The 115343-nt window shown below is 47.7% G+C and carries 101 protein-coding genes and 3 riboswitches (2 of these 104 only partly in view); of the genes, 76 read left to right on the forward strand and 25 right to left on the reverse strand.

Features of this window, described 5'->3' with window-relative positions:
* Window positions 1-2903, forward strand: the 3' portion of a protein-coding gene (locus AC50YG_RS16510) for a hypothetical protein (RefSeq protein ID WP_494828088.1). Its footprint begins 466 nt before the window's first position; the window shows 2903 of its 3369 coding nt (coding positions 467-3369); its start codon lies off the left edge, out of view; its stop codon occupies window positions 2901-2903.
* Entirely contained in the window at window positions 2884-5583 is a 2700-nt protein-coding gene (locus tag AC50YG_RS16515; protein WP_494828089.1) for a hypothetical protein, read from the forward strand. Before AC50YG_RS16510 ends, AC50YG_RS16515 begins: the two co-directional genes overlap by 20 nt.
* A gap of 167 nt (window positions 5584-5750) precedes the next feature.
* Here the strand turns inward: AC50YG_RS16515 and AC50YG_RS16520 are convergent, their stop codons facing one another.
* Window positions 5751-6602 carry a helix-turn-helix transcriptional regulator gene (locus tag AC50YG_RS16520; RefSeq protein WP_494828090.1) on the reverse strand — a complete coding sequence of 284 codons (852 nt, stop codon included), beginning with the start codon at window positions 6600-6602 and terminating at the stop codon, window positions 5751-5753.
* Window positions 6603-6749: 147 nt separating this feature from the next.
* Between AC50YG_RS16520 and AC50YG_RS16525 the strand changes: the two genes are divergently transcribed.
* Entirely contained in the window at window positions 6750-8048 is a 1299-nt protein-coding gene (locus AC50YG_RS16525) for a Gfo/Idh/MocA family protein (RefSeq protein ID WP_473760567.1), read from the forward strand.
* Window position 8049: 1 nt separating this feature from the next.
* Window positions 8050-9456 (forward strand): glucuronate isomerase, encoded by a 1407-nt coding sequence (gene uxaC, locus AC50YG_RS16530; RefSeq protein WP_494828091.1) that lies wholly within the window; start codon window positions 8050-8052, stop codon window positions 9454-9456.
* 70 nt (window positions 9457-9526) lie between these two features.
* Here uxaC and AC50YG_RS16535 read toward each other — a convergent pair whose 3' ends face one another.
* On the reverse strand, window positions 9527-10765 hold the full coding sequence (locus tag AC50YG_RS16535; RefSeq protein WP_494828092.1) for an aspartate aminotransferase family protein: 1239 nt from the start codon (window positions 10763-10765) through the stop codon (window positions 9527-9529).
* A gap of 312 nt (window positions 10766-11077) precedes the next feature.
* Here AC50YG_RS16535 and AC50YG_RS16540 point away from each other — a divergent pair, with 312 nt between their 5' ends.
* The 16 genes from AC50YG_RS16540 (at window position 11078) to gtfA (ending at window position 26463) form a co-directional block, all read left to right on the forward strand.
* Entirely contained in the window at window positions 11078-11860 is a 783-nt protein-coding gene (locus tag AC50YG_RS16540) for a glycerophosphodiester phosphodiesterase (RefSeq protein WP_473760550.1), read from the forward strand.
* A 51-nt stretch (window positions 11861-11911) separates the two neighbouring features.
* The gene (locus AC50YG_RS16545) at window positions 11912-12094 is read left to right on the forward strand and encodes a hypothetical protein (RefSeq protein WP_341278889.1); all 183 of its coding nucleotides are present in this window, start codon (window positions 11912-11914) and stop codon (window positions 12092-12094) included.
* 40 nt (window positions 12095-12134) lie between these two features.
* Complete coding sequence (locus AC50YG_RS16550) at window positions 12135-12428, forward strand: antibiotic biosynthesis monooxygenase family protein (RefSeq protein ID WP_341278888.1); 294 nt, start codon at window positions 12135-12137, stop codon at window positions 12426-12428.
* Window position 12429: 1 nt separating this feature from the next.
* The gene (locus tag AC50YG_RS16555; protein ID WP_473760548.1) at window positions 12430-12759 is read left to right on the forward strand and encodes a low molecular weight protein tyrosine phosphatase family protein; all 330 of its coding nucleotides are present in this window, start codon (window positions 12430-12432) and stop codon (window positions 12757-12759) included.
* A gap of 46 nt (window positions 12760-12805) precedes the next feature.
* On the forward strand, window positions 12806-13228 hold the full coding sequence (locus AC50YG_RS16560) for a hypothetical protein (protein ID WP_494828093.1): 423 nt from the start codon (window positions 12806-12808) through the stop codon (window positions 13226-13228).
* Between the two features lie 487 nt (window positions 13229-13715).
* The gene (locus tag AC50YG_RS16565) at window positions 13716-14123 is read left to right on the forward strand and encodes a hypothetical protein (RefSeq protein WP_494828094.1); all 408 of its coding nucleotides are present in this window, start codon (window positions 13716-13718) and stop codon (window positions 14121-14123) included.
* 198 nt (window positions 14124-14321) lie between these two features.
* Window positions 14322-16076, forward strand: coding sequence for a methyl-accepting chemotaxis protein (locus tag AC50YG_RS16570; RefSeq protein ID WP_494828095.1), 1755 nt, complete (start codon window positions 14322-14324; stop codon window positions 16074-16076).
* A 127-nt stretch (window positions 16077-16203) separates the two neighbouring features.
* Window positions 16204-17157: a metallophosphoesterase gene (locus AC50YG_RS16575; protein ID WP_494828096.1), complete on the forward strand. Its 954-nt coding sequence runs from the start codon at window positions 16204-16206 to the stop codon at window positions 17155-17157.
* Between the two features lie 317 nt (window positions 17158-17474).
* Window positions 17475-18452, forward strand: a complete 978-nt coding sequence (locus AC50YG_RS16580) for a LacI family DNA-binding transcriptional regulator (RefSeq protein ID WP_494828097.1) — start codon at window positions 17475-17477, stop codon at window positions 18450-18452.
* A gap of 26 nt (window positions 18453-18478) precedes the next feature.
* Window positions 18479-19417: an alpha/beta hydrolase gene (locus AC50YG_RS16585; protein ID WP_494828098.1), complete on the forward strand. Its 939-nt coding sequence runs from the start codon at window positions 18479-18481 to the stop codon at window positions 19415-19417.
* A gap of 173 nt (window positions 19418-19590) precedes the next feature.
* Window positions 19591-20598, forward strand: a complete 1008-nt coding sequence (locus AC50YG_RS16590) for a LacI family DNA-binding transcriptional regulator (protein ID WP_494828099.1) — start codon at window positions 19591-19593, stop codon at window positions 20596-20598.
* Between the two features lie 230 nt (window positions 20599-20828).
* Window positions 20829-22184, forward strand: coding sequence for an ABC transporter substrate-binding protein (locus AC50YG_RS16595; RefSeq protein WP_494828100.1), 1356 nt, complete (start codon window positions 20829-20831; stop codon window positions 22182-22184).
* Between the two features lie 109 nt (window positions 22185-22293).
* Complete coding sequence (locus tag AC50YG_RS16600) at window positions 22294-23175, forward strand: carbohydrate ABC transporter permease (protein ID WP_494828101.1); 882 nt, start codon at window positions 22294-22296, stop codon at window positions 23173-23175.
* The gene (locus AC50YG_RS16605; protein WP_494828102.1) at window positions 23175-23999 is read left to right on the forward strand and encodes a carbohydrate ABC transporter permease; all 825 of its coding nucleotides are present in this window, start codon (window positions 23175-23177) and stop codon (window positions 23997-23999) included. Before AC50YG_RS16600 ends, AC50YG_RS16605 begins: the two co-directional genes overlap by 1 nt.
* A 25-nt stretch (window positions 24000-24024) precedes the next feature.
* Window positions 24025-24981: a carbohydrate kinase family protein gene (locus AC50YG_RS16610; RefSeq protein ID WP_494828103.1), complete on the forward strand. Its 957-nt coding sequence runs from the start codon at window positions 24025-24027 to the stop codon at window positions 24979-24981.
* A gap of 12 nt (window positions 24982-24993) precedes the next feature.
* On the forward strand, window positions 24994-26463 hold the full coding sequence (gtfA, locus tag AC50YG_RS16615) for a sucrose phosphorylase (RefSeq protein WP_494828104.1): 1470 nt from the start codon (window positions 24994-24996) through the stop codon (window positions 26461-26463).
* Window positions 26464-26585: 122 nt separating this feature from the next.
* Here the strand turns inward: gtfA and AC50YG_RS16620 are convergent, their stop codons facing one another.
* The 3 genes from AC50YG_RS16620 to AC50YG_RS16630 are packed head-to-tail and all read right to left on the reverse strand — an operon-like array spanning window position 26586 to window position 28805.
* Window positions 26586-27308, reverse strand: a complete 723-nt coding sequence (locus AC50YG_RS16620) for an amino acid ABC transporter ATP-binding protein (protein WP_494828105.1) — start codon at window positions 27306-27308, stop codon at window positions 26586-26588.
* Window positions 27305-27961, reverse strand: coding sequence for an amino acid ABC transporter permease (locus tag AC50YG_RS16625; RefSeq protein WP_473760513.1), 657 nt, complete (start codon window positions 27959-27961; stop codon window positions 27305-27307). The genes AC50YG_RS16620 and AC50YG_RS16625 overlap by 4 nt, the downstream gene beginning before the upstream one ends.
* Window positions 27962-28001: 40 nt before the next feature.
* Window positions 28002-28805 (reverse strand): transporter substrate-binding domain-containing protein, encoded by an 804-nt coding sequence (locus tag AC50YG_RS16630; RefSeq protein ID WP_494828106.1) that lies wholly within the window; start codon window positions 28803-28805, stop codon window positions 28002-28004.
* 311 nt (window positions 28806-29116) lie between these two features.
* On the opposite strand from AC50YG_RS16630, the gene AC50YG_RS16635 reads away from it, so the two are divergent.
* From AC50YG_RS16635 to AC50YG_RS16645, 3 genes are read left to right on the forward strand one after another with little or no spacing between them, the layout of a single operon-like run.
* Window positions 29117-29503, forward strand: coding sequence for a GntR family transcriptional regulator (locus AC50YG_RS16635; RefSeq protein WP_473760508.1), 387 nt, complete (start codon window positions 29117-29119; stop codon window positions 29501-29503).
* Complete coding sequence (locus tag AC50YG_RS16640; protein ID WP_494828107.1) at window positions 29500-30384, forward strand: ABC transporter ATP-binding protein; 885 nt, start codon at window positions 29500-29502, stop codon at window positions 30382-30384. The genes AC50YG_RS16635 and AC50YG_RS16640 overlap by 4 nt, the downstream gene beginning before the upstream one ends.
* Window positions 30365-30979: an ABC-2 transporter permease gene (locus AC50YG_RS16645; protein ID WP_494828108.1), complete on the forward strand. Its 615-nt coding sequence runs from the start codon at window positions 30365-30367 to the stop codon at window positions 30977-30979. The genes AC50YG_RS16640 and AC50YG_RS16645 overlap by 20 nt, the downstream gene beginning before the upstream one ends.
* A gap of 121 nt (window positions 30980-31100) precedes the next feature.
* Here AC50YG_RS16645 and AC50YG_RS16650 read toward each other — a convergent pair whose 3' ends face one another.
* A complete protein-coding gene (locus AC50YG_RS16650) occupies window positions 31101-31997 on the reverse strand; it encodes a response regulator (RefSeq protein WP_494828109.1) in 897 nt (298 codons plus the stop codon).
* Entirely contained in the window at window positions 31987-33303 is a 1317-nt protein-coding gene (locus AC50YG_RS16655; protein ID WP_494828110.1) for an ATP-binding protein, read from the reverse strand. The genes AC50YG_RS16650 and AC50YG_RS16655 overlap by 11 nt, the downstream gene beginning before the upstream one ends.
* A 232-nt stretch (window positions 33304-33535) precedes the next feature.
* Between AC50YG_RS16655 and kduI the strand changes: the two genes are divergently transcribed.
* From kduI to AC50YG_RS16720, 13 genes are all read left to right on the forward strand, one after another.
* Window positions 33536-34366 (forward strand): 5-dehydro-4-deoxy-D-glucuronate isomerase, encoded by an 831-nt coding sequence (kduI, locus tag AC50YG_RS16660; RefSeq protein ID WP_341278866.1) that lies wholly within the window; start codon window positions 33536-33538, stop codon window positions 34364-34366.
* 1 nt (window position 34367) lies between these two features.
* Window positions 34368-35120 (forward strand): DeoR/GlpR family DNA-binding transcription regulator, encoded by a 753-nt coding sequence (locus AC50YG_RS16665; protein ID WP_494828111.1) that lies wholly within the window; start codon window positions 34368-34370, stop codon window positions 35118-35120.
* Between the two features lie 33 nt (window positions 35121-35153).
* Complete coding sequence (gene kduD / locus AC50YG_RS16670; RefSeq protein ID WP_494828112.1) at window positions 35154-35909, forward strand: 2-dehydro-3-deoxy-D-gluconate 5-dehydrogenase KduD; 756 nt, start codon at window positions 35154-35156, stop codon at window positions 35907-35909.
* 288 nt (window positions 35910-36197) lie between these two features.
* Complete coding sequence (locus tag AC50YG_RS16675) at window positions 36198-36941, forward strand: phosphotransferase (protein ID WP_494828113.1); 744 nt, start codon at window positions 36198-36200, stop codon at window positions 36939-36941.
* A gap of 410 nt (window positions 36942-37351) precedes the next feature.
* On the forward strand, window positions 37352-38860 hold the full coding sequence (locus tag AC50YG_RS16680) for a malate:quinone oxidoreductase (RefSeq protein ID WP_494828114.1): 1509 nt from the start codon (window positions 37352-37354) through the stop codon (window positions 38858-38860).
* A 141-nt stretch (window positions 38861-39001) separates the two neighbouring features.
* The gene (locus AC50YG_RS16685; protein WP_494828115.1) at window positions 39002-39370 is read left to right on the forward strand and encodes a DUF4180 domain-containing protein; all 369 of its coding nucleotides are present in this window, start codon (window positions 39002-39004) and stop codon (window positions 39368-39370) included.
* Between the two features lie 324 nt (window positions 39371-39694).
* Window positions 39695-40528 (forward strand): alpha/beta fold macrolide esterase, encoded by an 834-nt coding sequence (mle, locus tag AC50YG_RS16690; protein ID WP_494828116.1) that lies wholly within the window; start codon window positions 39695-39697, stop codon window positions 40526-40528.
* Between the two features lie 303 nt (window positions 40529-40831).
* A complete protein-coding gene (locus AC50YG_RS16695; RefSeq protein ID WP_494828117.1) occupies window positions 40832-43066 on the forward strand; it encodes a helix-turn-helix domain-containing protein in 2235 nt (744 codons plus the stop codon).
* Between the two features lie 435 nt (window positions 43067-43501).
* Complete coding sequence (locus AC50YG_RS16700) at window positions 43502-45106, forward strand: extracellular solute-binding protein (RefSeq protein ID WP_494828192.1); 1605 nt, start codon at window positions 43502-43504, stop codon at window positions 45104-45106.
* Between the two features lie 98 nt (window positions 45107-45204).
* On the forward strand, window positions 45205-46101 hold the full coding sequence (locus tag AC50YG_RS16705; RefSeq protein WP_494828193.1) for an ABC transporter permease: 897 nt from the start codon (window positions 45205-45207) through the stop codon (window positions 46099-46101).
* Between the two features lie 45 nt (window positions 46102-46146).
* Window positions 46147-47022, forward strand: a complete 876-nt coding sequence (locus AC50YG_RS16710) for a carbohydrate ABC transporter permease (RefSeq protein WP_494828118.1) — start codon at window positions 46147-46149, stop codon at window positions 47020-47022.
* Window positions 47023-47048: 26 nt separating this feature from the next.
* Window positions 47049-47999 (forward strand): sugar phosphate isomerase/epimerase family protein, encoded by a 951-nt coding sequence (locus AC50YG_RS16715; protein ID WP_494828119.1) that lies wholly within the window; start codon window positions 47049-47051, stop codon window positions 47997-47999.
* Between the two features lie 296 nt (window positions 48000-48295).
* A complete protein-coding gene (locus AC50YG_RS16720; protein ID WP_494828120.1) occupies window positions 48296-50059 on the forward strand; it encodes a hypothetical protein in 1764 nt (587 codons plus the stop codon).
* Between the two features lie 454 nt (window positions 50060-50513).
* Here AC50YG_RS16720 and AC50YG_RS16725 read toward each other — a convergent pair whose 3' ends face one another.
* From AC50YG_RS16725 to AC50YG_RS16735, 3 genes are all read right to left on the reverse strand, one after another.
* Window positions 50514-51761, reverse strand: a complete 1248-nt coding sequence (locus AC50YG_RS16725; protein WP_494828121.1) for a hypothetical protein — start codon at window positions 51759-51761, stop codon at window positions 50514-50516.
* A gap of 127 nt (window positions 51762-51888) precedes the next feature.
* Window positions 51889-52497 carry a YdcF family protein gene (locus AC50YG_RS16730; RefSeq protein ID WP_494828194.1) on the reverse strand — a complete coding sequence of 203 codons (609 nt, stop codon included), beginning with the start codon at window positions 52495-52497 and terminating at the stop codon, window positions 51889-51891.
* A gap of 42 nt (window positions 52498-52539) precedes the next feature.
* Entirely contained in the window at window positions 52540-53868 is a 1329-nt protein-coding gene (locus tag AC50YG_RS16735; RefSeq protein WP_473761255.1) for a TrkH family potassium uptake protein, read from the reverse strand.
* 393 nt (window positions 53869-54261) lie between these two features.
* Here AC50YG_RS16735 and AC50YG_RS16740 point away from each other — a divergent pair, with 393 nt between their 5' ends.
* The 7 genes from AC50YG_RS16740 (at window position 54262) to AC50YG_RS16770 (ending at window position 61871) form a co-directional block, all read left to right on the forward strand.
* The gene (locus tag AC50YG_RS16740) at window positions 54262-55497 is read left to right on the forward strand and encodes a DUF445 domain-containing protein (RefSeq protein WP_494828122.1); all 1236 of its coding nucleotides are present in this window, start codon (window positions 54262-54264) and stop codon (window positions 55495-55497) included.
* 88 nt (window positions 55498-55585) lie between these two features.
* Window positions 55586-55790, forward strand: a riboswitch (cobalamin riboswitch).
* Window positions 55791-56052: 262 nt separating this feature from the next.
* Entirely contained in the window at window positions 56053-56826 is a 774-nt protein-coding gene (locus tag AC50YG_RS16745) for an energy-coupling factor ABC transporter permease (RefSeq protein ID WP_494828123.1), read from the forward strand.
* A complete protein-coding gene (locus AC50YG_RS16750; protein WP_473760474.1) occupies window positions 56826-57110 on the forward strand; it encodes an energy-coupling factor ABC transporter substrate-binding protein in 285 nt (94 codons plus the stop codon). Before AC50YG_RS16745 ends, AC50YG_RS16750 begins: the two co-directional genes overlap by 1 nt.
* Window positions 57107-57928, forward strand: coding sequence for a cobalt ECF transporter T component CbiQ (gene cbiQ, locus AC50YG_RS16755; protein ID WP_494828124.1), 822 nt, complete (start codon window positions 57107-57109; stop codon window positions 57926-57928). Before AC50YG_RS16750 ends, cbiQ begins: the two co-directional genes overlap by 4 nt.
* Complete coding sequence (locus AC50YG_RS16760) at window positions 57915-58784, forward strand: energy-coupling factor ABC transporter ATP-binding protein (protein ID WP_494828125.1); 870 nt, start codon at window positions 57915-57917, stop codon at window positions 58782-58784. The genes cbiQ and AC50YG_RS16760 overlap by 14 nt, the downstream gene beginning before the upstream one ends.
* Window positions 58785-58938: 154 nt before the next feature.
* Window positions 58939-59131, forward strand: a riboswitch (cobalamin riboswitch).
* A gap of 271 nt (window positions 59132-59402) precedes the next feature.
* On the forward strand, window positions 59403-61691 hold the full coding sequence (gene metE, locus AC50YG_RS16765; RefSeq protein WP_494828126.1) for a 5-methyltetrahydropteroyltriglutamate--homocysteine S-methyltransferase: 2289 nt from the start codon (window positions 59403-59405) through the stop codon (window positions 61689-61691).
* A 48-nt stretch (window positions 61692-61739) separates the two neighbouring features.
* Window positions 61740-61871, forward strand: coding sequence for a hypothetical protein (locus AC50YG_RS16770; RefSeq protein WP_473760465.1), 132 nt, complete (start codon window positions 61740-61742; stop codon window positions 61869-61871).
* A gap of 28 nt (window positions 61872-61899) precedes the next feature.
* Here AC50YG_RS16770 and AC50YG_RS16775 read toward each other — a convergent pair whose 3' ends face one another.
* Window positions 61900-62631 carry a response regulator transcription factor gene (locus tag AC50YG_RS16775; RefSeq protein WP_473760462.1) on the reverse strand — a complete coding sequence of 244 codons (732 nt, stop codon included), beginning with the start codon at window positions 62629-62631 and terminating at the stop codon, window positions 61900-61902.
* 265 nt (window positions 62632-62896) lie between these two features.
* Between AC50YG_RS16775 and AC50YG_RS16780 the strand changes: the two genes are divergently transcribed.
* The 10 genes from AC50YG_RS16780 to AC50YG_RS16825 all read left to right on the forward strand — a co-directional run bounded on the left by AC50YG_RS16780 (window position 62897) and on the right by AC50YG_RS16825 (window position 76844).
* Window positions 62897-63649, forward strand: coding sequence for an ABC transporter ATP-binding protein (locus AC50YG_RS16780; protein WP_494828127.1), 753 nt, complete (start codon window positions 62897-62899; stop codon window positions 63647-63649).
* Window positions 63642-64388 (forward strand): ABC transporter permease, encoded by a 747-nt coding sequence (locus tag AC50YG_RS16785; protein WP_494828128.1) that lies wholly within the window; start codon window positions 63642-63644, stop codon window positions 64386-64388. The genes AC50YG_RS16780 and AC50YG_RS16785 overlap by 8 nt, the downstream gene beginning before the upstream one ends.
* Window positions 64389-64427: 39 nt before the next feature.
* On the forward strand, window positions 64428-65306 hold the full coding sequence (locus AC50YG_RS16790) for an AraC family transcriptional regulator (protein ID WP_473760456.1): 879 nt from the start codon (window positions 64428-64430) through the stop codon (window positions 65304-65306).
* A 142-nt stretch (window positions 65307-65448) separates the two neighbouring features.
* Window positions 65449-66960: an alpha-glucosidase/alpha-galactosidase gene (locus AC50YG_RS16795; RefSeq protein WP_473760453.1), complete on the forward strand. Its 1512-nt coding sequence runs from the start codon at window positions 65449-65451 to the stop codon at window positions 66958-66960.
* A 122-nt stretch (window positions 66961-67082) separates the two neighbouring features.
* Window positions 67083-68135 carry a substrate-binding domain-containing protein gene (locus tag AC50YG_RS16800; RefSeq protein ID WP_494828129.1) on the forward strand — a complete coding sequence of 351 codons (1053 nt, stop codon included), beginning with the start codon at window positions 67083-67085 and terminating at the stop codon, window positions 68133-68135.
* A gap of 294 nt (window positions 68136-68429) precedes the next feature.
* Complete coding sequence (locus tag AC50YG_RS16805; RefSeq protein WP_473760450.1) at window positions 68430-69347, forward strand: carbohydrate ABC transporter permease; 918 nt, start codon at window positions 68430-68432, stop codon at window positions 69345-69347.
* On the forward strand, window positions 69344-70177 hold the full coding sequence (locus AC50YG_RS16810; RefSeq protein ID WP_473760448.1) for a carbohydrate ABC transporter permease: 834 nt from the start codon (window positions 69344-69346) through the stop codon (window positions 70175-70177). Before AC50YG_RS16805 ends, AC50YG_RS16810 begins: the two co-directional genes overlap by 4 nt.
* Window positions 70178-70242: 65 nt before the next feature.
* Window positions 70243-71574 (forward strand): ABC transporter substrate-binding protein, encoded by a 1332-nt coding sequence (locus tag AC50YG_RS16815; protein ID WP_473760446.1) that lies wholly within the window; start codon window positions 70243-70245, stop codon window positions 71572-71574.
* A 155-nt stretch (window positions 71575-71729) separates the two neighbouring features.
* Complete coding sequence (locus AC50YG_RS16820) at window positions 71730-74261, forward strand: beta-mannosidase (RefSeq protein WP_494828130.1); 2532 nt, start codon at window positions 71730-71732, stop codon at window positions 74259-74261.
* Window positions 74262-74288: 27 nt separating this feature from the next.
* A complete protein-coding gene (locus AC50YG_RS16825; RefSeq protein WP_494828131.1) occupies window positions 74289-76844 on the forward strand; it encodes a beta-mannosidase in 2556 nt (851 codons plus the stop codon).
* Between the two features lie 195 nt (window positions 76845-77039).
* Here AC50YG_RS16825 and AC50YG_RS16830 read toward each other — a convergent pair whose 3' ends face one another.
* From AC50YG_RS16830 to AC50YG_RS16860, 7 genes are all read right to left on the reverse strand, one after another.
* Entirely contained in the window at window positions 77040-77906 is an 867-nt protein-coding gene (locus AC50YG_RS16830; protein WP_494828132.1) for an SDR family oxidoreductase, read from the reverse strand.
* Between the two features lie 2 nt (window positions 77907-77908).
* Window positions 77909-78412 (reverse strand): hypothetical protein, encoded by a 504-nt coding sequence (locus tag AC50YG_RS16835; protein WP_473760440.1) that lies wholly within the window; start codon window positions 78410-78412, stop codon window positions 77909-77911.
* A 108-nt stretch (window positions 78413-78520) separates the two neighbouring features.
* The gene (locus AC50YG_RS16840; protein WP_494828133.1) at window positions 78521-79087 is read right to left on the reverse strand and encodes a MarR family winged helix-turn-helix transcriptional regulator; all 567 of its coding nucleotides are present in this window, start codon (window positions 79085-79087) and stop codon (window positions 78521-78523) included.
* A 199-nt stretch (window positions 79088-79286) separates the two neighbouring features.
* Window positions 79287-79706 (reverse strand): hypothetical protein, encoded by a 420-nt coding sequence (locus AC50YG_RS16845; RefSeq protein ID WP_473760435.1) that lies wholly within the window; start codon window positions 79704-79706, stop codon window positions 79287-79289.
* Window positions 79707-79710: 4 nt separating this feature from the next.
* Window positions 79711-79877, reverse strand: a riboswitch (cyclic di-AMP (ydaO/yuaA leader).
* A gap of 211 nt (window positions 79878-80088) precedes the next feature.
* Window positions 80089-81453 carry an ArsB/NhaD family transporter gene (locus tag AC50YG_RS16850; RefSeq protein ID WP_473760433.1) on the reverse strand — a complete coding sequence of 455 codons (1365 nt, stop codon included), beginning with the start codon at window positions 81451-81453 and terminating at the stop codon, window positions 80089-80091.
* Between the two features lie 51 nt (window positions 81454-81504).
* The gene (locus AC50YG_RS16855; RefSeq protein WP_494828134.1) at window positions 81505-81681 is read right to left on the reverse strand and encodes a hypothetical protein; all 177 of its coding nucleotides are present in this window, start codon (window positions 81679-81681) and stop codon (window positions 81505-81507) included.
* A 200-nt stretch (window positions 81682-81881) separates the two neighbouring features.
* A complete protein-coding gene (locus AC50YG_RS16860; protein WP_341278829.1) occupies window positions 81882-82208 on the reverse strand; it encodes a winged helix-turn-helix transcriptional regulator in 327 nt (108 codons plus the stop codon).
* Window positions 82209-82446: 238 nt separating this feature from the next.
* Here AC50YG_RS16860 and AC50YG_RS16865 point away from each other — a divergent pair, with 238 nt between their 5' ends.
* From AC50YG_RS16865 to AC50YG_RS16875, 3 genes are all read left to right on the forward strand, one after another.
* Window positions 82447-83208, forward strand: a complete 762-nt coding sequence (locus tag AC50YG_RS16865; protein ID WP_494828135.1) for a GTP cyclohydrolase II — start codon at window positions 82447-82449, stop codon at window positions 83206-83208.
* 164 nt (window positions 83209-83372) lie between these two features.
* The gene (locus AC50YG_RS16870) at window positions 83373-84392 is read left to right on the forward strand and encodes a hypothetical protein (RefSeq protein ID WP_473760426.1); all 1020 of its coding nucleotides are present in this window, start codon (window positions 83373-83375) and stop codon (window positions 84390-84392) included.
* A 111-nt stretch (window positions 84393-84503) separates the two neighbouring features.
* Window positions 84504-85466: an aldolase catalytic domain-containing protein gene (locus AC50YG_RS16875; RefSeq protein WP_341278826.1), complete on the forward strand. Its 963-nt coding sequence runs from the start codon at window positions 84504-84506 to the stop codon at window positions 85464-85466.
* 101 nt (window positions 85467-85567) lie between these two features.
* On the opposite strand, the gene AC50YG_RS16880 is transcribed toward AC50YG_RS16875, so the two are convergent.
* Both AC50YG_RS16880 and AC50YG_RS16885 read right to left on the reverse strand, forming a co-directional pair.
* Window positions 85568-86008, reverse strand: a complete 441-nt coding sequence (locus AC50YG_RS16880; RefSeq protein WP_494828136.1) for a GNAT family N-acetyltransferase — start codon at window positions 86006-86008, stop codon at window positions 85568-85570.
* A 37-nt stretch (window positions 86009-86045) separates the two neighbouring features.
* Window positions 86046-86360, reverse strand: coding sequence for a hypothetical protein (locus tag AC50YG_RS16885; protein WP_341278824.1), 315 nt, complete (start codon window positions 86358-86360; stop codon window positions 86046-86048).
* A gap of 148 nt (window positions 86361-86508) precedes the next feature.
* Between AC50YG_RS16885 and AC50YG_RS16890 the strand changes: the two genes are divergently transcribed.
* On the forward strand, window positions 86509-87831 hold the full coding sequence (locus tag AC50YG_RS16890) for a VWA domain-containing protein (protein WP_494828137.1): 1323 nt from the start codon (window positions 86509-86511) through the stop codon (window positions 87829-87831).
* Here AC50YG_RS16890 and AC50YG_RS16895 read toward each other — a convergent pair.
* Window positions 87809-88039: a hypothetical protein gene (locus AC50YG_RS16895; RefSeq protein WP_494828138.1), complete on the reverse strand. Its 231-nt coding sequence runs from the start codon at window positions 88037-88039 to the stop codon at window positions 87809-87811. The two genes, AC50YG_RS16890 and AC50YG_RS16895, sit on opposite strands and share 23 nt — an antisense overlap.
* A gap of 116 nt (window positions 88040-88155) precedes the next feature.
* On the opposite strand from AC50YG_RS16895, the gene AC50YG_RS16900 reads away from it, so the two are divergent.
* From AC50YG_RS16900 to AC50YG_RS16935, 8 genes are all read left to right on the forward strand, one after another.
* Window positions 88156-89604: a copper resistance D family protein gene (locus AC50YG_RS16900; RefSeq protein WP_494828139.1), complete on the forward strand. Its 1449-nt coding sequence runs from the start codon at window positions 88156-88158 to the stop codon at window positions 89602-89604.
* A 22-nt stretch (window positions 89605-89626) separates the two neighbouring features.
* Window positions 89627-90490 carry a sensor histidine kinase gene (locus AC50YG_RS16905; RefSeq protein WP_473760414.1) on the forward strand — a complete coding sequence of 288 codons (864 nt, stop codon included), beginning with the start codon at window positions 89627-89629 and terminating at the stop codon, window positions 90488-90490.
* Between the two features lie 54 nt (window positions 90491-90544).
* Window positions 90545-90928: a RidA family protein gene (locus AC50YG_RS16910; RefSeq protein WP_473760412.1), complete on the forward strand. Its 384-nt coding sequence runs from the start codon at window positions 90545-90547 to the stop codon at window positions 90926-90928.
* A 195-nt stretch (window positions 90929-91123) separates the two neighbouring features.
* Window positions 91124-92047: a dihydrodipicolinate synthase family protein gene (locus AC50YG_RS16915; protein WP_494828140.1), complete on the forward strand. Its 924-nt coding sequence runs from the start codon at window positions 91124-91126 to the stop codon at window positions 92045-92047.
* 177 nt (window positions 92048-92224) lie between these two features.
* Complete coding sequence (locus AC50YG_RS16920; RefSeq protein WP_494828141.1) at window positions 92225-93031, forward strand: copper amine oxidase N-terminal domain-containing protein; 807 nt, start codon at window positions 92225-92227, stop codon at window positions 93029-93031.
* Window positions 93032-93443: 412 nt separating this feature from the next.
* Window positions 93444-94475 carry a phenylalanine--tRNA ligase subunit alpha gene (gene pheS, locus AC50YG_RS16925; RefSeq protein WP_341278817.1) on the forward strand — a complete coding sequence of 344 codons (1032 nt, stop codon included), beginning with the start codon at window positions 93444-93446 and terminating at the stop codon, window positions 94473-94475.
* A 24-nt stretch (window positions 94476-94499) separates the two neighbouring features.
* Complete coding sequence (pheT, locus tag AC50YG_RS16930; protein ID WP_494828142.1) at window positions 94500-96944, forward strand: phenylalanine--tRNA ligase subunit beta; 2445 nt, start codon at window positions 94500-94502, stop codon at window positions 96942-96944.
* Between the two features lie 479 nt (window positions 96945-97423).
* On the forward strand, window positions 97424-101758 hold the full coding sequence (locus tag AC50YG_RS16935) for a hypothetical protein (protein WP_494828143.1): 4335 nt from the start codon (window positions 97424-97426) through the stop codon (window positions 101756-101758).
* 165 nt (window positions 101759-101923) lie between these two features.
* On the opposite strand, the gene AC50YG_RS16940 is transcribed toward AC50YG_RS16935, so the two are convergent.
* From AC50YG_RS16940 to AC50YG_RS16950, 3 genes are all read right to left on the reverse strand, one after another.
* Window positions 101924-102604 carry an SDR family NAD(P)-dependent oxidoreductase gene (locus AC50YG_RS16940; RefSeq protein WP_473760403.1) on the reverse strand — a complete coding sequence of 227 codons (681 nt, stop codon included), beginning with the start codon at window positions 102602-102604 and terminating at the stop codon, window positions 101924-101926.
* Between the two features lie 371 nt (window positions 102605-102975).
* Window positions 102976-103347 carry a cupredoxin domain-containing protein gene (locus AC50YG_RS16945; protein WP_494828144.1) on the reverse strand — a complete coding sequence of 124 codons (372 nt, stop codon included), beginning with the start codon at window positions 103345-103347 and terminating at the stop codon, window positions 102976-102978.
* A 214-nt stretch (window positions 103348-103561) separates the two neighbouring features.
* Entirely contained in the window at window positions 103562-103939 is a 378-nt protein-coding gene (locus AC50YG_RS16950) for a phage holin family protein (protein WP_341278812.1), read from the reverse strand.
* 199 nt (window positions 103940-104138) lie between these two features.
* Between AC50YG_RS16950 and AC50YG_RS16955 the strand changes: the two genes are divergently transcribed.
* From AC50YG_RS16955 to cysK, 5 genes are all read left to right on the forward strand, one after another.
* Complete coding sequence (locus AC50YG_RS16955; protein ID WP_494828145.1) at window positions 104139-106508, forward strand: endonuclease MutS2; 2370 nt, start codon at window positions 104139-104141, stop codon at window positions 106506-106508.
* A 71-nt stretch (window positions 106509-106579) separates the two neighbouring features.
* A complete protein-coding gene (locus tag AC50YG_RS16960; RefSeq protein ID WP_473760399.1) occupies window positions 106580-107002 on the forward strand; it encodes a DUF350 domain-containing protein in 423 nt (140 codons plus the stop codon).
* A 115-nt stretch (window positions 107003-107117) separates the two neighbouring features.
* A complete protein-coding gene (locus tag AC50YG_RS16965; RefSeq protein ID WP_494828146.1) occupies window positions 107118-107648 on the forward strand; it encodes a hypothetical protein in 531 nt (176 codons plus the stop codon).
* Window positions 107649-107871: 223 nt separating this feature from the next.
* Window positions 107872-109200: an MFS transporter gene (locus AC50YG_RS16970; RefSeq protein WP_494828147.1), complete on the forward strand. Its 1329-nt coding sequence runs from the start codon at window positions 107872-107874 to the stop codon at window positions 109198-109200.
* A gap of 54 nt (window positions 109201-109254) precedes the next feature.
* Window positions 109255-110172: a cysteine synthase A gene (gene cysK / locus AC50YG_RS16975; RefSeq protein ID WP_494828148.1), complete on the forward strand. Its 918-nt coding sequence runs from the start codon at window positions 109255-109257 to the stop codon at window positions 110170-110172.
* Between the two features lie 8 nt (window positions 110173-110180).
* Here cysK and AC50YG_RS16980 read toward each other — a convergent pair whose 3' ends face one another.
* A complete protein-coding gene (locus AC50YG_RS16980) occupies window positions 110181-111305 on the reverse strand; it encodes a CotH kinase family protein (protein ID WP_494828149.1) in 1125 nt (374 codons plus the stop codon).
* A 354-nt stretch (window positions 111306-111659) separates the two neighbouring features.
* Between AC50YG_RS16980 and AC50YG_RS16985 the strand changes: the two genes are divergently transcribed.
* The 6 genes from AC50YG_RS16985 to AC50YG_RS17010 all read left to right on the forward strand — a co-directional run.
* Window positions 111660-112463, forward strand: a complete 804-nt coding sequence (locus tag AC50YG_RS16985; protein ID WP_494828150.1) for a DUF6897 domain-containing protein — start codon at window positions 111660-111662, stop codon at window positions 112461-112463.
* 111 nt (window positions 112464-112574) lie between these two features.
* On the forward strand, window positions 112575-113240 hold the full coding sequence (locus tag AC50YG_RS16990) for a DUF2642 domain-containing protein (RefSeq protein ID WP_473760383.1): 666 nt from the start codon (window positions 112575-112577) through the stop codon (window positions 113238-113240).
* Window positions 113241-113521: 281 nt separating this feature from the next.
* On the forward strand, window positions 113522-113746 hold the full coding sequence (locus AC50YG_RS16995) for a hypothetical protein (RefSeq protein ID WP_473760382.1): 225 nt from the start codon (window positions 113522-113524) through the stop codon (window positions 113744-113746).
* 36 nt (window positions 113747-113782) lie between these two features.
* Window positions 113783-114190 (forward strand): spore coat protein, encoded by a 408-nt coding sequence (locus tag AC50YG_RS17000; RefSeq protein WP_473760379.1) that lies wholly within the window; start codon window positions 113783-113785, stop codon window positions 114188-114190.
* A gap of 97 nt (window positions 114191-114287) precedes the next feature.
* Window positions 114288-114779, forward strand: a complete 492-nt coding sequence (locus tag AC50YG_RS17005; protein WP_046233088.1) for an Lrp/AsnC family transcriptional regulator — start codon at window positions 114288-114290, stop codon at window positions 114777-114779.
* A 12-nt stretch (window positions 114780-114791) separates the two neighbouring features.
* On the forward strand, window positions 114792-115343 hold the 5' portion of the coding sequence (locus AC50YG_RS17010) for an aminotransferase class I/II-fold pyridoxal phosphate-dependent enzyme (RefSeq protein ID WP_341278801.1). Its footprint extends 666 nt past the window's final position; only the first 552 of its 1218 coding nucleotides appear in the window; the start codon lies at window positions 114792-114794; its stop codon lies off the right edge, out of view.

The raw sequence follows: 115343 nt of genomic DNA on the forward strand, positions 1-115343 counted from the left end.
AGAAAACAAAGCTCGATCTTTTATGGGATAAGGTATTTTCTCTGTATATTTATCGTAAGAAAGGCTACAACAAAGTAATTGAGGAGCATTTCTCCGGGGTGTCGGATTATACACAAGAGAGAAAGGAAGCCTTGGTTTCGGAACTGGAGCTGACTGCAAAATTGGGCGAGCTTTTCGACACGCTTATTGGGGTGTTAAACGGTGATGCAGGTAAGCATCTTATATTTGTTTTCTTTGATGATGTTGACCTTAATCCGAAGCGCTGCAATGAGGTACTTAACGTAGTGCTGAAGTATTTGAATCATCCCAATATCGTTACCTTTATTTCAGGAGACATACTGAAATTTCAAGAGGATATGATAAGTGAGCTTTTACTGCAACAAGGAGGCTACAAATTTATAGATCAATATCTTATAGAAGAAAGAATAATATTGGAATCTCAAAGGGAATTGGTTTATGATTTTTTGAAAAAAATTATGCCCTACTCTCGCAGGTTTTCTTTACGAAAACTGACGAATATTTCGAAAATGGATTTTGTTGTGTTCAAAGATGCAAATCAAAAAAGAGCCGATGCCATCACGATGAAAGAATTGGTAGGCAGTTTATTTGATGAAACAGAAGTCCCTTTTTACTACAATAGTAGAAATGAAGCTGGTGATATAAAAGAGTTGGTGGAAATTCCAGCGTTTTTTCAAATATTCGACGACAAGCCGAGAGGGCTGTTGAATGTATACAGCTACCTGCTCTCAAATATTTCTATTCACTTTGATGAGAATGGCGAAAAAATTAAAAACAATGATCGCTTTCTTTTCTATTGTGAGAAATTATTTGAAATCATAATCGAAACAAATCTCACATTACGCAAAAATCAGAATTTCATTAAGCAATTGTATACATTGAATACTTATCAAGTGTCAGATCGTAGTGATATTTTTGTCGAAATTCATCATCAAAAATTAAGATTACACGTTGCGTCGGAAAATAAGCTAAGTAAAAAAGAATTGATTTTAATTGTTCATTTTCTGTATTTTGTCGAGTGCTGGGTGACAACTAAAGTTAGCACCATTTCAGGGAAAGAATACGGAATAGACTTGAATGTAGTGCTAGGTATGTTGGAGTATCAACGCTTGATTCCTGCAACCTTTAATGTGAGGGATGTATTTGCTTTATTTTCAAGGCTTAATGGGCTTTTTGAAGTTGAACAAATGCAGGATATTTTTTCGAGACGTATTTATTCAACCAAATATATAGAAGTTATAAATAGTGAATTTTCTGATTATAATGATCGTTTTTTTGACGATCCTGTCTGGCTAGAGCATTATCAATCTATATCAAATAATTCCTCGAAAATAAAGGTAGACATTATTATAAGAATTTTAGAGGACTTCAAAGATTTTAGTTCACATTTACATCAAACTTTTATTGATGAAATAGATTTTGATTTTTACGAGGGCCTATATGGAGAAGTAATTAATGATTACGCGTTTGATTTCAAAGAGCAAAATCCTTCCTCTAGGGAATTTTCGGATTATTCTAGAAGGGATATTCATAATTCTCTGATGATTGATTTTAAAGATTATAACGAGAGACTTCAAACATTAGTTGATCTTACGGTTTGTAATTATTTTGCGAAAGTTTTTCCAGATCAACTAATTGAAGTGCAAGAGAAAAGCTTTTTTGAGGATATCCTTAAAAGCATTCACAATATAATGCGGGATAATAGGTTTATTATTAAAGTTGATTTGTATCTTGAATACGATAAAATGGTTAGAATAGGTAAAAAAATGAAAGACGAATTTGATTTTAATGTAGACAATGCTATTGAAAAGTTGGAATTATTCAAAAAATTTCTTATTGAAAGAATGAATATGTTTATAATGAATCATAGTAAACAGAACGAGACAATATTGTTAAATAGACTGAAAGAGAACAGGGCGAAAGTAACTTATTCCAAAATTATCGCTGAAGGCCTTCCCGAAAATATAAAGAAGTACTTGAATTTAATTAGTTTTAGCGAGCAACGTGTAAAAGAATTAGAGTATGAAAAGTTAAATATTGAGAAGTTCCATGATTTTTCATTTTTATTAGCGAAAAAAGAGGATTTATACTATGGATCGTATGTTGAACCAATGATTTATTTGGAAGAGGATATGAAATCCGCAACACAAACTAAGTCGTACAATGCCTTTAGAAACTTTTCTATAGTCAATTTTTATAGCTATATATATGAGATGGTGAACAATATCATTAGTAAGCTCAATAATGGGCAATTGTCTTTAAAGCTTAATACGCTTGCTGAAAGGAGAGGAGTAAAGCTTCAAATATCGGATGGAATTATTGAGGAAATGTCGATTGAAGGGGATAGTATCGAGAAAGTTATGGAAGTTTTCTATAGTAATATTGGAATAATTAAATACAGTGAAATAGCGGTAGCGTTAACCGAGGATAATGCCCTATTAAAAATATATAGAATTAAGGACGAATTGCTTTCGAGATTCGATGATCTGGAGGAGCAATATTCGAGTCAGGATATCGACATATCTCGTCTAAATACTTTAATTAATAGGTTCCAAGAAGAACAGATTGTTCTGGAGCTTAGAGGTATTCAGAGAAAGCTATTGTCAAATGGCAATATAAAAAAAATCAAACTTGATAGCTTTATAGGTACAATTAAAAAATATTTGAATGAAGATAACATTCACAATCAACTGGAAATTATTGAAATTAAAGAGCTGCTTGATGGATTTATTTTTCAAAACACGCCGAACGAAGTGAGTCAGGAAATAAGGCGAGTGGAAAATGATGCTAAGCGACGTGTCTATCAAGATGAGCTGCTGTTTCTCATTCAGGCTTTAGCTTATTTGTACAATAAAGAAATGTCACTTGGTAACAGCAATGATTAAACATTTTACAGGTCTTATTTCCAAAATGGCAACCCTTCCGCTTACCGAGTTTTTATTTGTAAAGGAGCCGTTGTTCCGAAATGTAATTAAGGCTTCGGCTGAGCGGGGCGCAGGAAAGGAAACATACAAGACGTACGAGCAATTGAAAAAGAAAGTGCAGCAGGAGCTTGTGGGAAGCCACTATATTAAAAGCTTTGATACGATAAATTTGCTGCTGGAGCAATATTTTCCGATGAAAGTGTTTGCTGAGGTTCATTCTGAGGATGATATTTATATTGGGCAGCTAAATAAGCTGACTAAGTCCTTCATTACTCATCGAAATGGCAAAGTCGCTTTGAAATATTGGAAAAGCGAGAACGACGAAAAGCTATTTAGCGCTTTTGAGGGCCTTAATAAAATTGAGGTGTGGAATGTGCTGTCTCGAATGTTCTGTATCGACATATTAGTAGTGATGTATTTGCTTAACAATAAGATGACCAAGCCTGAGTATTTGAACGGCTATTATTGGCTGATTAATCTTGGAGATATGCAGTTGGACAGAATAATGGAGCGTGGTCTGGCAGAAACGCATATTCATATTAGTGCAGGCATCAATTTCAATATGATGTGGCAGGATTTAATGAATAGCAATTTGGAAAGTAGCAAAATTGAATTGAAGGAATTAGATAAAATGGTCGCTGATCCTCATTTGGAGCATTCGATTCGAATGAGCAGTTTGATTCGCGTTATGATTTCAAAATATTTAGCAACAGCGACGAATGATTATTTTATCGAGCATTTTGAGAAATACAATCGTTGTATCCAGTGGTATTTAACTAGAAAAGGAGCACCGGTTGAGCAAAATTATGAAAAACTCCATAAAGAACTGTTAAGTGACATTGCGAGCGGATCTGGAAAAAATATAGATACCTCAACGGAAATCGTTAAGCTTTTATTTGGTCTTGAGGACTTGCATACGACCGATGAAAACATTTTTTTATTCAAGGTAATGACGTACATAATGGAAGACACAAAAATGAAAAAAGATCCTTATCTAACTCAATTGTTTTGGCAATATTTGCGTATTAAAAATATCGTGTACCAAGGGGTGACACAAGGCAACTTTGTAGAGGGACTGGATTATTTTCGCCATTTTTTCAAAGCGGCTACCACTATTTCTCAAAATCAGTTAGAGCACGCCATTCGCAATCAAATCTACAACAATAATTTAAAGAAGCTGGAGATTCGAGTGAGTCCTCCAACGCGTGGTACAGCTCATGAAATGAGTCAGTCGCTCAAACGCGATTTGATTATTTTTTTCGAAACTTATAAGAGCATTATGCAGGATAATAAATTGCCCTATGATAAAATTCCTCAAATGGGTGTCGTTTTTCATTTTCTAAAAGCACAAGACGAAACGTTTTATGAAAAATGCTGGTATGCTGATGTCAACCGAGCATTTTTACGGCATGAAAACTATTTTTATGGCAGTCTACAAAAGAAATATCGTGAAACAGTCGACGTTATTAATGATTTAAGAGAGAAAATCCCTGGCTTATCTAAATATATAGTGGGGTTAGATGCTGCAAGCTTGGAAAATAATACAGAGCCATGGGTGTTTGCTCCTATTTTTCGCCACGTTCGTAATAGTCCCGTTAGTAAAATCAGACTGCTGGAATCAGGAGAACCAATTCAAACCTTAGGCTTTACCTATCATGTTGGCGAGGAGTTCAGGCATCTTCTATCAGGTCTGCGTCATGTCGATGAAGTTATCGAGCATTTTAATTACCGAGTGTCGGATCGTATCGGCCATGGTCTTGCGCTCGGGATTGATGCAGAAAGCTGGTGCAAGGAAAATCCCGTCATTGTCATACCTCGAATTGAATATATGGAAAATCTCCTTTGGCTGTGGGGACAAGCTTTTTTAGAGAAAAAGCACAATTTAGAAATCGACCTGCTGGGCATAGAGCGGGAAATTATGCTGCAAGTCGAGAAGATTTATCATAACGTTGAGGGCATTACTTTATTTGTACTGTGGAAGGCTTATCAAGGGAAATTCAAGTCGTTTAAAACGGATGAAGCAATGATTCATCAGGTATGTGTTTCTGAAACAGGAAGAACGGGCAAGTGGAGAAATGAATGGGCGTTGCCAGAGCAGCATTTCTGTAAGCAAGGCACGGGGGAAGCCTCTTATTGGAATGAGTCCAAGCTGATCCATGCCAATCATTGCAAATGTTTTTTAGAACGTATGTATGAAGTGATTCAAATAAAGGTGGGGGAAAACGAAGCTCGATTGTTACACAGCTTACAAAGCTACGTTAGAAACAAACTAAATGAAAAAGGAATTGTCGTAGAAGCAAATCCAACGTCGAACTTGGCCATTTCCGGAATTGAAAAATTATTTAGCCATCCAGTGACAAATTTCAATACAAATGGTTTGGGAAATGAAGCTTATTCGGGCAAAGGCTTGGTTATTTCGGTTAATTCGGATGATCCAGCTGTTTTTAATACAAGCATTAGCAATGAGCTTTCGTACATTTTTTATTTATTGCAGGATAAGGGTTATTCGCGGGATGCTATATTGGCATGGATAGAAAAAATTCGTGAATGGGGTGTTATGACCTCCTTTATTCAGGATCGAACCATCAGTAAAGAAAATTTGATAAAAGAACTTGATGTCATCATTATGAAATTGAAATAATTATATTTCCGTGATTATTGTACATACATTATTGCGGAAACGGTAATGTTAGTTCTGAATATGCTTGCGCTGCAAAGCAAGTAAACGCATAAGGCTTATGATGAGAAAAAGCAGTTACCCAAACAGGTGCTGCTTTTCCTTTTTTTGCGCTTTCCTAGCCCAACTGCTTACAAATGCTTGCGATAATCCCGCGGCGAGAGGCGCGTTATTTTTTTGAACGTTTTGCCGAAGTGGGAGAAGTTGTCGAAGCCGGTGGCGGCGGCAATTTCCGTAATCGATTGATCGGTTTCGCGCAGCAGGCGCTGGGCTTCCTTGATGCGGGTAATCGTCAAATAGGTGGAGAAAGAGAAACCGGTTATTTCCTTAAAGATGCGGCTTAAATAATACGAGCTGATATAAAACTGTTCGGCAACGGAGCTCAGCCGAATCTCTTCGCTGAAATGGTGGTTGATGTAACGTACGATTTCGGTAATTTTCGCATGCATCGGTGTAGCATGGGAAAGCGGGACGAATTCGTGCTTTTGCAAATAACGGGCCGCATGCAGCAGCAGCTCGGTAATTGCGATTGGCGGATACAGCTCATAGCCGGGAGGGCGTTGTTGAATTTCCTCCAGCAGTCTGCGAATGAGCTGCTCCATGACAAGCTGCTCCTGACGCGGCAGCCGCAGCACATGAATATGCTGCTCAAACGGCGACAAGATCAGCTCGCGAAGCTCGGGCGCAAACGATTCAGGGAAATGGTGATCGAAGTGGATAATGACCCGTTCATGCGAGGCTTCGCCAGCGTACAGCGTTTTATGAACGATTTGGCGGGAGATGAAAATCAGATCGCCCTGCTCCACCGGATAAGAGCGGTCATGGACGAAATAAATCCGCTTGCCGCTGAGCAAATAATAAATTTCATAATAGTCATGAAAATGATCATTGGGCATCGTGAACGGCTCGGAGCGCTTCATATATTCAATGTACAAATCCGATAAATTTCCATAATCAAAGGAAGCGGGCGTTTTTTCAATCATAGCCTTCAAAGCTCCTTTCGTATAAAACGCAAAATATGCGGCATATTTTGCGATTTAAGCACTATATGAGGAGAATTATAACACTTATATGCGATAAAATGAAAGCGTATCAAACGAACAAAAAAATCAGACAAAGGGTGAGCCGCAATGACACAAAAGAAAAAGTACGTATTGGTAGGAACGGGAGGAAGAGCTGAGTTTTTCTACGCTGCAATTGCAACCGATTTCAGAGATACGTCGGAGCTGCTTGCATTTTGTGATACGAACCAAACGAGACTTGACCACGCCAATAAGCGTTTAACCGATAAATATGATTATCATGCTGTAAACACATATAAGGCGGAGCAGTTCGACGAAATGATCGCGAAGGAAAAGCCGGACTCCGTCATCGTAACGAGCGTTGACCGTACGCATCATACGTACATCATTCGCGCTATGGAGCTGGGCTGCGACGTCATTACTGAGAAGCCGATGACCGTGGACGAGAAGAAGTGCCAGGAAATTCTTGATGCCGTAGAACGCACAGGGAAAAATGTTCGCGTAACGTTTAACTATCGCTATGCGCCGCATCATACGAAGGCGAGAGAGCTGATTGAGAAAGGCACGATTGGCAAAGTCAATTCGGTGCATTTTGAATGGCTGCTTAACACGCAGCATGGCGCGGATTACTTCCGTCGTTGGCACCGCAATAAAAATAACAGCGGCGGCCTGCTTGTCCATAAATCGACGCATCACTTCGATTTGGTCAACTTCTGGATCGGCTCGCAGCCGGATACCGTCTTTGCCTTCGGCGACCTGCTGTTCTATGGTAAGGAAAATGCCGAAGAGCGCGGCGAAACGAAGTTTTACGATCGTGCGACGGGCCATCCGAATGCGACGGAAGATCCATTTGCGCTGCATATGGACAGCAATGAGAACCTTAAGGCGATGTATTTGGATGCCGAGCATGAAGACGGCTATCGCCGTGACCAAAGCGTATTCAGCGACGGCATTAACATCGAAGATACGATGGGCGTAATGGTTCGCTACAAAAACAATGCGATCCTGACTTATTCGCTTAATGCTTATCTGCCATGGGAAGGCTACCGCATTGCGTTCAACGGAACGAAGGGCCGGATCGAGATGGAAATTGTCGAGCAATCCTATGTTAATTCCGGCGGTGAAAAATCGCAAGAGGGCGCGCTGAAAGGCAAGCGCATCATCGTGTACCCTATGTTTGGCGCTCCTTACAATGTGGAAGTAGAAGAAGGAATTGGCGGCCACGGCGGCGGTGATCCGGTACTGCTTAACGATATTTTTGGCACACCTGTAGAGGATAAGTTCAACCGCGCGGCGAATCATGTAGACGGTGCCCGTTCGATTTTGACAGGAATCGCTGCCAATAAATCGATTCAGACGGGAATGGCTGTAAAGGTGGATGAATTAGTTAAATTCAGGAGGGACTAACTTGGCTAAGTTTCTGGACGACAATTTTTTGCTGGCAAATGAAACGGCACGGGATTTGTACCATAATTATGCAAAGGACATGCCGATTATCGATTATCATTGCCATTTGAGCCCGCAGCAAATTTACGACAACATCAGCTTCTCGAATTTGACGGAGGCCTGGCTGTATGGGGATCATTACAAATGGCGGGCGATGCGTTCGAACGGCATTGAAGAAAAATATGTAACGGGTGGCGAAGACGTCAGTGATTATGACCGCTTCCTAGCTTTTGCAAGGACGGTTCCGCAGGCGATTGGCAACCCGCTTTACCATTGGTCGCATTTGGAGCTGCAGCGCTTCTTCGGCGTTGATGAGATTATTAATGAACGCAACGCTCCGGTTATTTGGGAAAAAGTAAATGCGAAGCTGTCGGGCGAGGGCTTCAAAGCGCGCGATCTTATTGTGAATTCCAAGGTTGAGGTCGTCTGCACGACGGATGATCCTGCGGATTCGCTGGAGTATCATTTGAAAATTAAAGACCTGCCAGACTTTCCGGTTGCGGTGCTGCCTTCATTCCGTCCAGATAAGGCGCTGGAAATTAATCGGGCTGGATTTCTGGAATGGATCGCGAAGCTTGAGCAGGCCGCAGGCCAAAAGCTGGATAGCTATGAGGCGCTGTTAACTGCGCTGGAAGCAAGAGTTTCCTTTTTCCACGAGGTCGGCTGCCGCGTTTCGGATCATGCCCTTGATTATGTGCCTTACGGAGAGACGACGAAGGATGAGGCAGCGGAGATTTTCGCTAGCGCACTTGCTGGAAACCGCGTAAGCCTTGAGGATGAGAAAAAATACAAAACGTATACGCTCGTCTTCCTCGGAAAGCTGTATGCGAAGCATGACTGGGCGATGCAATTGCATATTAATGCAGCGCGCAGCAACAATACGGCGATGTTTAATCGCCTTGGACCGGACACGGGCTATGATTCCATCGGTGACAGCCCGCTTGCGTATCCGCTCGTTAAGCTGCTTGATGAGCTGGCGAAGGATGAGGCGCTGCCGCGCACGATTTTATATTCGCTTAATGCAATGGACAATGAAGTGCTTGGCTCGATTATCGGCAGCTTCCAAGGCGACGGCATCCCGGGCAAAATTCAGCTGGGCTCCGCTTGGTGGTTCAATGATACGCGGGATGGCATGGTCGTGCAAATGAAGGCGCTTGCGAACTTCGGTCTGCTGAGCCGTTTTGTCGGCATGCTGACGGATTCGCGCAGCTTCCTGTCATATACGCGGCATGAGTATTTCCGCCGGATTTTGTGCAATTTGCTCGGCGAGTGGGTGGAGAACGGCGAGGTGCCGGATGACCGCGAGCTGCTGGGCGATATTGTCCGCAACATCAGCTACTACAATGCGAAAAGCTATTTTAAATTTTAATCATTATGTTTAGCCGCATCGGCGTGGTGGAATCTTCGAAAGATTCCGCCACGCCGATTTTTTATTGCAGCTAAGCGTTAGCCGTTTCTTTCTGCGCCATTTTTAATCCAAGCTTGCTCATTGCGCGCTCCAGCAGCTTGAACATGTCATCCGTCTCTGCTTCGGTTACCGTGAGTGCTGGTGTAATACGAACCGTGGAGGCATTAAGCGCATTGATGATCAATCCATCCTCCATGCAGCGTGCTGCAAGCTGTGGGGCTATGCCTTCTGCGACGGTGAAGGCGAGCAGCAGGCCTTTGCCGCGAATATCGGTGATTGCATACTCATGGGATAGCTCGACCAGCTTCTCCGTCATCAAATCACCCATCAGCTTTGCATTGGTGGACAAATCCAGACGAATAATCTCCTCTACGACCGCCTGGCCTGCTGCCATCGCAAGAGGTCCACCCGTATACGTTCCTCCTTGATCGCCAGGCTCGAAAATATCGTATTGCTTCATCGTTAGCGTTGCGGATAACGGAAATCCGCCGCCAATTCCTTTCGCCAGCGTCATGACGTCTGGTTTAATGCCATAGTGCTCGTGGGCAAAAAGTTTTCCTGTCCGGCCAATTCCGGTCTGAACCTCATCGAAAATAAGCAAAATGCCATAAACATCGCATGCCTTGCGCAGCGCCTGCAAGTAAGGGGCATCTACCGAATGGACGCCGCCTTCCCCTTGAACGAGCTCCAGCATAATGGCACAGGTACGGTCGCTAATCGCAGCGAAGCACGCATCAAAATCATTGATGGGTACATGCTTGAAGCCCGGAACCTTAGGAGCATAAAGGCTTTCCCAATGCGCTTTGCCCGTTGCGGACATCATGGCGAGCGTTCTCCCGTGGAAGCTGTTCGTCAATGTAATGATTTCATAAGCGCCATTTAAATTTAGGGAGCCATGCTTGCGGGCGAGTTTAATCGCGGTTTCGTTCGCTTCGGCGCCGCTGCTGGTGAAATAGGCTTTATCAAAGCCGGACACGCTTGTCAGCAGCTCCGCGAACTCAACCATTGGTTTGTTAAAGAAAGCAGGACTTGCATGCACGAGCTGTCCCGCTTGCTTGGCAATCGCCTCCTGCAGAACTTTGGGCGAATGCCCCAAGCTGGTGACCGCCCAGCCGCTGCTGAAATCGAGGTATTTTTTACCCTCCGTATCCCATAAGTACATCCCATCCCCGCGCTCCATAACGACCTCGGGTCTGTTCGCCGTGAACAGCACTGATTGTTTGGCCGCTGCCAGCAAGGCAGCTGTATCCTTGTTTTTTGAATTAAGCATCGTCTAACCTCCGTATAAGTCTCATTATGTATAAATATACACTTAAATAAATAAAAATACAATACGCAGCTGCTTATTTGCTGAGCATAGCAGGCCTGATAAGCAAGCTGGCCTAGCGCTGTGCATAATTTCCTCGGAAATACACTGCATGCCGTTCATCAAAAGTTTGCTATAATAGCAAGCATAAACGGCTGTCGCCGTTCTCTGGCGGCAAAGCTGCCGTTTCGCGGGTGAAAGATAAGCCGATGTTAAGTACGAAGCTTATAAATGCTTATATATGCACAAATACGTGGTAGAGAGGATAGTGGTAGGATGAATAAGCAGCAAGCAGGCGAAGCTGGAGAGAACAAAAAACAGGCGAAGCGCCCGCTTATTATCGGGCATCGGGGAGCAGCGGGCGAAGCTCCGGAAAATACGCTCGCTTCCTTCCAATTAGCTGCCGATCAAGGCTGTGATATGGTCGAGCTGGACATTCATCTTTCAGCCGATGATAAGCTGGTCGTTTGCCATGATGCGACGCTGGACCGGACGACGACGCAGACCGGCCTGATTCGGAGCATGAGTTATGAGGCGATTAGCAAGGCGGATGCGGGCAGCAAATTTGCCGAAGCGTTTCGCGGACAACGAGCACCGCTGCTGGAGGAGGTTTATGCGCTGCTTCCCAAGCCTATTGAAATTAATGTGGAAGCGAAGGACTCCTATAATGGCGCGTTGGATGAAGCGCTGGACGTTTTTTTGCAGCAGCCCGGACGTATGGAGCGCACGGTTGTTTCCTCCTTCGATCATAAGCTGCTGGCACGGCTGAAGGCACGGATGCCTGAGCTGCGGATCGGTCTGCTTTATGGGGCGGCATTAATTGCGCCAGCGGCTTATGCCGGGCTGATGGGCTGCGAAGTATTTTCGCTGCATCCGCATTACAGCGGCATTGACGCCGAGGATACGGCAGAAGCAGCTAAGGCGAAAATCGCGGTTTATCCTTATACCGTGAATGAAGAGCAAGATTTTCTATCCTTGATAGATAGGCAGGTTGACGGCATTATTACGGATTTTCCCGGTCGATTAAAGCAGCTGCTTGATAAGCAAGGTGGAAATTAGAGATTCCTATTGTGGTAGAATAAGGATACCTATGAGAGGAAGAGGTGACGCATGATGGAGGAGAACAAGGAAAGAGAGCTGGATGAAATTAAGCTGCGGCTGGAGAAGCTGGAGCAGGAGCACGGAAAACGGCAAGGCTTGCCTGGCGGACTGAAATTCGCCATCGGTTTTGTTGTTGTCTTGTTGTTAATGCTGATGTCCATTGGCATCGTTCAATTTGTTTCGGCAGCATAATCATAGCAGTTTGAATACACAGCGGGAGGGCCGTGCAATTATGATTTTGGAAGTTGCTATTTTACAGGTTAAGGCGGGACTCGCAGATTCGTTCGAGGCCAGCTTCAAGGAAGCTTCACACATTATTTCCAGCATGAAAGGCTACGTGCATCATGAGCTGCAGCGCTGCCTGGAGGGGCAAAATAAATACCTGTTACTCGTGAAATGGGAGACGCTGGAGGATCATACCGAGGGCTTCCGCGGTTCCGCGGAATATGAGGAGTGGAAGCGGCTGCTGCATCATTATTATGATCCGTTTCCGGTCGTGGAGCATTACACGAGCATCGAGCTGTAGGATGAGCAAGCTATTATTTATTTGCAGCCGGAACAAATGGCGCAGCTTGACGGCTGAAACGGTGCTGAACGGTGTTGATGGACATGAGGTGCGTTCTGCCGGAACGGAGCCGCAGGCTAGAGTGCGAGTGACCGAAGGCCACATCGGCTGGGCTGATGTTATTTTTGTCATGGAGAAAAAGCATTTGCGCCGTATGCAGGAGAAGTTTCCACATGCGTTAAGCGAGAAGCGGGTCATTTGCCTCCACATTCCCGATGAATACGAATATATGAATGCCGACCTTATACAACTGCTGCAAGCTGCCGTTATAGAATATATGCCTATGGAATAATGGCATAAAAGGAAAAATGATGAATAAAGAGCGGAGGTATTCCAGTATGTTGTTCAAAAGCTTGCGTATGCTGCTGTTGGTTGCGCTACTTGCGGCAATCGCAGTGCAGCCGCTTGCAGCAGCGGAGAAGACAGTGACAATTAAGGTCACCTTCGTCAGCGAGGATTTGGTGTCGAACGATTCTGTGGGGAATGAGTGGGAGACGCAGGTCTTGATCAATGGCAAGAGCGTAGCCGCTGGAGACAGCATTAAGCTGACGCTAAAGCCAAGCGAGCTTGTGAAGCTGGAGGCGACGGCAATCGAGCAGGACAAAATTCCTGATGCGGGTACGGCTACTAAGTCTTTCAAGGCTTCAACGGTGGCGGCGAGCAAGAAGCATACGCTAGATGTGGAGGTCGTGGAAAACAGAGGCCGATACTCCGGCAACGTCGCTAAATGGAAGTTCGTTTTTAAGGTGGAGAAGGCGTAAGCAAGGAAGAGGAAGACGTAGAGGTAGACGTAGACGGCGGGGCTTTGGGGCTCCGCCGTTTTTATTGGCTGTAAGAGTATACTAGAGTCGGCATGCTGCACCTTGCTTAACTCTTATTCGAGGCTAATGGCAACGAAACAATTCAAGGCTCAGGAAGCCGCCGTATGCGATTGTTGCTGGGACGATACAGCTAGAGCTAGCTACACCACTAGTGTTAACCCCTCCTTGTTTGGCGGACTGAGGTTCCGCTATTGTGGCTTTTGGGCCAATTTAAGGCCGTATGCGGACAGAAAATCCGTTATGTCCCTCCTCATCCCGTCAAAATGGTGATCGGCAGCACATTAGCTGCACCTGAGTCCGCATACTGCGTCAAAACCGGTGATTTTGTTGAAATAGCGTCTGCTGTGTCCATCAAGTCTGTAATAGTATATAGAGAGAAAAAATATCGGAGTTCATTTTAAAGATGAATCTATAGAGGTGGCGCGAAATGATGAACAATAGACATCCCAAATATGTTACACGAAGCGCTGTGGAGGGGCTTGTAGAGAAAATCAAGCTGCCATCCCCAGGTGAATTCACACAAGACTGGGAATACGAGGTTGCTGATTCCACTAGAGTCGGTGAATTCCTGCATGCATATGAAAACATGGACTTAAACCTCGAAGAAAAATTTGCTTTAATGATTGTTATTGTTGACTCATACAACGATGCCATTTCGGGAAACAAGGCTGAGGAAAATATGGCCGAGCTCATAAAATATTATCTAATAAGGGATATAAATATTCATATAAATACCATTTATTATTGGGCGTTGCTTGAAGAGGAGGATACTGAAAATGTTTTTGCGATAACGCCATTTATAAGGGGAATTGTTGCTATAATTAAAGAAACGTAGCTAAAGCAGCTGCTTCGAAAAATGGACGTTGCATTCCGCTCTCATTTCGTAAGCGATTGCCGTGCTGGACCAATAATTTCTTGCGAATTTCGACATATTCGTTTAATATTTTCACCATACATAGTGCTTGAAGCATGTTAGATTTGGGTAGCGGACTAGTAAAAAAGGCTGGGTTTGATGCGGGAGGAAGAGGATCGAATGATCGGATTTTTCAGGAAACGTTTAGTGGCGCGCATTGTTGCGGTAGTTACGCTAGTCATTGTTATTATTTCTGCTGGCAGCGTATTGCTGCAGTTGGCAAACATGAAGTCAGCTGCACAGGAGGCCATTTCCAGCTATAACATCCAGATTGCTCAAAGCTACGTCAACCAGCTGGATACAGCTACTTATGCTGAGTTTGCCAAAGAGCCGAAGGAAAATGATTTGTTTTTGACCATACGTGATGAGCTCGATGATTTTCGGGTGCGCATTGGCGCCATGTATGTGTATTTCGTGAAAATTGATGACAAGGGCACGCCGCTTATTATGGTAGACGGCATGAAGGATGTCGATAAGGCATCGCCGATTAATGAAGTGACGGATATGCCTAGTGAAGCAGTCCAGGCGCTGCTGCAAGGGAAAACGGCGAGCTCACAAATTATTGATAATGAGGAATACGGAAAATACATTTCCTCGTATGCTCCAATTGCCGACAGCAATGGTGCTTTAATTGGTGTCATCGGCATTGATACGGCTGTATCGGTTATAGGCGATATTGAATCGGATATTATTAAGTCGAGTATTCCCTTTTATGCGCTGCTGCTGTTCATTACGATTGCGGGCATAGCGATCGTATCGCGCTTCGTTGTGAAGGGACTCAGACCGCTCAAAGTATTGAAGGCCAGTGTCGATAAAATGGCGCATGGCGAGCTGGCGCAGGCCAATCAGATTTTGACGGCGTATCATCTCAGAAGCGAGGATGAAATCGGCAGCACGTTTAAAGCGATGATTCATATGTCCGGCAATTTGAATAAAATCATTAGCGATATGGTTGCAGGTGTGGCGGCAACGACGGATATATTAGTAGATTCGACGGAGCAATTCAGCCGCAATGCGGAGGAAATGCTCGTCATGAGCAAGACGGTTGATCATTCCGTACAGCATATTCGGCAGGGTGCGCATACGCAGAAGCAAGGCGCAGGAGACAGCGCGAATGCGATGGAGGAAATCGCTAAAGGAATTACCAGCGTATCCGAGTCTTCTACTGCAGTTTCAGATGCGGCAACAAGCGCTTTGGCTACAGCACAATCCGGCAAGCAAAGCATGACAGAGATGAAAAACCAGATGGAGAACATTTCCGTAGTAGCCGGAGATGTAGCTGCGATGGTGGAAGTGCTGAGCGGCTACTCACAGGAAATTGGCGGGGCGCTGCAAGCGGTTCGGGATTTTGCCACCCAGACGAAGCTGCTGGCGCTGAATGCCTCGATTGAAGCGGCCCATGCAGGCGAGCATGGCAAAGGCTTCGCTGTTGTAGCCGATGAAGTGCGCAAGCTGGCGGAAGCTTCAAGCCTATCGGTGCAGATGATATCGGATTTGCTGCTCGGCATCCAGCAGGAGTCCCAGCAAATCGGCACGAAGATGGGCATTACCGCGCAAGAAATTGGCCAAGGCGTAGTCATTACGGCGGAAGCGGAGCAGGCTTTTACCCATGTGGTGGATGCCTTCCGCATCGTGACGCAGCGTATTCAAGAAGTATCGGCATCGGCTGAGGAGATGACAGCAGGCTCTGAGGAAGCTGCGGCGTCCGTCCATGCGATTGCATATATTGCATCGGGCGTTTCGGAACGCTCCGATGAGATTTACCGTTTGACCAGCGAGCAGTCGGTCATGTTCCAGAAGGTGGCTCAAACGTCGAGTTTGCTTCGGCAGCAGACACATGAGATGAGCGAAGCCGTAAAGAAGGTTAACGTATAAGGCAATAGAACAAGAGCGGGGCGCATCCAGGCGTCCCGTTTATTTTTATTCGGAAATAGAAACAGGTATAATAGACAAGAGGAAAGAGCAGGAAATCATAGAGGAACAGCAAGAAGAGGAGGAGCTTATGCGCAAGCCGTTAAAAAGAGTAGGGATATTCCTAGCTGCAGCAGCTGCTATCGTCATTTTTCTTTATTTTCAAAATAATGCTTTGACGGTGTCGTCATTTCAGCTTTCATCGTCCAAGCTGCCGCAGGGGCTGAAAGATTTTACGATTGTGCAGCTGTCCGATGTGCATGGCAAAAGATTTGGCGATAATCAGACGCGGCTCGTTCGCAAGGTGGAAAAACAGCAGCCAAACATCATCGTCGTTACAGGCGATTTAATTGATAGCAGGCGTGGGGGCGAGGCGGAAAGCCTTGAGCTAATGGCAGAAATCGTGAAGCTGGCCCCTGTTTATTATGTGACGGGCAATCATGAATATGCTTACGCGCGTTACCCAGAGCTGGAGAAAAAGCTGCTGGAGCTGGGCGTTCATGTCCTGCGGAATGAAGCGGCAAGCATTCCCTTGCTAAATAATAATGGAACTGGTGATGGGACAGTGGCTGGAGCTGGGGAAATCCGATTGCTAGGCATCGACGATCCCAAATTTTCAGCGTATGGAGGACATGATGCGGAGGCGGCGGAGCAAAATATTCAAACAGCTATTGAAGACTTTGATAACATAGCCGGGAAAGAGAATGCGGGTGCCACTACAAAAGCGGAGACGGGAAAGCAATCCGATGATGGGCTTTACACGATACTGCTCTCCCATCGTCCCGAACTGTTTGACGTCTATGTTCGTGCTGGAATGGATCTGACCTTCTCGGGACATGCCCATGGCGGGCAAGTCAGGCTGCCGTTCATTGGCGGACTCATCGCTCCGGGACAGGGATTTCTGCCCGTGTACGATGCAGGCCAATATGTAAACGGGGTCGCGTTTATGCTGGTCAGCAGAGGACTTGGCAACAGCGTCGTTCCCCAACGCCTGTTCAATCGCCCTAATATTGTAGTTGTGAAGCTGTCAGAACATATTCCATAAAGGCATCCGCTAATAAAGCTTCAAGCAAGGATTAATTGGCGTGTTCGAATGACACGCGGATCATATATAAATAGGTTAAGCAGCCTATCCTCAACCAAGGATAGGCTGCTTTTTTATGGAAAAGCAAGCGGTACACTGTTGGCTTTACAGTGTATGTCAACCGCTTGACATACGGAAATGCCAACCATATACTAGGGGTACATATGTATGCAATAAAACGTGAGAAATGATCAGTTCGATGTATATTTGCTAGAAAACTTGGAAGTAAAGGCTATAGATTCGGCAGGATTGCTGGATAACGTTTGGAGGAAAGCCCAATGTCGACGATTAAAGATATCGCGGAGAAAGTAGGGGTGAGCGTCACTTCTGTTTCTAGAGTACTGAACAATAGAGGATATATCAGCGGAAAGCTTAAGAAAAGAGTGCAGGAAGCAATGGATGAGTTGAACTATCAACCCAATCAAGTTGCCCGATCCTTGATTCTGAAGAAATCCAATATTATCGGTCTTATTATTCCAGACGTCTCACACCCGTTCTTCGGGGAAGTGACCAATCATATCGAATATTATGCTGACAAGAACGGATACAAAATATTGCTCTGTAATTCGCAATTAAACATGGTCAAAGAAAAAGAGTACATTAATATGCTGAAGGCCAGCCAGGTAGATGGAATTATTATGGGCAGCCATACGATGGACATAAAAGAATACACTTCCATCAAGCTGCCCATGGTGACCTTGGATCGTCAAATCGCGGATACGATTCCCTATATTTCATCCGATAATTATAAGGGTGGAGAGCTGGCTACAAATTTGCTGATAAAAAAGGGCTGTAAAAAAATTGCACACATCAGCGGAAATCTTCATCTTAATCTACTGGCAAAATTGAGACATGATGCGTTTAAGAAAGTGATTACAAACAAGGGCATTGAGCATATCGTTTTACAAACCGATTTGAATGGCTTTGATTATGATGAATATGATCAGCTGGTCACCAAAATGTTTTTAGAAAATCCAGATATAGACGGGGTATTCGCCAGCAGTGACATTATCGCTGCTCAGGTATTGAAAGAATGCCATCGACTAGGCAAGTCCGTTCCTCAGGATGTGAAAATTGTAGGGTACGATGGTATTCAATTAGGAAAACTTATAACTCCCGCTATTACAACGATTAAACAGCCAACCAAGGAAATTGGCAAAATGGCTGTGAGACTCATCATGGGCCAGATTCAAGGCGAAGCTGTATCACAGGAAAATATATTGCCAATTGAATTGATAGAGAGAGAAACAACCTAAAGGCTCATTTAATCAGGAGGATGAATATGAATTTCAAAAGCAGAGTATTACCGGAGCTCCGAGCAACGTTAGAGCAGCTTCCACCATTGGACTTGCCAAATGATTTGCAGCTTTTTCGAAGCTTCCCAGTACAAGAGGTAGAGAAGTCTCCTCATGTGGCAACGAGAAACCAAATGATTTCTGGCCCATCCTCAAATTTGCTGCTAAAGATTTATGAACCTGTCAACAGAACGGGCACAGCCTTGCCTGCATTATTATGGATTCATGGCGGGGGGTATGTTCTTGGGCATCCAGACTCAGATGATGCTTTGTGCGAAAGATTTGTTTTGGACACCCATTGTGTCGTCGTGTCCGTTGATTATCGTCTTGCTCCTGAGCACCCTTATCCTGCGGCGATAGACGACTGCTATGCCGCACTAAAGTGGATGGCTTCTGCAAGTGAATTAAACATAGATTTAACAAGAATAGCCGTCGCTGGGGCTAGTGCGGGCGGTGGTTTAACGGCGGCCCTTTCTTTAATGGCTCGTGATCAAGGTGGACCCGCCATCTCTTTTCAAATGCCCTTGTATCCGATGATTGATGATCGTAATGCAACGGCCTCCAGTCATGAAATTACCACAAACCGTTCGGTTTGGAATCGTGATAATAATAAGGCAGCTTGGGGCTTGTATTTAGGTGAACATGCTTCCCGCACCATTTCCCCTTATGCAGCTCCTTCCCGCGCAGAAAGCTATGCAGGACTGCCGTCTACGTATACATGTGTTGGACAATTAGATCCTTTCCGGGATGAAACCATTGAATATGTGGCACGGTTGGCTCAAGCTGGTGTAGAAGTAGAGTTTCAAATGTATCCCGGCTGCTTCCACGCTTTCGAATTAGCTGCACCGCAAGCGGAAGTCAGTAGGCGGGCGAGTAAAGGCTACGTCGAAGCTTTAAATAGAGCATTTAATCCTCAGAAAATGTGAGTTTGATTACTGGTTAACTATGTTAAACTTCAAAAAAACGGTTGCTTTCGCAGCCGTTTTTTATATTTACGAATGAGTATAATGCTGGAAAAAATGATTTCTTATAGGCACTCAAAAATGGATGCGGGAGGAGTATTCCTGTTATACTGTATAAACCATAAGGGGGGAACCTGATGCCTAAAATAGATGATGTGGCTAAAAAAGCGGGAGTTTCAGTCACTACTGTGTCTCGCATTCTTAATAATCGAGGTTACATAAGCAGTACTACACGCGAAAGAGTCTACCAGGTTATGGAGGAGCTGAACTATCAACCGAATGAACTTGCGCGGTCATTGTTCAGGAAAAAGTCGAATTTGATTGGGCTTATTATTCCAGAGATTGCTCACCCATTTTTCAGTGAATTAACGCAATATATTGAATATTATGCATTTCAAAATGGTTTTAAATTATTATTGTGCAACTCGCAAAATGACCGGACAAAAGAAAAACAATATATTGATATGTTGAAAAAAAATCAAGTGGATGGCATCATCATGGGGAGTATGCTGTTAGAGACGGATGATTATTTGCAATTGAAATTGCCTTTAGTATCATTTGACAGAAATATTGCTGAGCATGTTCCTTTGGTGACCTCTGACAATAAGACTGGCGGGGGACTGGTGGCAAAATTATTGCTTGATAAGGGATGCCGAAAGCTGGCATTTATATATGGAGGCATAAAAGGCTACAATCGTGACTTATTAAATAATAAAAGCATATTTTCAGGACTTAGATATGAAGGATTTTCAGCTGAGTGCAAGGAAAGAAACATCGAGATTTTGAACTTTTACTTGGAAATCAATGATTATACGGATATCGATAATGGTGTAGAACATCTAATTCGTTTTTTGCAAGAAAATAAGGATGTTGATGGCATATTTGCAACAAGCGATGTCATTGCCGCCTATGTCATTCAAGCATGTTTAAAGCTGAATAAGAAAATTCCTGACGATATCAAGATTATTGGTTATGATGACGTGGTTCTAGCCTCCTTAATTATGCCTAGAGTAACAACTGTGAAGCAACCGATTGAGGAAATGGCCAAACAATCGGTAGAAATCATTATTCAGCAAATTAACGGTGAGACGGTGAAGAAAGATTATATGCTGGGGGTCTCTTTAGTAGAAAGAGGGACGACCTAGGAAGGTGGGGATGAGCGATGAGCAAGTCCCCTTTTTCATGCTCAGAAACTTCATCCGCATAGTCCGTATTTGTCTTCTGTCGAGAATATTTTCTGCCGCATAGAGAGATAATAACTGTACAATAATAATTTATATGTCAACCGCTTGACATACCGTATGTCAAACGGTTAACATATAAATTGAAAGTGAGTTGATTACGCTTTCAAAACACTAATTATGGGGGAGTAACAATGAAAAGATCCAAGGTAATAATTTTAGGTGTTTGTATGGCGTTAGTGTTTTCGTTATTAGCAGCATGTTCTAAAAATAACAACACTAGTAATGATTCAGAAGCGTCCAGCGGGTCAAACTCATCCCAGTCGTCTAAGGAAGTGAAGCTCACATTTTTCAACACCTCCGCTGAAATAAATACGGTTTTTGAAAATCTTTTTAAGGTCTACAAGCAGGAGCATCCAAATGTAACCATAGAACTGATCCCCACAGCCATTGGTGGAGAGCAGCTTCAAAAATTTCAATCCCTATTAGCTTCCGGCAAGCCGGCAACGATCGCTAACCTCGATGCGGGAACGATTCATCAATATAAAGATAAATTCCTTGATCTGGAGTCGGAGAAAGCAAAGTATGAAAATCTTGCTCTGCCAGGTGCTATAGATGGCGCATTGCTTGACGGCAAATTCATCGGCGTACCTTATACGGCTCAAGGATATGGATTGCTATACAACAAACGCGTTATTGATGAAGTGATCGGCAGCTCTTTCGATCCGTCAACGATTGCAACAAGAAGTGATCTTGAGGCTTTATTCAAGAAAATTGAGGCTGCCGGTAAAGCTCCGGTCATCATCCACGGCGCAGATTGGTCCTTAGCTGCTCACTATCAAGGATTGGCCTATTCGCTGCAATCCAAGAATGTGGAGGAAAACCGTAAATTTGTAGAAGAGCTTAAGCAAGGCACTGTCGATTTGTCGAAGAATCAAGCATACAGCGGTTTGATGGATACATTCGACCTGTTGAAAAAATACAATGCAAGAAAAGCTGATCCATTAGTTGCCGACTACAATAAAGATAGTGCTGATTTTGCGAAGGGCGAAGCAGCCTTTTATTTCATGGGAGATTGGTCATGGGCCGTTATTGGACCTCTTGAAGGACGTGATAAGGATTTCGGCATACTTCCCGTTCCTATCAGCGATAATGCTGCTGATTTTGGAAATTCGCAAGTGGCTTACACGGAGCCTAAATTGTTTGCCATTGATAATTCGGGTTCAACACCAGAGCAGCAGGAAGCGGCTAAAGCTTTTATTGAATGGATGATTACAAGCGAAGCGAGCCAAAAAGCAATTATCGGTGAAGCCGGTCTTGCTATGCCATACAAAGATCGTAAGGTGGAAAGCTCAAACCCGATGTCTAGTGCGATTTCGAAATATGTGGCTGAAGGTAAAACGGTTAATATCGGGGTTATCAACTATTTCCCTTCGGATTGGTGGTCGAAAACCGGAGCTTCTATGCAAAAGTATTTAGTGGATAAAATCGATCGGGCAGGACTCACAAAAGAAGTGCAGGATTATTGGAAATCAACCGCTGGGAAATAATGAATACGTATCAATCCTGACAGATCAAAGGGGTGAAGCGTTTATGCTGATCCCCTTCTCTGATCTGAAGTTGAATTTACCAATTAAATGATAAGAGGATGTAATGGCTATGACAAACAAGAAATTTCTTCATAACACAGGCACCTTTTTAATCTTTGGGGGTCCGTCTGTATTTGCCTTTTTTGCTGTTGTTCTGATTCCCTTTCTATTCGGACTTTATCTCACGTTTACAAACTGGGATGTGCGGAGCGGGGATCATACATTTCTAGGTTTAGCAAATTACGTGGAGGTATTTCAAGATAAGACTTTCCTCACTCAATTATGGTTTACCTTGAAATATGTGCTTTTTACCGTTGTTATCGCCAATGTTGCTGCATTTTTTCTTGCCTTTGCTTTAACTAGTGGATTTAAAGGACAGCAATTACTCCGGACAGGTTTTTTTACACCTAATCTTATTGGTGGTCTAGTGCTGGGCTACTTGTGGCAGCTTCTATTTTCTCAGGTTTTACCTTATTTAGGTCAAAAATACGGCTGGGCTCTATTTGAAACCTCTTGGCTGACCGATACGAACAAAGCATTTTGGGCATTGGTTATCGTTTCGGCATGGCAATTAATCGGATACCTTATGATTATTTATATTTCTGGACTTATGAGTGTCCCGGTGGATGTAATAGAAGCTGCTGGCATCGACGGAGCAAATGGATTTAATAAAATTCGTAAAATCATTTTGCCGCTTTCTGCGCCAGCGATTGTCATTTGTATTTTTATTTCCATTTCACGTTCTTTTTTGACTTACGATCTTAATTTGGCTTTAACCAAAGGCGGGCCCTTTAATTCAACAGAATTGTCCTCTTATCATGTTGTCCAAAAAGCTTTTCTTTCAAATGAATATGGGGTGGGTCAGTCTGAAGCCGTTGTATTATTCATCATTGTGGCTGTTATTGCTTTGACCCAAGCGTACTTTCTGAAAAAATTGGAGGTCGAAGCGTAATGCGGAGTCCTAAACCATTAGCATTTTTAAAAACAATCCTTCTTTATATCGTATTATTGTTGTTTTTATTGCCATTTTTACTGGTGATATTGAATACTTTTAAAACCACTCAACAATTTGTAGAAAATCCATTGTCGTGGCCCAAGCAATTTAATTTCGATAATTACATTAAAGCCATTGATGATATGGACTTTATGACCGGATTTTTAAATTCCAGTATCATTACGATTAGTAGTGTATTTATTATTATTTTCTTTTCGTCCATGACAGGCTATATGTTCGTCCGTTTTAAATGGAAGGCTAATTCTATATTATTCTTTGCCATGCTTGCCTCTATGACACTTCCCTTTCAGGCATTGATGATTCCTCTTGTTTTGATCTATGGGGAGCTTGGTCTTCTGAATTCACAAGGAAGTCTGCTCTTTATGTATTTGGGATTCGGTGTTCCGTTTGCGGTATTTACTTTCCATGGTTTTATGAAAGGCGTGCCGCTTGAGCTTGAGGAGTCCGCTTTCATCGACGGAAGCTCAAGATTAAGAACTTTTTTTCAAATTGTTGTTCCGTTGTTGAAACCGGTAATGGTCACTCTTATTGTTCTAGACACACTTTGGATTTGGAATGACTATTTGTTGCCTAGTTTAATTTTGCAATCGCCATCTATGAGGACATTGCCTCTTTCGAACTATGGATTTTTCTCAACCTATTCCGTCGATTTTTCCCCATTAATGGCAGGGTTAATCATGACGATTATTCCAGTACTGATTCTTTATCTTTTGCTCCAAAAACAAATCATTAGGGGAATTACTGAGGGAGCTCTGAAATAAAGCACAGACAAGAGGAGTAGATGATGTGTTTGGGTTTGAAGATAAAATATCGTTTGGAAATAATGGGAATGATCTATTAACGGTTGGGGAACTTCTTATCGATATGATAGCTGCACAATATGATGAAAATTTTGAAGGCAATACGTTTAATAAGTTTTTCGGTGGGTCGCCTTCGAATATCGCTATGAATGTTAAGAAGCTAGGCATCCATTCTCTTGTGGCCTCTGCTGTAGGGAAAGATGGTTTAGGGTCTTTTTTAATCGAGCAATTGCGAAAGATGGATATTGATACGAGTGGTATCCAGCGAGTCAATGATTCAACCAGTATGGTTGTTTTAACAAAGAGTACATCAACACCCGTTCCTATATTTTATAGAGGGGCTGATTATCATTTGGCCTTTGATACCGTCCTTCATGAATCCTTAATGAATTCAAAAATCGTTCACTTTTCTTGCTGGCCTCTTTCGATGGAGCCTGCGCGTCATACAATCGACAAAGTTATTGAGATAGCGAGTGAAAATCATATATGGATAGGATTCGATCCTAACTATCATCCCATGATCTGGAAAAGCGGCGAAGATGGCATCGAATATGTGAAGTCCATCATTGGCAAGGTTGATATTATAAAGCCTTCTGAGGATGATGCAGAAAGATTGTTTGGAAAAGACACCCCTGAAAACCAGCTGAAAAAGTTTCTGGATCTGGGTGCAAAGCTAGTCATCATGACCTTGGGTAAGGATGGCGCAATCGTTTCAAATGGACTGGAGACGCTTAAATACAGCTCCTTGGCGACCGAGGTTGTGGATACGACAGGAGCAGGAGATGCGTTCTGGTCAGGATTTTATACGGCGGCCATTAAAGGATACACCATTAAAGACGCGATAAGCCTAGGCTTTGCAGTCAGCGCATACCAGTTGAAATATACGGGTGCAGTCGTGGATTTGCCAAAGCTTGAGGTCATAAAAGAAAGATATGGAATATAGGAGGCTCTCAATATGGCCGTGAAAAATCAGGTGCAGCTTATTACTTATCCCGATTCAATGGGAGGAGACTTGAAGGCTCTAAACCATGTCCTTCTTGAGCATTTTTCAGATGTGTTTAAAGGTGGCATTCATATTCTACCGCCGTTCCCATCCTCAGGAGACAGAGGATTCGCTCCATTGACTTATCTAGAAATAGAGCCTAGCTTTGGTACTTGGGAGGATATCAGAGCCATTGGAGATCATTTCGATGTATTGGTTGATTTAATGGTTAACCATATTTCAAGGCAATCGGAGTATTTTCAGGATTTTCTCCAAAAAGGACGGAAATCCGAATTTGCTGATTTATTTCTAACCTTGGATAAGCTTTGGGAGGCAGGGGAGCCGGTTCAAGAGGATATGGCCAAGATGTTCTTGCGGCGGCCATTACCCTATTCCTCCTATTCCATTGCGGAAACAGGGGAAGAAGAGAAGGTTTGGACGACGTTCGGAAAAACAGATCCATCGGAGCAAATTGATTTAGATATAAACTCCCAGCTGTTCAAACAACTGATTACAGATTTCTTTATGAATTTTAAGCGGCAAAATGTAAAAATAGTCAGACTCGATGCGGTCGGATATGTGATTAAAAAGCTTGGAACGAGCTGTTTCTTCGTTGAGCCGGAAATATACGAATTTCTTGATTGGATGATGGAACTCGCAAATTCGTTAGAAATAGATTTGCTTCCTGAGGTACACGCTCATTATACTATCCAATACAAGCTGGCAGAGCGCGGCTACTGGATCTATGATTTTATACTGCCATATAGAGTGCTAGATGCTTTGATTAATAAATCCAGCCAGGAGCTGTGTCATTATCTTAAAACCCGGCCTGAGAAGCAGTTCACTATGCTCGACTGTCATGATGGAATTCCGGTTAAACCAGATATGGATGACCTCATAGATACGCAAGAGGCAAGGAAGCTAGTGGATGTTTGCTTAGAAAGAGGCTCCAATCTCAGCCTTATTTTATCGGACGAGCACAAGGCTGACGATGGTTTTGATGTTCATCAAATTAGATGCAGTTTTTACTCTGTTTTGAATGGGGACGATGACGCCTATTTAGCAGCCAGAGCTGTGCAATTTTTTGCACCAGGAGTGCCTCAGGTTTACTATGTTGGTTTACTTGCAGGGGAAAATGACCTTGAGGGTGTAAAGAAAAGCGGAGAAGGCCGTGAAATTAACCGCCATAATTTTAGCCTGGAGGAAATTGAGCAGTCGCTTAAAAAAGAAGTCGTGCAGAGACTTTTAAAGCTAATCAGGTTCAGAAATGAGTATGAAGCTTTTAATGGGAAATTTACAGTGTTGGATTCATCTAAGGATGAAGTTCGATTGGCATGGGAAAAAGATAATTGGGTCTGCAGTTTGTTTGTAAATCTTCATACCAATCAGTCTGTCATTGAATATTCGGATATCGAGGGTAGGACGGTTCAATATATTGTATAACAAGTGAGCTCTGGCAAGTAGACATCACCTAAAATAACTTAAAGAAGCTTTCACTCCACGTGACTATGGGGAGTGAAAGCTTCTTTTTCAATAATCATCGTTATTTGTGAAAATTGCCTTTCTTACAGCACTTTACTCAGAAAAGCTTGTGTACGCTCATGCTGCGGCGCATCAAAAATCGCAGCGGGCGGACCTTGCTCAACAATATAACCGCCATCCATAAAAATAACACGGTCAGCGACCTCGCGGGCGAAGCCCATCTCATGAGTTACGACGACCATTGTAATGCCTTCATGAGCCAAATCCTTCATCACCTGAAGCACCTCGCCGACCATTTCCGGATCGAGTGCAGACGTTGGCTCGTCGAACAGCATGACTCGCGGATTCATCGCCAGCGCGCGAGCGATTGCGACGCGCTGCTGCTGTCCGCCGGACAAGCGAGCGGGATATTCATCCTTTTTAGCAGCAAGACCGACTTTATCCAGCAGCGCTAATGCCTGCTTCTCGTTCGTCTCCTGGCTCGCCTTCTTAATATGCTTGGGCGCAAGCATAATGTTCTCCAGCACCGTCAAATGCGGGAACAGATTGAACTGCTGAAACACCATGCCGACATTTTGCCGCAGCTTGTCAATATTCGTCTTAGGAGCCGTGACGGTTACGTCGCCGATTTTCACAACGCCGGATGTCACTTCCTCCAGCAAATTAAGGCAGCGAAGGAAGGTGCTTTTGCCAGAGCCGGAAGGGCCGATAATGCAGACGACTTCCTTTTCGGTAATGGTGGTGGAAATATCGCGCAGCACCTCGTTGTCGCCAAACCTTTTCTTCAAACCCTCTACAATGATCATTTCAGGCTCAGCCTCCTTTCAAGCACACGGGACAGGCGTGAGATACCGTAAATAATGATGAAATACAGGACGCCGACCGTTCCCCAAATTTCGAAAGCGCGGTAGTTGGTGGAAATGATAATTTCACCGCTCTGGGTCAGCTCCCTAATGCCGATAACGGACAACAGCGAAGTATCCTTGATGCTGATCGTACACTGATTGACGAAAGCGGGAATCATGCGGCGGAACGCCTGCGGCAAAATAACGAGGCGCATGGTCTGCACCTGGCTTAAGCCCAGCGAGCGAGCGGCTTCCCGCTGTCCGTTGTCAATCGACGAAATGCCGGCGCGGAAAATTTCCGCAATATAGGCGCCAGCATTGGCACTGATCGCAATGATCCCAGCTGTCTCCGCAGGTATGCGGATATCGAGAAAGGCTGGCAGGGCGAAATAGATGAAGAACATTTGAACGAGCAGCGGCGTACCGCGAATAATATCGATATAAAGCGTTGCAATAAACTTTAAAATTTTATTCGATGATGTATTCATCAATCCCGTAAATAATCCGATTACGAATGCAATCAGCAGCGAGATGACAACAATTTTGACCGTTATCCATAACCCTTGCAGCAGCAAGGGCATCGCATCTACAATAACTTGCCACGAGGACATCATGAAATTCACAGCTCCTTCATTTCACAGGATGTCTTCGTCTTTATTTTGCAGACGTTCCTATATATTTGTTAATGATTTCATCGTATTTGCCGCTTTCCTTCAGCTTCTTGATGCCGTCATTGATTTTTTGCAGCAGTTCATCGTTGTCTTTGCTCACTGCGATGCCGTATTGGTCGCCTGTGAGCCTTTCGCCAACGATTTTCAAGTTTGCGCTTGGATCAACTGCCAGCTTGTAGGAGATGACAGGGAAATCTTCAATGGTAGCATCGGCATTTTTGTTGACTACCTCTTGGAACATAGCTGGGCTGCTGTCAAAATAATTAAGGGTTATGTCGTACTCCTTTGCTAATTCCTCGGCTTTTTTAGAGCCGGCTGTCCCTTTTTTAATCGCTATGACTTTGCCCTTCAAATCCTCTGGCTTCGTAATCGAATCATTATCCGAATGTACGACCAGCGACAAGCCCGCTTCAAAATACGTATCGGACAGGTTTACAACCTGCTTGCGCTCATCGGTAATGCTGATGCCAGCAATAGCTGCGTCAAGCTGATTAGCTGTAATAGCGGGGATAATGCCCTTGAAGTTCATCGGCTTCAAATCAACCTTAAAGCCTTCGAGCTCACCAATAGCATGGATTAAATCGATGTCGATACCGACATATTTGCCGTCCTGCTCGTATTCAAAGGGTGGAAACGTAGCATCGGTTCCAATGGTGTACGTCACAACTTCATTCGATGATCCCGTGCCATCCGAGGCGGCTGGTGCATTTTTGCTGCTGCTGCTGCCGCATGCGCTAAGGGTAAGAGCAAGCAGGCCGGTAATTAAAAGTGATCCGATTTTCTTCATAAATGAAAACCCCATTTCCATTAATGTTAGACTTATTAACCTTCTGCCACCTATTTTAATGATCCGACTATATAAAATAATAAAATCCGACAGAAAATAATGTCGGAGAAAGTTGTAAGCGTTTTATATTTACAATGCTGTCATAAATCCTGTTAGATAAGGTTACGCAACTAAGAGCGGCTATTCATTAAAACAGAAAAAAGGCGCATATTTCGCTCGAAGCTTAGTATAGCCAAGCGTCATTGACATATACGAAGCATATAGTGTATATATACTATATATACATTAAACAGCTAAGCATGGTGATGGGAATGAACATTATTTTATCCAACGCTTCAAATGATCCGATCTATGTACAAATCACCCAGCAAATTCGTAGTCTGATTTTGAACGGCACACTTGGCTCAGGGCAGCCGCTGCCCTCGATTAGACAGCTTGCCAAGGATTTGCAGATCAGCGTCATTACAACGAAGAGGGCTTATGAGGAACTGGAGAAGGAAGGGCTTATTGACTCGGTCGTGGGCAAAGGCTCGTTCGTAACGGGCATTAATGCCGATTTTGTTAGAGAGCAGCGCATGAAGCGGCTGGAGCAGCAAATGCTCGCGGTCATTAAAGAGGGGAAGGCGCTGCGCCTGAGCCTGAGTGAAATTCAGCAGCACATCCAGCTGCTATATGAGGAAGGAGATTTGGACATATGAGCGACATCATTAAGCTGAACGAAGTATCCAAGCAGTTTAAAATGTTCGGTATTGAACCTCTATCCTGTTCGTTCAAGCAGGGCTACATTACAGGGCTGATTGGCCCGAATGGAGCAGGCAAAACGACATTAATTAAAATGATTATGGGCATTACCCGTCCGGATACGGGGGGAATAGCGATTTTTGGACAGTCCCTAAGCTTACAGGAGGCTGAAATTAAGCAGCGAATCGGCTTTGTATCCGATGAGTGCCATTATTACGAGCATATATCGATCCATTCAATGAAAAATATTATAGCCCCGTTTTATAAAAAATGGGACGATCACGCTTTTTCCCGTTTGCTTGAGCGCTTTGAGTTGTCGCCAAAAATGAAAATACGCAATCTTTCCAAGGGGATGAAAATGAAGCTGGCACTTGCCTTTGCGCTATCCCATCAGGCGGACCTGCTCATAATGGATGAGCCGACAGCGGGGCTAGATCCCGTTTTCCGACGCGAGCTGCTGGATTTACTGGCCGAAATCATGCTGGATGAGCGGAAATCGATTTTATTTTCGACCCATATTACGACCGATCTGGACCGAATTGCCGATTATATTGCCTTTCTGCACCGCGGCAGGCTGGTCTTTAACGAGTCGAAGGAGCAAATTCAGGAGCGGTATGTGCTAGTGAAAGGGCCGATAAGCTTGCTTGAGGCTCCAAGCGTTAAAGCAGCGTTTATCGGCATTCGGGAATCGCTCGTCGGGTTTGAGGGTCTGACAGATCGAGGGCATGAAATAGCTGCTATGGTGGGTGATGGTGCGCAGCTTAGTCGTCCTACGCTAGAGGATATTATGTATTTTACCGCTAAGGGGGAGAAGGGCTATGCTGCTGCTATTACGTAAGGATTTGTTTATTTTGCGCTATTATTTTTTGTTTGTATTGTTCTACTTGTATTTATTTGGTTTCGTACTAAATAACCACGTTTCCTTCATTTTGGTAGCTGCGCTTTCAGCCATAATGCTCATGACCTTTTCCTCTAGCTTGGATGCTAAAAATAAAAGCATGATCGTCATTGCCAGCCTGCCTGTCAGCAGCAAATCGATCGTTCAGGCGAAATATGCAGCCGTGCTTTTATTTGCAAGCTTAGGAATTGTCGCTAGCGTCTCCGGATATGTCATCAATAATGTAATATTTGGAAGAGATACGATGTATGCTTCTTCTTATATTCCAATCACTTTTTTCCTGATCTCTTTTTATTCTGCCCTTTATTATCCGGTTTATTATGGGTTTGGTTTTAGAATAAGTCGAGTAGTAGGGGTCATTGTACTGGCCATTCCTATGACTTTTCTCTTATCCATGGGGGTTGTGTCCAGCAGTGCTAATACGCTCAGCTTTCCACTGCCGGTAAGTGCAGCCCTTCTAGCGGTAAGCTGCTTGCTGCTTTTCGTTTCCTACCGTCTTTCCCTTTTCTTTCTGGAGAAAAAAGGGGCAGCTTAGCCGCCAGAAGACGGCGACAGCCGTTTACGCTTGAAATATAGGAAAGGATATGATGTTTTGATCCATTCTCTCTATTTCTACGCGAAACGTTAGCTTGCCGCCAGAGGAAAGTGGCAGCCGTTTACGCTTGTTTCATTTTTTCCATCGCTTCCATAAAGAACACTTGAAGAAACTTTTTGATATTGACCTTGCCTTTATCGGGCGTTGCTTCCTCATCCATCATTTTCATCTTAAGCCGAACATCCTTGAAATCAAAATATAGCGGAGCATAATGCTCGAACTTTGGATTGCTGTAATCCGTCAGCCCAATGGAGGCGATATTGGTTAGCGCCGTCATGACGGCGCGGCGCATCCGCTGCTCAATCGCCTTGCTTTCCTTGTCAATGTCGCTCTGGCTCTGCTTGCTTGTGCGAGCAACGGCTTCATACAATCCCTTTAATGGAGGGAAAGCAGCGGGCTGCGGCTGCGCGGCCAAATGCTCGACGGCAGCGATCATATCTCGGCTTCCCGCTTCACTTATAATGCCCATATCCATTAAAATAAGGCGGGCGGCTTCGCGGATGCTGCGCTCCTGCACGGCTGGCGGGCGCTCTATAATATCGAGCTTGGCGAGCGACTGCTTCATTTCCGTGACATAACGCTCATATTTCCAGCTTTCGTTCATCTTATGTAGAACAGCTTGCACTTCAACGCGATTGATGGGCTTATGGATAAAAAATTCAATGCCGCTGCGATAGGCTTTTCCGACCATATCTTTGTTATCGATTTGCGAGATCATAATAAACTTGCCGCCGTAGCGGATGGCCCGGAGCTGGTCGATCGTCGTAATGCCGTCCTGATCGGGCATGAGCATGTCGATCAGCACAACATCGGGCTTCAGCTCATCGATCAGCATCACAGCCTCGACTCCTCCTCCAGCTGTACCCGATACTTCGCCCAAACCAGATTGTTCAATTATATTGTGCAGCATACGTCTGCTGACGGCATCATCATCTACGATTACGAAGCTAATGGACATGGAGCGCCTCCTTCAAGTTTGGCGTTGTACCTGGATGGTTTAGCGCAGCAATTGACAGCTCGACGATAAAAGCGGTACCCGGCCCATCATCCAGCTGCTCTGCGCGAATCGAGCCCTCAAATGAAGTAATAATATCGCGCACATGGGATAATCCGATCCCGGTTGCTGCAATTCCCGTATGATCAAATTTGGTGGTGAAGCCCGGTTCAAACACGAGCGCGAGTTCCTCAGGCGGTATGCCGCTGCCTGAATCAGCAACGATCATAATCAGCTTGTCGCCATGCTGGCTGATTTCAATGTCAATGGAGCCGCTGCTTTCAATCGCTTCAACGGCATTTGCTGCCAAATTGTTCAATATAGAGAGCAGTGCAATATAATGAGGCGTAATCAAATCAAGCGTCACTCGCTGCTGAAAAGCAATCTGTTTCCCCAGCATTTCGCTATATTCCACATTGCCTTTCCTCACATAATGCACGACTTCCACGAGGCTCATCTGGGTAAGCGTCTCATTATCGAACAGCTTAAGCAGCCCGGCGAGAATACGCTGTGTATCTTTTTTAACCTCATGAATTTGCTGGGTGACGACGAGCGCCTGCTTGGCGAGCAGAGGCTGCTCCTGCCGCAGCTTGTCGTACAGCTCGAAGCTGCTGGCCGTAATGCCTTCAATATTATCCATCGATTTCCGCAGGTAGAACGCTTCCCCATACAAGCTGGAACCAACATTCAGCATTTGCTCTATGCGCTTCTCCTGCTCTCCATGAAGCATTTTGAACTGCTGGATGGCAATGCTGTTGTACAGCCCGATGACAAAATAGCTGCGAATAACAGCCGTTATAAGCAGCAGGGCCAGTTCATTGAAGTGATAGGGCGCTGTGCCGAGAAAAAAATTTCGAAACAGAAGCTCCAGTAAATTGGAGGAGAAGTCCACAAGTGTAACGAGTGCGCCCAGCGCCAGCGGCTGAATTTCCTTGGAGCCTCCCAGCAGCTTGCCGAGACACCAGGCGAAGAAGGTATAGTATAGGGCGGCGGGAGCATTATTTTGCAGGCCAGCTATTAGGGAAGTGGAATTCGTGTAGATCAGCCACTCCACCGATTGGAAGATGACAGCGGCAATACCGGCTAGAAACCCTGTTTTGACAAACGAAAGATGGCGAAATTGCAGCAGAAAAAATAAAAAGATGCTGACGCCGAGCCCAATGCGGTAAAAATCCCCGCTAAACGGAGTGATCCTGAATTCGGCCCCGATGGCTGTTGCGAGGGCGATGCCGACCATTTGTATTTTTTCATTGCGAAATAAAGAATACATTTAGCTCGCTCCGCTCCTAAATGGCGATCTTTGATGATATATACCCTAACATAAAAAAAGGCATTTTTGAATAGTGTCGTTGCGGCCCCATCAGTGGTTTCTTGTGAAGAATGCTGTAAGGGGGACTGTTTAAGTTTGAAAAAGTGTGTTATTATTAAAACGAACATTTTCAAACCTAATTCAGGTGCGCCTGATCATTTCATTTTATTATCCTTGAGGAGGAACTATTAATATGGAAATTCGCCACACAACTAACCCAACGGATGTAAAGCAATATACGACGGAGCGTCTTCGTCAGGAATTTTTGATCGAAAGCCTGTTTGAACAGGATCGCCTTACTTCTGTTTACACGCACTATGACCGCATGGTTGTTGGCGGCGCGTTCCCTGTGAACGAGAAGCTGGCGTTGGAAGCGGGAGATACGCTGAAAACCGAATATTTTCTGGAGCGCCGGGAAATTGGCTTCCTGAACATTGGCGGCGATGCTGTTATTACCGTTGATGGCGAGTCGTACGAGCTTAGCCGTCTTGATGTTTTATATGTAGGTAAAGGCAAGCGTGACGTTCAGCTGGCAAGCAAGGACAAAGCAAATCCAGCGAAGCTGTATTTCTGTTCAGCGCTGGCGCATGCGGAATATCCGACTCGCAAAATGACGATGGAAGAAGCGAACCCTACTCACCTTGGTTCCCTAGAAACGTCCAACGAGCGCGTATTGTACAAGTATATCCATGGCGATGGCATTCAAAGCTGTCAATTAATGCTGGGCGTAACGAGCCTCAAAACAGGCAGCGTTTGGAACACAATGCCTTCGCACGTACATGACCGTCGTATGGAAGCTTACCTCTACTTCGATGTGAACCAAGATGCACGCGTATTCCATATGATGGGCGAGCCTTCGGAGACGAGACATCTGGTCGTTTCCAATGAGCAAGCGATTATTTCGCCGCCATGGTCGATCCATTCGGGCGTTGGCACGAGCAACTACACGTTCTGCTGGTCGATGGCAGGAGAGAACTACACGTTCACGGATATGGACGCTGTGAAAATGGAAGAGCTTAAGTAACATGCTTGCCGCTGAACGTCATCGACAAATTATTATTCAGCTGGAGGAGAAGGGCAGCGTCAAAGTATCCGAGCTGAGCGAGCGTTTCAAGGTGACGGAAAAGACGGTACGCGAGGATTTGGAGAAGCTGGAGGAGAAGGGGCTGCTGAAGCGCATGCATGGCGGAGCGGTGCTTCCTCCAGATGAGGAGAGCTTGTTCCCCTTGCAATATCCAAACAGCAAGCATCAGCAAGAGAAGGCGGCAATCGCCGAGCAGGCGTTAACCCATATTGCTGAAAATGATATTATTGCGCTGGATGCGGGCAGCACGACGCTTGAAATCGCGCGGCGGCTCAAAAACATGCCGCTGACCGTGCTCACGAATGATCTGCTCATTATTCGCGAGCTGACGGCAAAGGAGCAGATCCGCCTCGTCATTCCCGGCGGCTATCGTTTTCAAAATCTGCTCATTGGCACGGACTGGCAGGAGTGGGTCAAGCGGCTGAATGTTCATAAGCTGTTTTTATCGACGACAGGCATTCACCTGGAGTATGGGCTGACGATTTTCACCGAAGAGCTTGCCAAGCTCAAGCAGGTTTATATGGAATGCTCGCGCGAAATTTATTGCGTAGCCGACCGCAGCAAGTTCGACAAGGGCGCGCTACTTACGTTCGCCGCGTTGAAGGATGTCCATACGATTATAACCGATTCGCACATTGATCCGGCTGTCGCTGCCAAATACGAGCAGCAGGGCGTGCGTATTGAAAAATCCTAATTTTTACAGGTAGAAAAGAAGGATGGTGCAGAGATGAGCTTTTTCGATTTGACAGGAAAAACAGCGATTGTGACAGGTGCCGGACGTGGTCTGGGCGCGGCAATTGCTGTAGGCTTGGCGAGAGCGGGAGCAGATATTGCGCTGGTTACGAACAGCACGCCTCCTGCAGACGTAGAGAAGGAAATTCAGGCGCTTGGCCGCAAAACGGTATCGATTCAAGCCGATGTATCTGATCGCAGCCTGCTGCCGGGTATTATCGAACAGACGCTGGCGGGACTTGGCCGCCTCGACATTTTGGTCAACAATGCGGGCATTATCCGCCGTACGCCTGCTGCTGATCACAGCTTTGAAGACTGGCAGGCGGTGCTTGATGTCAATCTGAATTCGGTCTATGTGCTCAGCCAGCTGGCTGGACGCCATATGATTGAGCAGGGCTCAGGCAAAATCATCAACATTGCGTCGATGCTTTCGTTCCAGGGCGGCATCAATGTGCCGGGCTACACCGCGAGCAAGCATGCGGTTGCTGGTCTGACAAAGGCGCTTGGCAACGAATGGGCTTCGAAAAATGTGCAGGTGAACGCGATTGCTCCAGGCTACATGAGCACAGACAACACCGAGGCGCTTCGCGAGGACCCGGTTCGCAGCAAGCAAATTCTCGACCGTATTCCAGCGTCCCGCTGGGGTGAATCCGAAGACATGATGGGGCCGGCGATTTTCCTCGCCTCCGCTGCATCGAACTATATGAATGGCCACATCCTCTGCGTAGACGGCGGATGGATGAACCGTTAGTCTTTACAAGCTGAAAAATAAGTAACCGCCAGAGCGGCTCCTCTTAGGGGCCAGCTGTTGGCGGTTACTTATTTTTAATAGCTTTGCTTTGGGCTTTCTTTATGCAATGCACTATAAATTGTTTTTCTTATCCCGTTCCAGCGCTTTATTAATGCTTTTGTGTACGGCTATTTTTTTCGAGAACTTATTCAACATCATAACAGAACGCAAAGAAACAGTCTATACTTTTGGTAAAATTTGTAATAAATTTGAGGTGCCGGCAAAAGAATAAGAATGGAGTGTTGTTCCGTGGATTTATTTTGCCATCTCAAGCTTGATGATTTACAGGAGTATGTGGGGAAGACTTTTGGCACCGATTATGTAGTTGCAAATGTATCCAAAATGCATGGAGGTGCACAAAAGGTCGTTTACAAAATAGACTGCACCAATCACTTTTCCTGCGTTTTATATGTATGGGATCTTAGCATGAATTTTTTTCAAGAGGAAATAGCATGCGCTTCTATAGCTGACCAATCCTATGGCAGTCAATTATTTGAAATGAATAATCGTTATTTAAGAGCACAGGGCATTCAGACCCCTGCTCTTTATAATCTAAATACGGAAAGAAGCCGCTACCATTTTGATTACGCCCTCGTGGAGTACGTAAATGGACATAAGGCGGAACACTATTTTCAACACTCCGATACAAGAGCTCAAGACCAATTATTTGAGCGTATCGGAGATATGCTTACTGGCATGCACGCCAACGAAAGACGGGGCTACGGAAAGCCTAATCAAGTCGGAGAGCATCTGGGGAGCTGTCATTTATTGCAATTGGAAAATGCGAAAGAGCAGTTATCCTATGCGGTCAATCATATTGAAAGTATCAGAGTAAACCAAAGCAGGCTGCTCGAAAAATTGCATGAGCTTGAAGCCCGTATCGCGCCTAGAAATCGCTATATTTATACATGGGGAGCTTGGTCCCGATCATATCTTGGTTACGGACCAATTAGAGCCCTATCTCATCGATATCGAAGGTGCTGGATTTTATGATATTGAACATGAGCATAGCTTTTTAGAAATACGTTTTAGGGATTTTTACCGTTATTTGAAAAATGATACTCTTGAGCTTAACCGAATGTTATTTTATCAATATTTGCCAAAGGTCTCGCTGATTATCATTGCCTACGGACATTGCAGTTTTTAGAAGGCTGAAATGGCAGGAGAGGGGCTGTAACGGTTGTATTTTGCAACGTTACAGCTATGTTCAAAATCAGTACTAACAGTGAGTGATTTTTGTGATATGATAATAGTAATGTTCAAACGTTTTGTAACATGTTACCTATTGTTGTGAATGCTATGTAAAGGCTTTATAATAGTAAATATCTTAATACTTTAATAATAGTGATCAACTGGAGAGCCTACATTTTTTCTTCAAATATTAGTGTGTAAGGACGGTAGAAATGAGCAACAGACAAACCAAAACAGACGTTATCTTAATTGGTGCCGGTATCATGAGTGCGACTTTGGGGTCACTGCTGAAAGAATTAGTACCGGACTGGGAAATTACAGTTATTGAGCGACTTGCAAGCGCAGGGGAAGAAAGCTCTAACGAATGGAACAATGCAGGAACGGGGCATTCTTCCTTGTGCGAGCTTAACTACACCGTGGAGAAACCTGACGGCTCCGTAGACATTAGCAAAGCTATAAAAGTCAATGAAGAGTATCAGGTTTCCAAGCAATTCTGGTCCTATCTTGTGGACAACCAACTAATCCGTAATCCGCGGGACTTCATTACGCCATTGCCTCATATGAGCTTAGTTCAAGGGGAAAAAGATGTAACGTTTTTGAAGAAACGTTTTGAAGCGTTGTCTAACAACCCCTTGTTTCAAGGAATGGAATATTCCGAAGACCCGGGAAAGCTGCTGGATTGGATTCCGCTTATAATGAAGGAACGGACTTTGAATGGGCCTATAGCGGCCACTAGAATCGAATCCGGTACGGATGTCAACTTTGGCGCTTTAACGCGGATGTTGTTTACACACTTGAAAAGTAAAAACGTCGATATCAAATTCAAGCATAATGTGGATGATATTAAACGTGCCGAGGGCGGCTCGTGGGAATTGAAAGTACGCAATGTAGATAATGGCTCCATCGAGCGCCGTACTGCGAAATTTGTCTTTATCGGTGGCGGAGGCGGAAGCCTACATTTGCTGCAAAAATCCGGTATTCCTGAAGGAAAGGGCATTGGAGGATTCCCGGTAAGCGGCATATTTATGGTGTGTAAGAAGCCGGAGATTGTGGCGCAGCATCATGCAAAAGTATATGGTCAAGCACCAGTTGGCGCTCCGCCAATGTCTGTTCCACATCTGGACACCAGATTTATCGACAAGAAGGAATCGTTATTTTTTGGACCGTTTGCCGGCTTCTCGCCAAAGTTTTTGAAAAACGGCTCCATGATGGATTTGCTGGCTTCCGTAAAAACGGATAATTTGGTCACCATGATGGCGGCAGGCGTGAAAAATATGTCATTGACCCAATATTTGATCAAGGAAGTTATGCAATCAAAAGAACAGCGGATGGAAGCATTACGCCAATTTGTCCCGAATGCCAAAAGCGAGGATTGGGAGCTAGTAGTAGCAGGCCAGCGTGTACAAGTCATTAAAGATACAGCTGCCGGCAAAGGAACACTTCAATTTGGTACGGAAGTGATTAATGCCGCTGATGGCTCAATCGCTGCTTTGCTAGGCGCATCTCCAGGTGCTTCTACTGCTGTTTCCGTCATGCTTGAACTGATGGGGAAATGCTTCCCGCAGCATATGAAGGCGTGGGAACCGAAAATAAAAGAAATGATTCCTTCTTATGGTGTGCAGCTATTGAAAAACCCAGAGCTTATAAACGAAATTCATACGTCGACTGCACGGACACTGGATCTACACAGTGAAAAGGGCCCAGTCAAGCAGGTGTTATAAAATACAGTGGTTCATAAATGAGAGGCGTCCGGAAATCCGGATGCTTTTTATTTTTGTGGCCGAAGATCCAAGCACGGTGAAAGGAATTTTCTCCAGATGCGCATATTTAGTGCTACACTAAAAATTGGAGGCGAATGAAAAATGAACATAACTATCGACCAACAAGGCAGCTCTAAAGTTGCAGTTATAGAAAGCCCGGATCTAATTATTTGCAATGTTCAAGATGCGCTGGATTTAATGGCTTCTGTTAATTACCATCATGAATGTCATAAAATTATGCTGCAAAAAGCAAATATAACGGAAGATTTCTTTGAGCTCAAAACCAGGCTTGCAGGCGAGATTTTACAGAAATATGTAAATTATAAGGTGAAGCTGGCCATCGTTGGAGATTTTGATACCTATGAAAGCAAGAGCTTGAAAGATTTTATTTATGAATGCAATAATGGTAAGCAGGTATTGTTTTTACGGGACACACAGGCTGCTGTTCTAGCTTTGCACAATATGACTTAACGAGAGAAGGCTTGAAGTCCAGCCATGCGTATCATTTGACAGATAAAAAACGCGTATGATAAAATAAACCCAATTTATAGGAATGGAGGGTTACGTGTGTTAAACTAATTTTTCGGTTTTTAGCTCTGCACAAGGAATGGAATAGACGTGTTACGGCTATGTTCTGTGCGTAGTAATCGGAGAATGGTTTACCTCATGGTAACCTTATTTAGTTATATGCGAGTAGTGGTTGACGATTCGTCAGCCGCTGCTCCTATTCTCGATTACTGGAAGCACAGCCAACTGGCCTGTGTTTTTTATTTTTAGTAATGGAGGAATTATAAAATGAGTGAACAACTACTAAATATTAACGGTGTTAAAATATGTACGGAAAGCTTTGGGGATCCCGCTCATCCAGCTCTTTTGCTCGTTATGGGAGCCCAAGCGTCAATGGTGTGGTGGGAAGATGAATTTTGTCAGCGCCTTGCAGCTGCAGGACGTTTTGTTATTCGTTTTGATAACCGCGATGTTGGGCGTTCTACCGTATACGAGCTTGGGAAGCCGGGGTATAAGTTTGAAGATATGGCTGATGATGCGGTTGGTATACTTGATGCTTACAGCATTAAGCAAGCGCATATCGTCGGTATGTCTATGGGAGGCATGCTAACGCAAATACTCGCTCTGCGTCATCGTGAAAGAGTGCTTACCGTCTCGCTTATTGCAACATCCAATTTTGCAGAGGGTCTTCCTCCAATGGAAGAGAAGGTGGCGCAATTTTTCGCTCATTCTGAAGAGATCGACTGGTCTAATGATGAGGCTGTCATTTCTTTTTCAGTTAGTAAGTGGAGAGTTCTAGTGGGCTCAAAGCATCCACTCGATGCGAATCGAATATATCAGTTGGCTAAACAGGAGGTAGAAAGAAGCAGCAATATGGGGAGTATTAACAATCATAGCGTGGTGACAGGCGATTTTTCCTATTTGGCTAGAACGGCTGAAATCGATGTCCCCGCGCTCATCATACACGGCACAGAGGACCCGATTATTCCTTATGAACATGGAATTTCACTTGCGAACACGATCCCAAGCAGCTTTCTGCTTACCCTTGAGGGCTCAGGACATGAAATTCATCACTGCGAATGGGATAAGATTATTGATGCTATCATTAACCACACGTTATGATGGAATTCATTATAAACGATGCTTAAGATGCGTTGGATTTAATGGCTGCGGTGGGGTACAATAACGGATGCTGTAAGAACATATGAGAGCAGTGGCGACGATTCGTCAGCCGCTGCTCTTATTTTTAGTTTAAGGAAGTAAAGAGAATGCTTCAGCATGATGCTTATTAATCAGCTTTTGAAAAGTATTTCGATTCAAGATGGGCTGTGCTACAATAGAATCACAAAGTAAACCGCTTAACCTTGGATTTTTACGACAAATGGTAACGCTTACAATAATTTTACTCTTTGTAGGGGGTTGAATATGCTTAAGCTTAACAACTGGTACTTCCGGTTGCTTGTATCTTATTTTCCAATTTTGGTGCTTACCGTGTCAATGATCATTTTTTTATCGTTCATTGCGGTGAATGAAATATCGCGGTCTGAGACAGAAAAAGCAGACAGTGTCACCACTGGCTATGTGGTGGATGGTGTCGAACGAGCTATCCGCGGGGTGGAGTATGATGTGATGAATGAGGCGGTCAAAAATTCGAACTATGCGGGATATTTAAATGGATCGATCGAAACAAACGTCAGATACGCCGTCGTTCATAGCTTGCGCTCGCTTAGGGAGGGAAGCGATCTTATCGAATCCATCTACCTGTATAGGGAATCTGACAATATGGTGCTGACGGAAAGCGGGCAAACGGAGCTCAATGAGTTTGGCGACCGTGATTTTGTGCAGCAAGCAAAAGCCAAACGTGATTATCAAGGGTGGTCGACAAGCCGTGAATACCGTGAATACGAACACCTGAAGCCAGTGAGGGTCATTACAATGTATAAGCGGGCTCCTTTTCCGTTTGGAAAAGAAGGCTTGCTTGTCATTAATGTGAATTTATACGCGATTGAGCAAATAATAGAAAACATGACGAGTCGTCAGGTATCCTTCATACGAATTACAGATACGGCTGATAAGCTTATCTATCCAGTGAACAATAGCGCAGATGTGTCCGACGGCGGCAGCGTACTGACCACAATTCAGTCAGTTTCTTTAGGCTGGACGTTCAAAAGCGGTATCCAAGCGGGCCAATTGCTCGGTTGGGTATCAGTCGTCTCGTATGCATGGGTCATTATGGCGGTTCTGACCTTTGTAGTGGCTATAATTTATATTATTTGGGTGACGCGCCGCAATTATAAGCCGATTCGTCTAATGATGAATCGAATACAGGCGCTGCAGCTGCGGAGCGGCGACGGAGGAGCGGTTCTGACAGATGATCTAACGATGATTGACCGCGCTCTTGAAAATTTAATCGTTCAGTCGTTGGATCACGAAAAGAAGCAGCGTGAAAGCATGATGCTTCAGCGCAGGCAGCTTTTTAACGAGCTGATTAGTGGGGAGCAAAATGGGCATACGAACGAGCGGATGCAAAAGCTGGCATTGCTGCCGGACGCTGGACGGTATGCCGTTATGGTTGTGAAGCTGAACCGTTACGATGAATTTCAGTCTGAAAACACGCTTAATGAGCAAAATGTTCTAAAATTTGCGCTAGGAAATGTCATGCAAGAGTTGGCGCAAAACGAAGGCTTGCAGGGCTGGGGAGAATGGCTGGCGCCGGATCTTATCACCTTTGTGTTCGCGGTTTCGAATGACGATTCCCGCATGCAGGATCAGCTTCAGGCTTCTGCTGTCGTTGCGCGGCAATGGGTTGGGGAGCATTTGCGGTTTAAATTGTCGATTGGGATTGGTTCTATCGTAAACGAATGGAGCCGAATCGGACAATCCTACCGCGATGCCCTAACCGGTATGGAATATCAGCTCTGCATCGGAACTGATGCGATTACGTTCAGCGGTGATATTCCACTGGGAAGACAGCACGGTACGTTCAATTACATCCAAATGTGTACCGATTGTTTGCAGGAATTCAGACTGACCAATGAAAGCTGGCGCAATACATTAGAGCAATTGTTCAAACGACTCAGTACGGAAGCGATCAAAGATGAAGATATTCATTCGCTTATGCAGCTCTTCATGCAAATGCTGAGTCGTGAGCTGAAGGATTTATCAGAATCATTGAATGAATGTTTGGATGGAGAACGCACATCTGCGCTGCTTGCCAAACTAAAGACAGCCTCGACTTTGTTAGAAATGAAGGAACTGCTGCTAGAATATTTGGCTGATCTCTACGATGCTTATGTGGCCATGAGTGAGACGAAAAGCTACAAAACGATGATAACGGATATGAAGGCCTACATTCAGGAAAACTTCGCCGATCCCGATCTGTCCCTCAATCATTTGAGCGACCGCTTTCAAATATCGGGCAAATATGCAAGCTACCTGTTCAAGCTGGAGTACGATATGAAGTTTGTTGATTTTCTTGTTCAGCTTCGCATGCAGCAAGCGGAGCGCTTGTTGGTGAATACCGATGAGACGATTCAAGGTATTGCACTCCAGGTTGGCTATGCGAACTCCATTACCTTCGGCCGGGTATTCAAACGAATAACCGGTGTAACGCCGGGCGAATTCCGAAAGCTTAAAATGCGTCCTTCAGCTCTAAACTAATGTGTGCAGAGAAATAGTCGTTCAGCTCATCAATCACACGTAAATGCGAATGGATGAGCTTTTTGTAGAAGCAGCAGTTCGAACAGGAAAGCATGTTCGAGCGGCTGCTTCTTTTTGTTTAGCACGAATCGAGTTTATCATCGGAAATGGCTTTATGACGGGCTTTTTCGGCGTTTATGGAAAACGGTTTATATCGGGAAAATGATCTATTCTACTCGTCAAAAGCCTTACTGGGCAAGGGTTCTGCGTAACGGTTTGCCGCTCCGAAACTGGTTTATTGCAAGCGTACTATATACCGTGTCATACTGAGGCCACTTCCTAATCACGGTTAGCAAGCGACAATTGAAAGCGCGTTCAAATGTGCTTCATTTTTTCGGTTAATAATCGAGTGAAGGTAGCAAAATAAAGGAAAAGAAAGAGGGGTTGAATCAAATGATGAAAGTTGTGAAGGGGAAAAAGAAAGCCAGCGTTTTGTTAGCACTTACGCTTGCAGGTACGATGATTCTTGGTGCATGCGGCAGCAACAATGAAAAGGGTAACGAAGCAGCAGGGGGCGAAGCGACCTCCGGCAAGAAAGTTACACTTAAGGTGGAAGTATTCGATCGGGGCAATACTCCTTCTGGTTTGACTATTACAAATAACTTTTTAACGAATTACGTTCAGGACAACTTCGGCACGCCAAATAACATTGATGTTCAATTTGTTCCGATTCCACGTTCGGAGGAAATTCAGAAGCTTAACGTTCTAATGGCGAGCGGAAGTGATGTTCCGGATATCGTATTCACATATGATTCGGGTACTTTTTACCGTTACGCTCAGCAAGGCGGTTTGACTGACCTTAGCGAGCTGCTCGATCAGCATGGTCCAAACCTCAAAAAATTCCTTAGTGATGAAACATTGGCTTACGGAAACTATAAAGGCCAGCAATTTGCACTGCCAGCGAAACGTTCGCATTTGGGGAAATATGCATCTTTCGTTCGTCAAGACTGGCTCGACAAGCTAGGCCTGCCTGTGCCACAAACGACAGATGAGCTTTACACGACTTTGAAAGCGTTTAAAGAAAAAGATCCGGGTCAAACGGGCGGCAAAGTTATTCCGCTCGGTATGGCACTAGCATCTGCTCAATATGAGCCGCTCCTATGGTCCTTCATTCAACCTGTTACTGACGAACAGCGCTACACGCAGATCCAACAGCTCGGATCAAATGACTTTCCGATCCTGCTTCCTGGCTTCAAAGACGGTTTAAAATTCATGAATAAGCTTTATAACGAAGGACTAATGAGCAAAGACTTTAGCCTTGATGAAGACAAGAAGAAGTTGAACGAGGATGCGTCTAAGGGCTTGGTCGGTTTCTTCAGCGAAGATGATATGAACCCATTCTACCCAGATGGCTTGTACTCGACGCTGCAAACGAACATTCCAGACGCGAAGCTGTCCTCCGTTGATGTGTATACAAATTCTGAGGGCAAGCATCCGAAGCCGGAATACGCGCCAGTTGGCATGTATCTCATGATTCCGAAAAGCAGCAAAAACGCGGTTGAAGCAATCAAGTACTTGGATTGGATGGCTTCGGGAGATAATCTGCTTGCCATTCAAAACGGCGTAGCAGGCGAAAATTACACACTGAAGGATGGTATCCCGGTATTAAATGAAGATGCTCCTACAGATGTGAAAAACCGCGTATACAACGGCGGTGACATGGCCATTATCTCCAACGGAAAGCAGTTGGGCGATTCAGAGCGCAACGTTGAAGCATATGTTCAAGGGATGCCTGAGAAATTCCAAGAAGAAACTCGCAAAGCACTGACGATTTCTAGATCGGATACAATTAAGCCTGTCTTGTTCGACCATCCGATTGAAGCCCAAGCCAAATATGGTGCGGCGCTGCGTGACAAGTTCAATGAAATTGTCGTAAAAACAACGATGGTGAAGCCGGATCAATTCGAAAGCACATTTGAATCGATTATGAAGGATTATATGGCAGCCGGCGGTCAAGCGATTTTGGATGAACGCACGAAAGCTTATGAGGCTATGAAATAAATAGAATGCCTGCAATAAGCAGCTCGGGGACGATGGATATATCTAAAGTCCCGTCTCCGAGCTTAATCGCAAGCAGATAGGAGTGGATTATATTGAACATGCGCGTGTATTTACGCAGATACTGGCAATTATATATGCTGCTTATTTTACCGGTTGCATATTTCTTAGTTTTTAAATATGGACCGATGTATGGCATCATTATTGCATTTAAGGATTTCAACTTTTTCCAAGGCATTAATGGTTCTGAATGGATAGGGCTTGATGCTTTCAAGGAAGTATTCGCAATGGCGGACTTTTACAAGACGCTGCGCAATACGCTCATGCTTAATTTCTTGGACCTGCTTGTATCTTTCCCAGCTCCTTTGTTTCTCGCAATTATGCTGTATGAGCTCAAAACGGTTTGGTTCAAAAAGATTTCACAAACGATTTTGTACATTCCGCATTTCATTTCGTGGGTTATTATCGGCGGGATCGTCTACCAAGTGTTTGGTACTCAATCCGGTATGGTAAACAATTTCATCACTTCGCTAGGCTTTGAAGCGATTCCTTTTCTTACGGACAAAAACGATTGGTTGATTACGTATTTGATCGTTGGTGTATGGCAAAGCGCGGGTTGGGGGACGATCATTTATTTGGCGGCTCTGACAGGTATCAACAGGGAGATGTTCGAGGCAGCTGACGTCGACGGAGCGGGCAGATTGAGAAAAATTTGGAGCATTACGCTGCCATCCTTAAAACCGACGATTGTTACCCTCCTTATTATTAACGTGGGCAATATGATCGCCATCGGATTTGAACGTCCTTATATTATTGGTAATACCGCTGTACGGGATTATTCGGATGTGCTCAGCACCTTCGTATACCGTATCGGCATTGAATCTGGACAATACACGCTTGCTACGGTCGTCGGCTTGTTCCAGGCAGTTGTCGGTCTTGTGTTTGTATTAGGCGCCAACTACTTATCGAAAAAACTGGCAGACCAAAGCATTATTTGATTATAAACTTTTATTTTGATGCAGATTGGAAAGGAGCGATAAGACATGAGAGATCAACAAGCCAGCCGATCCTTTGATATTGTCAATACGATCGCCATTTTATTATTCGTGCTGCTATGCTTGGCTCCGTTTCTTCATATAATTGCCATTTCGTTAAGCTCAACGCGTTCCATCATGTCTGGCGAGGTCAGCCTTTTTCCTGTCGAAATGAACTGGGATGCCTACAGCAAGGTATTTTCAGATAAATCGATGATTCGTTCACTCGGTTTTACCGTTATACTGACGGTATTATTTACAATCATGTGCATGGTAATGACGATTGCGGCGGCCTATCCGCTTGCCAAAACGAAATTAAAGGGTCGCAAGCTAGTCATGTTCGTTATTATCATTACGATGTTTTTCAGCGGTGGACTTATTCCGGAGTATATGCTCGTTCGTAATTTAGGCTTGCTCGACTCGATGTGGGCGCTTATGCTGCCAGGTCTCATTAGTCCGTTTTATATGATTATTTTAATTACGTTTTTTCAAAATATTCCCGATTCGCTGGAGGAGTCAGCAGAGATTGACGGAAGCTCGTACCTGCGCACGCTGGTTAGCATTATCGTACCTCTTTCGCTGCCTGTTATTGCTACATTAAGCTTGTTTTATGCAGTAGGGCGCTGGAACGGTTTTACGGATACGCTTATGTATATTACGAGCCCGGAGATGTATCCGCTGCAATTAAAGCTTTATCAGCTGGTTCAAAACAACATGGTCAGCGAGCTGCTCGTAATGGAGGGCGCAACCGGACAGGCGAAGCTGCAGCCGGAAAGCTTGAAGGCGGCGAGCGTTATTTTCGCAACTGTGCCAATTATGATTGTCTATCCGTGGCTGCAGCGGTATTTCGTTAGCGGCGTCATGCTCGGGGCGGTCAAAGGTTAAACGATTCTATATTTCAGGAGGAGCTTATGGGAAAGGATAAAGGTCAATATTCGTTCTCGACATGCTGGAATATTAAACGTCATGATGTCGGCAGCAGCATGATCGATGAAATTCGGGAACTCGGCTTTCGCTACGTGGAGCTGAACTATAACGTAACACAGGAGCTGCTGACGACGATCGAGCCTATGATTGAACGGGGAGAAATCGGAGTATCGAGTGTCCACAATACGTTTCCGCATGTTGCTGATCCCGACTATGGTACCGATTCTGTGCTGCTTGGCTTTGAAGACGAGGAAAAGCGGCAGCGTGCAATCGAGCTGCTGATTCGTTCGGCAGAATATGCGAATCGCTATGGGGCGAAGGCGGTTGTCGTGCATCCGGGAGAGGTGCCGTTCGACTATAACATCGATAATGAGCTTAAAAAAATTTACCACGATCAAGGTCCGGAATCCTCCGCTTATTTAACGCTGTGGAATGAGATGCTGGAGCGAAGGGAATCGTTGTCGGAACATTACCTGCAGCGCATTGGCGATAGTCTAGAAGACATATGCGACCAGATCGCGGCTAAGGGCTGGGACGTATCGATTGGCATCGAGACGCGTTCGCGGTGTTATCAGATGCCAACGCTGCGCGAGGCGAAATCGGTGTTTGATCGGCTGAAGGGCGCCCCAGTCGGCTTGTGGTACGATTTTGGCCACGGCATGATGATGGAGCGTATGGGCTTGTACGATAATGCACGGGATATGGAAGCCATTAAGGACAATGTGGTCGGTATCCATATTCATGAGACGGTCGGGTTGTCGGATCACTGGTGTCCGTATGTACACAGTGGCGATATGAACTATTTCGATCGCTTCCTCCCTATCATCGAGGCAGCCCCTGTGAAGGTATATGAGTTAAAAGCAGCATGTACACCGGAGGAAATCGAACAGAGCCACGAGCTGCTGCTCGCCAAGCTGTCTGAGCGCAAGGTGTAGGATAATGGACAGACCGCGACAGACCGCGCTGCCGGACTGGACGGTCTTACGCTGCCGAAGTGGTACAAGGCGCAAGGGCAGTATGATGAAGAGACGAATGTACTAGTTCGGGCCTATCAGTAGGCGTATCATCGGTTCACGCCATCGTTTGAGTTCGTTCCTTACGAGCTTGCGGAGCGTGAGCCGTTGTTCGTTCCGTGAGAAACGTTATACGAAGAAATACCTGGGCGCATTGAGGCAGAGCTGGCTATTATTAGGCGTTCGCGTAACGGATCAACGGAGAATGAGGAAGGAAGATGAACATGCATGAGAAGCTGGTTGCCGTCAATGATGGCTGGGTAAAGCAAGGAATCGACAATCAAATAATGGACAGCGGCAGCCGCTTCTACGGCGGTGTAGCCGATCCAGACAACGGGGTTGCTTGGCCGACCCACATGGGAACGCCAACGTTTATGGCGCTATGGGCATGCTCACTGGTTGATGAAAGCTCCAACTATTATCATGACGAACAGCTGCTGCGGCGTTTGGAGCTGGCGGCGGCCTTCATTGTCCGCGAGCAGCACGAGGACGGCACGATATCGCCGGGTTGGACCAATATGCATTCGCCGCCGGACACCGCCTTTGCCGTCGTTGGACTTGCTCAGCTGCTTGAACTGCTGGTGAAGCATGAATGGGCTGCGCTGGAACGGGCTAGAGCGGACATTAGAAAGTTTCTCGAGCGTTCTGCGCCGGCATTGCTGACCGGCGGCTGCCATACGCCGAACCATCGATGGGTGCTGACAGCGGCGCTTGCCTTCTTGCACAGGCTGACTGGCAATGCCGAGCTTATAGCTCGCGCTGATCAATGGCTGGCTGAAGGTATGGATTGCACGGAGGATGGTGAATGGACGGAGCGCAGCAATGGCATCTATAACGGCGTAAGCGACGTCATGCTGTTCCATGCTGCTGAGCTTCTTGGCAGGCCCGAGCTTCTCGAGCCGGTTCGTCGCAATTTGCGGATGATGGCTTATCTCATCCACCCGGATGGAGAAGTTGTTACGGATTATTCTGGACGCCAGGACTTTGGTCAATTGTTTGATATGTCCAGCTATGCACTTGTATCCAGCTTTATGGCGCATCGCGATCAGAATCCTTTGTTCGCAGCCTTGGCTGAGCTCGGAATCAAGGCGCTTAACCATCCGGGACCGATCCCGAACAATGTTTTGCTCGGGTTTTTGCTTCATCCGGAACTGAGAGAGCCGGGTGTGGAAATCGGCAGTCTACCGGATCATTACCGGGTTGTCATCAATGGGAAATTTAATCGGCAGCATTATTTAAATCAGATGGAGTCGGCCGGTCATGGCGGAAAAATCTATCACAGCCGTCTGCATCCCGAATTCGGTGCACCGGTTGCCCGGCAGCGGGAAGGACGAACGAGTGTTACGGTCATGGCGGAGACGAATTCGTTTTTTGCACTTCGTCATGGAGCAGCACGGCTGCTTGGTGTGCAGGTCAGCAGCTCGTTCGAGCCGGGGTTTATCAAAATGAACGATATGGAGCAGCTTGAATCCGGCTTTGTTTTGAAGGGTACGGAATCAAAGGGTTATTACGGACCGATCCCAACGGATCTTCTGCCTGAAATAGCGAGCAATGCTGTCAGTCCGTGGTATTTGCTGCCGCATCAGCTGCGTGAAGTAACACATCTTCAGCAGCACGATGTACGAATTGAGCTCATTGAAATGCCGGATGGCTGGCGAGTCCGTGTTCAATGCGACAAGCCGGACGTGCTTTTGACTCAAATTTCCTTCGTATTCGGAAAGGAAGGGCAATTGGCTGGCGGCGAACGGGCCTCTGCCGAAACGGGCACGCAATTTTGGAAAGCAGGCACTGTAAAATTTACGGCTGGCGAAGATTGGATTGAAATGGACGGCGGTGCGCATGAACATTGGGCTAAATCTATTCGCGGCGCTGCATTCCCGGTTGATTGCCAGACGCTGGTTGTAAACGTGCTGACGCCTTATGACCGCACGTTTCATATCCGGTTGTCGCCTAGTGATGACAATAGGACGAGCCGGCAGTAATTTTATAGATAGCTTGGATTGATGAAAAAGGCAGTCGCTAGTCATGAGCAAGATGAATGACTAACGGCAGCCTTTTTGAAATATAAGAAATAATAAGTAATAAGTATCACCCTTATAAATGGGCTTATATTTCACTCTCGAAATGGTAGCTTTGCCGCCAGAGGACGGCGAAAGCCGTTTACCTTTAGTCTAGGCGGACCCAGCAGCAGCTATTTGCTCATTTTAGGCGATTTTGGAGGGTGAACGGACAGGAAAGCCGTTAAGACGGTTTTTCTGGCTATAAATGTTCATAAAGTGGCCGATTAGCTGCTGCTGTGTCCGCAAACCTGCTCAGTTCCCTCAATTTGCAACAAATAGCTGCTGCTGTGTCCGCCAAATGCCTATTTGATATTCTTTTGTTGCTACAGCCATCATCAGTGCGCGTCCACGCTATATTTGATCCTTTTGAGCTCCATTATTGAAAGTCAAAAAATACTTCCTCATCTTCAATGATGATCCACGGGTTTTTATCCAAATCAGCGACATTTTGCAGCGTATATTTTAGATAGAAAATGTCGTCCTTCCAATATTCTTTGACATAGACGGCTCTTAAGGTCGATTCGCCTTCAATCTGCTCTGGCAAAGAGATGTCCACACCAAAATAGTCTTCCTCACCCTTATCGCGATAAGGGTTGTTCTGCAAATACTTTAACCGAACGGAGTCCGAGGTTTTGCCAAAGTAGGCACTTGATTGCAGCTTTTTAAAGGCGTCGAATGAGGCGCATGATTGTGTACAGGCTTTCGTTCGTTCCCGAGAGTGGATTCTAAAATCATAATAGCTTTGCAACGTTTTATTAATGGCATCCTCTTCATCGTTCAGAGCAGAAGGCTCAGCGAGCTGTTTTTTTCCAGCATAAGAAGCTTGAAAATTTTCGATTTTATTAATTTTATCTTTAGGAAGTACAATTGTACGTTGATTGATATTGTCAAAACCGATAAAATAATCTGCTGAAATATCTAATTTAATGAAAGAGGCGAATGTATTATCTTCAAATGTAACTCTAGACATTTCGATTGAGCGCTCATTTTTTTGATATTCGGTGAGATTGATGTATTGTGCATGTATTCCAAAAAGATAAATAGATACTGAAATCGTGAAAAATAATAGGGTAAAGTAAGTTGCTTTATAAGTTATCGTCATTTTTATGGATTTTGTTAGCGCGTAAATGCCATATAAAATAAAAGAACAAATGAAATAAAAAATTAAATACTGAGTATATAGAGATACGGAAGGATTCCAATGAAAAAGCAAGTTTTGCAACAAAACAACTAGCATGAAGGAAAGTGTTGTAATAATGATATTCACAATCTGAATGAACGGATGGCTCCGATTTTTTAGTACAAAGCTAAACAGTTTTCTTATTTTTTTTCTAGAACGATGAATAGCAGGGCCAGTGAATTTTGTCTTTCTGCGCTTTTGAGTTGAAAATAGTGCTATAAATAAAAATGAAAAGGATAAGACCAGTGTTATATAAATACCATTGATTAAATAAAGATTCGTGGAAACAGGATAAACAGTCAAAAAATCTTTGAAAATAAATAATTCTCCTGTGAAACCACTAAAGGAGCCCTGTACATATAGAAAACCAAAATAATAAACCACGAATGGCAAATACCACAATTCCTTAAAGATTTCTAGCAGGTTCTTCAACTTATCAGGCATTCAGCAATCTCCCTCACAGCATCTTAGTAAAATAGTCCTATCCTTTTTATCGGATTTCGAATGCCAAAAATGTATAATACTAGTTTTTTTGACGCAAAAAAATACCCTGAGGGCTGAAAGCATTCAGCTAGCTCAGAGCATATATAATGCGGTAGCCTGTATAATAAAACAGCTCACGGAAGAAAAAGGGAAGCTGGGTTCGCAGGCTGCTGTATGCGGAAGTCGTTGTTGGGGAGGAGTAGGCGGTCATTTCCAGCTCGCTTGCCATCTTGAGCGCACGCTTCATATGCAGCGGATCACTGACGATTATAAAGGATTCTAGCGCATACGGCTCTGCAGCAGCTAACGCATATTTGAAATTTTCCTCTGTAATCTGCGATTGGTCTTCAATTAGAGTATGCTCAGGCTGCACGCCTTTTTCAATTGCATAGCTCCGTGATACTTCTGACTCTGCAAGCTCATCCACAGACCCGCGTCCTCCGGTGAAAATAATATACTCGGCATAGCCCAGCTCATACAGCTTTATAGCATGGTTCAGACGCTCCCGCAGCACGGGCGATGGCTGATCGCCCGAGACCGCCGTGCCGAGCACAAGGATGGCATCAACGGGCCTGGCCTCATCCTTCATGCTGAAAATCCATATTTCGCTCGAGAACCAGCAGAATAACCCAACTGTAGCTGCTGCAAAGCATAACACAAGCGTTCTGATTTTTTTCGAAACGAGCCGTTTTCTCATCACTTGCCCTTTCCTTATAAAATAATTTTGCCTCGCTGGTTGTTAGCCGATCATAATTTTACCTTCCGGATAGCGATACAGCTCCTTCTTCTCCTGCGTTGGAACGAGTGTAAACGCCAGCGTCAGCGGCCCAAGCCGCCCAGCGAACATCATAATAATAATCAGAACTTTTCCAATAACGGTCAAATGCGGCGTCAAGCCAAGCGACAGTCCGGTCGTACCGAAAGCCGATGTCACTTCAAATAGCAGAACGAGGAAATCGACATCCTCGGTCGTAGATAAAATCATTGTAAATAAAATAATCGCCGCCAGCGAAGCAATTGTAATCGTCAGCGCCTTGTACACCCGGTCCTTCGCCAGTCTTCTGCGGAAAAAAACGACATCCTCGCGGCCGCGAATCATCGCAAACACCGCTCCTATAAGAATCGCAAACGTCGTCACCTTAATGCCGCCGCCCGCAGAGCCTGGTGACGCACCGATGAACATGAGCAAAATAATGAGAAACTGCGTTGCATGGCGCAGCGACGGAATATCAAGCGTATTGGCGCCGCCCGAACGCGGTGATATACTTTGGAACAATGAGCTGTACAGCTTGCCGCTTATGCTAAGCGGCTCAAGTGTTTTGGTATTCGTAAACTCAAAAATAAAAATAACGGCAGCACCTGCAATAAACAAAATGCCTGTCGCATACAGCACAACCTTGGAGTGAAAGGATAGCTTGCGCGTTTTGGGGTAATCCCACATTTCCGCCAGAACGATAAAGCCGATACCGCCGAGAAAAATGAGCGCAATGACGATCACATTAATGATTGGATCGTTGACATGATTGACAAAGCTGCTGAACGGACCGTTCATCGGTCCCATAATATCAAATCCAGCGTTGGTGAACATCGACACGCTATGAAAAATGCCGAAGTACAGCGCCTTGCCGAAGGGCATTTCCGTTGACCAGCGCAGTGCGAGAACGAGAGCACCTACCCCTTCGATCGCAAAAGCATAAATGAGCACGCGCCGAATGAAGCGGACGATCCCTTCCAGCGAGGATTGATTCATTGATTCCTGCAGCAGCAGCCGCTCGCGCAGCGATATTCGTTTGCGCAGGGCAAGGGCGAACAGCGTAGACATCGTCATAAAGCCAAGCCCGCCAATTTGCATAAGCACGAGAATAACGAGCTCGCCAAAGGTCGAATAGTGGATGCCGGTATCGACGACGACAAGCCCCGTTACGCAAACAGCGGAGGTGGCTGTGAACAATGCGTCAATGAGCGGCGTTGCGTGATGATTTGCCGAAGCATGAGGCAGGGAAAGCAATAGAGTACCGGCCGCAATAATCGCGAGAAAGCCGAGCGTAAGAATTTGCGGCGGAGTCATTTTTAGAAAAATGGTTCTTAGTCTGAGCACACAGGTAATCTCCTTTATATGTAACGAAACAATGGTGTAGTTGAAAAAAACGAGCAGTTGTCGTCATTAACCGACAACGCCGTTTGTGCTTGAAATATAAAATCAATAAGGTTTACTCTTATTAATAATGTTTATATTTCTACGCGAAACGAGCTTGTGCTGCCGAAGGCAGGCACAGCCGTTTGCGCTTGAAATATAAGATCAATAAGTTTCACTGTTATTATAACGCTTATATTTCTACGCGAAACGAGCTTGTGCCGCCGAAGGCAGGCACAGCCGTTTACGCTTGCCACCTCATTATCTGGTATAATAGGCCAATATGCAACAGGAGGCGCTGGGGTGCCGCGATTAGGGAGGACAACGATGAAATCAAGATATATAGCAGGGATTTCGCTTGCCGTTATGGGGGCAGGCTTTATTACGACGAGATGGTGGCTGCCAGATAACGCATGGACGCATTTGCTGGAAAGCGGCTTTGAAGCAGGTCTGGTCGGCGGGATTGCCGACTGGTTTGCGGTGACAGCCCTGTTCCGCCATCCGATGGGCATTCCCATTCCGCATACGTCCTTGCTGCTCAAAAACCGGAGGAAAATCGAGGGCTCGCTCATCAGCGCCATGGAAAATGAGCTGCTGAATAAAGACAGCATTACCCGCAAGCTGTCGGGCTTTCAACTGTTCGCAGGTGCTGCATCGGCAGCGACCAAGCTGATTGGCAAGCGCAGGTTCAGAATGTCGGCAGTCGATTTTGCCCAGTCGGCTGTAGAGCGATTGCCTTTGGAGCGTATTAGCAGCGTGCTGCATGGCTTTTTGGCGGATTATGTGAAAAAGCAGGATTTTACGCCAATCGTTCGCAAGCTGGCGGATCGTTTCGTCCATGAGCGCTGGGATGAACGGGCGCTGGATTATGGCCTTGAGCATGTGGGCCACTGGATTCGCAAGCGTGAAACCGAGGAAATGCTCGGCAAGCTCGCCTTTAAGAAGCTGGAGGAGCTTAAGGTCGGCGGCTTCATGGGTTTTGCGCTGCAAGCTTTCGTCGGCTTTATGAACGAGGAGAAGCTCGGTGGTTTGATTCAGAACATGCTGCTCTCTACGATGCAGGAGCTTTCTTATCCTGGAAGCCCGCATCGGCAGAAGCTGCTGCTTGAGGTAAGAGCCCAGGCGGAGAAGCTTGCTGATAACGAAGAGCTAATGCTCAAGCTGAAGCAGCTTATTGAACAGGGTGTGAACAGCGTTGAAACGGAGCGTTTCATCCATTTGCGTCTGGAGGAGCTGCGGCAGCTTGTGCTGGACAAGCTGGAGGAGCAGCATCGCAGCGGTGGGCGCGCGATTGTGCAGGGATACCGTTTTGCAACGGATTATTTGAACGGCAAACAAGAGATGCTAGCCAATTGGGAAAACGGCATTCGCGGATATCTCGTTCGACTTATTGAGAACAATCACTATCGCATCGGTGCGCTTGTTCGAGATAATCTTGAGCGAATGGATGACAAGGCACTCGTCTCGATGCTGGAGGAAAAGGTCGGCAACGATTTGCAGTGGATTCGCGTCAACGGCGCATTATGCGGTTTTGTCGTAGGCGTCATTTTGTCCTTTTTCTAACAGGAAGCTCGGCTATTTACATTTATAGGGGACAGCCTGAATCTTTTGTGATAAGATCAAACTACAAAATGACCAATGAATAATAAAGAGGATTGACATGGAACGAGGTGCCTTTGCGCACGTCAAAGGGTAACAGGGAATCGGGTGCAAATCCCGAGCGGTCCCGCCACTGTAATCAGGGAGTTTTCCTTCACCAGCAGGAGTCACTTGGCCTATGCTTTAGGGCAGCCAGGGAAGACGAAGGAAAATGATGATCTGCTAGCCAGGAGACCTACCTCGTTCCAGCACCACAGTGCCTTCGCGGAAAGGATAGGTGTACGAACGAAAGCGATTGCTACCAGTCTATTTGCTGGCGCAACCGTCTATTTCTGCGTACACATGACCGTTTTCCCAGCGAAGGGGAGGCGGTCTTTTTATTTTTCAAAATATAGAGAAAGGATGGTTCCATCCTTTCTCTATATTTCTCGGAATGAAACGAGCCGCGCCGCCAGAGGACGGCTTTCGGCCGTTTCACCTTGCAGGCACTATAGAACAATCGGGAGGGTATTGAAACGAATGGTCAAGTTAAAAAGAAAGACAGCAGCAAGCACCGCTTTGCTGGTTATCGGCTTCACGCTTTTTTTACTGGTGAATGAGCCGCAAGCTGCCTATGCGATGCACATTATGGAAGGATTTTTGCCTGTAGGCTGGGCGATTTTTTGGTGGGTGGCCTTTATTCCTTTTTTCATCTTAGGTGTACGTGCTATTCGGAAAATTACCAAGGAAGCGCCAGAGCTTAAGCTGATGCTGGGCTTGGCAGCTGCCTTCACCTTCGTGCTGTCCGCGCTGAAAATTCCTTCCGTTACAGGAAGCAGCTCGCATCCGACGGGAACGGGGCTTGGAACGGTTATGTTCGGACCGCTGCCCATGAGCGTATTGGGTTCAATGGTACTGCTGTTTCAGGCGGTGCTGCTGGCGCATGGCGGGCTGACGACGCTTGGGGCGAATGCTTTTTCAATGGCGGTTGCCGGTCCCGCTGCGGGCTATGCGGTCTATCGGCTGCTGATGCGTTCAGGCAGCAAGCAAGGCCTGGCGATTTTTTCAGCTGCTGCTGTTGCTGATCTGGCTACTTATATCGTCACTTCCATTCAGCTCGCAGTTGCTTTTCCGGCTGTCGAAGGCGGCATTATCGCGTCGTTTATGAAGTTTGGCGGCATTTTTGCGATTACCCAAATTCCGCTCGCTGTTAGTGAAGGCTTGCTGACGGTATTGATCTGGAACTGGCTGCAATCTTTTAACACGGACGAGCTGTCTATTTTGAAGCGGAGAATGAAAGGGGAGCGCGTATAATGAGCCGCAGTGCCAAAAATATTTGGATTTTAGCCATTGTTGTTTTACTTGCCGTTGCGCCATTAATATTCATTAACGCCGAGTTCGGCGGCGCGGATGGGGCAGCGGAGGAAATGATCCAGACGATTGCACCCCATTATGAGCCTTGGGCGTCTCCGCTGACAGAGGTGCCGGGAGAAACAGAAAGCATGCTGTTCGCGCTGCAAGCTGCGATAGGCGCTGGCATTATCGGCTATGTGATTGGCCTATTTAAAGGGAAGTCGGAGAAAACAAAGCAGCAATGATGAAATGGATTGATACGATTTCTTATTCCAATCGCCTGCGGGATTTATCCGCCTTTTGGAAATGCGGGCTTGCAGCCCTGCTTCTGCTGCTTGCCTATCTCGCTCATCCGCTCGTGCAGCTAGCCATTTTTGGATGGCTTATGCTGTGGACGGTTGGCTACGCGAAAGTGCCTGCCAAGCTTTATATGGCGCTGCTTTTCTCCTCTTGCTTGCTGTTCGTTCTCAGCTTGCCAGCGCTGCTTATTGAATTCACTAGCAGCAGTAAAAGTGGCAGCGCAGCAGGAAGCCTGGCAGCTGAGAAAGCAGGCTGGGTGCTCGCTTCATGGGAGCCGATCAGCTTGTATGTGCCGGAAGCATCCTTAGGTCTGGCCGGACCTATTTTCACGCGTATTCTTGCTTGCTTGGCTTGCATGTTTTTCATCACCTTGACTACCCCGTTTCCCGAGCTGCTGCAGGTGCTGAAGCGGTTGAAAATGCCGCAAATTGTACTGGAGCTCATGATCATTATGTATCGCTTCATCTTTCTGCTGCTGGATACGGCGGGGGCTATGCTGATCGCGCAGCGCGCACGGGGCGGTCAACATGGTTTTAGAGGAAAGCTGCAGGGTACGGCAGCTATTGCCGTGCGGCTCTTCGTCAAGACGATGCATCGATACAAGGGGCTTTCGAATGGGCTAATGGCAAGAGGATTTACGAATGAGATCCGCCTTGCTCCTGCTGCAAAGCGGACGGTTCGCCTCCGATATTGGGCGGAAGCTGGGCTAGGCATAATCATTTTACTGGCAGCAGAGCTATGGCTTCGGTATGGAGGTGAATAAGCTGGCAGGCAACGATCAGACATCAACCATTATGGAAATGAACAGCGTAAGCTATGCATATCCCGGAACGGACAAGGCCGCTTTAAACGGGCTTGAGCTGCGCATTCCAGCAAGCAAGAAGGTAGCGCTGTGCGGGCATAATGGCTCGGGCAAGTCGACACTTTTTTTGCAGCTTATTGGCATTAATCGTCCGCAATCCGGTTATGTCAGCTGGCGCGGCGAGCCGCTTTCTTATAAGCCCAGAGAGCTTGCCAGCTTGAGACGGCGCGTTGGTCTTGTTTTTCAGGACCCGGAGCATCAGCTCATCTTAAATACCGCTTATGAGGATATTTCTTATGGGCTGCGCAATGCGGGGCTTCATGAAGAGGAAATTAACAGGCGTACGGGGCGTATCATCCAGCAGCTGAACTTGCAGGAACTGGCGCATAAGCCGCTGCATCATCTCAGCCTGGGGCAAAAGAAGCGTGTCGCTCTTGCCGGCGTGCTGGCGCTGGAGCCGGAGCTGGTACTGCTTGATGAGCCGGCTGCTTATCTCGATCCGATATCGGAGCAGCGGCTGATGGCTGAGCTGGACCGCATTCATGCGAGCGGCATAACTCCGGTTATGGCCACGCATGACATGAATATGGCCTATGCTTGGGCGGACTGGATTTTTATTATGAATGAGGGCCGCTGTATATTGGAGGGTACGCCGGAGACGGTATTTCGCGAAGGCGAGCGTCTCAGAAGCCTTGGACTCACGCTGCCAATGGTGCTGGAAGCATGGGAGGCTCTGCCGTCCAAGCTGAGGGGAACACAGCCGCCGCCGCGCACGCTCGAACAATTTAAAGCGGCTGTAAAATCTTTTGTTGTATAAAAACACGAAAGTGTGTATAGTTATACATGTTGCTTGAAATAGTAGGAAAGGATATGATTTTTCCATCCTTTCTCTATATTTCTCGGACTGAAACGAGCTGCGCCGCCAAAGGACGCGACAACCGTTTCACCTTGTATAAATAAAGATTGACCAACTAAATAGCGAGGAATAAGGTGCTCTTGCGTAACGTCTTGAGCTTAAAAGGGAAGTCCGGTGCAACACCGGCGCGGTCCCGCCACTGTAACAGCGGAGTTCTGCACAATAAAGCCACTGGCATGATGCCGGGAAGGCGAGCGCAGCGATGATGATGCTGGAGCCAGGAGACCTGCCTTATTCTATACACTGCATTACCTACGGGAGATAGGGAGGTGTTAAAGATGGCAGCCATCGTTTGTTGAAACGAGGGGCGTCTTTACCCACATTTCTGTACAGGGTAGGACGTCCCTTTTTGTATTTAATCGTTTCTGGCTGGCAGCAAATCGGATGTATAGGGAAAGGCCGCCGCGAAGAAATTCGCTCGCAATGCCATAAGTATATATCTGAGTTTGTTGATGAAATAACAAAGAATTATAACTTCCATCCACTAGGGTGAATAATGAAAAACAGGAGGCAATAAAAATGAGTCAAGTAAAAAGCAGCAGTTTGGGATATCCGCGTATCGGTGAAAACAGAGAATGGAAAAAAGCGCTGGAGGCGTTCTGGAGCGGCAAGCTTGCGGAAGCGGATTTCTTGAAGCAGCTGGAGACGATTCGTCTAAACCATCTGCAATTGCAAAAACAGGCCGGAATTGATCTCATTCCGGTAAATGATTTTTCGTATTATGACCATATCCTTGATACAGCGGCTATGTTTGGCGTCGTGCCTGAGCGCTTTGGTTACACAGGCGGCCCTGTATCGGTAACGACCTATTACGCCATGGCGAGAGGCAATAAAACGGCGTCGGCATCCGAGATGACGAAATGGTTCAATACGAACTATCACTACATTGTTCCTGAGCTGAAGGGCATTACGCCGGCTCTGACCGAGAACCGTCCATTGATCGCTTACCGCGAGGCAAAGGAAAAGCTGGGCATCGAAGGCAAACCAGTCATTGTTGGACCTTATACATTCCTCAAGCTTTCTAAAGGTTATGCCGCTTCTGAGCTTGCTACGGTTGCTGCCCAGTATGTGCCGCTGTATGCACAGGTGCTGCGCGAGCTGGAGCAAGAAGGCGTGCAATGGGTACAAATTGACGAGCCTTCGCTCGTAACAGATGTTTCTGATGCAGATTTGGCGCTTGTTCAAAGCATTTATGCACAGCTTCATGAAGCGGCACCTAAGCTCAATTTGCTGCTGCAAACGTATTTCGAATCGGTTCAGCATTTTGCTGCAATCGCGGCTTTGCCTGTACAGGGCTTAGGCCTGGACTTCACAGCCGGCGCTGAAAAGAACCTGCAGCAGCTTGAGTCGATCGGCTTCCCGCAGGATAAAGTTCTGGGTGCAGGTGTAATTGATGGCCGCAACATTTGGCGGGCGGATCTTCAGGAGCGCAAAGCGCTGCTTGCCCGCATTGCTAAAGTCGTGCCAAACGACCGCCTAATTGTAAGCTCCTCTTGCAGCCTGCTGCATGTACCTGTATCGGCGGCTCTTGAAACGGCACTGCCAGCAGAGCTTGCAGGCGCACTGGCGTATGCCAATGAGAAGCTGGAGGAAATTGCCGTTCTTGCAACTGCGCTGAATGAAGGAGAAGCAGCGGTAAAAGAGGCGTTTGATCGCAATGCAGCCGCTTTGGCTGCACTTGCCGCATCGCCGTCCCGTGGCCGTGCAAGCGTTCATGCCGCTGTAGCGAGCATCGATGCACAGCCGTCGGAGCGCAAAGCGGTATTTGCAGAGCGCCAAGTGAGCCAGAAGGAACGCTGGCAGCTGCCTTTCCTGCCGACAACGACAATCGGCAGCTTCCCGCAAACGGCGGAAGTACGCCAAGCAAGGCAGCAATGGCGCCGTGGTGATTTGGGCGAGGAGCAGTACCGCGTATTCATTAAGGAGCAGATTCAGCATTGGATCAAGCTGCAGGAAGAGATTGGCCTTGATGTGCTCGTTCATGGGGAATTTGAGCGTACGGATATGGTTGAGTTTTTTGGAGAGAAGCTGGAAGGCTTTGCTTTCACGAAAAATGGCTGGGTGCAATCCTATGGCTCGCGCTGTGTAAAACCACCAGTCATTTACGGCGATGTGCAGTTCAGCAAGCCGATGACTGTCGAAGAAACCGTTTATGCCCAGTCGCTGACTTCTAAGCCGGTGAAAGGCATGCTGACAGGCCCGATTACGATTTTGAACTGGTCGTTTGTCCGCAGCGATTTGACTCGCGAGCAGGTTGCTTACCAAATCGCACTTGCCCTGGCAGAAGAAGTGAAGGCGCTGGAGGAAGCAGGCATTGAAATGATTCAGGTGGATGAGCCTGCCCTTCGCGAAGGCTTGCCGCTTAAACGTGAAGATTGGGAGCAATATTTGAACTGGGCGGTGCTTTCCTTCCGCTTGTCCACTTCTGACGTTAAGGATACGACGCAAATTCACACGCATATGTGCTATTGTGAATTCCATGACATTATTGATTCCATTCGCGCGCTCGATGCCGATGTTATCTCCATTGAAACATCCCGCAGCCACGGCGAGCTGATTCACAGCTTCGAGGAGCACACGTATGAGCTGGGTATTGGCCTTGGCGTATACGACATTCACAGCCCGCGCGTGCCGGAAGTAGAGGAAATGACATCGATGATCAAACGCGCCCTGAACGTGCTTGAGCCAGAATTGTTCTGGATTAACCCGGACTGCGGACTTAAGACTCGTGGTGTAGATGAGACAGTTGCATCGCTGCGCAATATGATTCAAGCGACGGAACAAGTACGGGAGCAACTGGCTAAGTAATGAAGTAATTGTAATGATCAGGACGATTCGTATCGTTGTTCATAGGGTATGAATATTAAAAAAGCTCCGCTTGCGCTGATTGGCGCATGCGGAGCTTTTGCTTTATTTGAAGCGGGGATGGTCAAAGCCGGGGGAGCGGGGACATGGCAGGCAGGAAAACAGGCCAATATAGACAGGTAATGCAATTCTGCCTGCTGCAGCCGCCCGCCTAAATGGTCTCTGCCGCGGGATTCATCAGGCAATAGCCAATGCCCCATACCGTCTGAATCAAGGAGGCAGATTCGGGGTGGACGCGGTTCAGCTTTTCTCTGATCCGCTTTACATGGGTATCAATCGTCCGGTAATCGCCGAGCGATTGATAGCCCCAAATTCGCCGCATTAAATCCTCGCGGGAAATGGGCTGATTGATGTTGGCTGCCATAAACCTGAGCAGCTCATATTCGCGGAACGTCAGCTTTACCTTGCTGTTTCCGGCAATCACTTGCCTCGAATCATAATCGAACACGAGTCCTGGCAGCGTAAGATCAGGTGTCTGCTTGCGCTGCAAGGCGCGATAAGCAAACTCCGAGGTGCGGCGAATGATCGCCTTAATGCGGTACATCAGCTCGCGCGGGCTGAATGGCTTAACGACATAATCGTCGGAGCCCGCTTGGAAGCCGTCGAGCCGGTCATCCTCTTCGCCACAGGCGGAAAGCATAATGACGGGTGTCGATTTTTTCTTCTTGAGCTCGCGGCAAAATTCAAGCCCGTCCATCCCCGGCATATTGCGGTCCAGCAAAATCATTGAATAATTGTATTGCATCGCCTTAAACAAGCCGTTGATGCCGTCGGAGGCTTCTTCGACGATCCAGCCTTCTTTTTTCAAAAATAACTTGAGCAGCTTGCGGATATGCTCCTCATCATCAACAATCAGAATGCTATATGGTTGCTGAAATGCCATGGCTCAACACCTCATCTTTATGTTTAAATTCATTACTGATAACAATTATCATTATCATTGCATGCGACCCCCATTGTTGTCAACTAAAAAACCTCCGTTTCTTGCCACATTAGCCGAAGGGTAGTCGCGAAAAAGACACAATTGCCTATGAGTGCGGATACAGTACGGCTGCTGCTCCCAATCGTCGTCAGGCTGTCCTCTTTCGAGCAGACGGGGAGCAGAGTATAATGGTGAAATGCAGGTTATGGATGAAGGAGAGAGCTCGGTGGCCCCCTTATTAACATTGGATAACGTATCAAAATATAGAAAACATCCCGAATGGATTTTTGAAGGGATTACAGCACAGGTGCAGGCCGGGGAGCGTATTGCGCTGCTGGGCACATCCGGTCAGGGCAAAAGCACGCTGCTGCGAATCGTGTCGCTGCTTGGTGAGCTGGATGCGGGAACGCTATTGCTGAAAGGACGGACAAGCATCGAGTGGAAGCCCGAGGAGTGGCGGCGCATCGTGTGTTACGTTGCTCAGACGCCGGTCATGCTGCCGGGATCGGTCGAGCACAACTTGCGCACGGTAAGCGAGCTGCAAGGGAAGCCGTTCGATGACGCGCTGGCGAGGCGCTGTATGGAAGGCGTCGGCCTTGGGCATATCGAATGGAGCAAAGAGGCGGAAAGCTTGTCTGGCGGGGAAAAACAAAGGACAGCCCTTGCACGGGCATTAGTGCTCCGTTCCCCGCTGCTGCTGCTGGATGAGACGACTTCATCGCTTGATCCGAAGAGCAAGCGGCAGGTAGAGCAGTTTCTAAGCGAATGGTGCTCGAAGGAAGGCACGGCATTCATCTGGATTACTCATGATCTAGAGCAGGCACGGCAAATAAGCGGGCGTATCTGGTTTATGGCGGAGGGCAGGCTGCTGGAGCAAAGCGCTACGGAAGCTTTTTTCACAAATCCCGGGTCAGAGCAGGCGCGCAGCTTTTTACATAGTCAGCATGCGCCGGAGCAGGGGGAAGACCCGCATGAATAATATTGCGCTCGCCTGCACGCTGGTATTTGTCGCCATTACGACATTTATCTCAATGAAGCAAAAGCTCGGCCTGGAGAAGGAGATTATTACAGGTACGCTTCGCTCCGCTGTGCAGCTGCTGTTTATCGGTTTTTTGCTGCATTTTATTTTTGAGACGAATCATCCGATTTTTATTGTGCTTATTATTATTTCAATGATTACGGTTGCGTCATGGAATGCCGGCTCCCGCGCCATGCCGGTTAAGGGTATCCGGCTGCGCATTGCGCTTACATTGGCAGGCACGGAGGCGGTAACGCTCGCCTTGCTGCTCTCGCTTCGCATTATTGAGGCTGAGCCAAGGTATATCATTCCGGTCAGTGGGATGATTATCGGCAGCTCCATGATCGTATGCGGCCTCTATTTAAACCATATGAAACGGGAGCTTGAAGCGTCGCGGGGAGAGATTGAGACGCTGCTGGCGCTTGGAGCGACGGCGAAGCAGGCGATTCGCCAAGCGGTGCGCCGGGCGGTGCGCTCCAGTCTCATTCCCACGCTGGACGGCATGAAGACGGTCGGACTCGTGCAGCTGCCAGGCATGATGACAGGGATGATCGTCGCCGGGGCAGACCCGATTGAGGCGGTCCGCTATCAAATATTGATCGTATTTGCGATGTCGGCTTCGTCGTCGCTGACGTCAATTGTGCTCAGCATGCTGACGATGCGGCTGTGGTTCGCTAAAGATAACGGCAGGCTGCTGTAAGCAGCTTGGAAGGTGTTTACTTAGAGGAGGGACGATGAAGTGGAAAGAAGGGGTATTTTTCAGGGGCAATTAATGCAGGCCGAGCAGTATCCGCGAGTGGTAGCCTATTATTTTAAGGAATGGAATGGCTTCGAAATGGCTTACCATCAGCATAGCGCTGTTGAAATTATGTATGTCATATCAGGCGATTGCACGGTAGAGCTGCCGAATAAATCCATCCCAATGGAAAAAGGGCATTTCATCGTCATCGACTCGATGGTCGCTCACCGTCTTCACGTTGCGGAGGGCACCGCATGCCGGATGCTCAATGTTGAATTTATTTTTAGCCATACTGGTGTGGGACTTCCTTCCCTTAAACGGCTGGCGGAGACAGATCGTGCGCTTGCGGCGCTGTTCGCCGTGCAGCACGATTATTTGCTGCTTTACGATCCGAGCGATGTGTATCAAATGTTGAAGGCACTCGTGCTGGAGCTGGACGGCAAGCGGCGCGCGGAGCAGCTTCTCACTGCACTTCAACTGACGCAGCTGCTCGTTCAAATTGGCAGGCTTGCACAGGAGGCCTCCAGCCAGTCGCATGATGCATCGGAGTTTTATGTGGGCGAGAGCATCGCTTTTATTCAGCAAAATTATGACCGTGACATTCAGGTCAAGGATATTGCGGCGGCGGTGAGGCTGCACCCGGGGTATTTCCACCGCATATTTAAAGCGGGAACGGGCTGCTCGGTTATGGACTACGTCATGCGCTTTCGGATGGAGAAGGGGCGAATGCTGCTGGAGCAGACCGATATTCCGGTCAGCGATATTTGCCATTATGTCGGCGTGAACAGCAGCCAATATTTCAGTACCCTTTTCAAAAAATATACGAACGAAACGCCGCTGGCCTATCGCCGCGCGGTGCGTAAGGAAGTGGAGCGCTAGTCAATCGTTCAACTTATAAAGTTAGAATTTTATACAAAGAAGCAAAATAGAAGTTACAATTGTGCAAACGCCTCCACGCTGCCGGTGCTACAATTAGCGTATTGTTCACTACTATATTGCGAGCCATTGGAGGCGTAAATCAATGTCATTTAAAGTTGCGTTTATTGGAGCAGGAAGTATTGGTTTTACTAGGGGATTGCTGCGTGATTTGCTGACCGTTCCAGAGTTTAATAACATCAAAGTCGCTTTTCAGGATATTAATCCGCAAAATCTCGACATGGTTACCCAGCTATGCCAACGGGATATTAATGAGAACGGCCTAGCAATTGAAATTGAGCCTACGACCGATCGCCGGGAAGCGCTAAAGGATGCACGTTACATTTTTGTAACGATTCGCGTCGGTGGTTTGGAAGCTTTTCAGACCGATGTAGACATCCCGCTCAAATACGGCATAGACCAATGTGTGGGCGATACTATTTGTGCAGGCGGCATTATGTATGGGCAGCGGGGCATCGCCGAAATGATGAATATTTGCAAGGATATCCGCGAGGTGGCGGAGCCGAACTGCCTGCTGATGAATTATGCGAACCCCATGGCGATGCTTACATGGGCATGCAATAAATATGGCGGTGTACGGACGATTGGCTTATGTCATGGTGTTCAGGGCGGACATGCGCAAATTTCCGAAGTATTTGGCCTTCCGCGTGAAGAGGTAGACATTATTTGTGCAGGAATCAATCACCAAACGTGGTATGTGCAAATTAAACATAATGGCGAGGATATGACGGGCAAGCTGCTGGAGGCATTTGAACAGCATCCGGAATACAGCAAAACCGAGAAAGTACGCATCGATATGATGCGCCGCTTCGGCTATTACAGCACGGAATCCAACGGTCATTTGAGCGAATATGTGCCTTGGTACCGCAAGCGTCCGGAGGAAATTCGCGACTGGATCGATCTTGGAACGTGGATTAACGGTGAAACGGGCGGCTACTTGCGCGTATGTACAGAAGGGCGCAACTGGTTCGAGACCGATTTCCCGAACTGGATGAAGGAAGAGCCTAAGGCGTACACCAAGGAGCATCGCGGTCAGGAGCATGGCTCGTATATTATCGAGGGGCTGGAGACGGGACGGGTGTACCGCGGCCACTTCAACGTCGTCAACAATGGCGTGATCTCCAATTTGCCGGATGATGCCATTATTGAAGCGCCGGGCTACGCGGATCGCAACGGCATCAGCATGCCGCATGTTGGCGATTTGCCGCTGGGCTGTGCGGCTGTGTGCAATGTCAGCATTTCTGTTCAGCGTCTGGCTGTAGAAGCAGCGATTCAGGGCGATGACAAGCTGCTGCGCCAAGCGATGATGATGGACCCTCTGGTTGGAGCGGTGTGCAATCCAAATGAAATTTGGCAAATGGTCGATGAAATGCTTGTTGCTCAGGAGCAATGGCTTCCGCAATACGGAGAGGCCATTGCTGCCGCAAAAAAACGTTTGGAAAATGGCCTTGCCATTCCGGTGCGCAGCTATGAAGGAGCAGCGCGTCTGAAAACAAAATCAGTTGAAGAGATGCAGAGTAACCGCGAGGAAGCAAGCCGCAATGCGGGCGAGTCGGATAAGGCGATCGATCGCCCTGCCGCCGCAGCCACTGAATAGTAAAATATTCCTAAACATTACCTTGTGTACAGGGAGGAGTGGATTTGTTATGATAATCAATAAATTGTTTGGTTTACAAAATAGTAGTTGACTACAGTGGTTTAGACTTGGAGTGATTGGCCGTGAGGAAGCAAAAAAAGATTACGATGCAGGAAATAGCGGATCGGGTAGGCGTATCCAAATATGCGGTTTCTAAAGCTTTATCGGGAAAATCGGGCATTAGCGCCGTTACGCGCAGCAAAATATTTGAGATGGCCTCGCAGCTTGGCTACATGAATCAGAAAAGCGCAAAAAAAATGCCAAGCAGCAAGCAGAATGACGAGGAAGAGCACCAAATCGTCGGCATTCTCATTCCGAATATTCGGAGCCAAAACAAGGAATCGGGCTATTGGGGCAAAGTGCTTGACGGCATTTCCAAAAGCTTGGAGGCAAAGGGGCTGGGCTCCGTCCTCATATCGGATGATTCGCCGCGAAATTTCAACCTCGTCATGAAGCCTGAAGGCTTAATGGGCATTATTGGTGTTGGCTTGATCGCTACACCGATGCTGGTTGAGCTGCGCAACAAGGCGATTCCGTTTATTTTAGTTGACCATGAAGACGAGCTGCTGGAATGCGACAGCATCTTTATGAACAACTATGATATCATTCGCAAGCTGGTCAAGTTTTTGATTGGCAAAGGCCATACCCAGATTCAATTTATTGGGGAGCTCGGCTATTCCCGCAGCTTTATTGACCGCTGGAGCGGCTTCCGCTCGGTTATGGATGAGAGCCGGCTTGATTATGCGCCTAGTGAGGGTCTGCTTAAAGTAAAACCGACGCTGGACGAGTTTAATTTGAATTTGCTGCAGTCCAGTCTGAAAGAGCTTGAAGCGAGCCGTTTTCCAACTGCATTCGTATGTGCGAATGACCAAATTGCCTTGCTCGCAATGAACGCCTTACAGCGGCTGGGCAAGCAGGTTCCCGAGCAATGCTCCTTAACGGGCTTTGATAACAATCTTGAAATATTAGGCGAAACGCCAATGATTACGACGGTAAATGCAGAGAAAGAGGCGCTTGGCATTAAGGCCGTTGAACTGCTGCAATGGCGGCTGGAAAACGGGCATATGCCCTATGCGAAAATTTTGCTGCAAAGCGATTTAATTATTCGGGAGAGTGTAGGCGATCCTGTAAATTAGTAAAGGTTTATTTGTTAGGCTTCAAGATGGAGTGCAGCAATTAGAAAATGGCGTGAACAAGACGGTTAGCGGGGAATGCTCCTCGTTAAACCGTTTTTTTTCGTGGAAAAAGCAGGTTTTTGTCGATTGTTATTATTGTAAACGCTTTAAGTAAACTTTTATTATTTATTGTAAACATAACAATGATAAAAATTTAGGTTGACAATGTTTACGCTTTCATACTACTATTGGTTTACGATATACAGGGTTCAACAAAGTTCGACCATTTATCCCGCGCTGAAAAGAGGTCTTGCCATGCTTAATAAAAAACAAAGCCGCTGGAAAATTACGGGTCATGATATTGCCGGCTACGTATTTATCTCTCCTTGGCTAATCGGTTTTCTGCTGCTGACGCTGTGGCCGATTTTACAATCGTTCTACTTGTCTTTCACCGATTATTCGCTACTGGATTCACCAACGTGGACCGGGACGGATAATTACGAGAGCATCTTTACGAAAGATCGGCTGTTTATAAAATCGCTAACGGTCACCTTCACCTTCGTATTGCTTGCCGTTCCGATTAAACTGTTTTTCTCGCTAATGGTTGCGCTTTTACTTAACAAGAAGGTAAGAGGCCTCAACTGGTACCGGACGGCGATTTATTTTCCATCGCTAATCGGCGGCAGCATCGCGGTATCTGCATTGTGGAGAAATATGTTCGGCCTTGATGGCTACGTCAATCATGTGCTTAGCTGGTTCGGCATTGAAGGAATTGGCTGGATATCCAATCCGGATACGGCACTAGGCACATTGATCTTGCTGAACGCTTGGCAATTTGGATCAACGATGGTTATTTTTCTAGCTGGCCTTAAGCAAATTCCGAAAGACCTATATGAATCGGCTTCCGTCGATGGAGCAAGCAAGCTTCGCCAGTTTTTCAAAATTACGATTCCGATGCTCTCGCCCGTTATGTTCTTCAACCTTGTGCTGGGCATTATCAACGCCTTCCAAATGTTTACCTCGGCTTTCATCATTACACAGGGCGGACCAGCAAACGGAACTTATATGTACGTGCTGTTCTTATACGAGAAGGCATTCAAGCAGTATGAGATGGGTTATGCATCAGCACTTGCCTGGATATTGCTCGTCATTATCGCGGCCTTTACGGCCATTAATTTCCTAGTATCGAAATATTGGGTATTTTACGAATCGGATGGGGGGAAAGCCAAATGAGATCAGAAAAGCTAGCTGGACTTCGCACCCATTTGATTTTGCTCCCATTCTCGCTGCTGATGCTTTATCCGGTTATTTGGTGGGTTGGGGCATCGTTCAAAAGCACGGCTGAGCTTGGAGAGCCATCGCTATGGCCGACCGTCTTCATGTGGGAAAACTATTCGAATGGCTGGAACTTCTCTCCACAGTTCACCTTTGCCACTTTCTTCGCCAACACCTTGATGATGGAATTTTGGAACGTCATAGGCGGCGTCGCCACAGCAGCACTTGTTGGCTACGGTTTCGGTCGTCTGAACTTCAAGCTTCGCAATTTCTGGTTTTCAATATTGCTGCTCACGATGATGCTGCCAGCTCAGGTAACCGTCGTGCCGCAATATATATTGTTCAACAAGCTAGGGTTCACTGACAGCTATGTTCCGCTTGTCCTCCCGCATTTCTTCGGCGGCGGCGCCTTCTTCGTCTTCCTGGTCGTCCAGTTCGTGCGGGGCATTCCGCGTGAGCTTGATGAAGCGGCGCAAATTGATGGGGCATCGGTATACGGCATCTTCTTCCGCATCATCGCACCGCTCATTAAGCCAGCGCTTGTCACTGTAGGGATTTTCACCTTCCTATGGAGCTGGGATGACTTCTTCTCGCAGCTGCTTTACCTCAGCTCAGTCGAGAAATTTACGGTTGGCCTGGCATTGCGGATGTTCATTGACCAATTCGAAGTCCAATGGGGACAATTGCTTGCGATGTCACTATTGTCTGTCGTTCCGTCGGCGATCTTGTTCTTCGTCGCCCAGAAGCATTTCGTAGAAGGTATTGCGACAACGGGGATCAAAGGGTAAGGCATCAAACGTTTTTCAACAACCGGCTTCACCAACATTTATATAAAAGAGGGAGTGTTCTACGTATGAAAACACAAAGAAAATGGTTGAAATGGTTGCCCGTTACTCTGATTTCGGTTCCCCTCGTTCTTTCCGGCTGTGGCTCTAACAGCGGCGGCAATTCAACTGCAGCAAGCACTGCGCCAGCGGCTTCGTCTGCTGGAAATGCCGATGCAGCGGCAAAGCTGAAGGTGATGTGGTGGGGCTCGCAGGCAAGACATGATGCCACGCTTAAGGATTTGGAGCTGTATACATCGAAGAACCCGAACGTGACGTTTGCGCCTGAGTATACAGCGTGGGACGGTTATTGGGAAAAGCTGCCGACGCTCGCAGCATCGAACACGCTGCCAGATGTACTGCAGATGGATGCAGCTTACATTCAAGGCTATGCGAAACGGGGCCTGCTGGCGGATCTGTCCGATATTGATCTGTCGGGAGTCGTAGATGCACAGGTTTTGGAAAATATTAAAATTGGCGGCAAGGTGTACGGCGTTCCTCTCAGCTATAACGGACAAGGCATCGTCTACAATAAAGAGGCGCTGGCAGCGGCGGGAGTTAGCCTTCCAGCGAGCAACTGGTCGTGGGATGATTTCTTCGCTTATGCGAAAGAAGCGCATGAGAAGCTGCCGAAGGGCCAATACGGCATTGACGATATGACGAACATTTGGGAATTTTATCAATATTACCAAACCTCCCAAGGCAAAGGGCCGATCTTTAAAGACGGTACAACGTTTAATCTCGATAAAGACACTTGGATGAAGTTCCAGCAAATTTATGCGGACTTCCGCAAAGATGGCATAGTGCCTGCAGCAGACCAGCAGCTATCCTTTAAGGAAAATGATCCGCAGCTCGATTCGATGGCTTCAGGCAAAGTTATGCTGAGAACCGCATCTGTCGGCTCGGCAAGTGTGATTGAATCCTTGCTCCCTGGCAAGCTTGGAGTAGGCAGCATTCCGATCGGCGAAGCTGGCGGCGGCTGGGCGCAATCGACGATTTTCCTTTCTGTGAGCGAAGGCTCGGCTAGCAAGGAGCAGGCGAAAGCGTTCATTAAATGGTTCGTGGCTGACAAAGAATCCGGCAAGACGCTTGGTCTGACACGCGGTATCCCAATCAATGAGGAGGTGTTCAAAGAGCTCGAGCCGACGCTTACGTCCGGCGACTTGTTTGCTAAAGAGCTGCTTGAAGCGGCAAAACCGAAAGCATTGCCTTTCTATCCAGCTCCAGCCGGTGCGGAGGATTTCGTAAAAACCTACAAATCCGAGATGGAAGCGGTTATGTTTGGCCAAGCCACATTGGAAGAGGCTTATCAAACGCTGCTCGATAAAGGGAAAGACGCAGAAGCGAAGCTGAACAAATAAGTATAGCGAATCGGAAATGTAAAAAAAGCACGGCGAAAAAGCCATAGCGCGAAGAAGGCCCAGCTGAAAAATCGCAAGCGATTGGAGGCGGGTCTTTTCGCGCTTTACGTATTTTTTTCAACACACATAGAGATAAATTGGAGGATGAGAGCCATATGAAAATAACAGACTGGCGGTTGCAGCATTTTGAAGTAGGGGAGAAGCCTCCTCTTCAGGTGGCGGCACCTGGACTTGACGACCGTTTTTGGATGACGGCGAAGGTTCCCGGGGATGTGCATTCCACTCTGATTGATCGGCGCATTATTGAGCATCCCTATTTTGGGCATAACGACATCAAATGCCGATGGATAGAGCAGAAGGAGTGGTGGTATCGAGCGCAGTTCGACTATGAGGTTCATGAGGGTCAAGGGGAGCGGCATGAGCTGATTTTTGAAGGCTTGGATACATTTGCGACGATCTTCGTCAATGGACTCGAAGTGGGTACGGCGGAAAATATGCATCGCATTTATGTTTTTGATGTCACGAGGGTTGTACGTCCGGGCAAAAATGCCATTGCTGTCCGTTTTGACCCGCTGCATTTGCATCATCAGGATAAGGAGCAATTCCAGTGGTCCTCCTATACGAAGGAGCGTCCATGGCTGCGCAAGGCCGCGATGAACTTCGGCTGGGATTGGGGGCCACGAATGGTCACCGTCGGCATTTGGGGCAGCGTTCGTCTGGAGCGCAGACGTGCCGCTAAGCTCGGCAGTGTATTCGTTCAAACGTTATCGGCTGGCAAGGAAGAAGCAGCTTTGAAAGTAGCAGTTGATACGGTTGCCTATCACAAGCCGGCGCAGCTGACTGCTGAAATCAAGCTGTTTACGAGAGAGGGAGAGGTTGCGGCATCCGCAGCGATTTTCTTGAAAGGCGGGCACGAAGCATCGGCGGAGCTGGCTGTAAAGCAACCGCAGCTTTGGTGGTCGCATGATCTTGGCGAGCCGTATTTGTATGAGCTTGAGGTGCAGCTGTTTGCGGATGGTGAGCAGGTTGACAGCTATCGCAAGCGCTGCGGCATTCGGACAATTGAGCTGCAGCTGGAGGATGAGGCTGGAAAGCCCGCTTTTGCCTTCCTGCTGAACGGCGTCAAGCTGTTCGCCAAAGGCTCCAACTGGATTCCGGCAGACAGCTTTATTGGAGCGGTGAAGGACAAGCGCTATACCGATCTCATCGAGCTGGCTGTCGATTCCAATATGAATATGCTGCGCATTTGGGCTGGCGGCATTTATGAGAAGGATGTTTTTTACGAGGAATGCGATCGTCTTGGTGTGCTCGTCTGGCAGGATTTTGCCTTTGCGAATGCACTATTCCCAGATTTCAACCGTAATTTTATGGAAAATGTGAAGCAGGAAGCGATCGATAATGTGAAGCGTCTGCGCAATCATCCGTCGCTTGCTTTATGGTGCGGCAACAACGAAATTGACTGGCTGTATGACATGAAGTCGGCTGGCGGGGATATTACTTGTCCCTTCTATGGCGAGAGCATCTACCATGAGCTGCTGCCGGAAGTGCTGGAGCAGTATGACAGCAGCAGGCCGTATTGGCCGTCGTCGCCTTATGGCGGCAATGATGCCAACGATCCTGATGTCGGTGACCGCCACAATTGGCAAGTATGGCATGGCTCGGTGTACCCGCGCAAATTCGGCGAGGCGCCGCTGCTTGATTACAGCATTGAAGGCGTTACGTTCAAAAATTATAAAAAAGATTTCACTCTGTTCAGCAGCGAGTTCGGCATGCACGCATCTGCGAACCGCTATACGCTGGAGCGCTATATCCCGGAAGGCGAATTTTATTGGGGCAGCGTAGAGATGGCGCATCGCAATAAGGATACGAACCATCAGAAGGGCATTTTGCTCATGGAAGGTTATACGGGCATTCCGCAAAATATCGAAGAATATATGAACTTCTCCATGCTCACGCAGGCGGAGGGCTTAAAATATGGCATTGAGCATTACAGGCGCAATAAGCACCGCACCAGCGGATCGCTCGTCTGGCAGCATAATGACAGCTGGCCAGGCACGAGCTGGTCGCTGATTGACTATGAGCTGCTGCCGAAAGCTTCTTTTTATTATGCGAAAAAGTTTTACCATCCGCTCCTGCTGTCGCTCGATTATGAGCCAGGGCAGCCGCTCTGCGTATGGGCAGTTAATGACCGGCTGGAAGCGCATGAGGGCGAGGTGCTGTTCAAGTGCTATACGCATGATGGCACCTTGGTGTATGAGCAGAGCTTTGACGTCAATCTGCCGCCGAATACGGCAATTCAAATTGGCGAGCTTGCAGAGGCAGAAGTGCTAGGCGATGCTGCGCCAGAGCAGGTCATTGTGAAGCTGTCCGCTCCTCGGTGGGACGCGCCAGACAATTATTATTATTTACGTGATCATCGGGAGCTCAGCTTGCCGGACAGCACCCTTGCAGCGACGTTTAATGAGAAGGAGCAGACGGTTACAATAGCTGCTTCGGGCGGTGCGGCGCGTCTGGTGAAAATCGCTGTGAAGCAGGGCAACATCCGCTTCAGCGATAACTATTTTGACCTGCTGCCCGGTGAATCGGTTACGGTCACCTTGCAGCAAGCAGACGGACAGCCGCTGCGATCTGAGACGCTGGAAGTGTCAGCTCTCAATGCTGACAAGGCTGAAATACATTTTAACTAAACTAATATAACGATTGTGGAGGACGCGATGAACGAAGCGAATAGAATTTTATCTGATTGGAGCTTTAGAGCATGCGGGGAGAAGGAATGGCTGCCAGCGACGGTGCCGGGAAACGTGCATTTGGATCTTCTGCGGCAGGAGAAAATAGGCCATCCCTTTTACGGGACGAATGAGCATGGACTGCAGTGGATTGACAAGCAGGATTGGGAGTATAGGGCGACGTTCGGCGTAACGCCTGAAATGCTGGCGCAATCGCAGATTGAGCTGGTTTTCACTGGTCTTGATACGTATGCTGACGTGTATGTAAATGGCAAGAATATGCTGTCGGCGGACAATATGTTCCGCAGCTGGAAAATCAATGTTAAGCCGGTTTTACAGCCAGAGGGCAATGTGATAACGGTCAAATTTCGTTCGCCAATTAACGAGGATTTGCCAAAGCTCGAGAAGCTGGGCTACTCGCTTCCAGCGACGAATGACCAGTCAGAGCTGGGTGGACTTGGCGATAAGAAGCTTAGTGTTTTTGCCCGCAAGGCTCCTTATCATTATGGCTGGGACTGGGGCCCGCGCTTTGTGACGAGCGGCATTTGGAAAGAAGTTAAGCTCGTTGCCTGGTCGGATGTACGACTGACCGATCTATATATCGAGCAGCAGGAAATAACGTCTGTTCAAGCGAGTCTCAGGCTTGTCGCAGAGGTCGAATGCGAGCAGACTTGGCAAGGGGTAGTGCGGGTTGAGGCAGACGGTAGGCGCTGGGAGCAGCAGGTTCAGCTGGATGCGGGATTACAGACGGTGGAACTGGCGGCGTCTATTACGGAGCCGCGGCTTTGGTGGTGCCGAGGCCTCGGCAAGCCGGAGCTCTATCATTTTGAAGCACTGCTTGTGCAAGCAAAGGATGGAGTCGAGCAGTCTGTTAGCAGCCGAAGTGTGACGACGGGTTTGCGGGCAGTGAAGCTGGTAACCGATCAAGACGAGCAGGGCCATGCTTTTTATATCGAGCTGAACGGCGTTCCGGTGTTCGCCAAAGGCGCTAATCATATTCCAAATGACAGCTTTCTGCCTGATGTGACGTATGAGCGCTACCGTCATGAAATTGCGAGTGCTGCGCAATCGAATATGAATATGCTCCGTATATGGGGTGGCGGCATTTATGAAGCGGATGTGTTTTATGAGCTTTGTGATGAGTACGGATTACTCGTCTGGCAGGATTTCATGTTCGCTTGCAGCATGTATCCCGGAGATGAGGCTTTTCTGGAAAATGTGCGTCTGGAGGCGGAGGAAAACGTTCGGCGTCTGCGCAATCACCCATGTATCGCCTTATGGTGCGGCAACAACGAAATTGATACAGCCTGGTCGCATTATGATGAAAATATGGGCTGGGGCTGGAAGCGCGATTATACGCCGGAGCAGCGAGAGCAGCTGTGGGCCGATTATGAGGCGATTTTCCATCGGATTTTGCCGCAGGCGGTCGCTGGGCTTGGCAATGGTATTGCATATTGGCCTTCATCGCCGATGCGCGGGCTGACGGGAGACGGGGAGCAGCATGCTTTCAACCTGTCCAAGAGCGGCGATATTCACTACTGGGGCGTCTGGCATAACATAGAGCCCTTTGAAAAATACAACGTCCACGTAGGCCGCTTTATGAGCGAATACGGCTTTCAATCGTTCCCTGAGCTGCAGACGGTGCAGCAGTATGCGGAGGAAGCGGATATGGCAATTGAATCGGAGGTTATGCTGGCGCATCAGAAAAACGCGCGTGGCAACCAACTGATCAAGGAATATATGGATATGTATTTGCACCAGCCGAGGGATTTTCCGGCATTTCTGTATTTGAGCCAAGTGCTGCAGGCGGAAGCGATGAAGACAGCGATTGAGGCTCATAGGCGGAAAAAGCCATTTTGCATGGGGTCGTTATATTGGCAAATGAACGATTGCTGGCCCGTTGCCTCATGGGCGGGAATGGACTATTACGGGCGCTGGAAGGCGCTGCAATATTATGCGGGACGCAGCTTCCGTGACATGATGTTATCCTTCGATGATACTAGTGGCGGCCGCATCGATTGTTATGTATTGTCAGATCAAAATGTGCCTTTCATCGGCGAGCTTCAGCTAGAACTGCGCTCATTTGCTGGCGAGGTGCTAAAGCAGTTTGCTGTTCCCGTGTCGCTTCAGCCGAATAAGGGCCACATAGCCTGCTCCTTTGAGCTGAAGGCACTGCTTCCAGAAGGTATTGAGCCAGGCTCAGTTGTACTGGCAGCCAAGCTTAAGCAGGGTGGACTGCTTGTGGAGGAAAAGGAGCATTATTTCAGGCCGATGAAGGAGCTTGAACTCATAGCTCCTGCCATTAAGGTAAGCGAAGTTGAAGGCAGCGGCGGCACAGCCTTTGTTCTGGAGACGAATATGCTGGCGAAGCAGGTTCGACTTTCCGCGTCCATCGAGGGCATTTTCAGTGACAACTATTTCGATTTGCTGCCGAATGAACCGCGTACGATTACGTTTTACGCGCGAAACCCGCAAGGGGATCAGGCTTTCATTGCTGCATCGCCGGGCGAGCTTGCCGTCCATTCGATGACCGATTTTATTTAAGGTGAAAATAAAGTATTGGACTTACAGGGTTCTACATATTATGGATGACTAATATGTGAACCCTGTACGCCTATTTCTCGATCTCCGAGCCACCTGCTGCCCCTCATCTTTGCCTTCATTTCACCGACTGGATGAAATTCTGCGCATTCATGAGTCTGAGTGAGGCGAAAATTTCACTATTGGTGGACTCCGCCTCTACCGGAAATGTTCAACACACTCATGCAGAAAGGCCTCTAGCGTTCGTGGCTCTCTGCCGAGCAAGCGCTGCACAGTATCATTTGGAATTTCTGGCACCACCGTAGACATAGTTTGAATTTCCACAACGTGGTTCGCGAGCCAAGGAGGCATATTCCCATGCTCGATAAGATTGCGAAGCAGTACTTGAGGTTCCATGTTTATGTAGCTTATCGGCCGATTAAGCAGGGCGGATAGTTGACTCGCGATATGAGGATAGTTGAAAATTTCCGAACCAGTAAGCGTATATATTTGGCCTGATATCTTGCGATTGGTAAGAACTTCAGCGGCAACATCTGCGATATCGCGACAGTCAATGAAGTTACACGGTGAATCGCCCATGGAGCCGAAGAAAACATTTTGGGTTGTGATCGTTGGTGCAAGGCGCAGCAAGTTTTGCATGAACGCATAAGGGCGCAGCACGGTGTGGGTGAGACTCGATTCCCTCAGCGTTTTCTCGATTTCTTGATGCCATCCTGCCACTGCGACTGGCGAGCTGTGCTCAAAGGCAGGGCTGGATATTTTTACGATATGTTTGATTCCAGATTCTGCGGCAATCTGAATGATTGAAGTTTCCAATTCGATTTGTCTCGGACTGTTGGACATGGCAAGGAAGAGCTGGCTAGCACCTGTAAACGCGCGGCGCAGCGATTCGGGGTCGGAAGCATCCGCCGATGATACCATTATAGTCGATCGGCCTTTTTCTCCGATCTGATCACGCAACTTCTCAGGCTCTCTGCTCAGCGCCTTGGCGGGTACGCCAAGATCAACCAAACGTTTCAAAAGCGCACTTCCTATCGTACCTGTTGCTCCCATAATAACTATCATTTTTATCTTCTCCTTTTGGATGGAAAATGAGTTGTGACGGCAAGACGCCACCGCCATGTCACTATCGTGCTTGCTATGAATCCAGATAACGGGAAATCGGTCCAGACACGTCCGACCCAGGCCAAATGATTGCTCGGATTCATAAATTCTAGTAAAACAGATGTCAACCATGCGGCGTATAGGCCAAACAAGGACCCGGCCAATGCGAACATCCCTACCACAACCAAGTGAGGTGCAGTGATGACCCATCGTATACGGCCCACTCGGCTGCGCAACAAAAGGCCAATCATTAAGGCCATCAAGGCCGATGCACCGCCGATTGTGGTCAATGCCCCTATTTGAAGCCCCCTATCGGCAGTAATCAATCCCCCGATACCTGCCATGATGGCAGGAGCAGCATAGGCCATGACAACTTCACGCCATAGTATAAAAATCTTTTTCTTGGAACCAGCAGGCTTGATGCCGTAAACAGCATCTGTCTGATTCGGGTATTTCATCTTGTTCATTTAGCTGCTCCCCTCTTCTTTGAAATCGTTCAACGATTGCTTTCAGTGAAATATAATTAGCTTCCTAACTATATAAGGATAAAAATAGGCTAGCTTTACTAGCCCATTCTAATCATTACTGATGTTTCCCTTTGGTTTCGAGCCTACTTCGCCCGTAAGAGCTGAGATGCCTTGTGTAATTCGGCCTAGCAAGTCGAGAAATACGCTGCGCTCCTCGATATTGAGCAAGCCCACCATTGCTTCCAGCCGAGCGAAATGCTCAGGAGCCATTTCACGAAGCTTCTTCGCTCCTGCTTCCGTCAAAATGACCGATCTCTGACGGCCATCATCTGAGCTTGATCTCCGAGAAACTAGCCCATCTCGTTCAAGGGTGTCGATAAGACCTGTCACTGTAGCACGTGTAACGCCTAGATGCTCCGCTAATTGCGAAGGCAATTCTTCTCCTTCGTTATCTTCAAGATCCGCCAATAAACGATATCGACTTGTTGATAAACCGAATCTAGAGAAATGAATCTCCGAGGCATGTCCAAGCTTGACTCCCGCTGCCATTAGTCTAGAAGCGACGAGTATAGCCTGAGCGTCTATGTCTAGGTTATAGCGATCAATCTGACGCTTGGATTGTACTAGCGAAGGAATTGCGTCAAAGTCATTTATTATTTTATTATTGTTGTTCATATATATAGTATGGTTCCTAATTACTTTGGTGTCAACACATTTATATAACCTATCAATAGCCCGCCATTCTTCCTATCTGGAACTAAAACTTTATTTTCTTTCCATAGGAGAACAAGCAGCCGATAGAAAAAAAGGAACCTTTCCGCCAGCTGAATCATGGCGGGGAAGATTCCTTTGTGTTAGGTCGATCCAAAATAGGCTAAAAAATAGAAAGATAGAATAACGAGCGGCTGAGTAAAATAGGTTCCTCGGAAGTGTTGTCATCCGGTTCAATTTCTGCCGTCCAGTGTTTGAGATGGTGAATGGCGTGATCGAACAGGTTGTACACACTGTGTTGATCAGCTTGCTCGCTCCGAAGCGAACGGCCTGTTATGGACAAGGTGCCGATAAAGCTGCTCAGCGCGCTGCACCACAGGCCCCAATCGTTAGGGCGTTCCATTTCGTCTACAAAAGTCTCGCCAAAGCCAATGCCTTTGTCCGTCGTTACCCGCAAGCAGGCACGGTTTCCAGCGGCGTCTACATTGAGTGCTGGAATGACAAACAGCTCAATGCGCTTGACCGTAAGCTTCATTGCGTGCTTCGCCTTAGGCGGAGCGTCCGGCGCATGAAGGACAATCATATTCATCTCTCCTCACGTTCGCTTACGGAGTTAGCTGTCGGATTCGGGCCAGAGAGCTGCCCTACCAGTGCGCGAAGGCACCGGATTCACCCCTTGCGATTCAAGCTGTCGCTTCAACCACGTCGTTGGTTCCCCCGCTTTTTCAATTGAAAAATTAAGCGATTAATAATAGAGTGCCAGAATTCGGCTAGGGATATATATTATACCTTAATGGCTCATTTGTAAACCTTTTAGCAGTAAAATAAAAATATGCTGCTGCCTCAAGTGAGAACGAGCGCCGCCGTTATTTGGCGGCAGCGCTCGTTTTCTGCAGAAATAACTGCTGAATTATGAATACAGTAGTTCATTGTGGACTGACCGCTCATGTAGAAGTTGTCGTGAGTTAATGCATAGGGAAGATCCAGCCAACCCATAAAGCAAGAAGAACGAGAGTAAACAGCAGAACAGGCGGAATGACGACAATCGTTACTTTGACATAATCCAACCAATTGATTTTTACCTTGGCTTTCTGTACAAGATTCATCCAAATGAGCGAGGCTAGAGTGCCTATCGGTAAAATGAGTGAGCCAATATCGCTCCCAATGACGCTGGCGAGGTAGGCGATTTTGAGTGAAAGCGGATCGAGGTTCATTTCGGTGAGGGTGATCGTGCCGATCATGAGAGCGGGGTGATTGTTGACGAGTGTAGACATGGCAGAGACAAGCCCTCCGATTAAAATGCTTGCATTCATCAGGCTCCCCATAACAAGCGGCTCGAACACCTGCACGAGTAATTGCGTCAGGCCAATATTGTGCAGGCCATAAATAATGATATACATGGCGAAGGCGAAAATGAGTATATGCCACGGAATTTTACGCAAAATGTCGTTCGGCGGCATTTTCAAGTAAACCCAGCGCCAACTAAGGAGCAGCAGGGAGCCGAAAACAGCGACCCACTCAACGGGGATATGCAAATAGGAGGCAGCAAATAAGCTTAGCCGGACAGAGAAGACGAAAAGCAGAATCAATTTCATAAAGCGGCTGCTGTATTTGGGATATGCAGGCTTGCTTCCGTTAGGTGTGAGTAAAGGATGGTAGCCAGATTGAATAGGGACAATTGAAATCGTATGGGGGACTTGCCGGGGAAGCTGATGGTAAAAGTAGAAGAACAGCAGCAGGCTGAGCAGCAGCAGACCAATTGTAGCGGGGATAAACATCATGACGGTATGCATGTACAAATCCATGCCGACGATTTTTAGCGCAATCAGATTTACAATATTGCTGACCCCGATGGGGGCGCTGGAGGCGGTAGCGATTAATGCTCCTGAAAGTAGGTATGGAATTTTTTGGTGATTTTTCAGTCCCATGTGATGCAGCATAATGAGCAAAATCGGTGTAGTGATAAGAATGCTGCCGTCATTGTTGAAAAATAGCGTCATCAGAAAACACATCAGGTTTACATACCAGAACAATCTGAGTCCTGAGCCACGTGCTCGAATGGCAAGCCCCTCGGCAGCCCAGATGAAGAAGCCAAAGCTCTCCAGCACGATTGCCATTACGATCGTCGCCATAATGGTGATGGCTGCTCCACTAACGGTGGCGCTAATATGCGCCAGGTCCGTCAACGAGACGACTCCGCTCAATAGGACGAGTATGGCGCCAAACGTAGCAGGAATGGCTTCATTCAGTCCTCTGGGACGCCACAAAATGAGCAAGATCGTGAAGAGGAAGGCAAACAGGGAAACGATAATGGAAGGTAGCGAGATCAAATGTTAATCACCTCGAATTCTTGGTTAAATTCATAGTGAAGCAGGAAAGAGTTATTCATTTGCGGCAACTGCATTATGCTGAGCGGCTTCTATGCGGCTGCTGTCATAGCGTTTATCGGTTGCCGTAGAGGATAGAGATATAATAGTAGGCTGTTTGATCGGTGGAGGAGGCTTGAGAATGAAATAGAGGGACAGGCCTGACGAGCAAATAATGAAGATCGTAAGCAAAAGGATTTCCTCCTTTCTAGTAATAACGTATAAGAGGACGACTATCATGGGGAGATATGAATAATATATGTATATGTGGCCTACTGATAGAGGGTACTAGACGTTAATAGTAGATTGCTATAATTCCGCGAAGCGTCCCCGCTCCGGAAACGCAAAACAACCTCGGCCTTGTTAAGGGCCGAGGCTGCTTCGTTATCTTTTTACTTGGATATGGACATAGGCGCTACCCAATCGGATGACCATTGCTGCAATTCGCGAATGACCGGCTCCAGTGCGTGTCCCTTTTCGGTAAGCGAATATTCGATGCGAACTGGAATGTCTGGAAAGACGGCGCGGCTTACAATGCCCTCATTTTCAAGATCCTTGAGCCGCTCAGACAGCAGTCTGCCGCTAATGGGAAGGGCACCTTGAATGCAGCTGAAGCGCTGCGGCCCGGACAGCAACTGATAAATAATCAAGCCGGTCCATCGTTTGCTTATAATGTCCATTCCTTTGTGCAGGCGCGGACAAAGCCCGGATTTCTCCATGTAGATCACCTCATTAATAACTTGCTATTAAGTATAACTTTAATATAATTTATATACAAGCAAACTTTTTGAATGCTCATAACTTGACGTAATGGAATTTCGAATATATAATTAGTTACTAATGGTAAGCGAAAACTTGTTCCCCTACGATTATTAATAAGGCAAAGTGCATTTATAGCAGATGAAGCTTAGCCTTTCAACCTATTATATCAAATACAGATGAAGAAGGTGCACACTAATGATTAAACCATCCATTCGTTCTATTATAAATGATAAAATAAAAACTATTGAAGGCGATTCGCACGATATCCATGTTGTCGGACCCATTCAGCTTCCGGTTGAGCTTGACGGCGAGACGAAGATTTTTCAGTGGTACAGCTGGCTGAAGCGTGAGAAAAATAGCGCCCAAGACGAGACAGATCTATACAGCGAGCTGGCGAAGGGGCAGTATGCGGAGCTTCAGCAATCCAGCGTGCTCGTCTATGGCGATTTTGCCGAAGGCGAAGATGCGCTGATTCGCATGCACAGCATCTGCCATACGGGCGATATTTTTGGCAGCCAACGCTGTGATTGCGGCTTTCAGCTTAAGCAGTCGATGCGGATGATTACCGAGCATGGAACGGGCGCCTTATTTTATTTGGCAAATCATGAAGGCCGTGGCATTGGATTGTTCAGTAAGGCAATGGCTTACCTGCTTCAGGAGGAGGGGCTCGATACAGTTGATGCGAACTTGGAGCTGGGCTTTGCTGAGGACGCTCGCGATTACAGTGAATCCATTGCTGTCTTGAAGCTGCTTCGCTCGTTGCCTGTGTCGATTATTACGAACAACCCGCGCAAAGTGGAGGCGCTTCGTGAAGCTGGCATGCATATTGCCCGCCGTGTTCCGCTTTGGGGGCAAACCTCCGTCTACAATGAGAAGTATTTGACAACAAAGGTTGTGAAGTCGGGGCATTATTCGGCCGAAGCCCAGCATGAGGATAATCAGGTCAAAGCGCTGTAAGATCAGGAGATATTTTGAAGATAAGTTAAGGATACGGATGTGTTTTGAAAAAAGTTTGCGCGGAGGCCTGCTTCCGCGCTTTTTTGCCGTAACTTCCGCTCTGTTCATGCGTCTATTGGATATTGACGATAATGTGGCATATACTATTAGAGTGAGAGGGCCAGATGAACATGACGATTGAGGTGAATAGCGACGTGCGTAGTCGTAACTATAGATGGAATGTTTTAGTTCTTATATTTGCATTATTCATTGCAGGTTGCAGCGGCAACAATAAAAATACAGAGGAACGTCGGGATTCCCACGCTGGCGCACAGGTTTCGCCAGTCGTGCAGGGCGCTCCCCAAGAGAAGGACAATTTGCTGGAGCAATACCGCCAGACGGTGCAAAATGCAAAGGAGCCGTTCGAAATTGTTTCATTCTTGAACGAGAATATGTCAAAGGCTGGACAAGAGCGGGCGGATACGATGATACGTGAGCTGAATGCGTATTATAACAATGATCTGGAACGAACGCAGGACGCTTTTTTTGAAAATAATGTGCAGGAGGTGCTGCTCCAGCAGCAATGGCCGATTACGGCCTCCAACGCCGCCGAAATTCAAGATGCCGCTGTGAAGCAGCTTGTTATTACGAAGCTGATGGGCGGCTACAAGCTGATTATGGTAGAGGGCACCATTTATCCGATCATTGATTTTGAATTGCAAAAGGTTTACAAAAATTATGTATCGCAGCAGATGAATGATTATATTTTTTTGCGGGCGGTAGAATCAAATGAGGTTTCAGCGAAGGATGCCGGGCTGATCATAACGTGGGATAAGCTGGCTAATCGCGCAGTATTGTCGGAAACCTACATTAAAACGTATCCCGATTCAGCAGAGCGCCCGGAAATCGAGCAGCTTTATTTAAACAGCTACTTATCGATGTATATTTATGGCCTCAATAACACACCCATATTTGATATGGAAACGTATCGGCTGCTCAGCGAGGTGAAGACGAGCTATCAAAAGCTGGTGAAGGAGCATCCGGAGACGGTAACGGCAAAAATGGTATCGCAGTTTTTGGACGTGCTGGCAACGACGGATGAGCAAGTTTACAACCGAATCAACGGACAGCAGATGGATATCCCCGCGGTTAAGCAATTCCATGAACGTTTTCAGGCGAAAGCGGAGGAGCTGCTTGGTGGCTAAATGGGTCGATTTGAGGCGGCAGAAATGGGCAAATTTCTTTTGCGTTTCCTAGGCATTTCAAGTATGATGAATGTTAAAGATTAGCGACGTACAGTCAGAAGGAGCCTTTACATGAATTCAAAAACAAGTCATTGTAAAATCGTCGATTGCACTATTCGCGACGGCGGATTAGTAAACAACTGGGATTTCAGCGTAGAGTTTGTCCAGCACTTGTACAAAAGCCTGAACGATGCTGGCGTTGATTATATGGAAATTGGCTATAAAAACTCGCCAAAGCTGCTCAAAGGCGCAGAAAGTGCAGGCCCTTGGCGTTTTCTGGATGACGAGTTTCTCAGAACGGTTATCCCTAATAAAGGAACTACAAAGCTGTCGGCACTTGTTGACGTAGGCCGTGTAGACGAGAACGATATTTTGCCGCGTAGCGAAAGCCTGCTTGATCTAATCCGTGTCGCTTGTTATGCGAAAGATGTGGACAAGGGTCTTGAGCTTGTTAAACTATTCAGTGACCGTGGTTATGAGACGACGCTGAACATTATGGCCTTGTCGAATGTAATGGAAAACCAACTGCTGGAAGCGTTCGAATTGATCAATGACAGCGTTGTTGACGTTGTGTACATCGTCGATTCCTACGGCAGCCTGAAACCGAATGATGTAAGCTACTTGACGGAAAAATTCCGCAAGTACCTTCCGAACAAGCGTCTGGGCGCACATATGCATAACAATTTGCAGCTTGCATTCGCAAATACGCTTATTGCTGCTGAAGGCGGCGTTGAGCTGCTTGATGCATCCGTATATGGCATGGGCCGCGCAGCAGGAAACTGCAACACAGAGCTGCTCGTATCCCAACTGCAAAACCCAAGATACAAAACACGCCCCGTTCTCGATATGATCGAGAAATACATGATTCCGCTTCGCGAGAAGGAAGAGTGGGGTTACATTATTCCTTACATGATTACTGGTATTTTGGACGAGCATCCACGTTCGGCAATGGCGCTTCGCGATTCCGAAGACAAGGATAAAGCGGTAGATTTCTACGATCGCATGACAACACCAGAATTATCGCATAGCAAATAGTAGCTGCCTCACAGCAGCCTGTATAATTGAAAAGCCCTGGAAGTCCGTCCATGTTGGAATGGCGGCTGTCCAGGGCTTTTTTTATTGGATTTGCGCAGGCTTTAAGCCCGATGGGCAAGCTGCTTGGTCATCGTGACATGAGGCATGCCTTCCTCAAAGAAAATGTCCGAAACCGTGCGATAGCCCAGCTTACTGTAGAAGCCTTCTGCATGCGTTTGCGCATTCAGCTTGGCCGAGGCCAGTCCTTGGGACGCGGCTGCCTGCTCCATCGCTTCGACGATGATTTTACCAATGCCCAGCTTGCGGTAGTCTGCCAAAATACAAATGCGCTCCAGCTTGGCAACACCGTCCACTACTCTCAGCCTTCCTGCTCCTACCGGAACATGCCCGCTGAGGGCGAGCAGATGCTGGGCCGTATCTTCAAATTCATCATATTCATTGGCAGCAGGAACGCCCTGCTCGTCAACAAATACGCTGCGACGCACTTCAAATACGGCATCCCGGTCTTCCTGATTCTGAACCAGACGCGTAGTAATTGACATATCGGTTTGTTCCTCCCTTTTTCCCATACTTCCACGATTATTGCTCATTATTTATAAGTCGCAATTCGCCTTCTCCGCGAATCGCCGCAGCAAAATGCTTCTCATTAGGATGGAAGTAAGCTGTACCTTCGAATATGCGATTGTCAATGGAGGTGACGAGCAGCTGGATTCGAATGTCCTCGCTTTGATTGAACCATTTCAATACATCAGTATCTGCAATACCGTTCGCATCGACGTACCACAAAGCTGAGCCAAAATCTGTCACTAAAAATAAATCGGCATTCGTAAAAGTAAGCTGGCGAGTTCCGAGCTGATAGATTATTTCAATATTGGTTAACGCTATCGTTTCCATCTGATTATCCTCCTAAGAAAAACACCGCATATGGTCTGGACAAACCAGCGCTGCAGCCTGTTAATCATTTTAATGTTGAATAGGTATTTATGCAACAATGAGTGCCCCCTAATCGTCTAAATGGAAAAAGATAGAAGGGGGATATAAGATGCAAAATACAAATAAATTCATCTTATTTCGCACATTGGTTATTATTTTCGCTCTTATGCTGGCAGCAGCTTGCTCCGGAGGTATGAACAGCGGCCCTGATCGGAGTAATTCCACGACAACAGAGACAGAGGATACGGCAGTGGGAAATACGGCTGCAGAAGGTGGAGAAGGCAGCAGCACCAAAGAAGACAGCTCACCAAGCAAAGGAGAATCTGCGGAGCCTATTCCTGAAAGTGAACGCAGAGAAGGTGGAGACAGGCGTTATTCTTCGCAGCAGGCGGAAGTGAAGCCAGGCCAGCTTACGGCGGGGGAATGGGATGATTTGGCGGCATGGCAGCGCTTTGGCAATTTGCTCAATAGCAAAGAAGGAGATGATAACGCCCGCTATTGGTCGTTCCATGCTTTTAACCGCTTGGAGGTCGTTGTGACATCAGGGGGACTCGCAGTATCGGATGCGATCGTTACGCTAAATGACAATCAGCGCCAGCAAGTATGGGAAGCGCGCACAAATACGGATGGAAAAGCTTATTTATTTGCCGGGCTTTATGACAATGGCCAAAACGATAAGCAAAGCAATTATAAAGTCGAGGTGCAGGCAGGTCAGTACAACAAGAGCCTAAGCGATATTATCCTGCCGGAGCAAGGCACGCTCAAGGTTGATTTGGGAGGCGAAGCGGAGCTCGCCAATCAGGTCGATATTATGTTTGTTGTGGATACGACAGGCTCGATGGAGGATGAGCTGCGCTATTTGGAGGCCGAGCTGAAGGATGTAATCGGCAGGGTAGACCAGCAGCATGGCCAGCAATTGGATATGCGGCTCAGTGCCAACTTTTATAAGGATAAATTTGATGATTATACGGTGAAGTCGTTTCCATTTACGAAGGATGTCGATCAGGTTGTCCGGAAATTGGCAGCGGAAAAGGCGGATGGCGGCGGCGATTATCCAGAAGCGGTGGATGCGGCGCTGCGCGATGCCATTCATGGACATGACTGGAGCGAGCAGGCGCGGGCAAGGCTGCTATTCCTCGTATTGGATGCTCCGCCGCATTATAACACGAAAGTGGTTAATGAAATTCAGGAGCTGATCCAAACAGCAGCCGCGGATGGCATCCGTATTATTCCCGTCGCCTCCAGCGGCGTAGATGTACAAACAGAATATTTGCTGCGCTTTATGGCGGTGGCGACGGGAGGGACGTACTTGTTTTTGACGGATGACAGCGGAATAGGCGGTGACCACCTAGAGCCAGCTGCCGGGGAATACGAGGTGAAGCCGCTGAATGATTTACTTGTTGAAATGATTAATCGGTACGTTCAGCCGTAATATCATGCTCATAGTTATAAGCAATTAGAGTAATGGCTGCTCCGGTTTGGTCGGACAGCCGCTGCTCTAATTGTTTTATTTCTGCAAGCGCGTCCTCGTTATGATTCAAATCTGCGATTGTGTAGCTGCTGTTAAACACCATGTAGACATTTCCTCCTCCAGTGCATAATGGCTTGTTCCTATTATGATGCCGTTCCTTCTCTTTCATGATGCACCCTCCTCTGTCGCGTTATACAGTTTTCACATCTTGCTAAGTGAATTGTCCTTTGCTGCCTTGTAAGGTAAACTGTTACAAGAGGATAACTGAAGGAAGGGATTTGCAGCATGATTTTAAGTTTAATTTCCTGGAGCAAGCAGCTAGTACGGCATACATCCGCCCAAATAATCACTTCGTATGCAATGCTGACTTTGCTTCTGATTAGTTGCGCACTGTTAGTTGGCATCCTGCCGGCCGAAGCCCATGCAGCGCGAAGCTTAGAGCCCCAGCAGATTACCGGGGTTTTACCAACACTTGCAGCGAGCTTTAATCCGCATGAGCAAGTTGGACATGACCAGATGGAAAATATGGATCACGGCCATGACAGCGGCCTTAGCGTTGGCACAGCTTTATTTTATACAGCAAGAATTGTCTATTACCTCGCGCTGCTGCTGGCGGCAGGACTGATGCTTTGGTTCAGCGGGATTCGCTTAGGAAGCGATGAACAGCGCAAACGGATGCAGCTCTGGAGCTTGCCAATGATGCGGGCGCTGCTGCTTGCTTCTCTTTTGTATGTATTCGCCAGTGCGCGAAGCTTGATGGAGGGCTACGGAGGAGGAGGGCCGGAATGGGTGAGGCTGTTCACCGAAACGAATACCGGTCAAGCCTGGCTTGCGCTGCTTATATTGTCGCTTCTAGGTTTTATCGTAATTAGGGCAAGCGATACCTTCAAGCTCATATGGGCGCTGCTATTACTCGCTATTGAGAGCTGGACCGGCCATATGGCGGCGTTGCAGTCGAATATGAATTTAGGCATCGTTCTTGATTTTATTCATCTCGCTTGTGCCGCTGTATGGAGCGGAGGATTGATGATTTTACTGGGGCTTTGGTTGGCTGATCGGAAGGAAGCGGGGCGCTTTGCAGAACGCTTCACGACAGCAGCATGGATTTCCATGGCGCTGCTTGTCATTACGGGTGCGGCGATTACATGGCTGCTGCTGCCAAGCTTGTCCTATTTATTTTATACAAGCTGGGGGATTTGGCTGCTGGTGAAAATCGCGTTGGTCGTACTCGTCATCGTCACAGGCGCTTTGCTTCGTGCCCGTGTTCGGCGGGGGGAGCTGCCGCATGGCTTGATGCTGAAAGTGGATGCAGGTCTAATGCTGGCGATCACGCTTATTGTCGGCGTCTTTACCTATATGAGCCCCATACCGGACAATACGCCAGTCCGATTTCATAAGATGGGCGAAACGCGCCATTTTACCGTTAATATAACGCCAAATGAGCCGGGGGCGAATCAATTCGAGGTGAAAATATGGCTGCCGGAGCAGTTGGGGGAGCCAACAGATGTGAAGCTGGTGCTGCATTCGCATGATAAGCAGCAGCTTGCGCCCCTTGAGGTGCCGCTGGCGATTTTTGAGGATACATCGTATGAGTCGTTTCCTGGTTTTGTGAGAACGTCGTACCATGCAGAGCAGATGGACATCCCATTCCCCGGGAAATGGACGGCCGAGCTGCAGGTGGTTGATAAGAGCGGGGGCAAGCTGAACGAAAGCATCGATTTTGAAAACTATTAATGCAGGCAGGGAGCGGTAGCGGGTGTCTTATCGATGGTTGAAATGGTTGATCTTATGGATTCCCACACTTACAATTGGCCTTTGGGAATATGTCAGGCATGCTTTTCTGCTGCCATACATCTCAATGGATCTGGGCAATGTGCTTGCTCCTGTACTTGTTTTTTTAGTCACATTGACACTGCTGCGCGGTTTGTTCAAGCGTCTAGAGCTCATGCAGGATGCGCTGCAGCGCGAACGGCTGTCAAAATCTTCATTTGAGCAGCGCGAGAAGCTTGCGCGTGAGCTGCATGATGGTATTTCTCAGTCGTTGTTTCTGCTTTCCGTGAAGCTGGACAGTCTGGAGCATGCCAATACACCGGAGGGTGTTCGTCAGACGACTGAGCAAATTCGAGGAACAGTCCGGCATGTATATGAGGACGTTCGCCAGTCCATTGCCAACTTGAAATCGTCAACAGCTGCAAGTCCTGCGGAAGGGCCCTGGCTGACGGCGATTCATGCTCTTGCCGAAGAGCTGCGAGAGGCTGGTGGCGGCTATACCGCCGAGGTTAATTGGCAATTGCCCGAGCATGCGCTGTCAGATAAAGAGAAGGTCGAGCTGATGGCAATTGTGCGTGAGGCGCTGATGAATATTCGCAAGCATACGCACGAGGCGCATGTGAGCATCGCCTGCTATCCGCTTGAAGGCGGAGCATTAGGCAGCTTTCACTGTATCGTAGCGGATACAGGAGGAGGTGCGGACGCCGAGCAGTTGGAGGCGAAAGGCCGCTATGGCATTCGCATGATGCGTGAACGAGCGAAGCAGATGGGCTGGTCGCTTCGTGTAAAGAGCGAGCGCGGCCAAGGAACGCGAGTGGAAATAGCGACGGAGCCTTTAAACGGCAGTTAGTATGAAAAATACGGTTGCGGGAATGACCATTTTTAATGTGGGGGAGAGAGCACGATGAGCAGACAACAGGTATTTACGGGTTCCCCATGGGAGCCGCTTGTGGGCTACTGCCGCGCGATTCGCGTCGGCAATCGGATTGAAGTCGCAGGAACGACAGCGATGAAGGATGGCGAAGTCATCGGCCAAGGAGACCCGTATGAGCAAACTCGGTTTGTTCTGCAAACGATTGAGAAGGCTTTGGCTGAGCTAGGGGCAAGCATGTCTGATGTCGTTCGGACCCGAATGTTCGTTACTGACATTTCGAAGTGGGAAGAGATTGGAAGAGCACATGGCGAGTTTTTTCGCACGATTCAGCCAGCAGCAACGATGGTAGAAGTCAAAGCACTTATTGATCCGCTCTTGCTCGTTGAAATAGAGGCCGAAGCCATTATTCAATAATAGAAGCGTCTATAGAACAGCTCCTTGCTCATCGTAAAGATGGGGCGGGAGCTGTTTTTATGTGCTCCTTTTATCGAATGAATATATTTCCGGAGGTCTTGTTTAAATATCAGTGCAAATAAGTTATAGCGGTTTCAAAGCATATACATCTGTTGTAACATGTAAGGGATCAATAATGTGAAGGGCGGGGTTTAAATGCAAGTGAAGCAAGCACCGAAAGGCGTCTGGCCCGTTATGCTTACACCGTTTACCAAGGATAATGAGATTGATTATCCGGTTCTGGAACAGCTGATTAATTGGTACATAGACAATGGCGTGCATGGGCTGTTTGCCGTGTGCTTGTCCAGTGAAATGCTTCATCTCTCTCTGGAGGAACGGGTAGCGGTAGCGCGCTTCGTGCAGGAAAAGACGGCGGGAAGAGTTCCCGTTGTGGCTTCAGGCCATATTTCGGAGTCCTTTCAGCAGCAGCTTGAGGAAATTAGGCAAATTTCAGCAACGGGTGTGGATGCATTCGTACTCGTGACGAACCGTCTGGCTGCTGAGGATGAAGATGAAGAAGTTTGGAAAAAACGTGCTCAAACGATTTTGGAAACGTTTCCTGACGTAACCTTCGGATTGTATGAATGTCCGATTCCTTATCACCGCTTATTGTCGCCGGAGCTCGTCAAATGGTGCTCAGCTACGGGCAGATTCACCTTTATGAAGGAATGCAGCAACAATCTTGAGCAAATTAAGGCGAAAATCAAAGCAGCGGAGGGTACTCCGCTTAACATATTTGTAGCGAACAATCCTCATGTACTCGAAGTCATGCAGCTCGGTGGCGGCGGTTATAGCGGCATGCTCGCCAGCTTTCAGCCTGATTTGTATGCTTGGCTGACGGACAACTGGGACAAGCAGCCGGATAAGGCTGAATGGCTGCAAAACTATCTTGGCGCCTCCTGTCTCTATGAGGGCCGTCATTATCATATTGGCACCCGCTATTATTTGCAGCTTGAGGGGCTGGATATCACGCTGAAAAGCCGTTCGAAAAAAGCAGCGGATTTCAAAGTGACACATGAGCGTGAGATCGAGCAGTTCAGGAAATTCAATCAATATGTCAAGCAAACGCTATTAGGCTAGCAGCTCGCATGAAGCAGGCGGCGTCATCTTTCAAAGGTGGCGCTTTTTTTGCGAGCCTGTTATGCTGCTGGCGATTAAGTCCTCATTAGTGACCAGCAAGGTAACTTTTTTATGAATTACACGTCTATATAAATAGGGATAATAACAACAGCTATTTTTTATGACGGAGGTATTATGATGTTGAAAAAATTCGCTTTAGGCTTAATGGCAGCGGCTCTGCTGGCTGTATCAGCCCTTTCCACGCCTGTTTTTGCTGCTGATCGGCCGGTGGAGCTTAATAATGGAAAATTGAAGGACAACCGGATGCTTATACCAATACGCGATGTTGCACAAAATATGGGGGCTGTTGTAGGGTGGAACCAGAAGCTCCAGACGATTGAAATCCAAAAAGACGATATCGAAATGCTGCTTACGATCAACTCTAAAAAGGTGCTTGTCAATCAAGCTGAAACGGAGCTCGACGTACCGGCGCAATTAATCAACAATACCACCTATGTACCTCTGCGTTTCGTAAGTCAAATACTGGGTGCAGGTGTAGACTGGAATTCATATGGCCAAGTCGCAACGATTACACTCGAAGGGAAGCAGCTTGTTGTATATGTGGAGCAAGTTAAGCTTTTGGCCGCTGAAAAAGCATCCGCAGCTCGCTTGAAGCAGCTGTCCGATAAATTAAATGAAGCAGCTGATGTATCATCCATTAAGCAGATTCGCACTTATTTCAAGCCTTATTTTACCGATCGACTTATTAATACCATTATTCGAAATAAGGGCCTCAAATTTGACTATGCGTTTAAAGCTCCTGTAACGACCGGCAGCTACAGGACCAAAACAACGGGAAGCTTTCTTCAATCGCTGGACACCTCGCATGATGCTTGGGAAGTTTATTACATTATGCGAAACACCCAAATAATCAAGGCAAATGGCGTATGGAAGGCGGATAGCGTCAGCTTTACCGTAGGCAAAAGTCCGATTTCGGGAGCATAAGTCGGGCAAATCGCAAGGCAGTTATTGCATCGCGCCATCCATTTGCTTATAATGTAAAAGATATTGTATCCATATGAGTTGAAATGCTGAGACGGAGAAAAGTAAGCAGTGCCTTCACACAGGGAGAAGTCGCCATAGATTGAGAGCGTCTTTCGTGAAAACAGGCTGTCTGAAGTTCGCTCCTGAGCAGACTTCTGAACCCGGCATGGCGCCAGCAGGTGCTGCATGTCCGCAAGTAGGAATGTTTCGGTTCCCGCCGTTAACGGGATTGAGGAGCAAGCTATTGCTATCCCTGTCTGTAGAGGGGAGCAAGCAGATTGTTCGAATTAGGGTGGTACCACGGTTCTTTCGTCCCTTGCGGGAAGAAGGGGCCTTTTTTGTTTGTTCAAAAGAATGAGGAGGCGAGCATCAGATGAAGGAACGTTTGGAGGCTTTGCGCGGCGAAGCGCTGCAGGAGCTGCAGCAGGTAGACAATCCGCAAGTGCTTAACGATCTGCGGGTAAAATATTTAGGGAAAAAAGGCGCGCTCACTGAAATTTTGCGCGGCATGGGCGGACTTAGCGCAGAAGAGCGTCCAATTATCGGCCAAGTCGGCAATGATGTGCGTGCGGCGATTGAAGCCGTTATCGAAGAGAAGCAGGCGATATTCCAGCAAGCCGAGACGGAAGCACGCTTGCGCGGCGAGACGATTGATGTGACGCTGCCGGGCAAAGCATTGCCAACTGGAGCCGTACATCCGCTTAATAAGGTAGCACAGGAAATCGAAGATATTTTCATCGGACTAGGCTATACGATTGCGGAAGGACCGGAAGTGGAGACGGATTATTACAACTTCGAGGCGCTGAACTTGCCGAAAAACCATCCGGCGCGCGACATGCAGGATTCGTTTTACATTACGGATGATATTTTGATGCGTACGCAAACATCCCCGGTTCAAGTGAGAACAATGCAGGAAATGAAAGGCAAGCCGATCAAAGTTATTTGTCCAGGCAAAGTATACCGCCGCGATGATGACGATGCGACGCATTCCTTCCAGTTCAATCAAATTGAAGGTCTCGTTATTGCGCCTAACATTCGCATGAGCGATCTGAAAGGCACGCTGCTGCAATTTGCCCAGCAAATGTTCGGCTCGCAAACACAAATCCGTCTTCGCCCAAGCTTCTTCCCATTCACGGAGCCAAGCGCGGAGGTTGACGTAAGCTGTGCGCAATGTGGCGGACATGGCTGCCGGATGTGCAAGCAGACGGGCTGGCTGGAAATTCTCGGCTGCGGCATGGTGCATCCACGCGTACTGGAGATGGGCGGCTACGATCCGAACGAAGTGAGCGGATTCGCCTTCGGCATGGGTGTAGAGCGCATTGCGCTGCTGAAATACGGCATTGACGATATTCGTCATTTCTATACGAACGATCTTCGGTTTTTACAACAATTCGCGAAAATGTAGCAGGAAAGGAAGGGGAGCAAAGCGATGAAAATTTCATATCAATGGTTGAATGAATATGTTGATTTATCTGGCTTTACGGGCGCAGAGCTTGCCGAAAAAATGACGCGCGGAGGCATTGAGATCGACGAGGTGGAATCCCGCAATAAGGGAGTGACAGGCGTCGTTGTCGGCTATGTCAAATCGCGCGAGAAGCATCCGGATGCGGATAAGCTTAACGTGTGCAAAGTAGATGTAGGCACAGGCGAAGAGCTGCAAATCGTCTGCGGAGCCAAAAATGTCGAAGCGGGACAGCTCGTTCCAGTCGCTACCGTTGGAGCAAAGCTGCCTGGCGACTTGCATATAAAGCGCGCAAAGCTGCGCGGCGTAGAATCGCAGGGCATGATCTGCTCGGCGAAAGAGCTTGGCATTAATGACAAGCTGCTGCCGAAGGAGCAGCAGGAAGGCATTCTCGTATTGCCGCCGCATACGGTAATCGGAACGCCGATCGCTGATGTGCTTGGGCTGAACGATGAGGTGCTGGAGCTCGACTTGACGCCGAACCGTTCGGATTGCCTCAGCGTAATCGGCACAGCGTATGAAATCGGCGCATTGACCGGCCGTGAGGTGCGTATTCCTGAGCCGATTATTGCTCACGCTTCCGAGCGCACAGATAGTCATGTTCAAGTTACGATCAGCGCGCCTGAGCAGTGCTTCCACTATAGTGCGCGTTACATTAAAGGCGTGAAAATTGGCGAGTCGCCGCTATGGCTGCAAAACCGCCTTATTTCCGCAGGCATTCGCCCGATTAACAACGTCGTTGACGTAACGAACTTTGTTCTGCTGGAATATGGCCAGCCGCTTCACGCCTTTGATGCAGATCAGGTGAAAAGTGGACGGATCGATGTGCGTTTGGCACATGAAGGCGAAACGATGCTTACGCTAGATGACCAAGAGCGCCGCCTAGAGCCGCAAATGCTTGTCATTACAGACGGCGAGAAGCCAATCGCGCTTGCAGGAGTGATGGGTGGAGCGAGTTCTGAGGTAACGGGTGATACGGTTAATATTTTGCTGGAATCGGCCAGATTTGATGGTGGCACGGTTCGCAAAACATCGCGCCAATTTGGCCTTCGCTCAGAATCCAGCATTCGCTTCGAGAAGGAAGTGGACCCGGGCCGCGTTATTCCGGCGTTAAACCGTGCAGCAGCCTTGATCACCGAGCTTGCAGGCGGACTCGCTACGGAGGGCATCGTGGAAGTGACGACAGCTCCGGCTAAGCAGCAAATCGTTGAAGTAGCTTTGGCTAAAATCAACCGCTACCTCGGCACCGAACTGTCCAGCCTTGAAGTGCAAACGATTCTGAATCGCCTAAGCTTCGGCTATAGCGTTAGTGAAGATGATGTATTCCAAGTGGAAGTGCCATCGCGCCGCGGCGACATTTCGTATGATGTGGATTTAATTGAAGAGGTTGCCCGCCTTTATGGCTATGACAACATTCCGACTACACCGATTTTCGGCGATGTAACGCCAGGTGCGCTGACGAAGCCGCAAGCGATTCGCCGCGAGCTGCGCAAGCGTCTGTCGGATGCTGGCCTGCACGAAGTCATCAGCTATTCGTTCACAGGTCCTGAGCGGACACAGCTGTTCCCTGCTTTGTCGGGTGAATCGACGAAGGCTGTGAAGCTGTCGATGCCGATGAGCGAGGAGCGCAGCGTGCTGCGGACGACGCTGATTGCGCAGCTGCTGGAGACAGCAGCTTATAACCGCAATCGCAAAAACGAGTCGGCTGTCATTTTTGAAATCGGCAGCGTGTTTCATACAGAAGAAGAGAAGCTGACGCGTCTTCCTCAGGAGAAGCATCGCTTCGCGGCGTTGCTGACAGGAAACCGTGTAGAGCCGCAGTGGAACCGTAAGGCAGCTGCTGTTGATTTTTATGATGCCAAGGGCGTTCTGGAAACGGTGTTTGCCGTACTTGGCATTACTGATAAGGTAAGCTATGCCGCGGCGCAGCCGGAGCATTTTCACCCGGGAAGAACGGCGGCTGTTCAGCTGGAAACCGAGCATGGAACAGAAGTCATCGGCTATGTTGGTCAGCTTCACCCAACGCTTCAGCTGGAAAGCGATCTGGCGGATACGTATGTGCTGGAAATCGAGCTTGCGCCGCTTTATCAGCTGGCAGGAGACGAAATCGTCTACAAGGCGCTTCCACGTTATCCGGCTATGCAGCGTGACATTGCTGTTGTGCTGGATATGAGTGTGCCTGCAGGCGAGCTGACTGCCCTTGCATGGCAAACGGCTGGCGAGCTGCTGGAGTCTGTACGCGTGTTTGACGTCTTCACGGGCGAGAAGCTGGGAGCGGGCAAAAAGAGCGTAGCGCTTTCGCTCGTATACCGTCATGCAGAACGCACATTGACCGATGAAGAAGTGACAGAGCTGCATGCCAAGGTCGTCGCTGGATTAGAACAATCTTTTGCAGCAGAATTAAGAAAATAGGCAGGAAACCTTCCACGCCGTATCGAAATAGTTCCTTGTGGACTATCGATACGGCTTTTTGCTTTGTTTTTGAGCAGGAGCAGGCCTTTGGACAGTTTTTCCAGGGCAGATGCCCGTGTCGTTTTGTCATCAAAACTTGTTCTTTTTGTTAGTTGAAACATGGATAAATAGTTGCTTGCGAGTCTGTGTTGGATTTTGGTTGAAATATAAAGATGAGAAAAGCTTCATGTCTGAGACAGAAGCAGTCGGTTACACTTATATTTGAAATATAGGAAAGGATACGATGTTTCTATCCCTTCTCTATATTTCTCGGACTGAAACGCGCCGCGCCGTCAAAGGATGGCGACAGCCGTTTCACCTTGCTATAATACAACTATAATATAAGACTCTATGTGATATGTTCTTCTATATAAGGATTGGGGAAACCATCCTGCTGATTGATAAGGGAGCGAGAAACACCTATAGGAGGATAATGCTTTATGGATACTGAGCAAACTGTAGTAACCGTTGATATATATGGGCATCAATATCGTTTGAAGGGCCATTCCAACTCAGAATATATGCGGCGTATTGCCGGAATGATAGATGATAGCATGAATAAAATTGCCAAAGGTTATCCACAGCTGGATCTGCCAAAAATCGCAGTGCTTGCAGCTGTGCAGATGACCGAGGAAGTGTTTCGCCTGCGACGCGACAATGAGTCGCTGCATGATGCTGAGGCGAAGCGGCTAGTGCTTGCCGAGCAGCTTGGAGAGCTCCAAGGGATGATGACAAGCTTGCGCGAGGAGTACCAGGCTTTGCAGGTAAAGGCGGAAATCGATCTGCAGGAGCTGCAGGAGGTTTTTGAATCAGAGCTGGAGCAGGCGAAAAAGAAGGCCGCAGAGGAACTGATTCATGCGCTCGCACAAGCGGAAAATCAGCTGAAGGATATGCTGGCGGAAGCGGACGAGCGGCTGGCAGCACAGCAGCAGGAAGCATCGGAAGCGCTTGCGCGCCAGCGCGAGGAAGCGTCGGAGACGCTTGCTGCCCAGAAGCTGACGCTTGAAGGCGCGCTTGCGCGAGAGCAGGCTAGTGCAGCGGAAAAGCTTGCGGAAGCCGAGGCTGCTGCCGAGGAGCAGGTGGCGCGCGAGCGTGTTGAGGCGGCTGCGAAGCTGGCGGAAGCAGCCGAAAAGCTGATTGAAGCGGAAATCGTCGCGGAAGAGCTGCTGGAACGAGAGCGCGCGGAAGCGGAAGCGAAGCTTGGTGTACTAGAAGCGAAGCTTGCGGAAGCCAAGAGCGCAGCGTCAGAGGAGCTTGAGCGGGAGCGAGTGGAAGCAGAAGCGAAGCTTGCAGAAGCGAAGAGCGCAGCGTCAGAGGAGCTTGAGCGGGAGCGAGTGGAAGCAGAAGCGAAGCTTGTGGAAGCGAAGAGCGCGTCGTCAGAGGAGCTTGAGCGGGAGCGTGCGGAAGCAGAAGCGAAGCTTGCGGAAGCGAAGAGCGCGTCGTCAGAGGAGCTTGAGCGGGAGCGTGCGGAATCAGAAGCGAAGCTTGCGGAAGCGAAGAGCGCAGCGTCAGAGGAGCTAGAGCGGGAGCGTGCGGAAGCAGAAGCGAAGCTTGTGGAAGTGAAGAGCGCAGCGTCAGAGGAGCTTGAGCGGGAGCGCGCGGAAGCAGAAGCGAAGCTTGCGGAAGCGAAGAGTGTGGCGTCAGAGGAGCTTGAGCGGGAGCGCGCGGAAGCAGCTGAAAAGCTGATCGAGGCGGAAATCATCGCCGAGGAGCAGCTGGAGCGCGAGCGCGCCGAAGCGGCAGAGCGGCTCGCGGAAGTGGTTGAAAAGCTGAACGAAGCCGAAGCCTCTGCGCAGGAGCAGCTTGCGAGGGAGCGTGAAGCAGCGACAGCGAAGCTTGCGGAAGCGCAGAGTGGGGCAGAAGCGATGCTTGCGCGTGAACGTGCTGAAGCTGCAGCGAAGCTGACCGAAGCGGAAGCGAAAATTTCCGAGACGGCAGCGAAAATAGCGGAAGTAGAGGAAAAGCTGATCGAGGCGGAAATCATCGCCGAGGAGCAGCTTGCGCGGGAGCGCGAGGCCGCCGCCGCGGGGCTGGCGGAAGTGCGGAGCGGAGCGGAAGCAGCGCTTGCGGAGGCGCGCGCGGAAGCGGCTGCAAGCTTGGCGGCAGCAGAAGCGGGTGCGAAGGCGAGGCAGGAACGCGAGCAGGCAGAGGCGGAAGCCAAGCTGCTGGAAGCAAAAGCGGAGCTCGAGCAGGAACGCGCGGCAGCGACGGAGCTGTTGACGGAGGCGGAAGCGTCTGCTCAGGAGCAGTTGGAGCGCGAACGTGCTGAAGCAGCTGCTAAACTGGCGGAAGCCGAAGCCAAAGCCAGCGAAGCAAGAAGCAGCGCGGCAAGAGAGGTTGCGCGGGAGCGCGAAGCTGCTGCTGCGCAACTCGCAGAAGCGCAGAACGTCGCGGAAGAGCTGCTGAAGCGCGAGCGTGAGGAAGCGGCGGCCAAGCTTGCAGCAGCAGAAGCGGCAGTGCAAGCTGCCGAGGAGCAACTGGAGCGTGAACGGGCAGTAGCTGAAGCGAAGCTGCTGGAAGCAAAAGCGGCAGCGGAAGAGGCGCTGGAGCAAGAACGTACGGCAGCTACGGAGCTTTTGACAGAGGCGGAAGCGTCTGCACAAGCGCAACTGGAGCACGAACGTTCCCAAGCAGTGGCTAGGCTTGCTGAGGTCGAGAAAGCTTTGCAGGAGCAACTGGAGCATGAGCAGGCTGATGCAGCATTGAAGCTTGCGGAGGAGAAGAGTGCCGCAGACGAGAGGCTTGCACGCGAGCAAGCGGAAGCAGCAGCGAAGGTGGCAGAAGCCGAAGCAGCAGCGCGAGCTCGCGTCGAACTCGAACGTGCCGAAGCGGCTGCGAAGCTAGCGGAGCTGGAAGCTTCAGCTCAAGCAGAATTGCAACGCGAGCAGGCAACGGCGGCAGAGCTGCTTGAAGAAGCGGAAGCGGTGTTGTCTGCTGAGCGTGCAGCTAAAGCCCAAGCGCTAGAGCTTGCTGCATATCAGCTAGCTGAGCGTGTCATACAGCTGGAGCAGAGCTGGCAGGCGAAGCATGAGCAGCGTGAAGAGGAATGGAAGCTGGAGCTGTCTAGTGCGGCTGAACAGCAGCAGCAGCAGCTTGACGAGCATGAGCAGCGTCTGCTTGCGGAAGCATCGGCTAATGTCGAAAAGCTGGTTTCCACACATATGAAAGAGTTAACGGAGCAGGAGCAAGCCTTGAAGGCTGACCTCGCTCTGCGATATAAAAATTGGGAAGAAGAACGGGCTAAGCTGCAAGCAGCTGTTGCCGAGCTTCAAGAGAAAGCTGCCAAGGAAAAAGCTGCGCTTGAACAGCGTATTACCGTGGCAGATGACCACTTGTTGCAGGCTATGGAACAGGAAGAAGCATTGCGCTCCTCCCTTGCAGTTCTAGAGCAAGAGCGCCAGGAGCGTGACGCAGAGCTTGGCGAAATTCGCCAGCAGCTGGACGAGCTGCATGTCATAAATGAGCAGCATGCCGAGACGCGTGCGCAACTAGGCAATCGCTTGAAGGAAGCAGAAGCGCAAATCGCTGAGCAGGCTAAATATTTGGCGAATGAAGCGGCTAAAGCGGATGAGGCTGAATTGCGTGTTATGGAGCTGGAGGAAGAGCTCGGCAAGCTTCAGCAGCTGCAGCAAGATCGTCAAGCTCACTATGAGCAGGCTAGAAGCGAGCAGGAGCAGCAGTATCGGGAGCGGCTTGCGGCATTTGAACAGCAGCTTGAGGCCCAAACGCGGCTTCATGAAGAATGGAAAAACAATGCGGAAGAAAAACAGCTGGAGTTCGAAATCCAATATGAAGAAGAGCGTGAAGCGCTTGAGCTGCAGCTTCGTGAGCAGCAGCAAGCACTGGAGGCAAGGAAGCGTGAGGGCGATGCTGCTCAGGCAGAGCTTACGCTCAAGCTTCGTGAGCAGGAACAAGCGCTCGAAGCCAAGCAGCGGGAAAGCGAAGCTGTTCAAGCAGAGCTTGCACAGGAGCATCAGCGGCAGCTTGCTATGCTGGAACAGCAGCGCGATGAGGTTGCGAGCCAGCTCAAGCAGGATTTTGCCGATCAGCTGGAGTTGTTGAAGCTTGAACAACTGGAGCAGTCAGAGCAACTGGAACGTGATTGCTCGGAGTTAAGGAAGCAGCTTATCGAGAAGCAAGCTGAATATGCTAGTCTAATAGAGCAGCAGAAGCAGCAGTTCGACGAGCTTTACCGTGAACAGGAGCTGAAAGCGCAGCAGCACCGCAAGGATGAACAGGCTGCTTGGCAAAGCAAGCTGGAAGAGCTTCAGGCGAAAGTAGAACAGGCAGAGTTCCATGAGCTGGAGATGGACGAAAGGCTGGGACAGCTGGCAAGGCATGAGCAGGAGCTTACAGAGCAGCTTGAATTGATTGCGGCACGAGAGCGAATTGCAGCTCAGCAGCTCGAGGTTTTACTTCATAAACAGCAGGAAATGGATGAGCAAATGGAGCAAGAGCGCAAGCACTCCGAGCATTTGACAGATGAAATTAACCGTATGGTTGCGGCGGAGTCCGAGCGGCAAGCTGGCGAGGGGCATTTGAAGGAGCAGCTGGAGGCAGCTTTGGCGCAAGCCGCTGCGGCAGCCCAGCAGAGCGAGCAAGTTGATCAACGCAGGCAGCAGCTTGAACTGGAATGGTCTGAGGCCGTTCAATCGACGGAGCAGCTCAGAGCAGAGCATGAGAAGCTTTCTATCGAGCACGGCAAGCTGGCACATGAGTACTCCTTGCTGCAAAACGAATACAATGAATGGATTGAGCTAATCGAGCAAAGCTAGCGTATGACAAATGATCCGTTTATCTAGCCCGGTGTGCCGGAAAAGCTAAGATAAACGGATTTTTTTGCATATCGCGCTGCGTAGGTGCAAAAAAAACCTTGAAAGAAGCAGCGAGCCATTGCCCATGCTTCTTTCAAGGTTTTTTATTAATAGCGTCTCACCTAATTATCCATAGCTGACCGTACTGCCTGTTGGACCGCCGCGAGGCAGGCTTGCGAGCCGCAGCAAATCGGGTGTGACAACTGCCGGGTCCTTGCCCGTGGCATGCATTTCGGTGCGAAGCGTGCCAGGGTTGTATAAATTAATGAGAATGCCATATTCATGTTCTTCATCAGCTAGTGTCCGGGTTAGCGACTCAAGGCCAGCTTTCGCTGCGCTGTAGGCGCCATATCCTCCGGCACCGTTCCAGGAAAGGCCCGACGTAATATTAATAATGCGTCCATAGCGTTCTTTACGCATAAAGGGAATGACAGCTCTTGATAGATAAAAGGGTCCTGTCAAATTGGTAGCGACCTGCGTATGCCAGTTTTCTGAAGTCAGCTCAATGACATGGCCAGACTCCAGCACAGCGGCATTATTGAGCAATATGTCAATTTTACCCCATTTGTCGACAGCTAGAGTAACCGCTTGCTTTATTTGTTGTTCGTCGGTGATATCCGTAGGTATAACAAGCGCTTCCCGTCCGGTAGCTTCCTTTATCGCCTCAAAGGTTTCTTCGAGCTTGTTCAATCGACGGCCAAGCAGTACGACCTCTGCGCCTTCTTTTGCGAACGATAGAGAAGCGGCTCTTCCGAGCCCGCTGCCTGCGCCGCTTACCATTGCCACACGCCCATTTAAAAGGCTCATCGTATCTCTCCCTTCGGCTTTTGCAAGAAAAAATCGTAAGCGCTAACTTTTAGCTATCATGACCATCTTATCAAAGGGAAGCAGGAAGCGAAAGTGCGGCAGTTATCAATTTTTCTTAAAGGGTAGCAAAAGAAAAATGATATTTCAGTCCATTATCGAAAAACTCATAAACACATCGCTATGATTTATGAGTGCATCAAATCCGGCGCCAGCCCAAGACTTTATCAATTCATCCATGGCTGTGGCTTGTTCTTTTGCACATGTATGATTACTATTTTTTCATGCAAAAACAACAAAAACCGCCAGAGTTCACACAAAGGTGAGCACTGGCGGTTGGTTGCGGGATTCAAGAAGCCCCAATTCAAATCCATTTATTCAACAATAAGCTTCGCTTGCATTTTAGTATGGCCTGTACCACACGGCACGTTGCATACGATTGTGTATTCGCCAGCTTTTAGCGAAATGGTTTTGGATTTATTGTTTGGAATCGTAATATCGGTTTTGGTAACTTGGATGCCATGGACGCCATCCGTTGATTCAAGCTTAAGGTTAATGGCCTCGCCCTGCTTGATCTTATATTCGGTTTGCTCAAATTCCCAGCTCTTTGCTTTGACAATGACTTCGGCTGCACTGGCATCTGTATCTATAACGCCGCCCGCTTCGCTTGCTCCCCCGCTTGTCCCGCATGCGGCAATGATTGCAACAAGGCACATCACGGCTGCAAGAAAAATCCACTTTTTCATCTTGTTCGGCTCCCTTTCTGCTTACACGCTTTATGATTCGGAATTTTTTTTCGCATCGTTCTTATTGTAACCCAATTTTCCCAAACTGACAGCATCAGAAGGTGACAAATTGTTGAATGGCTTGATGAAAAAGCCCTTGCCCATCACTCAAGGAGCGACAGGAAAGGGCTGACAAGCAGGTGGCTTCCGCTAATGACGCAAAGCGATTAATTCATTAATGGTCGCTGCTGCGGCGGTCGTGATCGGAGCGTCCGGCTTCATATGGCGTGCTGACGGGAATGAACAAATCGATAATCCCGATAACGAGCGCAGCCAGAATGGCACCGAGCCAAGTGACCGAAACGCCGCTGACAATGAATTGGGCGATCCAGATGACGACGACGCTGGCGATGAAGCCGACGATGCCCCGTCCAAACGGTGTAACCTTTTTGCCAAAGATCGCTTCGATAATCCAGCCCAGCACGGCAATGACGATAGCCAGCATTAAAGCGCTCCAAAAACCGCCTACGCTGAACTGTGGCACAAGCAAGCCCACAAGCATTAATACAAGAGCTGCTACGATGAACCGAACGACATGCCCTAGAAAGCTCATGTACACAACCTCCTTAGATTATTTAAAACCTTCAGTACGGCCTGTGATAGTCAACTGATTTTGCACGTCAACCAGGCAGGATATTCTGATTCCTTCGTATTGTAGCCAGTTTTCGCCGGAACATGTATGGAAGGTAACGTCATGTCGTGCATCAAAGCGCTGATTCGGCTATAATATAAGGGCGAGAGGAGTGTTACGCTTGGATAGTAAAATATTAACAACACTTGAATTTCACAAAATTATACATAAATTGACTTTGCACGCAGCAACATCGCTCGGTAAGGAGGAAGCGGAGAAGCTTGCTCCAAGCTCTGAATTGGAGATGGTTAAGCTGATGCTGCAGGCGACGGACGAGGCTTATAAGGCAGACCGTCTCAAGGGAAACCCGCCATTTGGCGGTATTACCAACATCAGCAGCTCACTTCACAGATCGCGTATCGGTGGAACATTGAATCCGATGGAGTTGATGGAAATTGCCTCGACGTCGAGAGGGGCTAGGCGGGTAAAGCGGCATCTGGAAAATCTGCATGATGATGATCCGATTCCTTTGCTGCATGAAACGTCTGACCAGCTCAGCGAGCACAAGGAGCTCGAGGACGCGATTTTTGACTGCATTGACGATCAGGGTGAGGTTATGGATAGCGCAAGCGTCCAGCTCGCTTCGATTCGCAAGGAGCTTCGTGGTGGAGAATCGCGCATCCGCGAGAAGCTGGAGCAAATGATTCGTTCTTCCTCCGTGCAGAAAATGCTCCAGGACGCCATTATTACGCTGCGCAGCGACCGTTATGTCATTCCAGTGAAGCAGGAATATCGCTCGCATTTTGGCGGCATCGTGCATGACCAGTCCGGCTCAGGCGCTACGCTATTTATAGAGCCGGAAGCAACGGTTGTTATGAACAATAAGCTGCGTGAGCTGAGAGCGGCAGAGCTGCGTGAAATCGAGAAGATTTTGCAAATGCTGACCGCTAAAGCGGCTGAGCATGTCGAGGATTTGTTGTATAATCAAGAGCTGCTCGGCAAGCTGGATTTTGCTTTTGCCAAGGCGCGTCTTGGGCATGAGATGAAGGCTACGCTGCCACGAATGAATGATCGAGGCTTTCTGAAAATCAAAAGAGGACGCCACCCGCTCATTGCGGCGGACAAAATCGTTCCCATTGATGTTGAGCTGGGCAATACATATGCAGCCATTATCGTAACGGGACCAAATACAGGCGGTAAAACCGTCTCCCTTAAAACAGTAGGTTTGCTCAGCCTGATGAGCATGTCCGGTTTGTTCGTTCCGGTAGAGGACGGCAGCCAGCTTTGTGTGTTTGACGCCATTTATGCCGATATCGGTGATGAGCAGAGCATTGAGCAGAGCCTGAGTACGTTTTCCAGCCATCTGGTTAATATTGTTCGTATTTTGAAAACAATGACGGCGAAAAGCCTTGTCCTGCTTGATGAGCTTGGCGCGGGCACCGACCCAGCAGAAGGCTCGGCGCTGGCGATTGCGCTGCTGGAGCATATTCATAGCCTGGGCAGCCGCATTATTGCAACGACCCACTACAGCGAGCTTAAAGCGTATGCTTACAATCGCAAAGGGGTCATTAACGCCAGCATGGAATTTGATATTGCCACACTCAGCCCAACCTACCGCTTGCTTGTAGGGGTCCCAGGCCGAAGCAATGCCTTTGCGATCGCAGAGCGGCTTGGCCTAAGCAAATCGATCATCGATCATGCGCGCGGCGAAGTCAGCGATGAGGATCAGCGAGTTGAGAATATGATCGCATCGCTCGAAGCCGACCGCTTGAATGCAGAAAGCGAACGCCAGACGGCGCAGTCTTTGAGGCAGGATATGGAGAAGCAGCGTGGACGTCATGAGGCGGAGCTGCGCAAGTTTGAGGAACAGCGTGACAAAATGCTCGAGAAGGCCCAGGAGCAAGCGCTCGAGGCAGTTGCAAAAGCGCGTCTGGAGGCCGAGAAGATTATTTCGGATCTGCGCAAGCTGGCTTTGGAGGAAGGCGCTTCAGTCAAGGAGCATAAGCTTATTGATGCCCGCCGCAAGCTGGATGAAGCGGTGCCTGAGCTGCACAAAAAGCAAAACCGTCCTTCTAACGCCGGACAACAGAAGGCGGCCCGCAAAATCGAAGCCGGTGACGAGGTTATGGTCTACAGCTTGAATCAGAAGGGGCTTATCATTGAGGTGCATGGGGCAGATGCGACCGTTCAGCTCGGCATAATGAAGATGAAGGTAGCCATTGCCGATATGGAGCTGATTAAGCCAGCTGCTCCGCTGAAGCAGCAGCCTAAGCAGGCAGCTAGTGTGAAACGCTCCAGAGATGAAAATGTGAAAATGGAGCTTGACCTCAGAGGCTCGAATTTAGAGGAAGCACTCATGGAGGTTGATCAATTTCTCGATGAATCTTTCCTCTCGGGCATCGGGCAGGTTTATATTATTCACGGGCATGGCACGGGCGTGCTGCGTTCAGGCATACAGCAATATTTACGCAAGCACAGCCATGTGAAAAAATACCGCTTGGGCAACTATGGCGAAGGCGGAGCCGGTGTTACGGTTGCTGAGCTTAACTAACTAGGCGCACTGCGGCGTCTATGCCGCAGCTGCCGAAAGACTTTTTCGATTTAGTTAAAGGAGGGTAACGCATGAGCAATGAGGTCGATGTGCTGCTTGGCAATTCCTATTTGGCAATGCTGCTTTATATATCCATTGTGGTTCTCTCGCTTCTCGTTTTTTTATGGGTGTTCGAGATTGTTACCCGTTACAACTGCTGGAAAGAAATTAAAAACGGCAACGTTGCTGTAGCGATGGCGACAGGCGGGAAAATTTTCGGCATATGCAATATTTTTAGATTTTCGATTGAAGCGAATGATTCCATTTACCAAAGTATGATTTGGGGCGCATTTGGTTTCCTTATTTTGCTGGGCGCTTATTTCTTATTTGAGTTTTTAACGCCGGTATTTCGCATCGATGATGAAATCGCCCGCGACAACCGGGCTGTTGGCTTGATTGCTATGATTATTTCCGTTTCACTTTCGTATGTCATTGGCGGTGCCATCGTGAGCTAGAATGCAGGAGGAGCGACATGAAATATTTATGGGGAACATTGCTAGCATTAGCCATTGTTTTTTTTAGCATCGGGGTTTATTACGTAATCAACAATTAAATGGGGGGCAATCAAGGATGGAAGAGCAAGTTGTATGTCCGTGGTGTTTGACGGAAATCGTATGGGATGAAGAAATTGGTCCCGAGAAGCATTGTCCACATTGTGAAAATGAGTTGGCTGGCTACCGCACGCTGCAATTTGGCGTCGATAATGACCGTGATAAGGATGATGAGGAAGAAGAGACGGAGTGGGAGCAAGAAGACGGCAGCGGTCAGGAAGTGGGCGGTGGCTGGGATGAGGCAGATGACGGCTTCCGCAGAACGCACCGCGACTGGATTGGAGCGCAAGGAAAAGTGCAGCAAATCATCAATGAGCAGGAGGAGGCACCGGAATGTCCTTCCTGCCGGGAATATATGCTGGAAGCAGGCAAGATGGCAATAGCAGCAGGCTCTTTCGAGCCAACGCTGCATCCTGCATTGGGACAGCCCTTGCTTCAGCCACCATTTGAACTCAAGCTATATGTGTGCCCATCATGCTTCCATACAGCTACTCAGCTAAGCGGCAATGACCGAGAAGGAATGCTGAAGGCACTCGCTTCTGAAGAGTAAACTCAAACAGCCGGACAACGCGGTTTTGACCTGATTTGCCGAGGTCACTGCGCTTGCTCCGGTTTTTTTTCTACCTCCAGCCTATAAATGCCAGCAGCATTAGCGGCATGTGCCTGACGCAAGTAGGGAAGCTTATATAGCACCTATACAAATGCAGGGGCAGCATGCCGGGCGGGACAGCAAGCTAGCCTATGCAGCCGGCTGCCGGGGAAGGGGTACGAAAATGAAACAGAACAAAGGTGAATTCGGAACTGGTGCTGGAGCTAGTAATGGCACTGGGGCAAAAACACGGATGAAAACGTCGATGCCACTCGGGCCATTTAGCCGCCCAGCCATGCTGGGAAGAGCGCCAACGGGCGGTGTATTGGATCGTCAGGCGATATTGCTTCTGGCTGTGCAAGCGCTATTCGGCATTGCGCTTGCGCTCTCAGGAACGTTCGTGCCCATCTACTTATGGAAAGCCAGTTCCTCCTATATGCTGGTCGGCTGGTTTACGATGTGCCAGTATGTAACGTGCGGCATTACCTTTTGGCTGGCGGGAAAATGGGTTAAAGAATATAATAAAATGAACAGTCTCCGCACAGGCATCGTGCTGTCGGGGGCTTTTTATTTCACAGTGCTCATGCTCGGCAAGCTGGCGACGAGCTATATTATTCCGCTCGGTCTATTGAATGGCGTAGCGCTGGGCTTGTTTTGGGTCGCATTTGATGTCATTTATTTTGAAATTACCGAGCCGGACAATCGCGACCGCTTTAATGGCTGGTCAGGCTTGCTTGGGTCAGGTGCCGGGATTTTGGCGCCTTGGGTATCGGGCTTGCTTATTACCTCAATGAGCGGTGAGCGCGGCTATCAGATTATATTTACGGCATCGCTCGTCATACTGGCCATTTCGGTTGTGCTGAGCTTCTGGTTGAAGAAACGAAAGCAGGACGGCAGGCGATACAGCTGGACGCATGGCTTTCAGCAGCTTGCCATTCCCGGTAATCCGTGGCGCAGAATGCTGCCAGCTGTCGTAGCTCAAGGCGTACGGGAAGGTGTATTTCTTTTTTTAGTCGGCTTGACCGTCTATATCGCCACCCAAAATGAGGCCAAGCTGGGCAGTTTTACACTTATTACGTCTTTCGTTGCGCTACTCAGCTTTTGGTTGGTCGGCAAGCGTCTGTCCCCACGCAATCGCAAACGGGCTATGCTAGTCGGGACGGTCATGAATGGACTGGTCATATTGCCTTTGTTTTACGAGGTGAATTTTACGAATTTATTGTTATTCGGTATTGGGACGTCGATTTTTATGCCGCTCTACATAATACCGATGACTTCAAGGGTGTTTGATTTAATTGGGGAATCTCAATCCAGCGGTGGGGAACGCGAAGAATTTATCGTTTTGCGGGAAGCGGGATTGACGTTTGGACGGGTGCTCGGATTAAGCGGATATTTGATCGTGCTGACGCAAAATCATTCTCCGCTTGCGGTCGTCTGGCTGCTGTTCGTAGTCGGCTCGGTGCCTATTATTGGCTGGTGGATGATGCGTCCATTATTGGAACAAGAGACATAGCAAGTGACATAGCAATAGACATGATGATTCATGGAAGCAGGAGGATAAACAATTATGCCAAAAATCGTATCAAGCATTATTGATTTAGTGGGCGAGACGCCGGTTGTGAAACTGAACCGTCTGGCGGAGGAAGGCTGCGGAGATGTCTTCGTGAAGCTGGAATATTTTAATCCAAGCGGCAGCGTTAAGGATCGGGCGGCAGCCTCCCTCATTCAAGCTGGAGAGCTTAGCGGCCAAATTAAGCCGGGCTCCACGATTATAGAACCAACCAGCGGCAACACGGGCATTGGACTGGCCATGGGGGCGGCGGCTAAAGGCTACAAGCTCATTTTAATCATGCCGGACAATATGTCGCAGGAGCGCATTAAGCTGCTTCGTGCCTATGGCGCGGAAGTGGTACTGACGCCCGCGGCCGAGCGGATGCCTGGTGCGATTGCGAAGGCGCAGGAGCTGGCTCAGCACATTCCAGGCAGCTTTATTCCGAATCAGTTTGAAAATAAAGCAAACCCCGATGCCCATCGCGGTACGACAGCAACGGAGATTTTGCAGCAGATGGAAGGACGGCTTGATGCTTTTGTCGCCTGCTCAGGAACGGGCGGCACCATCACTGGAACGGGTGAGACGCTGAAAGCCGCACTTCCGAATTTACATATTGCGGTTGTGGAGCCTATGGGATCACCCGTTTTGTCCGGCGGTGTGCCTGGGCCGCATAAGCTGGTGGGCACAAGCCCCGGCTTCGTGCCCGCTATACTGAATGTTTCCGTCTATGATGAAATCATTCAGGCGGCGGATGACGATGCAATCTCTATGATGAAGGTGCTTGCCCGTCAGGAAGGCTTGCTGCTCGGACCTTCTTCAGGAGCTGCCGTTTGGGCGGCTTTTCAGGTGGCTCGCCGGCTTGGAGCCGGCAGCAGGGTGCTCTGCATCGCGCCCGATACAGGCGAGCGATACCTCAGCATGGAGTTATTTTAAAAGAAGCCTTAATGAATTTTAACTTTAAGGGCGGCTACATCTGCTGTCTTCTGCGTGAGCTTCCAGCTTTTTAAAGCGTGTCTGATAATAGCGCGCCTTTCCTTCACATAATTCAATATGAAGTCTGGCTCGCTCAAATACGTATCAAAGCTGCTTTTTCTCGTGTAATCCTCTTGAATGGCTGGCGTCAGCTTGCTGTACATCGCGCTCACTGTCCGCTTCACCTGTTCCTCCGTAAATGCTGTTTGCAGCAGCCGGAGCAGGATGGAGCGGTATTTGCGTTTATAGGCCGGAATGGCCAGCAGTTTGTCCGTCAACGTATTGTAGCCTTCAATCCGCACCAGATCACTTCCACACGGCTTGCCGTAGCAATTTCTTCCCCATGTTCCCTCATAATCCCAAGGCATCATCCGGTATTTTCCCGTTTTCGCATGCACATAAAGCGCATAGTTTTGATCGAAGCCATCATAGTTTCCCGTAAGCACGGCTCCAGCGAGCCAGAGCAAATATTGATCGACATCAAGATACTTTTCCGCCCAAGAGCTCCATTGCAGCCGGGTTTTGCGCTTGCTGTTAATGCCTCTGACGAAGCGGATTAGCCGCAGCTCGGAGGTGGCGAGTCCGGATACAAGCTCATAGCCGTCAAAGAGGGATTCCTTCCTTCGCTCCGTAATGGGATCAATAAGGCTGAAGTTTGCGCTGTCGTTGACCGCATAAATAATGGAGCGGCAGCCAATGCCTCTTTTGCGAAAAAATCTGGGATCGACGGATTCTATCTCTAAATAGACGCCTTGAGGGGCGCCATTAATGACAAGCCAAATATGCCGGGTACGCGGTGATGGCACGCCAATCTGATTAAAAAACTGGAAGGACAGCGCATTGCGAATCATCGAAGGATCATCAAACTCGGCGTTCCAATGCAGCGTCAAGCCAGCTTTCGTTCTGACTTCATAGGATTTTTTAAAATAGTTCCTCGTATGGCCGCCGCGAAAGCCGAAAGTGGCTTCTCTCGATTGTCCATTCATATCCAGCTGAACTGGCTGGAACCTATGGCTCCAGGAATCCTCCTGCAGCTCCTGCAAATCATCAGGTTCAATCGTAATTTCACGAATCGGCAGCGTTTGGGTTGACATAGGGCTTCCACCTCCTGCGGGCAGATCCGCCTATCGTCCTCAGATAGGCTTTTGCTGATTTACCTTATTCTGCCGCAGGGTATTTTGCTACTGTCGGAGCAGCGACTCTATGAATCTTTTCTAGTTATATGCTTATACCTTTAATAAATAGTTATTAATCTAGTACCTCTTATATGAGGGATACATATAAATGTATTATAAATCGTCTCCCATGACAGATGAACGGCATCAAGCACTGGAGGGATGCTCGCTACTCAGGCCAAGGTGATAAGAGCAAGCAGGAACAGAATGAATAGCGTTTAAGATTGCATGTAAATCTAGCATGGCACATTAAACATTTGGAGGGATTTTATTATGAATTATTGCTGCAACTATGTAAGTGGAGAACAGGATAGAAACTCGGGCAATATGAACCACCACCATAAAAGCAACCAACACAAAAGCAGCCAACACAAAAGCAATCAACACAAAAGCTCGAAAGGCAATGGAACTAAAACATTTCTCGAGGGCCTCGTTGGACAATATGTGAAAATCAATCGTGGTGGTCCAGAATCCCTCCAAGGTACGCTAGTTGCCGTGAAAAATGACTATCTAGTGCTTTGGACAAAGGAAGGCATTGTTTATGTGAGCTCGAGCCATGTGAAGAGCATTACGGATTTCCCTAGCGACAAAAGCAAAGGCCACACTCCCCAATATATTCAGGCTTCCAGTTTCATCGGCGTTATCCGTGCACTCAACCAAAAATTTGTGCAAATCAACTGGGGCGGCCCGGAGAAAATCGAAGGCTTTATCGCTGAAGTTGGCAGCACATCCTTATTGTTGGTCGTAAACCGTGAAGTCGTTCAAATTCAATTGTTCCACATTAAAACAATTAAGCAGCTCGGACAAAACACTTCCCGTGGTGACCGTTCCGGAGGGAATAATAACCGTACAGGTGGATCGAACAACGGAGGAAATAATAACCGTACAGGTGGCTCGAACAACGGAGGAGATAAAAATCGCACAGGTGGATCGAACACTGGAGGAGATAAAAATCGTACAGGTGGATCGAATACCGGAGGAAACAAAAACCGTACGGGTGGATCCAACACGGGAGGAAACAAAAACCGCAATAAAAGCGGAAACAAAAACGGAAATCGCTCTGGCAAAAAAAATTAACGTTTGTGAGAACGGCACAACGCATTAGACGCTAGTGAAATACCGGGTCAGGCACTTGATGCCGAAGCCCGGTATTCCTTTAAAAAAGTCGGCAGAAAGGAGAGAGATACTGTGAAAAATCGCCATCCGCTGCTTGACCAGCAAGTAGAGCTGGACATATCGGGAAAGGTTGCTTCCATTCGTGGCAAGCTGATTGAATTCGGGCAGGATATTTTAGTGCTGCATACGGGTTTGCAATTTATTTATGTCCCGCTCATTCATTTGCAGCAGCTTCGTCTGTCCAATCATAAGTATGACCCATTCGAGGTGCCGGAGCTGCCTTTTGAAGCCTACAATGAAACGGTCTCTTACCGCAAAATTTTAATGAATGCCAAAGGGATGTTTTCCGAGCTGTACATTACCGGGAATCAATCGATCCATGGCTACGTTACGACAGTTATGAATGATTATTTCGTGTTTTATTCCCCGATTTACCACACGGTTATGGTGTCTTTGCACCATCTGAAATATTTAATTCCCTACAACCCCGATGTCACGCCATACAGGCTGACTCCTGAGCAGTTTCCATTAAGGCCATCTCCGGTCACTTTGTCGCGAACGTTCGATCAGCAGCTGCGCAAGCTCATGGGCGAATTTGTCGTACTCGATTTAGGCGAAAATTCAAATAAAACAGGTGTCCTTAAAGCGATTGATCAAAGCATGCTTGAGCTGTCTACTGCGAGCGGGGCTTCGGTATTTTTACATTTTGACCATGTGAAAACCGTTCACTTGCCCTAAAGGTTCGTTCAGTCTTCCGTAAGCTGTATGTTGAAGGTGAAAGTGCCTATTGACCTTGCGAAGAGGGGATAGGCACTTTTGCATGATTAACGCCGTTGTGGACAAGCACGCAGATAAGCCTAGTGGACGGCCTTGTAAAAATAGGGGATACACCCGTACATAATTAGTGGGAGACTGATCCATAATACGTAAGGGCTGACATCCTGTCAGCCGAGCGGAGCTATGAGATTCGCTTGCGAGCATGTATCCAATCAAACGATAGTTCAGAAGGAGGAAATTCGATGTTACAGCCAATGACGGCGAAAGAACTCGAGTATATAGTCGATTCGATGTCCAACGAGGATTTGCTGATCAAGCAATGCACAGCCGTTTCTATCGGGGCAAGCAACGAGCAGCTTCGCCAAGTGTGCTCCCAAATGCTGAATACCCATCAACAGCATTACCAGACGTTGATGCATACGCTTCAGCAGCATCAAAGCATGGCGCCGACCCAGCCCCAGCAGTAAGCACATTCGGCAACTAGACATAAGGAGGAAAAAGAGATGCAACAGCAATACGCGCAATCGTTTTTGCCAGAAGAGGATCTGGCCTACACCGTACTTAGTGACTTGAAACGCGTAACCCGTGAATATGCGACGGGGGCCACAGAAGCTTCCTGTCCGTCTATAAGGCAAATGTTTACGAACCTGCTGAACAGCACGCTGAAAATGCAGGGTGAACTGTATCAAGTGATGCAGTCGAACAACATGTACAGCACAGCATCGCCTGTTCTTAGACAGGAGATCGACAAGCAGATAAAGGAGTATCAGCAAACCCAGCAAAAAACATCGCAATTTTTGCAGCAGCGTATGGGCAGCCAGTCGCAGGCGATGCATGCTGGATACGGCCATATGGCACAGCAGCAGCAACAGCACAACCAGCAAAATTCCCATCAGCCCTACTACATGTAAAGACCCTTCGGGGTCTTTTGTTTTTTTCTTTGCAGGAAGCCCGGATTCGTTGTAATATGAAGGTTAATAACTTCAGGTTTGCTGGAAGGAGTATATGATGAACGAATTGCAACTCAAAGTATTGGAGCTGCTCAAGGAAGACGCCAGACGTGATGCCGATTTAATCGCCACTTTGCTAGGTGCTCCCGCTGAGGAAGTAAAGCAGGCAATAGCCGAGCTTGAACATAATCATATTATTGTCAAATACGCGACTATCGTGAACTGGAGCAAGGTGGATGACGAGAAGGTAACGGCGCTGATTGAGGTGCAAATTACACCTGAGCGCGGACGCGGCTTCGAAGGCATTGCCGAGCGCATTTACTTATATCCGGAAGTGAAATCCGTTTATTTGATGTCCGGGGCCTATGATCTGCTTGTCGAGATTGAAGGTAAAAACTTGAAGGAGGTTGCCTCCTTCGTATCGAATAAGCTGTCCCCAATCGATGCTGTATTATCGACAAAGACAAACTTTATTTTGAAAAAATATAAACAGGATGGAATTATCTTCGAGGAGCATGAGGGTGACGATCGTTTGATGATTTCGCCGTAAGAGGTGAATGTGATGATTAAAGAAGAGGAAGAGCTGGTACGGACGAAGGTGAAGCGTCAAGCGATGACCGACTATTTGACCCCTTCTGTCCAAAATATTAAACCATCGGGTATTCGCCGTTTTTTTGATTTGGTTAATACACGTAAAGATGTTATTACTCTTGGCGTTGGCGAGCCGGATTTTATTACGCCATGGCATGTTCGTGAAGCGGCAGTTTATTCGCTGGAAAGAGGCAAGACGCAGTATACGTCCAATGCGGGCCTGCCTGCCCTGCGCGAAGCGATCGGCCAATATTTAAATGACCAATTCCAGACGCCGTATGATCCGGCAAATGAAATTCTCGTTACTGTTGGCGGCAGTGAAGCCATTGACTTGGCGCTGCGGGCACTCATTGTGCCAGGTGATGAAATTTTAATTCCTGAACCTTGCTATATTTCCTATTCTCCTATAACTGCGCTGGGCGGCGGTGTTCCTGTTGGCATTGAGACGTTCGCCAAAGACAAATTCAAGCTTACGGCTGAGTCGCTGGAAGCGGTTATTACGCCGCGCTCCAAGGTGCTTATT

This window comes from Paenibacillus sp. J31R34, assembly GCF_059383715.1.

Bases quoted from the DNA above. Each gene is read 5' to 3' on its own strand.
- AC50YG_RS16575 (WP_494828096.1), top strand. From the start codon at position 16,204: ATGCGCAAGCCGTTAAAAAGAGTAGGGATATTCCTAGCTGCAGCAGCT.
- AC50YG_RS16770 (WP_473760465.1), top strand. From the start codon at position 61,740: ATGAATATTAAAAAAGCTCCGCTTGCGCTGATTGGCGCATGCGGAGCT.
- AC50YG_RS16945 (WP_494828144.1), bottom strand. From the start codon at position 103,347: ATGAAAAAGTGGATTTTTCTTGCAGCCGTGATGTGCCTTGTTGCAATC.
- AC50YG_RS16845 (WP_473760435.1), bottom strand. From the start codon at position 79,706: ATGATTGTCCTTCATGCGCCGGACGCTCCGCCTAAGGCGAAGCACGCA.
- AC50YG_RS16620 (WP_494828105.1), bottom strand. From the start codon at position 27,308: ATGATCATTGTAGAGGGTTTGAAGAAAAGGTTTGGCGACAACGAGGTG.
- AC50YG_RS16590 (WP_494828099.1), top strand. From the start codon at position 19,591: ATGCCTAAAATAGATGATGTGGCTAAAAAAGCGGGAGTTTCAGTCACT.
- AC50YG_RS16775 (WP_473760462.1), bottom strand. From the start codon at position 62,631: ATGGCATTTCAGCAACCATATAGCATTCTGATTGTTGATGATGAGGAG.
- AC50YG_RS16965 (WP_494828146.1), top strand. From the start codon at position 107,118: ATGGAAGAGCAAGTTGTATGTCCGTGGTGTTTGACGGAAATCGTATGG.
- AC50YG_RS16645 (WP_494828108.1), top strand. From the start codon at position 30,365: ATGCTGCTGCTATTACGTAAGGATTTGTTTATTTTGCGCTATTATTTT.
- AC50YG_RS16900 (WP_494828139.1), top strand. From the start codon at position 88,156: ATGATTTTAAGTTTAATTTCCTGGAGCAAGCAGCTAGTACGGCATACA.
- AC50YG_RS16725 (WP_494828121.1), bottom strand. From the start codon at position 51,761: ATGCCTGATAAGTTGAAGAACCTGCTAGAAATCTTTAAGGAATTGTGG.
- AC50YG_RS16565 (WP_494828094.1), top strand. From the start codon at position 13,716: ATGATGAACAATAGACATCCCAAATATGTTACACGAAGCGCTGTGGAG.
- AC50YG_RS16835 (WP_473760440.1), bottom strand. From the start codon at position 78,412: ATGAACAAGATGAAATACCCGAATCAGACAGATGCTGTTTACGGCATC.
- AC50YG_RS16730 (WP_494828194.1), bottom strand. From the start codon at position 52,497: ATGAGAAAACGGCTCGTTTCGAAAAAAATCAGAACGCTTGTGTTATGC.
- AC50YG_RS16580 (WP_494828097.1), top strand. From the start codon at position 17,475: ATGTCGACGATTAAAGATATCGCGGAGAAAGTAGGGGTGAGCGTCACT.
- AC50YG_RS16700 (WP_494828192.1), top strand. From the start codon at position 43,502: ATGAAAGTTGTGAAGGGGAAAAAGAAAGCCAGCGTTTTGTTAGCACTT.
- AC50YG_RS16910 (WP_473760412.1), top strand. From the start codon at position 90,545: ATGAGCAGACAACAGGTATTTACGGGTTCCCCATGGGAGCCGCTTGTG.
- AC50YG_RS16585 (WP_494828098.1), top strand. From the start codon at position 18,479: ATGAATTTCAAAAGCAGAGTATTACCGGAGCTCCGAGCAACGTTAGAG.
- AC50YG_RS16950 (WP_341278812.1), bottom strand. From the start codon at position 103,939: ATGAGCTTTCTAGGGCATGTCGTTCGGTTCATCGTAGCAGCTCTTGTA.
- AC50YG_RS16920 (WP_494828141.1), top strand. From the start codon at position 92,225: ATGTTGAAAAAATTCGCTTTAGGCTTAATGGCAGCGGCTCTGCTGGCT.
- AC50YG_RS16960 (WP_473760399.1), top strand. From the start codon at position 106,580: ATGAGCAATGAGGTCGATGTGCTGCTTGGCAATTCCTATTTGGCAATG.
- AC50YG_RS16785 (WP_494828128.1), top strand. From the start codon at position 63,642: ATGAATAATATTGCGCTCGCCTGCACGCTGGTATTTGTCGCCATTACG.
- AC50YG_RS16760 (WP_494828125.1), top strand. From the start codon at position 57,915: ATGGAGGTGAATAAGCTGGCAGGCAACGATCAGACATCAACCATTATG.
- AC50YG_RS16895 (WP_494828138.1), bottom strand. From the start codon at position 88,039: ATGAAAGAGAAGGAACGGCATCATAATAGGAACAAGCCATTATGCACT.
- AC50YG_RS16740 (WP_494828122.1), top strand. From the start codon at position 54,262: ATGAAATCAAGATATATAGCAGGGATTTCGCTTGCCGTTATGGGGGCA.
- AC50YG_RS16540 (WP_473760550.1), top strand. From the start codon at position 11,078: ATGAATAAGCAGCAAGCAGGCGAAGCTGGAGAGAACAAAAAACAGGCG.
- AC50YG_RS17000 (WP_473760379.1), top strand. From the start codon at position 113,783: ATGCAACAGCAATACGCGCAATCGTTTTTGCCAGAAGAGGATCTGGCC.
- AC50YG_RS16885 (WP_341278824.1), bottom strand. From the start codon at position 86,360: ATGGAAACGATAGCGTTAACCAATATTGAAATAATCTATCAGCTCGGA.
- cbiQ (WP_494828124.1), top strand. From the start codon at position 57,107: ATGATGAAATGGATTGATACGATTTCTTATTCCAATCGCCTGCGGGAT.
- AC50YG_RS16820 (WP_494828130.1), top strand. From the start codon at position 71,730: ATGAAAATAACAGACTGGCGGTTGCAGCATTTTGAAGTAGGGGAGAAG.
- AC50YG_RS16555 (WP_473760548.1), top strand. From the start codon at position 12,430: ATGAGCAAGCTATTATTTATTTGCAGCCGGAACAAATGGCGCAGCTTG.
- AC50YG_RS16745 (WP_494828123.1), top strand. From the start codon at position 56,053: ATGGTCAAGTTAAAAAGAAAGACAGCAGCAAGCACCGCTTTGCTGGTT.
- AC50YG_RS16880 (WP_494828136.1), bottom strand. From the start codon at position 86,008: ATGTCAATTACTACGCGTCTGGTTCAGAATCAGGAAGACCGGGATGCC.
- AC50YG_RS16970 (WP_494828147.1), top strand. From the start codon at position 107,872: ATGAAACAGAACAAAGGTGAATTCGGAACTGGTGCTGGAGCTAGTAAT.
- AC50YG_RS16635 (WP_473760508.1), top strand. From the start codon at position 29,117: ATGAACATTATTTTATCCAACGCTTCAAATGATCCGATCTATGTACAA.
- AC50YG_RS16710 (WP_494828118.1), top strand. From the start codon at position 46,147: ATGAGAGATCAACAAGCCAGCCGATCCTTTGATATTGTCAATACGATC.
- pheT (WP_494828142.1), top strand. From the start codon at position 94,500: ATGAAAATTTCATATCAATGGTTGAATGAATATGTTGATTTATCTGGC.
- AC50YG_RS16915 (WP_494828140.1), top strand. From the start codon at position 91,124: ATGCAAGTGAAGCAAGCACCGAAAGGCGTCTGGCCCGTTATGCTTACA.
- AC50YG_RS16550 (WP_341278888.1), top strand. From the start codon at position 12,135: ATGATTTTGGAAGTTGCTATTTTACAGGTTAAGGCGGGACTCGCAGAT.
- AC50YG_RS16650 (WP_494828109.1), bottom strand. From the start codon at position 31,997: ATGTCCATTAGCTTCGTAATCGTAGATGATGATGCCGTCAGCAGACGT.
- AC50YG_RS16875 (WP_341278826.1), top strand. From the start codon at position 84,504: ATGAATTCAAAAACAAGTCATTGTAAAATCGTCGATTGCACTATTCGC.
- AC50YG_RS16735 (WP_473761255.1), bottom strand. From the start codon at position 53,868: ATGACTCCGCCGCAAATTCTTACGCTCGGCTTTCTCGCGATTATTGCG.
- AC50YG_RS17005 (WP_046233088.1), top strand. From the start codon at position 114,288: ATGAACGAATTGCAACTCAAAGTATTGGAGCTGCTCAAGGAAGACGCC.
- AC50YG_RS16995 (WP_473760382.1), top strand. From the start codon at position 113,522: ATGTTACAGCCAATGACGGCGAAAGAACTCGAGTATATAGTCGATTCG.
- AC50YG_RS16595 (WP_494828100.1), top strand. From the start codon at position 20,829: ATGAAAAGATCCAAGGTAATAATTTTAGGTGTTTGTATGGCGTTAGTG.
- AC50YG_RS16705 (WP_494828193.1), top strand. From the start codon at position 45,205: ATGCGCGTGTATTTACGCAGATACTGGCAATTATATATGCTGCTTATT.
- AC50YG_RS16840 (WP_494828133.1), bottom strand. From the start codon at position 79,087: ATGAACAACAATAATAAAATAATAAATGACTTTGACGCAATTCCTTCG.
- AC50YG_RS16865 (WP_494828135.1), top strand. From the start codon at position 82,447: ATGATTAAACCATCCATTCGTTCTATTATAAATGATAAAATAAAAACT.
- AC50YG_RS16795 (WP_473760453.1), top strand. From the start codon at position 65,449: ATGTCATTTAAAGTTGCGTTTATTGGAGCAGGAAGTATTGGTTTTACT.
- AC50YG_RS16545 (WP_341278889.1), top strand. From the start codon at position 11,912: ATGATGGAGGAGAACAAGGAAAGAGAGCTGGATGAAATTAAGCTGCGG.
- AC50YG_RS16665 (WP_494828111.1), top strand. From the start codon at position 34,368: ATGCTTGCCGCTGAACGTCATCGACAAATTATTATTCAGCTGGAGGAG.
- pheS (WP_341278817.1), top strand. From the start codon at position 93,444: ATGAAGGAACGTTTGGAGGCTTTGCGCGGCGAAGCGCTGCAGGAGCTG.
- AC50YG_RS16810 (WP_473760448.1), top strand. From the start codon at position 69,344: ATGAGATCAGAAAAGCTAGCTGGACTTCGCACCCATTTGATTTTGCTC.
- AC50YG_RS16625 (WP_473760513.1), bottom strand. From the start codon at position 27,961: ATGATGTCCTCGTGGCAAGTTATTGTAGATGCGATGCCCTTGCTGCTG.
- cysK (WP_494828148.1), top strand. From the start codon at position 109,255: ATGCCAAAAATCGTATCAAGCATTATTGATTTAGTGGGCGAGACGCCG.
- AC50YG_RS16695 (WP_494828117.1), top strand. From the start codon at position 40,832: ATGCTTAAGCTTAACAACTGGTACTTCCGGTTGCTTGTATCTTATTTT.
- AC50YG_RS16980 (WP_494828149.1), bottom strand. From the start codon at position 111,305: ATGTCAACCCAAACGCTGCCGATTCGTGAAATTACGATTGAACCTGAT.
- AC50YG_RS16825 (WP_494828131.1), top strand. From the start codon at position 74,289: ATGAACGAAGCGAATAGAATTTTATCTGATTGGAGCTTTAGAGCATGC.
- AC50YG_RS16655 (WP_494828110.1), bottom strand. From the start codon at position 33,303: ATGTATTCTTTATTTCGCAATGAAAAAATACAAATGGTCGGCATCGCC.
- AC50YG_RS16860 (WP_341278829.1), bottom strand. From the start codon at position 82,208: ATGGAGAAATCCGGGCTTTGTCCGCGCCTGCACAAAGGAATGGACATT.
- AC50YG_RS16815 (WP_473760446.1), top strand. From the start codon at position 70,243: ATGAAAACACAAAGAAAATGGTTGAAATGGTTGCCCGTTACTCTGATT.
- AC50YG_RS16570 (WP_494828095.1), top strand. From the start codon at position 14,322: ATGATCGGATTTTTCAGGAAACGTTTAGTGGCGCGCATTGTTGCGGTA.
- AC50YG_RS16535 (WP_494828092.1), bottom strand. From the start codon at position 10,765: ATGCTTAATTCAAAAAACAAGGATACAGCTGCCTTGCTGGCAGCGGCC.
- AC50YG_RS16525 (WP_473760567.1), top strand. From the start codon at position 6,750: ATGACACAAAAGAAAAAGTACGTATTGGTAGGAACGGGAGGAAGAGCT.
- kduI (WP_341278866.1), top strand. From the start codon at position 33,536: ATGGAAATTCGCCACACAACTAACCCAACGGATGTAAAGCAATATACG.
- AC50YG_RS16750 (WP_473760474.1), top strand. From the start codon at position 56,826: ATGAGCCGCAGTGCCAAAAATATTTGGATTTTAGCCATTGTTGTTTTA.
- AC50YG_RS16640 (WP_494828107.1), top strand. From the start codon at position 29,500: ATGAGCGACATCATTAAGCTGAACGAAGTATCCAAGCAGTTTAAAATG.
- AC50YG_RS16715 (WP_494828119.1), top strand. From the start codon at position 47,049: ATGGGAAAGGATAAAGGTCAATATTCGTTCTCGACATGCTGGAATATT.
- AC50YG_RS16870 (WP_473760426.1), top strand. From the start codon at position 83,373: ATGAACATGACGATTGAGGTGAATAGCGACGTGCGTAGTCGTAACTAT.
- AC50YG_RS16985 (WP_494828150.1), top strand. From the start codon at position 111,660: ATGAATTATTGCTGCAACTATGTAAGTGGAGAACAGGATAGAAACTCG.
- AC50YG_RS16630 (WP_494828106.1), bottom strand. From the start codon at position 28,805: ATGAAGAAAATCGGATCACTTTTAATTACCGGCCTGCTTGCTCTTACC.
- AC50YG_RS16935 (WP_494828143.1), top strand. From the start codon at position 97,424: ATGGATACTGAGCAAACTGTAGTAACCGTTGATATATATGGGCATCAA.
- kduD (WP_494828112.1), top strand. From the start codon at position 35,154: ATGAGCTTTTTCGATTTGACAGGAAAAACAGCGATTGTGACAGGTGCC.
- metE (WP_494828126.1), top strand. From the start codon at position 59,403: ATGAGTCAAGTAAAAAGCAGCAGTTTGGGATATCCGCGTATCGGTGAA.
- AC50YG_RS16830 (WP_494828132.1), bottom strand. From the start codon at position 77,906: ATGATAGTTATTATGGGAGCAACAGGTACGATAGGAAGTGCGCTTTTG.
- AC50YG_RS16720 (WP_494828120.1), top strand. From the start codon at position 48,296: ATGAACATGCATGAGAAGCTGGTTGCCGTCAATGATGGCTGGGTAAAG.
- AC50YG_RS16600 (WP_494828101.1), top strand. From the start codon at position 22,294: ATGACAAACAAGAAATTTCTTCATAACACAGGCACCTTTTTAATCTTT.
- AC50YG_RS16890 (WP_494828137.1), top strand. From the start codon at position 86,509: ATGCAAAATACAAATAAATTCATCTTATTTCGCACATTGGTTATTATT.
- AC50YG_RS16680 (WP_494828114.1), top strand. From the start codon at position 37,352: ATGAGCAACAGACAAACCAAAACAGACGTTATCTTAATTGGTGCCGGT.
- AC50YG_RS16605 (WP_494828102.1), top strand. From the start codon at position 23,175: ATGCGGAGTCCTAAACCATTAGCATTTTTAAAAACAATCCTTCTTTAT.
- gtfA (WP_494828104.1), top strand. From the start codon at position 24,994: ATGGCCGTGAAAAATCAGGTGCAGCTTATTACTTATCCCGATTCAATG.
- AC50YG_RS16940 (WP_473760403.1), bottom strand. From the start codon at position 102,604: ATGAGCCTTTTAAATGGGCGTGTGGCAATGGTAAGCGGCGCAGGCAGC.
- AC50YG_RS16805 (WP_473760450.1), top strand. From the start codon at position 68,430: ATGCTTAATAAAAAACAAAGCCGCTGGAAAATTACGGGTCATGATATT.
- AC50YG_RS16685 (WP_494828115.1), top strand. From the start codon at position 39,002: ATGAACATAACTATCGACCAACAAGGCAGCTCTAAAGTTGCAGTTATA.
- AC50YG_RS16560 (WP_494828093.1), top strand. From the start codon at position 12,806: ATGTTGTTCAAAAGCTTGCGTATGCTGCTGTTGGTTGCGCTACTTGCG.
- mle (WP_494828116.1), top strand. From the start codon at position 39,695: ATGAGTGAACAACTACTAAATATTAACGGTGTTAAAATATGTACGGAA.
- AC50YG_RS16520 (WP_494828090.1), bottom strand. From the start codon at position 6,602: ATGATTGAAAAAACGCCCGCTTCCTTTGATTATGGAAATTTATCGGAT.